This window comes from Streptomyces sp. NPDC017529 (assembly GCF_044329785.1).
Lineage (GTDB): Bacteria > Actinomycetota > Actinomycetes > Streptomycetales > Streptomycetaceae > Streptomyces.
In genome coordinates, this window is the sequence record NZ_JBIRJY010000006.1 from 342,473 (window position 1) to 454,835 (window position 112,363).

Consider the following 112,363-nt stretch of genomic DNA (forward strand, 5'->3'; position numbering starts at 1 on the left):
GGGGGGGGGGGGGGGCACTCCCCCCCCGTGTCGGCCGGGGGGCTCCCGCGTTTGGGGGCCGGCGCCCCGGGGCCCGGGCCCGGGGGGGTGGGGGCGGGGGGGCCCGCCCCCCCGCCCACACGGCTTCGCGGACGGACCGCGCCGGACGGCGCGGCGCGCGAGTTATCCACAGGCCATGACGCGGGGCGGCGCCGACGGCGAGAATGCGTGTGTGACGCTGCGGTGGCCGCCAGGCACCGCGGCGCATGGCGGGGAGGGCCGGTCCGTACGGAGGACTCCGGCCCGCACAGGGGTACCCCGCGCTTCCCGGAGCGCGGGGCAGGGCCGAGGAGGGCCGGGTGACGACCTATGACGAGCGAGCGAGCCTCAGCGATCTGACCACCACAGCGGAGCGGGTCCGCAGGTCGGTGGAGGGTGTGATCGAGGGCAAGCCGGAGGTCGTACGGCTCTCGCTGACCGTGCTGCTCGCGGAGGGCCACCTGCTCATCGAGGACGTGCCGGGCGTGGGCAAGACGATGCTCGCCAAGGCGCTGGCCCGCTCCATCGACTGCTCGGTGCGGCGCATCCAGTTCACCCCCGACCTGCTGCCGTCGGACATCACGGGCGTGAGCGTCTTCGACCAGCAGCGGCGGGACTTCGAGTTCAAGCCCGGCGCGGTCTTCGCCCAGATCGTGATCGGCGACGAGATCAACCGCGCCTCGCCCAAGACCCAGTCGGCGCTGCTGGAGTCGATGGAGGAGCGCCAGGTCACGATGGACGGGCAGACCTACGAGCTGCCCGGCCCCTTCATGGTCGTCGCCACCCAGAACCCGGTCGAGATGGAGGGCACGTACCCGCTGCCCGAGGCGCAGCGGGACCGCTTCATGGCGCGGGTCTCCATCGGGTACCCCAGCCCGGACGCCGAGTTGCAGATGCTGGACGTGCACGGCGCGGCCTCGCCCCTGGACGACCTCCAGCCGGTCGCGCACGCCGACGAGATACTGAAACTGATCGACGCGGTGCGCACGGTCCACGTCGCCGAACCGGTGCGCAGATACGCGGTCGACCTGGTGACCGCCACCCGCACCCATCCCGACCTGCGGCTCGGCGCCTCACCTCGGGCGACGCTGCACCTGCTGCGCGCGGCGAAGGCCGCCGCCGCGCTGGCCGGCCGGGAGTACGCGCTGCCGGACGACGTGCAGGCGCTCGCGGTGCCGGTGCTGGCGCACCGGCTGCTGCCGACCGCGCAGGCCCAGTTGAACCGCCGCACGGCCGAGCAGGTCGTGGTCGAGATCCTGCACCGCACGCCGGTCCCCGACCCCTCGGCGCAGCAGTGGCGCCGGTCGCACGCGCAACAGCCGCCCGGCGCCCGGGGGTTCTGATGCCTGCCGGGGGGATCGGGGAAGCACCGGAGCGGGGCGGGCTGCGGGCCGCCCTCGGGGGGCTGACGACGCGCGGACGGTCCTTCCTGGCCGCCGGTGCCGCGGCCGCCGTGTGCGCCTACGCCCTCGGGCAGACCGACCTGCTGCGCGTCGGACTGCTGCTGGCCGCCCTGCCCCTGGTGTGCGTGGTCGTGCTGCACCGCACCCGCCACCGCGTCGCGGGCAGCCGCACCCTCTCCCCCGCCCGGGTGCCGGCCGCCGCCGAGTCCCGGGTCCTGCTGCGGGTGGAGAACGTCTCGCGGCTGCCCACCGGTGTGCTGATGCTCCAGGACCGGGTGCCTTACGTGCTCGGGCCCCGGCCGCGTTTCGTGCTGGACCGGGTCGAGGCCGGCGGCCGCCGCGAGGTGTCCTACCGGGTCCGCTCCGACCTGCGCGGGCGCTATCCGCTGGGGCCGTTGCAGCTGCGGCTGTCCGACCCGTTCGGCATGTGCGAGCTCACCCGGTCCTTCAGCGACCACGACACGCTGACGGTGGTGCCGCGGGTCGAGCCGCTGCCGCCGGTGCGGCTCGCCGGCGAGGCGTCCGGGTACGGCGACGGGCGGCAGCGTTCGCTCGCGCTGGCCGGCGAGGACGACGTCATCCCCCGCGGCTACCGGCACGGCGACGACCTGCGCCGGGTGCACTGGCGCTCCACGGCGCGCTACGGCGAGCTGATGGTCCGCAGGGAGGAGCAGCCGCAGAAGGCCCGCTGCACGGTGCTGCTGGACACCCGGTTCACGGCCCATCAGGGCACCGGGCCCGACTCCGCGTTCGAGTGGGCGGTCTCGGGCTCCGCCTCGGTGGCGGTCCACCTGCTGGAGCGCGGCTTCTCGGTGCGCTTCCTGACCGACACGGGCACGTCCGTGCCGGGCCCCGACGGGGCCGGCGGCTACGCGGGCGGCCCCGGTTCCGCCGACGCCGCCGGGCTCCTGCTGGACACCCTGGCCGTGGTGGAGCACTCCGACGAACCGGGCCTGGCACGGGCGTACGACGTCCTGCGCGGCGGCAACGAAGGGCTGCTGGTCGCGTTCTTCGGGGATCTGGACGAGGAGCAGGCCGCGGTGGCCGGACGGATGCGGCAGCGCAGCGGGGCGGCGGTCGCGTTCGTGCTGGACGGGGACGCCTGGTCGCGGGGGCCCGGCGGGTTCAGGTTCACGGGCGAGGAGGCTCGGGTGCCGCTCGACGAGCGGCTGCGGATGCTGCGCGAGGCGGGCTGGAAGGCGCTGCCCGTGGCGCCGGGCGACTCGCTGGCGGCGCTGTGGCGGCAGGCGGACCGGGCGGACGGCGGTGGCACGGCGCCGGGCGGCGGGTCCGCCGGGCCCGCCGGGTCCGTCGCGGCATCGGGGAACGGAGCGGTGACATGAGCGGGCGGGCACGGCTGGCGGTGTGCGCGGCGGTGGCGACGCTGTGCGCCGCGTGCGCACTGCTGCCGCTGGTGGACCCGGTCGGCTGGGTGCTCCAGGCGGCGGTCCTGCTGGCGATCGTGACCGGGGTGGGCGCGCTGGCCCGCCGGGTACCGCTGGCGCGCCCGCTGACCGTGACGGCGCAGGCCCTGGTCGCCTTGCTGCTGCTCACCGTGCTCTTCGCGCACGACAAGGCGACCGCCGGTGTGCTGCCGGGCCTGGACGTCCTCCTGGAGTTCGCCGAGCTGATGCAGGAGGGCGTCGCCGACGTCAGCCGCTACGCGATACCGGCTCCGGTGACGGAGGGCATCCGCCTGCTGCTGGTCGGCGGGGTCGTGCTGGTCGGGCTGGTGGTGGACGCGCTGGCCGTGACGTACCGGAGCGCGGCGCCCGCGGGTCTGCCGCTGCTCGCGCTGTATTCGGTGGCGGCGGGCCTGTCCCAGGGCGAGGCGAGCTGGCTGTGGTTCCTGATCGCGGGGGCCGGTTATCTGCTGCTGCTCCTGGCCGAGGGCCGGGAGCGGCTCTCGCAGTGGGGCCGGGTCTTCGGCGGCCGCGGCCCCGGCACCGGACGGCCGCCGGTCGCCGGAGGGCAGAGCCACGCCTCGGCGGCGGGCGGCCCCGCGCACGCCCCGGTCCGTACCGGCCGCCGGATCGGCGCGCTGGTGCTGGGGATCGCCCTGGTGGTGCCGGCGGTGCTGCCCTCCCTCGGCGGCGGGCTGCTGGGCCCGGCCGCGGTCGGGCGGGGCGCCGGCGGCGGAGGCACGATCTCCGCGGTGAACCCGCTGGTCTCCTTGCAGAACAGCCTGAACCAGCCGGAGGACAAACAGGTCCTCAACTACCGCACGACCACGTCCGACACCCGCGACCTGTACCTGCGGATCGTGGCCCTCGACCAGTTCGACGGTACGGCGTGGAAGCCGTCCGAGCGCGCCGTCAAGGACGTGCCCGCCCAGCTCCCCGACCCGGCCGGGCTGAGCCCCGCGGTGGACGTCACCACGGTCAACACCTCGATCTCCGCCGCTCCTTGGTACGCGCAGAGCTGGCTGCCGCTCCCCTACCCCGCCTCCCGGGTGGACATATCCGGGCGCTGGCGCTTCGAGCCCGAGGGCCGCACCCTGGTCGGCGACCGCGGGCAGAACACCCGCGGCGCGCAGTACCAGGTCGAGAGCCTCCTCGTGCGGCCCACCAGGCAGCAGCTCGCCATGTCGCCGGCGCCGCCCGCCGAGCTGGCCCGCGAGTACACGCGGGTGCCGGACTCGCTGCCCGCGGTGGTGCGCGAGACCGCGGAGCAGGTGACACGGGGCGCCGGCTCGGCGTACGACAAGGCGGTCAGGCTCCAGGACTGGTTCTCGCTCAACGGCGGCTTCACCTACAACACGGAGGTACAGGCCGGCAGCGGCACGGAAGCCATCGCGCGGTTCCTGGAGCAGAAGGAGGGCTTCTGCGTGCACTTCGCCTTCTCGATGGCGGCGATGGCACGCACGCTGGGCATACCGGCCCGGGTCGCGGTCGGGTTCACCCCCGGCACCCGGCAGAGCGACGGCTCCACCTCGGTGGGCCTCAAGGACGCACACGCCTGGCCCGAGCTGTACTTCGAGGGGGCCGGCTGGACGCGCTTCGAGCCGACGCCGAGCCGTGGCACGCTGCCCGACTACACCCTGGCCGACACCCCGGCCACCGGCGGGACGACCGGCCCGGCGCCGCAGCCGTCGCGGTCGGCGGCCGCACCCGCGGAGCCCTCGCCCGCGCAGAGCTGCGCCCCGGCCGACCGGCGGGCCGGCCCCTGCTGGACGCCGCCCGCGCAGGCGGCGAGCGGCCCGGCCGGCGACGGCCCCTCGCCCTGGACGATCGTCCTGGGCTGCCTCGGCGTCCTGGTCCTGCTGCTGGTGGTGGCGCTGCCGCTGCTGTGGCGGGCGTGGGCCCGTTCCCACCGCCTCGGCGGCGGCCGCACGGGCCAGGACCCCGCGGCGCGTACGCTCGCGGCCTGGCGGGAACTGGTCGACACCGGCTGGGACTACGGCATCGTGCCGGACGAATCGCTGACCCCGCGCAAGGCGGCGGAGCGCATTGTACGGATAGGCGAGCTGGACGGCGCGGCGGCCGACGCCGCCCACCGCGTCGCCGCCTCGGTCGAGCAGGTCCTCTACGCGCCACGGCCGCGGCCGGCGTCCGGGCTCGCGGACGAGGTGCGCCGCGTCCGGTCCGGGCTGCACGCGGCCGCGTCCCGGCGCCTGCGCGTGCGTGCCCTCCTGGTCCCGCGCTCCGCCGCGCGGGCCCTGTGGTCCCTCTCGTCCCGCTGGTCGGCCTTCCTGGCCCGCTGCTCCGCCAGCCGCCCGGCCGCCGCCGCCCGCCGCACGGCCAACGCCGTACGCCCTTCGCGCCAGCGCACGTAAGGGGGCGCGGGGAGCGGCGTCCGGCTTCGCTCTCGCGGTTGCAAAGAGCAAAGACGCGAGAGCCGCCCTGAAGAGGCCGGGAGCCGGGCATACGAAAGCGGCCGTCCACGTCGGGACGGCCGCTTTCGTACGGAATTCGGTCCGGGCTCGGAGGAGGCCCGGGGACCGGTCAGTGGCCTTGCTCGTCTCGAAGGCCCCGCTCGCTCAGTGGTCCCGCTCGCTCAAAGACCCGGCTCGCTCAAAGACCCGGCTCGCTCAGTGGCCCTGTTCGTCGCGGCGGCGCTGCCAGCGGCCCTCGATCCGGTCCATCATCGACCGGCGCTGCCTGGCCTGGCGGCGGGCCGGTGTGCCGCCGGGTCCCGCGCGGCCGCCCGCCGCGGCCTGCTGCTCGCCCGGCTTGGGGGCCTTGCGCCATCCGGTGACCGCGAGCACCGCGCAGCCGAGCATGACGAGGAATCCCACCACGCTGATCCAGATCTGCTGGGCGACCATTCCGGCCATGAGGAGCGCGATACCTACCAGGAAGCCCGCGACCGCTTGGTAGACCCGTCGCCGGGTGTACGTACGCAGCCCGCTTCCCTCAAGCGCTGTCGCGAACTTGGGATCTTCGGCGTACAGCGCTCGCTCCATTTGCTCGAGCATGCGCTGCTCGTGCTCCGAGAGCGGCACGGAGTCCTCCTACTCGTCGGTCGCGGGGGGCGACCGGGTGCGACCCTTTCAGGATAGGCAGGGAATCGCCCCCGTGAAACCCGCCCCTCTACGCCAATTCACTGTCCGGGCCGCCACGGCGGTCGGTGGTGTCGCAGCCTGCATTCCCCACCCGCCGATCCGTCATGCCGGACGCTGTACACCGATCATACGGGGCGAAGCGGCTGATCGGGTGGCCTGTGGCCGACTGCACGCGACCGGTACGCGGCCGGGGCGCTCAGCCCCGCTCGGCGAGCACGTGCAGCTGGGTGGCGACGGAGTGGAAGGCGGGCTGCTCGGCGGCGGCCGCCTCCAGTTTCAGCAGGGCGTCCATGGCGCCGGGCTCGGTGTCCACGAGCACACCGGGGACCAGGTCGGCGAAGATCCGTACGCCATGCACGGCGCCGACCTCCAGGCCGGTGTCCGAGACCAGCGCGGTGAGCTGCTCGGCGGTGAACCGCCGGGGCACCGGGTCCCCGTCGCCCCAGCGTCCCGCCGGGTCGGTCAGGGCGTTCCTGGCCTCGGTGAAGTGGCCCGCCAGGGCACGGGCGAGGACGGCGCCGCCCAGGCCGGCGGCGAGCAGGCTCAGGGTGCCTGCCGGGCGCAGCGCGGCGACCGCGTTGCCCACGCCCTCGGCAGGGTCGTCGACGTACTCCAGCACGCCGTGGCACAGCACGGCGTCGTAGCCACCGCGCTCGACCACGTCGAACAGGCCGTGAGCGTCGCCCTGCACCGCGCGGACGCGGTCGGCGACGCCCGCCTCGGCGGCCCGCCGCTCCAGGGCGAACAGGGCGTTGGGGCTGGGGTCCACCACCGTGACGCGGTGGCCCAGGCGCGCGACGGGCACGGCGAAGTTGCCCGTGCCGCCGCCGGTGTCCAGGACGTCGAGGGCGTCACAGCCGGCGGCCTTGGCCCGGCGCTCCAGGGCGTCTTTGAGAACCTCCCAGACCACGGCGGTACGAAGGGATGCGCGCGGGCGCAGCGGGTCAGACACGGCGGGTGGCTCCTCGACGGGGGCATGGAACTGATGGGCCCCACCCTATTGCGTCCCGCGCCGTACCCCCGCCGCGGTCCGGGTGCGCCGCGGCCGGTCGGGGCGGCTCTCCCGCCCCGGCCCCGCGCCCCCGTCCCGCGCCCGGCTCACCCCGCCCGCTGGGACGGCAGCACGGGCTGGAGGAGCAGCATCCGTTCCACCAGGCGCAGGAACATGGACACGTCGCGGATCAGGTCGTCGGCGTCGCGCGGGCCGGCCGCGCCGGCTATGCCGGCTTCGGCGCGGGCCCGGCGCTGGGCACCGGAGGCGAACAGGGCGCTCCACTCGGCCAGTTCGGGAGCGACTTCGGGCAGCACTTCCCAGGCGCTGCGGATGCGCTGCCGCCGGCGGAGGCTGGTCTCCGGGCGGCCGCGCACGGCGAGGACGGCGGCCGCGGTGCGCAGCGCGGCGAGGTGGGCGGTGGCATAGCGCTCGTTGGGGGTTTCCAGGGTGCGGGCCTCGTCCACGCCGCGCTGCGCCTGGGCAAGCAGGTCGAGGGCGGCGGGCGGCGCGGACGCCCGGCGCAGGACGGGGTGGACATCGCCCGGAGGGCCGTACGCCGCGGAGCTGCCCGCGGCCGAACTGGCTGCCATGACGAACCTCCTGTCGTCGCATGACGGTTCGAGACCGTATGGGGCCATCGTGAGGCACACCACTGACAATCGGCTCTGACCTGCTCTTTCCCTGCGAAGGCGGCCGTAATTCGGGAGATACGCGCTTTCCCCGGAAAGCGGGCGGATGTTTCCGGCCCCCTTGCGGAGCCCCGGCGCGGCTGCGCATACTTTTTTGAACTGACTGGTCAGTTCAAGGGAGGGGATCGTGCACAGCACCCCGCACGGGGCGGCCGTACGCGCCACGGGCTACGGCGTCAAAGGCCCCCGTGGCTGGGCCTTCAGGAACATCGACCTCGTGGCGGAGCCCGGGTCGCTGATCGCCGTCGAGGGCCCGTCCGGCTCGGGCCGCACCTGCCTCCTGCTCGCGCTCACCGGCCGCATGGCGTCCGCCGCCGGCACGGCCGAGGTGGCCGGTCTGCCGCTGCCCAAGAGGACGGCGGCCGTCCGGACCGTCACCGCCCTTGCTCACGTACCCGGTGTCACGGAACTGGAACCCGCCCTGACCGTCGCCGAGCACCTGCGCGAACGCACCCTGCTCCAGCGCCGGTTCGGCGGCCCGCTCCGCGCGCTGCTGCGCCCGCGCCGGGAGCGTACCGCAGCGGCCCGCGCGCGGATCGACGCGGCTCTGGAGGCCGCTGGCCTGGACCTGACCACCCTGCCCAAGGGCGACCGGACGTCCGTACGCGACCTGGAACGGCCGGAAGCGCTGCGGCTGTCGATCGCCTTGGCGCTGATCGGCGGGCCCCGGCTGGTCGCGATCGACGACACCGACATGAAGCTCTCCGACGACGAGCGCGACCTCGTGTGGGCGACGTTGCGCGCGCTGGCGGCCTCCGGGACGACCGTGCTCGCCGTGTGCAGCAAGGCGCCCCAGGGGGCGGTCGTGGTCAGTACAGCGGCCCGCGAGGACACCCGCGACGACGACAAGGAGGCGGCGGATGCGTTCGCCGAGGCTGGCCGCGCTTGAGCTGAAACGGTTCGGCAGGGGGAAGCTGCCGATGGCGGCGCTGATCGCCCTTCTGCTGCTGCCGCTGCTCTACGGCGCGCTGTACCTGTTCTCCTTCTGGGACCCGTACGGACGCCTGGACAAGATCCCCGTCGCGCTCGTCAACGAGGACGCGGGCGCCGAGGCCGAGGGCAAGAAGATCGCGGCCGGCGACGGCATCGTGGACGGGCTGCGCGCCAGCCACACCTTCGACTGGCACGAGGTGAGCGCCCAGGAGGCCGACAAGGGCGTCGAGGACGGCTCGTACTACCTGTCGCTGACCGTTCCGAAGGACTTCAGCAAGCGGCTCGCGTCCAGTTCCGGCGACCATCCGGAGACCGGCGCCCTGAAGGTGCGGACGAACGACGCCAACAACTACATCGTCGGGCAGATCTCCCGCACGGTCTTCTCCGAGGTGCGCTCGGCTGCCTCCGCGAAGTCCTCGCGCGGCTTCTACGACAGCATCTTCGTCTCCTTCTCGACGCTGCACGACAAGACCCAGGAGGCGGCGGACGGCGCGGGCAGGCTCAAGGACGGCATCGGGCAGGCCCAGGACGGCACCGGCAAGCTCAAGGACGGGCTCGGTACGGCGAAGGACGGCAGCGGCACCCTGGTCACCGGCCTTCGGGACCTCGACGCGGGCGCAGACAAGCTCTCCACGGGCACCGCCGACCTCTCCAGGGGCGCGTCCGCCGCCTCCCGCGGCGCCGGACAGCTGGCCGCCGGCTCCGGCCAGGTCGCCCAGGGCACCCAGCAGCTGGCCGACAAGGTCAACGGCGTGGTCGCCGAGGTGGGCCCCTTCGTGCGGGCGCACGGCAAGGAGATCGGCCGGGTCGCCCGGCTGGTCGCCGACGGCTCCCAGGCCGTACGCGACAACCTGGACAAGCTGCCGCGGGCGGCCGACGCGGGCGCGAAGCTCTCCCGCGGGATCTCCGACCGCCTCGCGGCCTTCTACCGGAAGCAGTGCGAGAACGCGGCCCGGCCCGACGCCTCCTGCGCCGAGCTGAAGCGGCTCAGGGACCGGGCGGACACGGCGGCCGACCAGGCCGAGCAGGTCAGCGGCTACGTCCACGACCAGAAGAACCTCGAACAACTCGGCCGCGACCTGGGTTCGCTGCACCGGCTGGCGGACGAGCTGGCGCGGCGCGGCCCGACCCTCGGCGCCGACATGGACGCCGCCGTCAAGAAGATCAACCAGCTCAACGCGGGCGCCCACCAGGTGTCGGCGGGCGCGGGGAAGCTGGCCGCGGGTACCGGCGAGCTGGCGGACGGCGCGGCCCGTGCGGCCGGCGGGGCCCGGCAGCTGCACGACGGCGCGGGCCGTGCCGCGTCCGGCGCGGGCGACCTCGACCGGGGCGTCGGCAAGCTCAAGGACGGCGCGCAGACCCTCTACGGCGGCATGTACAAGCTCTCCGACGGCTCGGAGAAGCTGGCCGGCGGGCTGCACGACGGCGTGCGGCAGATCCCGGACTACGGCACAGCGGACCGGGACGCCCGTACGCGGGTGATGGCCGACCCGGTGCAGCTCGCCTCCCAGGCGGCCCACCGCGCGCCCAACTACGGCACCGGGTTCGCGCCGTACTTCATCCCGCTCTCCCTCTGGGTCGGCGCGATGGTCGCGTACATGCTGATCCCGCCGCTCAACCGGCGCGCGCTCGCCATTGGGGCGGGCGCCTGGCGGATCGCGGTCTCCGGATGGCTGCCGGTGTTCGCCCTCGGAGTGCTCCAGACGGCCGCCCTGATGTCCGTACTGCACTACGGGCTCGGCCTCCGGATGGAGCGGGCGGCGGGCACGATCGGGTTCCTGCTGCTGGCCACGGCGTGCTTCTCGGCGATCGTGCAGTGGCTGAACGCCCGCTTCGGGCCGGCCGGCCGCATCCTGGTGCTGGCGCTGCTGATGCTCCAGCTGACGTCGGCGGGCGGCACCTATCCGGTACAGACCAGCCCCGGCTTCTTCAACGCCGTCCACCCGTTCCTGCCGATGAGTTACATCGTCGAAGGGCTGCGGCGGCTCATCACGGGCGGCGACCTCGCGCCCGTATGGCAGGGCGGCGTCGTGCTGCTCGCCTTCACGGCGGCCGCGCTCGCGCTCACCGCCTGGGCGGCGCGCGGGAAGCAGATCGTCCGGATGAAGGACCTCCACCCGGAGCTCAGCCTGTGAGCGCGCGGGCCGCCGGGAGCGGCACAATCTCCCCCATGGACAGCTCCAGCACGCGCCGCCAGGCCACCCGGCGCAAGCTCTTCGAGGCCGCGGTCACCCTCATCGCCGAACAGGGTTTCTCCTCCACGACGGTGGACGAGATCGCCGATCGGGCCGGTGTCGCGAAGGGCACCGTGTACTACAACTTCGCGAGCAAGAACGAGCTCTTCGAGGAGCTCCTGCGGCACGGGATCGAGCTGCTGGCCACCTCCCTCCAGGACGCCGCGGACGGGGCGGCGGCCCGGGGCGGCACCCGGGTGGACGCGCTGGACGCGATGATCCGGGCCGGGCTGGAGTTCATCGCCCGCTATCCGGCGCTGACCCAGCTGTACGTGGCCGAACTGTGGCGTACGAACCGGGCCTGGCAGTCGACGCTGATGGTGGTGCGCGAGCGGGCGATCACGGTCGTGGAGGGCGTGCTCCGGGAGGCGGTGGCGGCCGGCGAGCTGAGCGAGGACATCGACATCCCGCTGACGGCGTCCGCGCTGTTCGGGATGGTGCTGGTGGCGGCGCTGGACTGGCAGTCCTACCAGCCGCACCGGTCGGTCGACGACGTGCACGCGTCCTTGTCGCGCCTGCTGCAGGGCCGGGTGAGCGGGCGCCCGTGAGGCCGCGTCCGAGTCGGCCGGCCCGGCATGCGCAGCGGCGGCCGGCATCGAGTGCCGGCCGCCGCTGTCCGTATGGACGCGCTGCCCCGGTTCGGATCGTTCCCCCGGCGATCCGACCAGGACAGCGCTTCCCCCGTGGGGCCCCGTGCCCCCGTGCTTTCCCCCGTGGAGCCCCCTTGCTTCCCCCGTGCTCCCCCGTCACGTCCGGGTTGCCGCGCCGTTCCGCCGCCCCGTGCCGGCGGTGCCGGCGCCGCGTCCCTTCCGTGGCCCCCACTCTTCCGTCCGCGCAGGTCGCGGCCCATCCGCGTACCTACTCATCTCGGGGACTGAGTACGGATACTCAAACCTGAGCACCGGCGCGCAGCGGCTGGTTACGATCAGCTGCGTGTCTGTACTCCCCCTCGTTTTCACCAGTGGCTGGGCCAGCGGCATCAACGCCTACGCCGTCGTGCTGCTCCTCGGCGTGCTCGGGGCGACCGGGGTCGCCGAGGAGGTGCCCGCGTCCCTGGAGCGCACCGACGTGCTGATCGTCGCGGGCGTGCTCTTCCTGTGCGAGGCCGTCGCCGACAAGGTCCCTTACGTGGATTCCGTGTGGGACGCCGTGCACACGGTGATCCGGCCGGTCTCCGGCGGCGTGGTGGCCGCGCTGCTGGCCGGCCACGACGGGTCGCTGCCGCAGCTGGCGGCGGGCGCGGTGGGCGGCTCCAGCGCGCTGGTCAGCCACCTGGTCAAGGCGGGCACGCGGATGGCGGTGAACACCTCGCCCGAACCGGCCAGCAACTTCGTGCTGAGCACGCTGGAGGACCTGGGCGTCGCGGGCATCGTCGTCTTCGCGGTGTTCCACCCGGTGGCCGCGGCGGTCATCGCCGGTGTGCTGCTGGTCGCCGGCATCCTGCTGGTGGTCTTCCTGTGGTCGCGGGTACGGCGCTATCTGCGACGCAGGCGGCAGCGGCGCGAGGAGCGGCAGGTGGCGGCGGCGTACGGGGCCGGGCCGCCGGCGGGCTGAGCCGCCGGTCCTGGCGGGCAGGCGGCGGCGTTGTCAGTGGTGCCGGATAAAGTCGCAGGCATGGCACGGATTGCGGTGATCGGCGCCGGGATGGGCGCGATGGCGGCCGCCGCCCGGCTGGCCGTCGCGGGCCACCGGGTGGCGGTGTACGAACGCGGGGCGACGTACGGCGGCGCGGTGCGCCGCTTCGAGCGGGCGGGCTTCGGCTTCGACACGGGCCCCGGGCTGCTCCACCTGCCGGCCGTCTACCGCGACCTGTTCGTCAAGACCGGCCGCGAGCCGCTGGAGAGCGTGGTCGAGCTGTCCCAGGTCGACCCGGCCGCCCGCCACGTCTTCCCGGACGGCACGGCCGCCTCGCTGCCGAACGCGTCGCGGGCCGGTGTCCTCGCCGCGCTGGACGACGCGTTGGGCGCGGGCGCCGGCGAGCGCTGGAGCGACTTCCTGGTCCGCGCCCGCGAGGCGTGGGACCGTACGCGGCGGCCGTTGCTGGAGGAGCCGCTGTGGTCCGACTGGCAGGTGCTGGGCCGCGACCCGTATCCGGCGGAGCCCAAGCGCGGCCTGTTCGGGCGGCGCAGGCCGGCGGCGCCCGGCCCCCTCGCCGAAGTGGCCCGCCGCGAGCTCAAGGACCCGCGGCTGACCGCCCTCCTGGAGAGCTACGCCCTGGCGTACGGCTTCGATCCGCGTACGGTGCCCGCGAGCGCCGCCGTCCTGCCGTACATGGAGCAGACTTTCGGAAGTTGGTATCCGCGCGGCGGCATGCGGGCGCTGGCGGACGCGCTGTACGAAAGGTGCCTGGCCCGCAAGGTGGAGTTCACCTTCGGCGCGGAGGTGACGCGCGTCGTGGTGGCGGACGGCCGGGCGGCCGGCGTCGAGCTGCGCGACGGCACGTGCGCCGACGCGGACACGGTCGTCGCGGGCCTCGCCCCCGGCCGGCTGCCGGCGCTCCTGAAGGACGCGGAGCCGTGGCGCGCGGACGATGTACGTCCCGGTACGGACGCGGAGCGCCGCGCGCCGGGCCGGTTCACGGTCTGCCTCGCGCTGCGCGGCCCCCGCCCGGCGGACGCCGCGCACCGGACGGTCGTCCACGCGGCCGACCGCGCCGTGGAGTTGGCGGCGGTGTTCGGGCAGGGGCAGGGGGCGCTGTGCGACCGCCCGACGGTGACGGTGCTGCGCCCCGACGACCCCGGCTCCCGGCCCGACGACGGCCACGAGGCCGTGACACTGAGCGCCGCGGTGGCGCCGTACGGAGACCTGGCGCTGCCGCCCGCCGCGGACGGGGAGGTCGCGGAGCACGGCGAGACGCCCGCGCAGGCGGCCGCCGCCGACCGGCTGACCGAGGCCGCCGGGGCCGCGATACCCGGGCTGCGGGAGCGGGTGCTGTGGCGTGCCGTGCTGCCGCCCGCCGAGGGCGAGTCGGTGCGGGGGCCCGCGCTGGCCGGTGACGGGGGCCGCTTCCTGCGCCCCGCCAACCGCACCCGCATACCGGGTCTCTACGCGGTCGGCGGCGGATCGCACCCGGGTGGCGGGCTGGCGCACGCCGGGATGTCGGGCGCCCTCGTCGCGGGTCTGATCGTGAACGGGGACGACTGGCGCGGCTCCCAGTGAGCTGACGGCGCCGGCTGACCGCCGGTGCGGGGCCTGTTCCGCACCGGCACGGAGAGGGCCGCTCGGTACCGGTGCGAAAAGGGCCGCTCGGTACCGGTACCGGCCGCTCAGTACCGGTACTGCTGCCCGTCGAAGCCCTGCTGGGGGTTCTGCGGGTCATGCGGGTCGTGCGGCGCCTGGTAGGGCGGGTACGGCAGTTGGTCCGGAGCGGGCTCGTTGTCGCGCTGCTGGGGTACCCACACCCCGCCGGGCGGCGTCTCGCCGTACGGCGCCTGCCCCTGCCCGGTGTCCTGCCCGCCGGGGTACTGCCCGGGGTAGGCCGCCGGGCCGCCGAAGGCGTCGTGCTGCTCGTACGGGTCGTAGGGCGCGGCGTACTGCTGCGTGCCGATGTACGGATCGGAGTAGGGCGCCTGTTGGCCCTGGTCGGCGCCGTAACCGCCGTAGTGGTCGGCGTACGGGTCCTGGCCGCCCTGGGCGCCGCCGTAAGCGCCGTCGTAGCCGTACGCGTCCTGCCCGTACCCGTCGTTCGCGGCGTAGCCGGGCTGCTGCGTGCGCGCGTCGGGGCTGTATATGCCGTACTGGCCGGTCTCGTCGGGCAGCGGCTGCGGGGCGTAGACCTCGGTGGAGTCGGCGCCCGCGTAGCCGTCCTGGGCCCCGGGCCTGCTCGGGAAGCCGTCGTGCGCGGCGAAGGGGTCCGTGCCGTCGTACGCGGCCGCCCCGGTGGGTGCGGGGAAGCCGTCCGCTCCCCCGGCGTCCGCTCCCCCTGCGCCCGCGCCCTCCATGGCCGGGACCGCTTCGAGGTCCGAGACCTGGAGCGTCGGTCCGGCGTCCGCGGCCCTGCCGCCCCGGGCCCGGCGCCGCCCCTTCTCGGGGCGCTTGCCGGGGCGCTTGCCGCGCAGGGCCCAGCCGTCGGAGAAGCCGCTGCGGAAGGAGAGCGTGACGTAGGTCTGCCCGACGGCGAAGGCGACGGCGCCCACCGCTATCACGACGACCGACGGGATGACGACGCCGACGACCACGCCGAGGAAGCCGGTGAAGGCCAGCAGCCGCCACCGCAACCGGGCCTTGTACTGGAGCAGCACTTCACCGAGGAGCCAGAGCGCCACACAGCCGAATGCGATGTAGAGGACCACCCAGCCCATTTACGCCCCTCTTCCGCCCGCTCCACGGCAGCCGTGGGTGTGGCCGCCGTGGTCAGGACTGCTGGTGCAGACCCAGATTCTCGTAGATTTCCAGCGTCGCCGTGGAGTGGTTCAGGGTAATGAAGTGCAACCCGGGACTTCCCTCGGCCATCAAGCGCGCACACAGCTCCGTCGCATACTCGATGCCAATGGAGCGTACAGCGGCCGGATCGTCCTGGACGGCGAGGATGCGTTCGGCCAGCTCGGGCGGGAAGGCCGCGTTGCTCAGCTGCGCGAACCGCTCGATCTGGCGGACGTTGGTGACCGGCATGATCTCCGGAATGACGGGCGTCTCGCAACCGGCCGCCGCGACCCGGTCGCGCAGCCGCAGGTAGTCCTCGGCGTAGAAGAACATCTGCGTGATGGCGAAGTCCGCGCCGGCGCGGCACTTGTCGACGAAGTGCCGTACGTCGGTGTCCCAGTCGGTCGAGCGCGGGTGCATCTCGGGGAAGGCCGCGACGCCGACGCAGAAGTCGCCCGACTCCTTGATGAGCCGGACCAGTTCGGCGGCGTACAGCACACCTTCCGGGTGCCGGACCCATTCGCCCATCGGGTCCCCCGGCGGGTCGCCGCGCAGCGCGAGCATGTTGCGGATGCCGGCGTCGGCGTACTGGCCGATGATGTTGCGCAGGTCGGCCGTCGAGTGGTTCACGGCCGTCAGGTGCGCGACCGGGGTGAGGGTGGTGTCGGTGGCGATCCGCTCGGTCGCGCGCACCGTGCCCTCGCGGGAGGTGCCGCCCGCGCCGTACGTCACGGAGACGAAGGTCGGTGCGACGGCCTCGATCCGGCGAATGGCGTTCCACAACGTCCGTTCGCCCTTCTCCGTCTTCGGGGCGGCGAACTCGAACGAATACGACTGCTTGCCGGAAGCGAGCAGGTCGCGCACGGTCCGTGCGCGATCAGTCCTGGTGGAAGCTGTGCCTAGGGCCATACGTGCAGGTTAACCAGCGGTCCGGCGCTCACCAACCAGTCCCGGCGAAATGCCCGGATAGCCGCGTTCCGGTCCACGCCTCGGACACCCGCCGGCCATCTGGTGTCCAGCGGGCGCCGGGCACCCGCTCGACCAGCGATCCCGTTACTCGGTCGGCGGCCCGCTGCTGTCTACCGTGGCCCCATGGCCTTACTCTCCCACCTCAACCGTTTCAACCAGCGGCACCCGTGGAGCCACAACGACCACTACGGCCCCTGGACCGCCGGCCGAGTGGCCGCGTCCGGCGCCCGCCACGTCCTCGACGTCGGGTGCGGCACGGGGAACCTCGCCGCCCTTCTGCGCCGTCGGGCGGTCACCGTCACCGGGCTCGAACCCGACCCCGGGACGGCCCGCGCCGCGGCACGGCGCTTCGCCGACGACCCCGCGGTCACCATCGTCGAAGCCGGCTTCGCCGGGCGCGACCCGCAGCGGCGCTTCGACGCCGTCACCGTGGTCGCCGTCCTGCATCACCTGCCGCTGCTGCCCACCCTGCGGGAACTGCGCGGCTGCCTCGCCCCGGGCGGGCGTCTCGTGGTCGTCGGCTGCTACCGGGAGGCCGGGCGCGCCGACCTGCTCGCCTCCCTGCCGGCCCTGCTCCTGAATCCGGTGATGGGGCTGGTCAAGCATCCGGCCCGCGCTGATGCGCCGCCCTTGCACATGACGGCGCCCACCGCCGCTCCGCGGGAGACTCTGGGCGAGATTCGGGCTGCCGCCGCGCAGGCGCTGCCCGGTGCCCGGATCCGACGGCGCCTGTTCTGGCGGTACAGCCTGGTTTACGACGCCCCCGCCGGCCACGGCCCGGCCTGACCTCGGGAGCCTCTTGTGAGCGATGGTGACAGCCGCCTGCGGAAGATGGCGGTCTCCAGCAGCTTCACGCGCGTGCCCGGTCACGCTCCGTGCGCACGCACCCGCTTGGCCAGGTCGGCGGTCGCGGCCCCCGGGTCCTCGGCCTCGGTGATCGCCCGTACGACGACGACCCGCCGGGCACCCGCTTCCAGCACCTGGTCCAGGTTGCCCGCGTCGATGCCGCCGATCGCGAACCACGGGCGCTCGGGCTGCTGCGCGGCCGCGTAACGCACCAGGTCGAGGCCGGGGGCGTGGCGCCCGGGCTTGGTCGGGGTCGGCCAGCACGGGCCCGTGCAGAAGTAGTCCACGCCGGGCTCGGCCAGCGCGGCATCCACCTCGGACTCGGCGTGGGTGGACCGGCCGATCAGCACGTCCGGGCCGAGGATCGCGCGGGCGGCGGGCACGGGCAGGTCGCCCTGGCCCAGGTGCAGCACGTCGGAGCCGATGGCGTGGGCGACGTCGGCGCGGTCGTTGACCGCCAGCAGCTTGCCGTGCCGGCGGCAGGCGTCCGCGAAGACCTCCAGGTGGGCCAGCTCCTCCCCCGCTTCCATGCCCTTGTCGCGCAGCTGCACGACGTCCACGCCCGACGCGAGCACCGCGTCCAGGAACTGCGCGAGGTCGCCCTGGCGCTTGCGGGCGTCCGTGCACAGGTAGAGCCGGGCGTCGGACAGGGCGTGGCGTGCGGTGGTCATCGGCGGGTCCCCCCAGGTAGGCGGCGTACGGGCCGGACCTTCCGGCCCGTACGCCCTAGTGGTGCGAAGACGGTCGCGGCCGCGGGTGCGATCGCGACGGCGAACGGCAGCGGACGCGCCCGAAGGAGCCCCCGCAGCCGTACAGGCGCTACTAGACGGCGAGCGCCTGGGCCCGGCGCTTCACCTCCGTACCGCGATTCTCACGCAGGGCCTGGGCGGGGGTGCCGGGCAGGGTTTCGTCGGCGGTGAAGAGCCACTCCAGCATCTCCTCGTCGGCGAAGCCGTCGTCCCGCAGGAGCGTGAGCGTCCCGACGAGGCCCTTGACGACCTTGCCGTCCTTGATGAAGTCGGCCGGCACGTGCAGGGCCCGGTTCTCGCCGCGGCGCACCGCGATCAGCTGGCCCTCCTTCACCAGCTGCCGCACACGCGTCACCTCCACGCCGATCATCTCGGCGATGTCGGGGAGGGTGAGCCAGGCGGGTACGAGTCCATCGATCTTTGCGTCAATCTCGGTCACAGGACAAGCCTGCCACCTCGCACTGACAGCCGGTAGCGGGGCATCGCCAAAGGTGCGCCGCGCGGGCCGCTCAGAGCACCGCCGACTTCAGCGGCACCGAGGCGTCCGCCGCCTTGTGCCGGTCCAGTGCCGCGCCCCGCTCGATGAGCTTGCGACCCTGGGCGAGGTCGCGCGGCCTGCCCACCGCGAGCAGGGCGACGAGCACGCCCTCGCGCAGCCAGATCACCGACCAGGCCGCGCTCGCCGGATCGCCGCGCCAGACCGTCTCGTCGGCGCCGGCGTGGTGCCCCGCGTACTGCACGAAGCGGCCGAACTGCTCGGACCAGAAGTACGGGACCGGGTCGTAGAGCGGGCCCTCCGCCTCGCCGCGGGCGATGGTGGCGGCGACCGTGCGCGGCCCCTGGAGGGCGTTGTCCCAGTGGTGGATCAGCAGCCGGCTGCCGTAGCGGGCGGACGGGAAGGAGGCGCAGTCGCCGACGGCGTACACGCCGGGGACCGAGGTGCGCAGCCGCTCGTCGGCCAGCACGGAGCGGTCCTCGGGTGACAGCTCGACGCCGGAGCCGGCCAGCCAGGAGGTCGCGGGCCTGGCGCCGATGCCGACGACGACCGCGTCGGCGGCCAGCGTCGTGCCGTCGGAGAGCGCCACCGCGCCGTCCGTGACGGCGGCGACCCTGGCGCCGGTGCGCAGCCGGGCGCCGCAGTCCTCGTACCAGGCCGCCATGGGGGCGGCGACCTCGGCGGGCAGCGCCCCGGCCAGCGGCCGGTCGGCGGCCTCGACGACGGTCACCCCGCAGCCCGCCTCGCGCGCCGCGGTGGCGAACTCGGCGCCGATCCAGCCCGCGCCGACCACCACGATCTCGCGCTGCCCGGCCAGTACGGGCCGCAGCCGCTCGGCGTCGTCGAGGGTGCGCAGCACGTGGACGTCCGGCAGGCCGGCGCCGCCGGGCAGGGTGACCGGTTCGGCGCCGGTGGCGATCACCAGGTGGTCGTACGGGAGCGGTCCGGCGTCGGTCTCGACCACCTGCGAGGCGGCGGCGAGCCCGGTGGCGCGCCGGCCGAGCAGCAGGTCGATGCCGAGCGCCGCGAAGTCCACGTCGAAGGCGGACCCGTCGGCCTTGCCGAGCAGTACGGCCTTGGACAGCGGCGGGCGGTCGTACGGCGCGTGGGGCTCGTCGCCGACCAGGGTGATCACCCCGCGCCAGCCCTGTTCGCGCAGGGCGACGGCGGTCTGCACGCCGGCCATTCCGGCGCCCACGACGACGACCCGCCGGGCGCGCTCGGCGGCGCGCTGGAGGGTGTCGTCCTCCTGGCGCGTGCGGTCCGGGTCCTGGGGAGGCTGGGTCTGCTCGCTCACCCGGCCAACTCTAGGACGGCGTGTCTCGCGGGCCGCAGCACCGCGCGACGAGATCTCTGACACAACGTCACGGTCCGTCACCCACCGGCACCCGCGAGAACCGGCCACGGCCCGGAGCGCGGGCCCGGTGCTCCCTTACGGCGCGCCCGGGACCCGTACTAGTGTGGCCGGTGAACGCACTCGCGGGAGCCCGGACGCACCGGGCTGAGAGGGAGGCTGCTGCGGCCTCCGACCGTACGAACCTGATCCGGGTCATGCCGGCGAAGGGAGGGGCTGGACACCCATGCATCCATCTGCACGGACCGCGGCACGGGCCGCCGCACCCCATACGGGCAGGGCCGGGCCGCCCGCGCCACACGTGTCACCCGGCTCCGGCGGGCACCCGGACGTACTCGTCGTCGGCGGCGGCGTCATCGGGCTGGTCACCGCCTGGCGGGCGGCCCAGCGCGGGCTGCGCACCGCCGTCGCCGACCCCGCGCCCGGCGGCGGCGCCGCCCGGGTCGCGGCCGGGATGCTGGCCGCCGTCACCGAACTGCACTACGGCGAGCAGACGCTGCTCGGCCTCAACCTCGCCTCCGCCCGCCGCTACCCGGACTTCGCCGCCGAGCTGGCCGAGGCCAGCGGCCGGGACATCGGCTACCGCCCGTGCGGCACCCTGGCCGTCGCACTGGACGCCGACGACCGCGCCTACCTGCGCGACCTGCACGCCCTCCAGCTCCGCAGCGGCCTGGACTCCGAGTGGCTGACCGGGCGCGAGTGCCGGCGCCTGGAGCCGATGCTCGCGCCGGGCGTGCGCGGCGGCCTGCGCGTGGACGGGGACCACCAGGTCGACCCGCGCCGGCTGGCGGCGGCGCTGCTCGCCGCCTGCGAGCGGGCCGGGGTCGCCTTCCACCGCACCACCGCCGAGCGGCTGACCGTCGAGCGGGGCCGCGCCACCGGTGCCGTACTGGCCGACGGCAGCCGCGTCACGGCCGGGCAGGTGGTGCTCGCCGCGGGCAGCAGCAGCGGTCGGCTGGCGGGCGTCCCGGGCGGCGTGCTGCCGCCGGTGCGCCCGGTCAAGGGCCAGGTGCTGCGGCTGCGCATGCCGGAGGTACTGCCCGGCGGCGTACCGTTCCTGTCCCGCACGGTACGGGCCGTGGTGCGCGGCGGCCCGGTCTATCTCGTACCGCGCGAGAACGGCGAACTGGTGCTCGGCGCCACCAGCGAGGAGCTGGGCTGGGACACCACGGTCACCGCCGGCGGGGTGTACGAGCTGCTGCGGGACGCACACGAGCTGGTGCCCGGCATCACCGAACTGCCGCTGGTCGAGACCCGCGCCGGACTGCGCCCCGGCTCGCCCGACAACGCGCCGCTGCTCGGCCCGACCGCGCTGCCGGGCCTGCTGGTGGCGACCGGCCACTACCGCAACGGCGTGCTCCTGACGCCCGTCACGGGCGACGCGATGGCGGCGGTGCTGACCGGCGGCCGGCTGCCGGAGGAGGCCCGGCCGTTCGCCCCCGACCGTTTCGCGCCGGAGCCGCCCGCGCACGCCTCCGCGGCGCCGCCCGGCGCCGCGCCCCGCCCCGTGCCCGCCCCCGCCTCCCAGGAGCAGCCCGCATGACCGTCACCACACCCATCACCGTCTCCGTGAACGGTGAGCCCCGCGAGTTCCCCGGAGGGCTCACCCTCGACCGGCTCGTCGCCGGCCTCACCACGGCGCCCGGCGGCGTGGCAGCGGCCGTCAACGAAGCCGTGGTACCGCGTGGCCAGTGGCCCGCCACCCCGCTCGGCGACGGCGACCGCGTCGAGGTCCTCACCGCAGTCCAGGGAGGCTGATTCCCCGTCATGGCCGACGATCTGCTCACCATCGCCGACACCACCTTCGACTCCCGGCTGATCATGGGCACCGGCGGGGCGACCAGTCTCGACGTACTGGAGCGGGCGCTGCTCGCCTCCGGTACGGAGCTGACGACGGTCGCCATGCGCCGCCTGGACCCGACCGTGCAGGGCTCGGTGCTGTCCGTACTGGAACGGCACGGCATCCGGGTGCTGCCGAACACCGCGGGCTGCTTCACCGCCGGCGAGGCCGTCCTCACCGCCCGGCTGGCCCGTGAGGCGCTCGGCACCGACTGGATCAAGGTGGAGGTGGTCGCCGACGAGCGCACCCTGCTGCCGGACCCGGTCGAGCTGCTGGACGCCGCCGAGACGCTGGTGGACGACGGCTTCACCGTGCTGCCCTACACCAGCGACGACCCGGTGCTGGCCCGCAAGCTGGAGGACGTGGGCTGCGCCGCGATCCTGCCGCTGGGCTCCCCGATCGGGTCCGGGCTGGGCATCCGCAACCCGCACAACTTCCAGCTGATCACCGAGCGGGCCCGGGTGCCGGTGATCCTGGACGCGGGCGCGGGCACCGCCTCCGACGTGGCCCTGGCCATGGAGCTGGGCTGTGCGGGGGTGATGCTGGCCTCCGCGGTGACCCGTGCGCAGGAGCCCGTGCTGATGGCGGAGGCGATGCGGCATGCCGTCGAGGGCGGCCGGCTGGCGTTCCGCGCGGGGCGGATGCCGCGCCGCCACTACGCGGAGGCCTCCTCGCCCACGGAGGGCATGGCCGCGCTGGACCCGGAGCGGCCCGCTTTCTGACGCGCCGCGGCGGCGCCGCCCCGGGGGCGCCGCCCGGACCGGCCGAAAAGGGGCATCCGGCGCGACCCGCCCACGCCCGGCCATAGGGCCTGTCACCGTTCGGCTTCAGTACGGCCCGGGCGCCGGGCGGGGCGTCGGAGCCCCGCCCGACGGCTCGTAGACTCGTCTGCCGTGGATACGACCCTTCAGGACCCCCTGGTCGGGCAGCTGCTCGACGGCCGCTACCAGGTGCAGGCGCGCATCGCCGCCGGCGGCATGGCCACGGTCTACCGGGCCGTGGACACCCGGCTGGACCGGGTGCTCGCCCTGAAGGTGATGCACCCGGCGCTGGCGGCGGACGCGGCGTTCGTCGACCGCTTCATCCGCGAGGCCAAGTCCGTCGCCCGGCTCGACCACCCCAACGTGGTGGGCGTCTTCGACCAGGGCACCGACGGCACGTACGTCTACCTGGCGATGGAGTACGTCGCCGGCTGCACGCTGCGTGACGTGCTGCGGGAGCGGGGCGCCCTCCAGCCGCGGGCCGCGCTGGACATCCTGGAGCCCATCCTGGCCGCGCTGGGCGCCGCGCACCGGGCCGGGCTGGTGCACCGGGACATGAAGCCGGAGAACGTGCTGATCGGCGACGACGGCCGGGTCAAGGTCGCCGACTTCGGCCTCGTACGGACCGTGGGCACGCACACCACCGCCTCCACCGGCACGCTCCTGGGAACCGTCTCCTACCTGGCGCCCGAGCAGATCGAGGACGGCACGGCCGGGCCGCCCGCCGACGTCTACGCCTGCGGTGTGGTGCTGTTCGAGATGCTGACCGGCGGCAAGCCGCACACCGGCAGCAACGCGGCCCAGGTCCTCTACCAGCACCTGCACGAGGACGTGCCGGCCCCGTCCGCGTACGCGCCGGAGCTGGCGCCGCAGCTTGACGACCTGGTCGCCGCGGCGACCGCACGCCGCCCCGAGCTGCGCCCGCAGGACGCGGTGACGCTGCTCGCGCAGGCCCGCACGGCCCGCGCCGAGCTGTCCGACGCGCAGTTGGACGCGGTGCCCCCGCAGGCGATCGAGGCACCGGAGGACGGCTCCGGGGCGGGTTCCGAGGACCGTACGAGCGTGCTGCCGCGGGTCGCCGCCGTGCAGCCGCCGCTCCCGCTGGAGGAGCCGCTGAACCGCACCAGCAGGCTGGAGACGCCTCCCGTCCCGCCGGCGCCGGTGCCGGCGGCCGAGCAGACCACCCGGCTGCGGCCTGCGGCCGCTGCGCCGCGGTCCGGCGCGGTGGCCGGTCTGCTGCGGACGCGCCGCAAGACGGCCTCGGTGATCGCCGCCGTGCTGCTCGTCCTGCTGGTGGGCGCGGGTGTCTGGTACATCAACTCCGGGCAGTTCACCACGGTCCCCGCGGTGCTGGACATGACGCAGGCCAAGGCGGAGCAGACGCTGCGCGCCGAGGGCCTGGACGTGAGGGTCGAGCACGCCTACAGCCCGAACGTGGAGCGCGGGCACGTCATGGCCACGGATCCGGAGACCGGCAAGCGCATCCGCGGTACGGGAACGGTCACCCTCACGCTCTCCAAGGGCCCCGAGATCGTCCAGGTGCCCGATCTGGCCGGGACGCCGGTGGCGGACGCCAAGCGCAAGCTGCGCGACCTGGGGCTGACGGTCGGCACGGTGCGCAAGGAGTTCTCCGACGAGGTCGCCAAGGGCTCGGTGATCGCCAGCGACCCGGCGGCGGGCAGCAAGCGCCGCCCGGACACCGCGGTCGCGCTCACCGTCAGCCGCGGCGCGGCGGCCGACGTGCCGGACGTGACGGGCCGGGACCGGGCGGACGCCGAGGCCACGCTGCGCGGCGCCGGCTTCGAGGTGAGGATCGACGACCGGACGGCGCACTCGCCGCACGACAAGGGCAAGGTCGCCCGGCAGTCGCCGGGGCAGGGCGGCAAACTGGGCAAGGGCGAGACCGTCACGCTCACGCTGTCCGAGGGGCCCGAGATGGTGACCGTGCCGGACGTGACGGGCAAGAGCACCGACGAGGCGAAGCAGGCGCTGACCGGCGCGGGCTTCGAGGTCGAGGTCAAGAAGCCGTTCCTGTTCCCGAAGGACACGGTCGACAGCCAGTCGGTCGCGGGCGGCGAGCAGGCCCCCAAGGGCAGCAAGATCACGATTCGGCTGAAGAGCGCGCTGTGAGCAAGGCCGCCCGCCCGCGGTGCCGGGCGGGCGGCGGCCACCTGGCACCCTTGACGGGTGAGCATCTCCCAGTCCCAGCAGCGCGCCCGTGAGCGCAACCCGGTCGGCGGCCACGTGCCGGTGGCCGGCGGCCTGGCCAAGGTCGGTATCCCGTACGCCCGTGACATCGGCGGGGAGGCCGTGCAGGTCTTCGTCGCCAACCCGCGCGGCTGGGCGACGCCGCCCGGCACCCCGCAGCAGGACGAGGCGTTCCGGGAGGCGTGCGAGCGGGAAGCGGTACCGGCGTACGTGCACGCGCCCTACCTGATCAACTTCGGCTCGCACAACCAGGAGACGGTCGAGAAGTCCGTGGTGTCGCTGCGCCACTCGCTGCTGCGCGGCCGGGCGATCGGCGCGCTGGGCGTGGTCGTGCACACCGGTTCGGCGACCGGCGGGCGGCCCCGCGAGGACGCGCTGGCACAGGTGCGCGAGCGGATGCGGCCGCTGCTGGAGGAGCTGACGCACGACGACGACCCGTGGCTGCTGCTGGAGCCGACGGCGGGCCAGGGGGCCTCGCTGTGCGCGCTGGCCGAGGACCTGGGACCGTACTTCGACGCGCTGGACCGGCACCCGAAGCTGGGCATCTGCCTGGACACCTGCCACGCCTTCGCGGCCGGGCACGACATGGCGGCGCCCGGCGGGATGAAGGCGCTGCTGGACGAGCTGATCGAGGTCGCGGGCGAGGACCGGCTGAAACTGATCCATGCCAACGACTCCAAGGACGTCGTCGGCGCGCACAAGGACCGCCACGAGAACATCGGCGCCGGGCACATCGGCGCCGACCCGTTCGGCGAGCTGTTCCGGCACCCGGCCACGCGGGGCGTGCCGCTGGTGATCGAGACGCCGGGCGGCAAGGAGGGGCACGCGGCGGACGTGGCGCGCCTGAAGGAGCTGCGGCACCCGGTCTGAGCGAGTACGGCCGTCGCGCGGCGGCCGTCCGCTACGGCTCCGGGCCGTCGCCCGGTTCCTCCTGGTAGGAGTAGCGCTGTTCGCGCCACGGGTCACCGAGGTTGTGGTAGCCGCGCTCCTCCCAGAAGCCGCGGCGGTCCGCCGTCATGTACTCGATGCCGCGCACCCACTTGGGGCCCTTCCAGGCGTACAGGTGCGGGACGATCAGCCGGACCGGGAAGCCGTGCTCGGCGGTGAGCGGCTCGCCGGAGCGGTGGGTGGCGAACAGGCATTTCTCCGAGGCGAAATCGGCCAGCTTCAGATTGGAGCTGAATCCGTATTCGGCCCACACCATCACATGGGTGACGTCCGGCGCGGGCGGCGCGAGATCGAGGACCGTACGGGTCGACACGCCGCCCCATTCGGCGCCGAGCATGCTGAACTTCGTGACGCAGTGCATGTCGGCCACCACGGTCGTATAGGGCAGCGCCGCGAATTCGTCGTGCGTCCAGCAGTGTTTGCCACCGTCCGCCGTGGCGCCGAAAGCCCGGAATTCCCAGCGCTCGGGCCGGAACTTCGGCACCGGGCCGTAATGCGTGACCGGCCATCCCCGTTGCAGCCGCTGCCCCGGAGGCAGCTGAGGATGTTCCGCTTCGCGGCTTTCGGGCTGACCCATGGTCTCCATGGTGTCAGACCCTCGGGGGTGCCGGTGACCAGGGCGGCAGGGATTCGGGCAACTCGTACTAAGCGTGCACTTACTGGACGCCCTGCTCGCGACGGTGCAAGGATGCGCGGCACCTGCCAGTACTCGCGTGGAAGGAGCCCGCTGCCATGCAGGGCGACCCCGAGGTCATCGAATTCCTCAACGAGCAGCTGACTGCCGAGCTGACCGCCATCAACCAGTACTTCCTGCACGCGAAAATGCAGGAGAACTTCGGCTGGACCAAGCTGGCCAAGTACACCCGGCACGAGTCGTTCGACGAGATGAAGCATGCGGAGATCCTTACGGACCGCATCCTCTTCCTGGACGGGCTGCCCAACTACCAGCGGCTCTTCCACGTCCGGGTGGGGCAGACCGTCACCGAGATGTTCCAGGCGGACCGGCAGGTCGAAGTGGAGGCGATCGACCGCCTCAAGCGGGGTATCGAGCTGATGCGCACCAAGGGCGACATCACCTCGGCCAACATCTTCGAGAGCATCCTGGCCGACGAGGAACACCACATCGACTACCTCGACACCCAGCTGGACCTGGTGGAGAAGCTCGGCGAGGCGCTGTACATCGCCCAGCTGGTCGAGCAGCCGGACAGCTGAGCCGGCCGGTCGGGCGAACCGTTTTCCCTCAGGCCGCTTCGGGGAGGGCGTCGGGCACGTCGGTGCCCAGCGGCTCCGGGGCGCCCTGCTCGATCAGTTCGCGCCGGGGGCAGGCGCCCCGGCCCAGCAGCGCCTGGATACGGCGTACGCAGCCGCCGCAGTCGGTGCCGGCCTTGCAGGCGGAGGCTATCTGGCGCGGGGTGCAGGCGCCGGATTCCGCGTGGTCGCGGACCTGCTGCTCCGTGATGCCGAAGCACGAGCAGACGTACACGCGGGTCACCTCCGTCGACCTGTTCCATGGTGAGGTTACCCTTACCTTACCCGGGACCAAAGTCCGGTCACAACGCCGATGGGGCACGGATCCTGTGATCCGTGCCCCATCGGCGTGTCACGCGCGGCCCCACGGGCCCGCCGGCCTACTGGTCGCGGTACATCTCCGCCACCAGGAACGCCAGGTCGAGCGACTGGCTGCGGTTGAGCCGCGGGTCGCAGGCGGTCTCGTAGCGCTGGTGCAGGTCGTCGACGAAGATCTCGTCGCCGCCGCCCACGCACTCGGTGACGTCGTCGCCGGTCAGCTCGACGTGGATGCCGCCCGGGTGCGTGCCGAGGCCCTTGTGGACCTCGAAGAAGCCCTTGACCTCGTCCAGCACGTCGTCGAAGCGCCGGGTCTTGTGGCCCGAGGCGGCCTCGAAGGTGTTGCCGTGCATCGGGTCGCAGATCCAGGCGACCTGCGCGCCGGAGGCGGTGACCTTCTCGACCAGCTCGGGCAGCTTGTCGCGGATCTTGTCCGCGCCCATGCGGGTGATGAAGGTCAGCCGGCCCGGCTCGCGCTCCGGGTCCAGGCGCTCGATGAGCGTGAGCGCGTCCTCGGCGGTCGTCGTCGGGCCCAGCTTGACGCCGATCGGGTTGCGGATGCGGGAGGCGAACTCGATGTGCGCGCCGTCCAGTTGGCGGGTGCGCTCGCCGATCCAGACCATGTGGCCCGAGACGTCGTAGAGGTCGCCGGTACGGGAGTCGGTGCGGGTCAGCGCCGACTCGTAGTCGAGCACCAGCGCCTCGTGGGAGGCGTAGAACTCCACCGTCTTGAACTCCTCCGGGTCCACCCCGCAGGCGTTCATGAAGTTCAGCGCGCGGTCGATCTCGCGCGCCAGCGCCTCGTAGCGCTGCCCGGAGGGCGAGGACTTCACGAAGTCCTGGTTCCAGGCGTGCACCTGGCGCAGGTCGGCGTAGCCGCCGGTGGTGAAGGCCCGTACGAGGTTCAGCGTCGCGGCGGAGGCGTGGTACATCCGCTTCAGGCGCTGCGGGTCCGGGATGCGGGCCGCCTCGGTGAACTCGAAGCCGTTGACGGAGTCGCCGCGGTAGGTCGGCAGCGTCACGCCGTCGCGGGTCTCGGTCGGCTTGGAGCGCGGCTTGCTGTACTGGCCGGCGATCCGGCCGACCTTGACGACCGGCACGGAGCCCGCGTACGTCAGGACCGCGCCCATCTGGAGCAGCGTCTTGAGCTTGTTGCGGATGTGCTCGGCCGAGACGGCGTCGAACGCCTCCGCGCAGTCGCCGCCCTGGAGCAGGAACGCCTCGCCACGGGCCACCGCTCCCAGGCGCTCGCGCAGCTGGTCGCACTCGCCGGCGAAGACGAGCGGCGGATAGGACTCTAGCTCGGCGATCACATCGCGCAGAGCCTCTTGGTCCGGCCACTCAGGCTGCTGCGCCGCGGGCAGGTCTCGCCAGGTGTTGCCACCGGCGTGGATTTCAGCGTTCACGGTCACGCCGCCAACTTTACGGGGTCCCGGGAGGGGCCCATCTCGCCGACCGGGATGTGAGACGAAGCTCCCATCGCGGCGCCCCCTGGACCCGGGTCAGTCCGGCTGGGAGTCCTCGGGTGCGCCGCGGGCGATGGCGGCCAGCGTGTCCAGTGCGCGCGGCAGCTCGTCCACGGCGGCGCCCGCGAGGGCGACGCGGATCGCGTGCGGGGCGGGGGCGGCGCCGTGCGCGCCCTCCTGGCCGACGGCGAAGGCGGCGCCGGGGGTGACGGCGATGCCGTGCCGGGCGGCGGCCGCGAGGAAGGTCTCGGCGCGCCACGGCGCGGGCAGCTCCCACCAGGCGAAGTAGGACGCCGGGTCGGCCTGTACGCGGAAGCCGTCCAGGTGCGCGCGGAGCAGCTCCTGGCGCGCGGCGGCGTCCCGGCGCTTGGCCTCGGCGATGGCCGCCGCCGTGCCGTCGAGCAGCCAGCCGGCCGCGGCGTCGAGGGCGAAGGCGCCGGCCGTCCAGCCGCCGGAGCGCAGCGCGGCGGCGACCCGGTCGCGGTGCCCGGGCGGCGCCAGGACCAGGCCGATGGTCAGGCCGGGCGACAGGCGCTTGGAGAGGCTGTCGACGAGGAGTGTGCGCTCGGGGGCGAGCGCGGCCAGCGGCGGGAGCGCGGCCCGCCGGGCGTCGCCGAGGAGGAAGGACCAGACGGTGTCCTCGACGGCCCACAGGTCGAGTGCGCGCAGCGTCCCGGCGAGTGCGTCGCGGCGTTCGGCCGGCATGGTCACGCCGAGGGGGTTGTGCAGCGTCGGCTGGACGTAGACGGCGCGCAGCGGGGCGCTGCGGTGGGCGGCGCGCAGGGCGTCGGGGCACAGGCCGTACGCGTCGGCGGCCAGCGGGACGAGGGTGACGCCGAGGCGGGCGGCGACCGGCTTGACCAGGGGGTAGGTGAGCGCTTCGACGCCCAGGCGGCCGCCGGGCGGCACCAGCGCGGCGAGCGCGCCGGCGATGGCCTGCCGGCCGTTGCCCGCGAAGAGCAGGCCGGCCGGGTCGGGTCGGAAGTCCGCGCGGGCCAGGAGGGCGGCGCAGGCGTCGCGCGCGGGCCCGGTGCCGGTGGCGGGGGCCACCGCCATCGTCGCGCTCAGCACGTCGGGGCGCAGCAGGCGCGCCAGGCCCCGGGTGAGGAGGGCGGCCTGCCCGGGGACCTCGGGGTAGTTGAGTTCGAGGTTGACGCGGGTGCGGCGGGCCGGGTCGGCGGGCTCGGCCAGGGCGGGCCCCGGGGCCTGTTGCGCGGCGCGTACGTAGGTTCCTCGGCCGACCTCGCCGACGGTCAGGCCGCGGCGGGCCAGTTCGCGGTAGACGCGGGTCGCGGTGGAGTTGGCGATGCCGTGTGTACGGGCGAAGGCGCGCTGGGTGGCGAGGCGGTCGCCGGGCCGCAGCCGCCCCGAGGCGATGTCGGCCGCGACGGCGTCCGCGAGGCGCTGGTAGTCCTCCATGAACCCTCCCGGCCCGGTCACCGACTGTCGCCCCTATTGCACCGAGTGCAATGATTTTATTGCACCGAGATGATGCCCCCCATAGCATCGGACCGTCAACGGGCCGGTAGGCAATACCCAACCGACAGGGGCGAGTTGTGCTGCGCAAAGCTGCCGTGAACGGCATCACCATGGCGTACGAGGACACCGGCGGCGCCGGAGGAGAAACGATCCTCCTCGTCCACGGGCACCCCTTCGACCACACCATGTGGGCCCCGCAGACCGCCGCGCTCGCCACCGCCGGCCACCGCGTCGTCGCACCGGACCTGCGCGGCTACGGCGCCTCCCAGGTCGTACCGGGCACCACCCGCCTGGAGACCTTCGCGGCCGACCTCGCCGCGCTGCTGGACCACCTGGGAGTGACCGGGCGGATCGTCCTCGGCGGCCTGTCGATGGGCGGCCAGATCGTCATGGAGTGCGCCCGCCGCTTCCCGGAGCGGCTGCGCGCCCTCGTCCTCGCCGGCACCTTCGCCCGCGCCGAGACCGCCGACGGCCGCCGGCAGCGCAACGCCACGGCCGACCGGCTGCTGCGCGAAGGGATGCGCGGCTACGCGGAAGAGGTACTGGACAAGATGGTCGCGCCGCGCACCATCGCCACCCGGCCCGCGGTGGCGGAGCACGTACGCCGCATGATGCTCGGCACCCCGCCCGAAGGAGCCGCGGCCGCGCTCCGGGGCCGCGCCGAACGCCCCGACTACACCGGCACGTTGGCCGGCCTCGCCGTACCGGCCCTGGTGGCCGTCGGCCGCGACGACACGTACACGCCGGTCGCCGACGCCGAGTTCCTGCACGCCCGCGTCCCGGACGCGCGGCTCGCCGTCATCGAGGACGCCGCCCACCTGCCCAACCTGGAGCAGCCGCGCGCCTTCGACGCAGCGCTGACCGCCTTTCTCGCCGAACTGCCGGAGCGCGTCGGGTAGGGTGACGGGCATGTACGCGCAACCGGCGATGAACATGAACTGGTGGTGGACCGCTCATCCGGCGGCCCACTGATCGCGCGTACCACTGACATCGCGAAGGCCGCCCGAGGGGCGGCCTTCCGCGTTTGTGCGGGCCGTTCCTCCCCTACGGAAGGAACCGCCGACATGCCTCGCTCCACCACCGACGTCCTGCGCCGCCTGCTGTCACCCGGCTGCCCGCCGTTCGCCCTGCTCCGCCGCCGTACGCCCGGCCGCCCCGCGGCCGACACCGTCGAGGTGCTGGTCGGCGAGGTGACCGAGGTGCCGCGGCTGGCGGACATCGCGCTCGGCGAGGGCGTGCCGCAGGGCGGCGCGGCCACCACCGACGCGCTGGCGCTGGTCCCGTTCCGGCAGATCCGCGAGCGCGGGTTCGACGTCCGCGACGACGGCACGCCGCTGGCGGTGCTGCACCCGGACGAGACGTACGAACTGCCGCTGGACGAGGTGCTGGCGGAACTCCCCGCCCACGAGGTGCGGGTGGCGGACGGCACGTTCGACGTCTCCGACGACGCGTACGCCGGGATCGTCGAGCGCGTCCTGCGGGACGAGATCGGGACCGGCGAGGGCGCCAACTTCGTCATCCGGCGCACCTTCCAGGGTGAGATCCCCGGCTTCGGGGCGGCCGACGCGCTCGCGCTGTTCCGGCGGCTGCTGGCCGGTGAGCGGGGCGCGTACTGGACGTACGCCGTGCACCGGCCGGGGGTGCGGACGCTGGTCGGCGCCAGTCCGGAGGTACATGTACGGATGTCCGGCGGGACGGTCGTGATGAACCCGATCAGCGGCACCTACCGCTACCCGGCGGGCGGGCCGACCGCGGACGGCCTGCTGGCGTTCCTGGGCGACCGCAAGGAGGCGGAGGAGCTGTCCATGGTCGTGGACGAGGAGCTGAAGATGATGTGCACCGTCGGCGACAAGGGCGGTGTGGTGGTCGGGCCACGGCTCAAGGAGATGGCGCACCTCGCGCACACGGAGTACGAGCTGCGCGGGCGCTCCTCGCTGGACGTGCGGGAGGTCCTGAAGGAGACCATGTTCGCGGCGACCGTCACCGGCTCCCCCGTGCAGAACGCCTGCCGGGTGATCGAGCGCCACGAGGTGGGCGGCCGGGGCTATTACGCCGGGGCGCTGGCCCTGCTCGGGCGGGACGCGGGCGGTGCGCAGACCCTGGACTCGCCGATCCTGATCCGTACGGCGGACATCGACGCCGGCGGCGGCCTGCGCGTCCCGGTCGGCGCCACGCTCGTGCGGGCCTCCGACCCCCGGGCCGAGGTCGCCGAGACGCACGCCAAGGCCGCGGGGGTGCTGACCGCGCTCGGCGTGCGCCCCGCGCCGGACCGGGCCGGCGGGGCCGTACGGGCGCCGCGGCTGGCCGACGACCCGCGGGTGCGCGCAGCGCTCGACGCCCGCCGCGCCGACCTCGCCCCCTTCTGGCTGCGGATGCAGAGCACCGCGCCGACCGCCGCGCTGTCCGGGCACGCCCTGGTGATCGACGCCGAGGACACCTTCACCGCGATGCTGGCGCACCTGCTGCGCACCTCGGGCCTGACGGTCACGGTGCGGCGCTTCGACGAGCCGGGACTGCGCGAGGCCGCGGCCGCCCACCAGGGCCCGGTCGTGCTCGGCCCCGGCCCCGGCGACCCGTCGGACGCCGCCGACCCGAAGATGCGCCTGCTGCGCGCGCTGACCGCGGAACTGGTGCGCGACCACCGGCACGGCCTGCTCGGTGTCTGCCTCGGCCACGAGCTGATCGCCGCCGAACTGGGCCTGGAGGTCGTGCGCAAGGAGGTGCCGCTCCAGGGCGCGCAGGAGCGCGTCGACTTCTTCGGCCGCGACGAGACCGTCGGTTTCTACAACACGTTCACGGCCCGCTGCGACGAGGCGGCGGAGGCCGAACTGGCCATGCACCGGGTCGAGCTGAGCCGGGACGCGGAGACCGGCGAGGTGCACGCGCTGCGCGGCCCCGGCTTCGCGGGCGTGCAGTTCCACCCCGAGTCGGTGCTGACCCTGGACGGCGCGGCGATCACCGCTCGGCTGCTGGCCGCCGTGCTGGTGTGACGAGGGTGTTCTCGTTGGCGCGGCCGGCCAGGTAGTCCTCGACGTTGCGCACGGTGGCGTCGATGATCTGGCCGACCGCGTCCTCGGTGAAGTACGCCTGGTGCGAGGTGACCAGCACGTTCCCGAAGGTCATCAGGCGGGCGAGGGTGTCGTCGTGGATGACTTCGAGGGACTTGTCGAAGAAGAAGAGCCCGGCCTCCTCCTCGTAGACGTCCAGGCCGACGCCGGAGAGCCGGCCGGCCTTGAGGGTCTCCACGAGCGCCGCGGTGTCGACCAGGCCGCCGCGGCTGGAGTTGACCAGGATCGCGTCGTCCTTCATGGCGGCCAGCGCGGCGGCGTCGATCAGGTGCCGGGTGGCTTCCGTCAGGGGCACGTGCAGGCTGATCAGGTCGGACTCGGCGAACAGCCGGTCCTGGCCGACGTACTTCATGCCCAGCTCGGCGCACCGGGGGTTCTCGGCGAGGTCCCAGCCGAGCAGGTTCATGCCGAAGCCGTGGGCGATGCGGGTGAACGCCTCGCCGATCTTGCCGGTGCCGAGCACGCCCACGGTACGGCCGCGCAGGTCGCGCCCCATCAGGCCGTCCAGCCTGAAGTCGAAGTTACGGGTGCGGTTGGCGGCCCGCACGAGGCGGCGGTTGACTGCCACGGCCAGCGCCCAGGCGAACTCCGCGACGGAGTACGGCGAGTAGTAGGAGACCCGCCCGACGGTCACGCCGAGATCCTCCGCGGCCTCCAGGTCGATGTTGTTGTAGCCGGTGGCGCGCTGGGCGATCATCTTGGTGCCGCCCGCCGCCAGCTCCTGGAGCACCTCGGCGCTCAGGTCGGCGTTGACGCTGACACTGACGACCTCGTAGCCCGCGGCGATGGGGGCGGTGTCGCGGTTGAGGAAGACGTCGAGGCAGCGGACCTGGTGGCGCCCGGCGAAGGCCTTCGTCAGCAGCGGCCGCTCGTCCGCCTGCACGCCGAATGCGATGATCTCCACGTTTTCTCCCGCTCCTCGGCCGTTCCGGGTCGCTCGGTCCGGTCACCGATGCCCGCTTCAGGGCATATGCAGCGACATAGCCGAATATACGGCGCGGAGCGTGGCGCCGCCGTACCGGTGACGGGTGCGGCGACGCCCCCGCTTCAGCCGAAGAAGACCCCGGCCTCCGCGTACAGCCGCGGGTCCACGGTCTTGAGCTTCGCGGTCGCCTCCGCCAGCGGCACCCGGACGATGTCCGTGCCGCGCAGGGCGACCATCTTCCCGTAGTCCCCGTCGCGCACCGCGTCGATCGCGTGCAGGCCGAAGCGGGTGGCCAGCCAGCGGTCGAAGGCGCTGGGCGTGCCGCCGCGCTGGGTGTGGCCGAGCACCGTCGTACGGGCCTCCTTGCCCGTACGGTCCTCGATCTCCTTGGCCAGCCACTCGCCCACGCCGGTCAGCCGCACGTGCCCGAAGGAGTCCTTGCCCCCGTGCTTGAGGACCAGCTCGCCGTCCTTGGGCATGGCGCCCTCGGCGACCACCACGATCGGCGCGTAGCGGACCTTGAATCGGGACTCGATCCAGGAGCAGACCTGGTCGACGTCGAAGCGCTGCTCGGGGATGAGGATGACGTTGGCGCCGCCCGCCAGGCCCGAGTGGAGCGCGATCCAGCCCGCGTGCCGCCCCATGACCTCGACGACCAGGACCCGCATATGGGACTCGGCCGTGGTGTGCAGCCGGTCGATGGCCTCGGTGGCGACACCGACGGCGGTGTCGAAGCCGAAGGTGTAGTCGGTCGCCGAGAGGTCGTTGTCGATCGTCTTGGGCACCCCGACGCAGTTGACGCCGTACTCGCCGGACAGCCGCGCCGCGACCCCGAGAGTGTCCTCGCCGCCGATCGCGATGAGCGCCTCGACCTCCTGCTTGGCGAGGGTGTCCTTGATCCGGCGGATCCCGTCCTCCTGCTTGAGGGGGTTGGTGCGCGAGGAGCCGAGGATCGTGCCGCCGCGGGGCAGGATGCCGCGCACGGCCGGGATGTCGAGCGGCACCGTGTCGCCCTCCAGCGGCCCGCGCCAGCCGTCCCGGAAGCCGACGAAGTCGTAGCCGTACTCCTGGACACCCTTGCGCACCACGCCCCGGATGACCGCGTTGAGACCGGGGCAGTCGCCGCCGCCGGTCAGTACTCCGACCCGCATCGCTGCTTCACCTTCATCCCGTCCGTGGCCGCGCATCCGCCGGTGGCCGCGCGCGGCCGTACTCTGCCGACGCCGGTCACGCTAATGGTGATGCAGGTCACCCCGGGATGGGGCGGAGGACGAATTCCCGGGAAATGCCGGGGACTTGACGCGGATACGTTCACCCGTACGAGCGCATGGCGCGGGCCCGGCCGGTGACACGCCGGGCGGGCCTCAGACCTCGTCCAGGCCGCGCTCTATCGCGTAGCGCACCAGCTCGACGCGGTTGTGCAGCTGGAGCTTGCCGAGGGTGTTCTGTACGTGGTTCTGCACCGTGCGGTGCGAGATGACCAGCCGCTCGGCAATCTGCTTGTACGACAGCCCCTTGGCGACCAGGCGCAGCACCTCGGTCTCCCGGTCGGTCAGCTGCGGCGCGCCGGGCTCGTCCTCGGTGGCCGGCGCCGGCTCGGTCGCCAGCCTGCGGTACTCGCCCAGCACCAGCCCGGCCAGGCCCGGGGTGAACACCGGGTCGCCGGCCGCCGTGCTGCGCACCGCGTCCAGCAGCTCTTCGGTACTGGCCGACTTCAGCAGATAGCCCGTGGCGCCGGACTTGACGGCCTCCAGCACGTCGGCGTGCTCACCGCTGGCGGAGAGCACCAGCACCCGCAGCGCCGGGTTGGCGCCGACCAGCTCCCGGCAGACCTCCACGCCGGGCAGGCCCGGCAGGTTCAGGTCCAGCACCAGCACGTCGGGGGCGGCGGCCTGCGCGCGGCGCACCGCCTGCGGCCCGTCCCCGGCCGTCGCCACCACCTCGAACCCGGCCTCGGCCAGGTCGCGGGCGACCGCGTCCCGCCACATCGGGTGGTCGTCGACCACCATCACCTTCACGCCCTGCGGCTCGCTCACGCCGTACTCCTCCCCCGTCCCGTGCCCCTGGGCGCACCGCCCTTGGGGACCTTCAACTCCACTTCGGTGCCCTGGCCGGGGACCGAGACCCAGTCGGCGCTGCCGCCCAGGTCCCGCAGCCGGCCGCGGATCGACAGGGCGACCCCGAGCCGGCCCTCGCGCTCGGCGTCCGCGAGGCGCCCTTCGGGGATGCCGGGACCGTCGTCCCGCACCGTCACGATCACCTCGTCCGGCTCGTCCTCCACCAGGATCCACGCCTGCGCCCCGGCACCCGCGTGGACCTTGACATTGTCCAGCGCGGCACTGACAGCGGCGGCCAGCTCCGCTGCGGCGGCCGCCGGGAGCTCCACGGGCGCGCCCGGCTCGGAGAACGTGACGCGCGCGCCGGCGTGCGGTGCCAGCAGGGCCCGTACGTCGCAGGGCCCGGCGTCGGGGCCGTCCGCGCCGTCGGCGCACGGCACCGGCGCGGACAGCACCTCGTCCGGGGTACGGGCGTCGTCCGGCGCACCGGTACGCGGCGGCACCAGCCCGCTGGAGACCAGGGTGCGCAGCGCGACCTCCTGCTCGCCCGCCATCCGGCCCAGCTCGGCCGCCTCGCCGCCGATCGCGGCGCCGCGCCGCTGCACCATCGCCAGGACCTGGAGCACGCTGTCGTGGATGTCCCGGGCCAGCCGCTCCCGCTCGCGGGTGGCGGCCTCGATCTGGAGGGCGCGGGCGAGGGTGCGCTCACTGGCGCGGGCCACCTCCACCACGTAGCCGATCGCGACGCTGGCCACCCACACCAGGACGACGTTGTGGATGGTGTCGCGGGCGAACTCCTGGCGTTCGACCAGGTTGACGACGGCGACCAGCGCGGAGGCCACCGCGGCCCAGCGCCAGCCGCCCTTGATCGCGAAGCCGAGCACCGCGCCCGCCGTCCAGATGGACGGCAGAGTGGGCCCGCCGCCCATGATCCGCTCGTGGCTGTCCACCGCGAGGGTGAGCAGGATGCCGCCGAGCGCGAAGGACAGGTCGCCGATGAGGAAGGCACGGGTGCAGCGCTCGGCGGAGGTCGTACGGCGCCAGGTGAAGGCCATCCACACGGTCAGCGCCGTCATGTAGGCGGCGGCGCCCAGGGGGTGCTGGTACTGGTCGTAGGAGACCGCGAACAGGACCAGGACGTAGCAGAGGGTCAGGACGCGGTAGCCGGTCAGCGCCCGCCACAGCGGGAGTTCCACGGACATCCGGACCACGCGCGGCGGCCGTCCCCTGCCCTTGCCCGCCGCCTCGCCGGCCGCCGGCCGTATCTCTGCCTCTGCCATTTCGCCCCCACCCCTGCGCCGGGGCGCGACTACGCCCCGGTTCCGGTCCGGCCCTGCTGCTCCGCCGTCTGCGCGGCCTGCGCCTTGCCGGCCTTGGCCGCCTTCTCCGCCTCGGCCTTCTTCTTGGCCGCCTCCGCGATCTGCCGCTTGGCGGCGGTCGCGTAGATGTCGACGTACTCCTGGCCCGACAGCTTCATGATCTCGTACATGACCTCGTCGGTCACCGAACGCAGGATGAAGCGGTCGCCCTCCATGCCGTGGTACCGGCTGAAGTCCAGCGGCTTCCCGATCCGGATGCCGGGCCGGATCATCTTGGGCATGACCTTGCCGGGCGGCTGCACCTTCTCCGTGTCGATCATCGCGACGGGGATGACCGGGGCGCCGGTGGCCAGCGCCACCCGGGCCAGGCCGCCCGGCTTGCCGCGGTAGAGCCGGCCGTCCGGCGAGCGGGTGCCCTCCGGGTAGATGCCGAACAGCTCGCCGCGCTCCAGCACCTCGATGCCGCTCTTGATCGCCGCCTCGCCGGCGCCGCGCGCTCCCGAGCGGTCCACGGGCAGCTGGCCCACCCCCTTGAAGAAGGCGGCGGTCAGCTTGCCCTTGACGCCCGGGGAGGTGAAGTACTCGGCCTTGGCGATGAAGGTGACCTTGCGGTCGAGCACGGCGGGCAGGAAGAAGGAGTCCGAGAAGGACAGGTGGTTGCTCGCCAGGATCGCGGGACCCGTGGCGGGGATGTTCTCCAAGCCCTCCACCCAGGGACGGAAAGCCAGCTTCAGCGATCCGCCGATGGAAAACTTCATTGCGCCGTAGATCAACCCACTGCCTCCTGTGTGTGACGCAAAGACCTTAACCTGCCCCGGCGCCCCCCTCTCCTCGGCGGCCCTGTCCGAAGGCCCCCGGGGCCTTCGGACCTATCCGCCCGGCGCCGCTCCGCGTACGCTTCGGGTAACCCGCGCAACCCGTTCCCGCCCGGCCCCTCATCGATCGGAGTCCCCCGGTGCCGCTGCTTCCCGGAGCCGAGCCGTTCCGCCGCGACGGTGGTCCCACCGGTGTCCTCGTCTGCCACGGCTTCACCGGCTCCCCCCAGTCCGTACGCCCCTGGGCCGAGTATCTGGCCGACCGCGGCCTGACGGTCTCGCTGCCGCTGCTGCCGGGCCACGGCACCCGCTGGCAGGACATGCAGCTGACCACCTGGCAGGACTGGTACGCCGAGGTGGACCGCGAGCTGCGGGAGCTGACCGAGCGGTGCGAGCAGGTGTTCGTGTGCGGCCTGTCGATGGGCGGCGCGCTGGCGCTGCGGCTGGCCGAGCGGCACGGCGCCGCCATCAGCGGCCTGGCCCTGGTCAACCCGGGCAACAAGGTGCACGACGCCGCCGCGCCGCTGCTGCCCGTACTGCGCCACCTCGTACGGACGACCAAGGGGGTGGCGAACGACGTCGCCAAGCCGGGGTCCGACGAGATCGGCTACGACCGGGTGCCGCTGCACGCCGCGCACTCGCTGCGCCGCTTCTTCCGGCTCGTCGACGCCGAACTCCCCCGGGTGACCCAGCCGCTGCTGGTCATGACCAGCCCCCGGGACCACGTCGTGCCGCCGGCCGACTCGGAGCGCATCCTGAGCCGGGTGTCCTCGACGGACGTACGGCACACGCTGCTGGAGCGCAGCTACCACGTCGCGACGCTCGACCACGACGCCGAGCGGATCTGCCAGGAGACCTACGACTTCATCGCCCGTCTGGCACCGAGCGTGCGCACGGGCACGGAGAGTGAGGAGGCGGCCCCCAGTGGTGGAGCGTAGCCCCCGCGATCCCCGCGATCCGCTGGACGAGGAAGCCGCCTGGGCCGAGATCGTCGCCGGGTACGGCAAAGAGCCCGACTTCCCCGACGAGGACGGGCCGGTCGCCAACGCGGCCGCGAAGCCGGGCGAGAGCCGTGCCGACGACGGGGAGCGACCCGAAGGCAAGCCACCGGAGAAGGCGGAGCCGGGCCGTACGGAGGACAACGGCGGCCTGACGGTCGAGGAGCGGCCGCGCGGCGAGCCCTCCCCCGGCGCTCCGGGCGGGCCCGGCGAGGGCCCCGTGGGCAGCTTCGTGGTCTTCGCGCCCGGCGTGGGCCCCGGGCCGCGGGACTGGAAGACGTCCGAGGCGTCCGACGACGACTTCGACGAGACGGACGAGGGGCACTTCGTGCCGCCCGAGCCGCCGCCGCTGCCCAGCGCCGACGTGACGGCCAAGTTCGCCTGGCTCGCGGTGCTCGGCGGGCCGCTGCTGCTGGTCCTGATGGTGCTGTTGCAGCAGCCCGTCACCTGGTGGATCACACTGCTCGGCATCGGCGGCTTCCTGGGCGGCTTCGCCACGCTCGTGGCCCGGATGAAGCACGACGACGAGGACGACGAGGAGCTGCCGGGCGGCGGCGCGGTCGTCTGAGACCGCCGCCCGCCGGGGTCCGCGGCGGTTCACCCACGCGCGCCGGGTGTCGCACCCCACGGTGACCTGCCGACCGGAGATGATCACGCCGAGTACTCGGCCGCGTCTCCGGGAGGACCCCCATGCGTCATCCGTTCGCGTCGTCATGCCCGCGCCCACGGCGCCTGACCCGGGTGGCGGCGGCCGCCGCCACGGTCGCGGCGGTGACCGGGCTGCTGGCCGCGGCACCGGCCACCGCCGGCCCGCCGCGGCAGACGCGGGCGCCGGGGCCGGGGCCGGCCGCAGTCGTTTCCCTCGGCGACTCCTACATCTCGGGCGAGGCCGGCCGCTGGGCCGGCAACTCCGACGCCAACCCGGCCAACCACCCGCGCATCGACGCGCTCGGCCCGACCGCGTACTACGACAACGCGGCCCGTACCGCCGAGCGGATCGCGCAGTGCCACCGCTCGCGCTCCGCCGAGATCCACCTCGGGCTGCCCGGCACCGAGAGCGAGAACCTGGCCTGCTCCGGCGCCCGTACCGACTCCTTCCGGTCCTCGAAGGGCGTCGCCAAGCCGGGCCTGGACTTCTCCGACGCGGCGGGCGTGCCGGGGCAGGCCAAGCAGCTGGAGGAGTACGCCCGCGACCACCCGGTGCGGTTGGTCGCCGTGTCGATCGGCGGCAACGACTTCCGCTTCGGTGACGTGGTCCAGTCCTGTGTCCTGGCGTATCTGAGCCCGCTGCCGAGGGCGTGCAGCCAGGACGCGAAGAACCTCGCCCGGTTCACGCCGCAGGCGGTCCAGGCGCGCGCGGCCGACATCGCGGGCGGCCTGCGCAACGTCCGGCAGGCGATGCTGCGGGCGGGCTACGACACCGACGAGTACGACGTGGTCGTGCAGAACTACCCGGCCCCCATCCCGCACGGACGCGACTTCCGCTACCCCGCGCCGCTGGGCGCGCGCCAGACCCTGGGCGGCTGCGCGTTCAACGACCGGGACGCCGACTGGGCGGTGGACACCGTGCTGCCGGCCGTCGGCCGGGCGGTGGAGGAGGGCATCAACAGCAGCGGGCTGGACAACGTCAGCTTCCTGGACCTCTCGCACAGCCTGGACGGGCACCGCCTGTGCGAGCGCGGGGTCGGGCTGGTCGACCCGGTGCGCGGCACGGTGAGCAGGTGGACGGCGCCGGGGGCGGCCGACCGGACCGAGTGGGTCAGCTGGGTGCGTACGGTCACCGCGGTGCTGCCGCCGTTCCAGGTGCAGGAGGCGCTGCACCCCAATTACTGGGGTCAGTTGGCGCTGCGGAACTGCCTGCGGCAGGCGTACGTGTCGGTGGACGGCACGCGCGCCCCGAAGAGCCGGCGCACCTGCACCGGCGGCGGCCCCGGCCTCAACGAGCGCGGCGAACCGCGGATGAAGCTGTCCTGAGCGGCGCTCAGGACGACGCGGCGGGCACCCGGAGCGCGGCCAGCACCGGCAGGTGGTCCGTGGCGGCGAGCAGGTCGCCCTGGCTCACGCCGGGCAGGTCGCGCGGCACGCCGCAACCCAGCACCTCGACGCCGCCGGTCGTGAAGACGGCGTCGATGCGCTGGTGCGGGTCGTGGGGCGTGGAGGTGAACTCCCCGCCCCACGGCGCCGCCGCCCAGGCGTCGGTGAGCGGGCCCGCCAGCCGCCGGAAGGCGCGCCCGTCCGGCCGGTCGTTCAGGTCGCCGGCCGCGACGGCGTACGGGACGTCCAGCGCGCGCAGCCGCTCCAGCAGCAGGCCCGCCTGGTCGTACCGCTCGGCCGCCCGCAGGCTGAGGTGGCAGCCGAGCAGGCCGACCCTGGCGCCCCCGATCCGTACCACCGCGGTCGCGAAACCGCGCTGGTGCAGGCCGGGGGTGCGGGGCAGCAGCACGTCCTCGGTGCGCTCCACGTGGGCGCGCAGCGAGGACAGGATCATCGGTCCCGCCGCGGTGGCGCCGCCCGTCACGTGCACCAGGCCGGTGGCCCGGCACAGCGCCGCCACGCTCTTGCGCCAGCGGAAGAACCGCGGCGCCTCCTGCACGAACACCACGTCGGGGGCGCAGGCGCGGATCACCCGGGCCAGCGCCGCGCGGTCGTCGCGCAGCGAGCGGACGTTGTAGCTCAGCACGCGGAACACGGCCGAGCCGTCCGGCTCGGTCCGTGCGGCGGGCAGCGCGGCCGGCACGCCGGTTCAGCCCTGGCGTGCCAGGTCGGCGGCGCCGACCAGTCCCGCCTTGCCGCCGAGCTGGGCGGCCAGCACCTGGGCGTGCGGCCGCCACTGGTTGCCGACCAGCCAGCGGCGGAAGGACTTGCGGATCGGGTCGAGGACCAGTTCGCCCTCGTCCGAGACGCCGCCGCCGACGATGAAGGCGGAGGGGTCGAACAGCGAGGCGAGGTCGGCCAGTCCGGCGCCGGCCCAGCGGGCCAGTTCGCGGAAGGAGTCGATGGCGACCGGGTCGCCCTGGCGGGCGGCCTCGCTGATGTGCTTGCCCTGGATCCCCTCGGAGCTGCCGTCGCCCAGCGACAGCAGGACCTTGGCGTTCTCGGGGGTGGCGAAGGCACGCTGGCGGGCGTAGCGCAGCAGGGCGCGGCCCGAGGCGTACTGCTCCCAGCAGCCCTGGCTGCCGCAGCCGCACAGCAGGCCGTCCGGCACGACGCGGATGTGGCCGAACTCGGCGGCGACGCCGAAGCGGCCGCGGCGCAGCTTGTTGCCGATGATGATGCCGCCGCCCAGGCCGGTGCCGAGGGTGATGCAGATGACGTCGCTGTGGCCCTGGCCCGCGCCGAACCGGTACTCGCCCCAGGCCGCCGCGTTGGCGTCGTTCTCGACGACCACGGGCAGCCCGACGCGCTGCTCGACCTTGTCCTTCAGCGGCTCGTGGCGCCAGTCGATGTTCGGCGCGAACAGGACGGTGGCCCGCTTCTCGTCCACGTAGCCGGCGGCGCCGATGCCGACGGCCTCGACCTGGTGGTCGGCGCTGATGGTGCGGACCGCGTCGGCGATGGCCTCCGTCAGTTCGTCGGTGGCCTGCGGGGTCGGCACCTTGCACGTTTCGAGGATCGTGCCCTCTTCGTCGACCACGCCGGCCGCGATCTTCGTGCCGCCGATGTCGACGCCGATGGTGAGTCCCATGTGTCCCTCAGTTATTGGTCGTACCCCGCCGCCGACCACCGTACCGGAGTTGGGGGCGCGGCCGGCGCGCTCCCGGGGGTCCGGGCCGGGCTCAGTCGAGGTCGATCCGCTCGGTGCCCGCCGGGCCTTCGTCGTCGCGGCGGGGACCACCCGGGGTGTCACGCTTGTCGCCGATGTCGCGGATGTCACTGGCGTCGTCCGCGTCCTCGGCGCGCGGGGTGCCGGCGGCGGCGTTGGCGGCGGCGTCCCTGGTCCAGCGGCGCTCGCTGTTCTCGACGGCCGAGCGGTAGGCGGCCATCAGCTCGGACCCGGCGGCGGCGAGGTGGTCGAAGACCTCGGGGTTGCGCTCGACGACCGGCTCGACGACGGCCTTGGCCTGCCGGAACAGCTGCTGCACGGCGCCCTGCGCGGCCAGTCCCGCGAGCCCGCCCGGCAGCTGGATGCCGGAGAGCTTGTCCGTGACGGCGTCCGCGAGGCGGCGCAGTTCCTCGGCCGCGCTGCCCGGCGGGGAGCCGTACTGCTCGCGGCGGCGCGCCTTCTCGGCCGCCAGGTCCTCGGCGCACGCCGTCTCCCAGGCATCGGCATCGACCCGGTCCGTACGGTCGGCGGGGCGCTCGGTGGCATCGCTCATGGCGGACTCACTCCTGCGGCGAGGCGGATCTTCCGCCGCGCGGAACGCGGCGTTTTCGGGGCGGTGCTTCTCCCGACGTTACCCGAACGGCGGTGTGCCGTTCAGTGACCTCGCGGCCACAGGTCGGGATCGGGCGTGAAGCGGATGTGCAGCGCGCCGTCGCGCAGGCCGGCGCCGGAGACCGAGCAGCGGCGCAGCGCGGAGGGCAGGGTGCGTATCCGCCGGAAGCGGCCCGCGGTGACGATGACCTCGTCGCCGCGGCGCAGCAGCCCGAGCCCGTCGCGGTCGGCGCCCGGCAGCGGCACCCGCCACACGAGGATGCCGTCCGCCGCGAGCCGGTCCTCCACGGTCCAGGGGTCGGCGGCGGCTCCGGGCTCCGCCGGCTCCCCCACGGCCGCGCCGGTCAGGGCGTCCAGTTCCTCGGTGCCTTCGGGGTCGCGGCCCAGGTGCGGCACCTCGACGACCGGCGCTTCGGGGAACTCCTCGCGCAGCGCCTTGAGCGCGCTCTGCTGCTGCCCCGAGAGCGCGGCCAGGAAGGGGTCGGCGGACCCGGTGGGCAGCAGCCGGTTGGCGACCACGGCGTCGGTGCGGTGGCCGAACAGCGCGAGCCCCGAGCGCACCGCCCGCAGGTCGGCGACGGCGCCCGGGCCTGCCTCGGCGACGAGCCGCACGGTCGTGCCGGGGTGGTCGATCACCCGCTGTACGGCGGCCAGTTCGTGCTCCCAGCGCTCCGCGGCCTCGTAGAGCTTCTGGGTGGGCAGCTGTACGCCCGCGAGCTGTGCCAACGCCGGCCGCAGCGCGCGGGCGGCCTGCCGTTCGGGCGGCAGCAGGCGGCGCAGGTAGCGGCGCGCCTGCTCGGGCAGGGCGAGCAGGGCGACGGTGTCGGACGCGGGCGGCATGTCGACGACGATCGTGTCGGTGCCGCCGGATTCGCCGGCCGCTTCGTGTGCCGCGCGCAGCGCGTGGAGCAGGGCGAATTCCTCCCCGCCCGGCAGCTCGGTCAGTTCCTCCTCGTCCAGGGGCGCGGCGCCGAGGAGGTCGAGGGCGGCCGCCGCGCGCTCCTGGAAGGCGAGGGCCTCCTGCCGGAAGTGCCCGGCGGGGTCGACGCAGCGGACCAGCAGCCCGGGCGCCGCGGTCACCGGGTCGCCGCCGGGGCGGCCGAGCCGGGTGCCGAGCGCGCGTTCCGCCGCGCCGCTCTGGGTGGTGAGCAGCAGGACCCGCTCGCCGCGCCGGGCGCCGGCCAGCGCGGTCGCGGCGGCGATGGTGGTGCGGCCCGCGCCGCCCGGACCGGTGACGAGGACGGTACGCATGGTCAGAGCCGCTTGGCCTCGTCGGCGGGGGCCGCGGGGCCGCTTTCGACGCGCTTCTTCAGCCCGTCCAGCGCGCGGTCGATGATGACCTTCTCCGCCTTGCGCTTGATCATGCCGAGCATCGGGATCTTGACGTCGACGGTCAGCTGATACGTCACTTCGGTGTGCGCGCCGCCGGCCAGCGGGACGAGCCGGTAGGAGCCGTCGAGCGTCCGCAGCATCTGGGACTTCACCAGCGACCAGCTGACCTCGTGGTCACTGGTCCAGGTGTAGGCGAGGGTGTGGTCGTCCTTGATCGCGCCGGCGTCCAGCAGCAGGCGGACCTGCTCGGCGCGGCCCTGGTCGTCCTTGCTGAGGATCTCGGCTTCCTTGACCTCGCCGGTCCAGTCCGGGTAACGGTCAAAGTCGGCGATCACTCCCATCACCTCGGCGGGTGCCGCCTCGATCGTGATGCTAGAGCTGGTGTGTTCGGCCATCGCCGTGACTCCTCCATGCCGATTCGTGCCGGTCCGCCAGACGCGTATCCCTGCTGCTGAAGGCTACCGCGCGGCGAAAGAGCCCCGGACAGGCTCCCCGTCCGATCCGGTCAGCCCGGGGGCGGCGGCGGAAAGGCCGTCACCACTCCAGGACGTACGGCGTGCCCGTCGCGTTGAAGTGCCCCACGTTGACGCATTCGGTGGCGCCGACGCGTACCCGCCGGGCGAGCGGCTGATGCACGTGTCCGAAGAGCGCGTAGCGCGGGCGGGTCCGGCGGATCGCGTCCAGGAGGGCCGCGCTGCCGCGTTCGAAGCGGCGGGCGACGACGTCGTAGCAGAGCTCGGGTACGTCCGGCGGGATGTGCGTGCACAGCACGTCCACCTCGCCGACGGCCTCGACCTTGGCGGCGTACTCCTCGTCGCTGATCTCGTACGGGGTCCGCATGGGGGTCGTCAGGCCGCCACCGACGAACCCGAAGACCCGGCCGCCGATCTCCACCCGCTCGCCGTCCAGGACGGTGGTGCCGGGCCGGGCGTACTGCGGCCACAGCCGGGGGATGTCCACATTGCCGTACGTGGCGTACGTCGGCGCGGGGAAGGCCGCGAACAGTTCGGCGTACTGCTTGCGGACGGCCTCCTCGATGACGGCCGCCCGGCCGCCGCCCGCCCGCTCGATGTCGCCCCACAGCCTGCGGCCCAGCTCGCGGGCCTCCTCGAAGCGGCGGGCGGTGCGCAGTTCGACCAGCCGGTGGGCGTTCTCGACGCCGAAGAGGTCGGGGAAGATGCCGCGCGAGTGGTCGGCGTAGTCCAGGAACAGCACGAGGTCGCCCAGGCAGACCAGGGCGTCGGCGCCGTCGCCCGCCGTGGCGAGATCCCGCCCGTTGCCGTGTACGTCGCTCACCACATGCACTCGCATGCCGTCACCCTAGATCGAAAGGCGGGCCGTCGGGAGAGGGGCCTCGCGTACCGCCGGGCGGGGGTGCGAAACGCCGTCGCCCGGGGGGCCCGACCTGCGGTTACTTCCGGGTCACCGAATGCCTGGTCTAGTCTGCGCGAAGCAGTCCCCAGGCGTGTCCAGGCACGTGTCACACCGCTGTGACGCATCGAACATCTGGGCGTACCCCCCTATCCGAAAAGCAATACCGGTGGGTAACGTCCGGGCAGTCCAACCCCCCTGCCTGATCATGGACCGCAGCCGGCCAGCACACAGCGTCGTGACGCCGGCGCCGATGAGGAGCAGCAGTCTTGCGCGAGTTCAGCCTTCCGGCCCTGTACGAGGTCCCAGCGGACGGCAACCTGACGGATCTGATCCGCCGCAATGCCGCGCAGCACCCCGACGTCGCCGTCATGGGCCGCAAGGTCGACGGGCAGTGGCAGGACGTCACGGCCGCCGTCTTCCTCACGGAGGTACGGGCCGCCGCCAAGGGCCTGATGGCCGCCGGCATCTGCCCCGGCGACCGGGTCGGCCTGATGTCGCGCACCCGCTACGAGTGGACGCTGCTGGACTTCGCGATCTGGAGCGCCGGCGCGATCACCGTCCCGGTGTACGAGACCAGCTCCGCCGAACAGGTGCAGTGGATCCTCGGCGACTCCGGCGCGGTGGCCTGCCTGGTGGAGACCCCCGCGCAGGAGGCCTCCGTCGAGTCCGTACGGGACCGGCTGCCCGCGCTGGAGAACATCTGGCAGATCGAGCGGGACGCCGTCGCCCGGCTGCGCGCGGCCGGCGCCGGCATCACCGACGAGGAGGTGGACGAGCGCAGCGCGCTCGCCGACGCCGACTCCCCCGCCACCATCGTCTACACCTCCGGCACCACCGGCCGGCCCAAGGGCTGCGTGCTCACCCACCGCAGCTTCTTCGCCGAGTGCGGCAACGTCGTCGAACGCCTCAAGCCGCTCTTCCGCACCGGCCACTCCTCCGTGCTCCTCTTCCTCCCCGTGGCCCACGTCTTCGGACGGCTGGTGCAGGTGGCCTCCGTCATGGCCCCCATCAAGCTGGGGCACGCCCCCGACATCAAGAACCTCACCGAGGACCTCGCCGCCTTCCGCCCCACGCTGATCCTCGGCGTCCCCCGGGTCTTCGAGAAGGTCTACAACTCGGCGCGGGCCAAGGCGCAGGCCGACGGCAAGGGCAAGATCTTCGACCGGGCCGCCGACACGGCCATCGCCTACAGCCGCGCGCTGGACACCGCGGCCGGGCCCGCCCTCGGCCTGCGGCTCAAGCACAAGCTCTTCGACAAGCTGGTCTACGGCAAGCTGCGCGCCGTCCTCGGCAGCCGGGCCACCCACGCCATCTCCGGCGGCGCGCCCCTGGGCGAGCGCCTGGGCCACTTCTACCGGGGCATCGGCTTCACCGCCCTGGAGGGCTACGGCCTGACCGAGTCCTGCGCGGCCACCGCCTTCAACCCGTGGGACCGGCAGAAGATCGGTACGGTCGGCCAGCCGCTGCCCGGCTCGGTGGTCCGCATCGCCGACGACGGCGAGGTGCTGCTGCACGGCGAGCACCTGTTCACCGAGTACTGGAACAACGAGTCCGCCACCAAGGAAGCGCTCTCCGACGGCTGGTTCCACACCGGCGACCTGGGCACCCTCGACGAGGACGGCTATCTCGCGATCACCGGCCGCAAGAAGGAGATCCTGGTGACGGCGGGCGGCAAGAACGTCGCCCCGGCCGTCATCGAGGACCGCATCCGCGCGCACGCGCTGATCGCCGAGTGCATGGTCGTCGGCGACGGCCGCCCCTTCGTGGGCGCGCTGGTCACCCTCGACGAGGACTTCCTGCCGCGCTGGGCCGAGGACAACGGCCGCCCGGCCGGGCAGAGCGTCGCGGAGCTGAGCCGGGACCCCGAGCTGCTGGCCGCGGTGCAGCGGGCGGTGGACGACGGCAACGCGGCGGTCTCCAAGGCGGAGTCCGTGCGCAAGTTCCGCATCCTGCCGACCCAGTTCACGGAGGAGTCGGGGCACGTGACGCCGTCCCTGAAGCTCAAGCGCAACGTGGTGGCCAAGGACTTCGCCGAGGAGATCGAGGCGATCTACCGCGCGTGACGCGCCCTACAGCAGCTCCTTGAGCCGTTCGGCCAGCAGGTCCCAGCGCCACTTCTCCTCCACCCAGGCGCGGCCCCGCTCGCCCATGCGGCGGCGGGCGGCCGGGTCCTTGAGGAGCGCGACGACGCGTTCGGCGGCGACCGTCGGCGAGCCGCCGGGGACCACGTACCCCGTCTCGCCGTCCAGCACGGCGTCCGGCGCGCCGCCGGAGTCGCCCGCGACCACCGGCAGGCCGGTGGCGGACGCCTCCAGGTAGACGATGCCCAGGCCCTCGACGTCCAGCCCGCCGCGCCGGGTGCGGCACGGCATCGCGAAGACGTCGCCCGCGCCGTAGTGGGCGGGCAGTTCCTCCCACGGCACGGCCCCGGTGAAGCGCACCGAGTCCGCCACGCCCTTCTCCACCGCGAGCGCGTGCAGCTGCTTCTCGTACGGGCCGCCGCCGACGACGAGCAGCACCGCGTCCGGCACGTCGGCCAGGATGCGCGGCATCGCCTCGATCAGGGTGTCCTGGCCCTTGCGCGGCACGAGCCGGGAGACGCAGACGACGACCGGCCGCTCGGCGAGCCCGAGGCGGGCCCGTACCTCGTCGCCGCCCGAGCCGGGGTGGAAGGTCTTCTCGTCCACGCCGGGCGGCAGTTGGGTCATGCGGCCGGCGGCGGCCGGCGTCAGCGCGGCGGCGATCCGGGACCGGGTGTACTCGCCGAGATAGGTGATGGTGTCGGTGCCCTCGCCGATCCTGCGCAGCAGTTGGCGGGAGGCGGGCAGCTGTGCCCAGCCCGCCTCGTGCCCGTGGGTGGTGGCCACGATGCGGCGCGCGCCGGCCCGGCGCAGCGCCGGGGCCATCAGGCCGAGCGGCGCCGCGGCCCCGAACCACACCGAGGAGCAGCCGTGCTCGCGCAGCAGGGCGGCGGCGGTCCGGGTCACCCGGGGCGTCGGCAGCAGCATCGTCGTACGGTCCCGTACGACCGGGTACGGCTGGTCGGCGTCGAAGCGGGCGGTGGCCTCGATGCCCTCCTTGGTCCGCTTCCAGGTGGAGGCGTAGACCACGACCCGGTCCGGGTCCAGGCGCAGGGCCATGCTGTGCAGGAAGGCCTGGATGCCGCCGGGGCGGGGCGGGAAGTCGTTCGTGACGATCAGCGTCTTGTCCATTGCCCTCGCACAGTACCGGTTCGTCCGACACCCCCGGCGGGGACAGTCCCGGCACGCCCCCGGCTCGTCTACGGTCGTGAGGTACCGGCGCCCGCATACGGGTGCGAACGACACGGGACGGGGTGCCGATGACCAGGGCCGGCAGCGAGCCCCGCGGCGGCGCGGCGCGCGCCCTGGCGCTGCCGGTGGCGGCGTGGGCCGCGACCCGGGCGGTGCTCCTGTTGTGCGTGTTCAAGGTGCTGGTGCTGCCGGGGCCGGACGTGACCAGCGACGTCTCGGGCATCTACCAGGGCTGGTCGGAGATCCTGAAGGCCGGCACCTTCCCTGTGGGCGACGTGACCTGGCAGTACCCGCCGGCCGCCGCGCTCGCCGTCCTCTCCCCCGCCCTCCTGCCGTTCCTCGACTATGCCGCGGCCTTCTTCCTCCTGGCCTGCGCGGCCGACGCCGCCGCCTTCGCGCTCTTCCTGTACGCGGGCCGGCGGCCCGGCAAACGGCCGGCCGGCGCCTGGGTCTGGATCGCCGGCGTCGCCCTGCTCGGCCCCACCGCGTACGCCCGGTACGACCTGATGGTGACCGCGGTGGCCGTCGCCGCCCTGTTCGCCGCCGCTCGCCGCCCGCGGGTCTCCGGTGTTCTGATCGCCTTCGGCGCGCTCTTGAAGGTCTGGCCGGTGCTGCTGCTGAGCGGCGCTCCGCTGCGCGGCCGCCGGGCCCGTGAACTGTGGGGCGCCGCGGCGGTCGGCGCGCTGGCCAGCACGCTCGTCCTGACCGCCTGGGCCCCTGGCGGGCTGGCCTTCCTCACGTTCCAGCGCGACCGGGGCACGGAGGTGGAGTCGCTCGGCGCGCTCGTCTTCCATGTCGCCCGGCAGTTCGGCTGGGACGGAGAGGTGCTGCTGAACTACGGTTCCGTGGAGTTCGTCGGCCCGTACGTGCCGCTGGTCAGCTCCCTGTCGCTGGTCCTGACGGTGGCGGCCTTCGGGTGGCTGCTGCTGTGGCGGCTGCGGGCGCGGAGGTGCACGTCCGCCACGCTCGCCGACGCCGCGTTCACCGCCGTCCTGCTCTTCGTCACCACCAGCCGCGTGATCAGCCCGCAGTACATGATCTGGCTGGTCGGCATGGCGGCCGTGTGCATGACCGTGCGGTCGAGCCGGATGGGGCTGCCCGCCGTCCTGATCGTGCTCGCGTCCGGCGCCACGCTCCTGGAGTTCCCCGTCTGGTTCGCGGAGGTGGTGGCCAGTGAGGGCCGCGGCGTCGTCCTGCTGGCGGTACGCAACGGCCTGCTCGTGGTGGCCTCGCTGACCGCCTGCCGCCGGCTGTGGCGCTCGACGGCGGGCCCGTCCGGCCGCTCCCCGGCCGCCCGCCCCGGCGTCGCGCGTCAGCCCAGCTGCCCGGACACGTACGACCGCCACCGCCGGGTGAACTCGGTCGGCCCGACGCCCAACTGGTCCTTCATCGCCCGGCCCGCGCTCTCCTCGCCGCCGCGTCCCGCGGCCCGGTAGAACGCGCCGAGCTTCTTCTCGCCCCAGTTGTCCGCGATCATCCGGCAGGCCAGCCAGCCGCCCTCGTAGGCGCGTGCCAGCTGCTCGGCGCTGCGGCTGAAGCGGAAGTCGCCGTCGGCCGGCAGCCGGGGCGGCGGTGAGCCCTTGGCGACCGCGCGGGCCAGTTCGGGGGCGGTGGCGGCGGGCGGCCGGCCGGTGCCCCGGTAGGCCACCCAGTCGGCGAACCCCTCGGAGAGCCAGAGCGGCGTGGTGGCGGTGGTGACCGTGCGCGTCGCGACGTGGGTGGCCTCGTGCGTCAGCACGATCTGCCGGCCGGTGCCGGACAGTTCCCCGTACGCCTCGGGATTGACGATGACCCGGTCGGCGGGCGCCGCCGGCGCCGTGCCCGCCTCGCCGGTGGTGACCGCGGCTATGCCCCGGTAGCCGGAGGAGTCGGTGGCGTCCAGCAGCTCCGCCATCCGGTCCAGTGACTGCGGCGCCTCGACCACCACCCGCCCGGCCCACTTTCCCGGCCACGCCTTGCCGACGGCCGGCACGGCCGCGTCGGTGCGCTCCGCCAGCTCGCGCAGCGCGGCGGTGCCGCGGCCCACGCCCAGCACGAGGCTGTAGCGGCCCCTGACGACCTGCACCGGTCCCTGGTCCCACAGTTGGCGCGCGCTGCGCCGGCCCTTCGCCGCGCCGTCCGTGTCCGAGACGATCCGCCAGCGCCCGCCGCGGTCGGTGAGCGTCAGGTACTGGACGGCGGTGACCGGCGAGGTGTCGTACCCGGCGAGCCGGTAGCGCAGCCGCACCTCGGCGGCGACCCGGCGGCCGTCCGCGCCCGCGACCGCCGGCAGCCCGAACGCGTCGGTCTTCACCAGCTCGTACGCCCAGGAGGCCAGCGGTACGTGCCCGAGGTTGGCGAACAGCTCCCGCTGCCGCGTGCGGTAAGCGGCGGCGCGCGGGTCGACCGAGGCGAGGAAGGCCCCGGCGTCCCGGTCGCGTACGGCCGCCGCGCGCTGGTCGAGCATCCGCTGGATTCCCGGCGGCGGAGCCGGCTCGCCGGGCCGGCCGCAGCCGGCCAACGACGACAGCAGCACCGGCGGCAAGGCCGCGCACAGCGCCCTCCTGATCCGCCGGGCCGCCCGCCGCTGTGCCCGGTGACCTCTCACGCGGCTGATCGTATGCACCGCCCGCGCGGTACGGGTAGCGGTCAGGGTCGGGTTACGGTCGAGATCGGCATCATGCCGACGGGGTCGGAGCGCACCCGCGCGCCGGGATACGGCGCGTGCACCACCTGTCCGTTGCCCACGTACATACCGACATGGCTGGCATCGTCCCGGTAGATGACCAGGTCCCCCGGCTTGGCCTGACTGACCTGAACGTGCTGCCCCGCGCCGCGCTGGGCTTGCGAGGTGCGCGGGATGGCGACTCCGGCTCGCGCGTACGCCCACTGCATCAGCCCGGAGCAGTCGAACGAGGAGGGGCCCGACTGCCCCCAGGAGTACGGGGACCCGATCGCCGCGCGGACCGCCTGCACCGCGGCCCCGGCCCGGCCGGAGACCGGCGCCGTCCCGGCCGGGTCCGGCAGTGAGCGCCCGGTGCCGCGGTTCGCCCGGTCGTAGGCCGCCCGGTCCTGTCCCGGCAGCGAGTTCAGCAGGCGCTGCGCCGCGGCCAGCTTGTGTTCGACGTCCTTCTTGTGGTGCGCCACGTCCCGCCGGCTCGCCTCCAGGGCCGCCAGCTTCCCGGCCGCTTCCTTGCGCTCCTGCTCCAGCCCGCGCTGGGAACCCTGGAGTTCGCGCAGCTGGCCGGCCTGGCTGCCCTGTACGCGGTCGAGCGCGGCGGCCTTGTCGAGGTAGTCCGCCGGGTTCTCGGAGAGCATCAGCTTCAGGGCCGGGTCCAGGCCGCCGGAGCGGTACTGGGCGGAGGCGACGGCACCGAGCCGCGCGCGCAGCCGGTTGACGTGCTCCTGGCCACGGGCCACCCGGTCCTGGAGCGCCGATACCTCGGTGCGCAGCTTCCGCGTCCGCTCGGTCGCCCCGTTGTACTCCTCGGTGGCCTTCTCGGCCTGCTCGTAGAGGGCGTCGATGCGCGAGGAGACATCGGCGGGCGCGGGCCGCGGCGCGGCCTGCACCGCTCCGGCGGACAGCGCGGCCGCGGCGGTGACCGCGGCGGCGGACAGGACGGTGGCCCTGGTCGCGCCGCCGACCAGGCCGGACTGCGAGACACGGCGGTGGGACACCACTTGAGGCCGCACTCCCTTCCGTGCAGCCCCTGCCGCCCGGGACGGGCGGTCGGTGACCGGCGGCTGCGAGGGCAGACAGTAACGGCGCCGGTGGCCGGCGGCCAAAGACCCGCAACGGCCGCCGCCGGTAGGGAAAAAGCCGCCCCGCCGGTGACTGCGCAGGTCACCGGCGGGGCGGGAAGTCAGCGGCGCACACCGCAATTCGCCCGATCGGGCGGCATGTCCGGACGGCTCAGGTCATCGTACGAACCGACCCCGGACGGGTCAGCCGACGCGTCAGACCCGGACGCCGAACTGGAAGGGCATGTTGTTGATCGACTCGTAGCGCACGGACGCGCCCGGCTTCGGCGCGTGCAGCACCTGGCCGTTGCCCGCGTACAGGCCGATGTGGTGCAGGTCGCCGTAGAAGAGCACCAGGTCGCCCGGCTTCAGCGCGCTCTGCGAACCGATCCGGGTGCCGGCGTTGGCCTGCGCCTGCGAGGTGCGCGGCAGCGACTGGCCGGCCTGCTGGTACGCCCAGGAGGTCAGGCCCGAGCAGTCGAAGGAGGAGGGGCCGGTGGCGCCCCACACGTACGGCGAGCCGATCTTGGAGGCGGCCGCGGACAGGGCGGCGGCGCCACGCTGCGAGGCCGGGACGTCGTTGCCCAGGTCGGGACGCTCGTTGCCGCGGCTGGAGCGGTTCTTCTTCTGCTCCTCCTGCTGGAGCTCCTGCTTCTCCTTGGCGGTCAGCGTGTTGAGCAGCTCCTGCGCCTTGGCGAGCTTGCCCTTGATCTCGTCCTTCTTGTCACCCAGCGCCTGGCGGGTCTCCGAGAGGTCCTTGATCTTGGCCGAGGCCTCCGCCCGCTCCTGGGCGAGCTGCCGCTGCTTGTCCGCGATGGTCTTCAGCTGCTCGGCCTGCTTGCCGCTCAACTGGTCGAGGGTCGCGGCCTTGTCGAGGTAGGTGTCCGGGTCGCCGGAGAGGAACAGCTGCACGGACGGGTCGATGCTGCCGCTGCGGTACTGGCCGGAGGCGACCGCGCCGAGGCCCTTGCGGAGCTCGTTCAGCTCGCCCTGGCCGCGGGCGACCTTGTCCTGGAGGGCGTCGACCTCCTTCTGGAGCTTCTCCTGGTCCTCCTTGGCCCCGTTGTACTTCTCGGTGGCCTGCTCCGCCTGCTCGTAGAGCTTGTCGACCTCGGACTTGACGTCTTCCTTCTTCGGCTTCGGGTCGGCGTGGGCGGCCTGGGACGAGAGGGCGACGGCCGCTGCCGCGGTCGCGGTGAGTACGGTCACACGCGCGCGGCTCGGCTGCTTGGGTCGACGGTGGGACGCCACGGAGGCGAGCTCCTTCTTCCTTCAGCCGCCTACCGGGAGTGGGGGGTGCTGGACCCCGGCTCCGCGCGAACGCCGCGGACTCGGCGGTGCCTTCACTGTTCATCCCGGTTGGATGATCAACTGCATGAAGGGTCGAGGCCCGACCTTAGTAACCGAGTTGTGATCGCTTCAAATCCTCACCGGAAAAAACTGCCGGATGCTCCTCATCCTTTACCAACATCACACAGGCAGTAACGGCCACTTGACACTCAGATACGAACTCCAGGCATAGGTCACCTCGTTGATGGGTACACCTTTACCCTCGTCCCGCGCGCCGCACGGACCACTCAGGTCCGGGCAAGTCGCTTGAGGAGCAGCGCGGATGCCACCGGCCGCGCACCGGCCTTGGCCACGCCGTCCGCCACCTCGCGGTCCGTGGAGACCACCACCACCGGACGGCCCGGCGGCTCGGCCCGTACGAGCTGGCGGATCAGCTCGTCGGCCGTCACGCCCGGCTTGCTGAAGAGGACGCGGACGCCGCGCGGCGGCGCGAGCAGCACCGGCGCGGCCAGTTCGGCGCCGTCGAAGACACAGGTCATCTCCGCGCCCGTCTGGGCGGCGAGCACCGCGAGACCGCCCAGCAGCCGCAGCCGCTGCTTGTCCAACGGCATCGTGGGGTAGCCGGTCTTGGTGACGTTGTAGCCGTCCACCACCAGGTGGGCCTGCGGCAGCGCCAGCAGTTGGTCCAGCAGCGCCGGGTCGGTCTCCGACAGCGCGCGGGTGGCGATGTCCTTGGGCGTCATCTTGCCCGGCGCCACCGCGTCCACGGTGTCCGCGGGGTGTGTGTCGGCGGGCGGCAGCGCCAGTTCCCGGCGCAGCCCCTGGGCCGCGTCCAGCACGGTGTCCAGCAGCAGCCGCAGCCGCATGTCCTCGACGCTGCGGCCCTCCCGCGTGGCGCGGCGGCTGGCCTCCAACGACGACTCGGCCTCCGCGACGCGGGCCTTGAGGCGGCGCACCTCGCTGTCCGCCGCGGTCTTCTCCTGCGCGGCGGCGGCCCGTACGGCCTCCGTCTCGGCCGCGGCCTTGCGCGCCGCCGCCTCGCCCCGCTTCACGTCGCTCAGAGCGCTGCGCAGCTTGCGCTGCAAGGACTCGTTCTCCTTGCGCAGCGCCTCCAGGTCGCCACGGACGCGCTCGGCCTCGGCGCGCGCCTGCCCGCGGGCCTGCGCCAGTTCCTCGCGCAGCGCGGCCAGCTCGCGTTCGGCCTCCTCGCCGGCCCGCTCGGCGCGGACGCGCTGCGCCTCCTCGCCGGCCGCCGCGACCAGCTTGACCCAGCCCTCGGGGCGCAGCACATAGGCCGCCGCCGCGACGTCCAGCGGGTCGGCGGCGGCGGGCGGGGTGCCGTTGTCCAGCGCTTCGGCCAGTTCCGGCTGGGCCTCGCGCAGCCGGCCCGCGATCCGCTGTCTGAAGACCGCGTCGTTCTCCAGCGCGGCGGCCATCGCGTTGCCCGCGAACTTCGCCCGGCGGCTGGGGGTGAACCGGGCGTATTGCCGCAAGGGTGGCGGGAGTTCGGCGACCGTCAGACCGCCGAAGGACTCCGCGGTCAGCGCCACGACACGGCGCCGCACGCCCTCGGGCAACGGACGGTCGAGCACCTCGTCCGCCTCGGCCGTACCGGCCTCGGCGTCGTGCTCCGCCCCCGCAGGCCCTTCTGGACGCTCCACCACTGCTGCATCGCTCCGATCTCAGGCGCTCGCGCCCGGCCGGTCGACCAGCTCGATCTGGTCGACCGCGTTGCACCAGCGGCAGCGCACGGACTCGATGCTCTCACTGAGCACCTCGCGTTCCTCCACCTTCGGTTCTCCGGCGAGGTCGAGGTGCAGGTACTCCACGACCTCGGACCGGCGCGTCACGTCGAAGCGCGTCAGGTTGCCGCACAGCGTGCAGCGCCACCGGGTCCCGTCCGTCGGCAGGGGAACAGCCATGGTGTCGTCCTCTTTCGTCACGCTCGGGCGAGCGGGGCTCGTGCTGTCGTTCGGGGGATTCACGCGGTGCGCCGTCGGACTGCGGAAGTACGCGGGGTACTGCCCGTTACCCTACGGCCTGACGCCCTCGCGGTGCGGCCCCGCCCGGGAGGCGGGACGCGGCGAGGCACTCTGTCCCGATTGCCCCCATTACGCCATGATCACTTCATGACGGCCCCGCCTCTGATCCCCCGGACGCCCCGCGCCCGCTCGGCGCTGACCGTGTTCTCCCGCATGACGAACGCACTGATCGCCGTGTGCTGCGTGGTCTTCGTCATCGGCCCCGCCTCCGGCCTCAACGGCATATACGGGACCGGCGACGCCGTCGTGCAGGCACAGACCGCGTACTTCGAACGGTGGGGCGTCATCCCGCGCGACCTGTGGAGCGGCTCGCCCCGCGCGCTGCTCACCCCGCTGACCGCCCTGTTCGTGCACGGCAGCTGGCTGCACCTGCTGGGCAACGTCCTCTTCCTGTACGTCTTCGGCGGCATGGCCGAGGCCCGCATGGGCCGGCTGCCCTTCACCGTCTTCTACGTCGTCACCGGCTACCTGGCGCTGATGGGCTACGCGGCCGCGCACGCTCCCTCGGGGCAGACCCTGGTCGGCGCCTCCGGGGCGATCTCCGGGGTGCTGGGCGCGTTCCTGTACCTCTTTCCCAAAGCGCGGGTCACCAGCCTCTACCCGTTCCTCTTCTTCTTGCCGCTGCGCTTCCCTGCCTGGATCGTGCTGCTGTTCTGGTTCGTCCTCCAGTGGCTGGCCGCGCAGCGCAGCCCCGACACCCCGGGCGTGGCCTATCTCGCCCATGTCGTGGGCTTCGCGGTGGGCTTCGTGTACGCCTGGGTGCGCTACCGGGCGAGCCCCGCTCCGCCCGAGGGAACCGCCGCGGCCCCCGGTAGTGTGGAGTCCGCCGGAACGGCGAAGCAGCAGGCGACCGAGGGAGAGAGCCAACCGTGATCACTTCGATCGTGCTCATCAAGACCAGCGTGGACCAGATCCCGGAGATCGCGGAGAAGATCGCCGCGCTGGAGGGCGTCAGCGAGGTCTACTCGGTCACCGGAGCGCACGACCTGATCGCGATGGTGCGGGTGGCCGAGCACGACGACCTGGCGGACGTCATCCCCGGCCGGATCAGCAAGGTGCCGGGCGTGTCCTCCACCGAGACGCACATCGCGTTCCGTACGTACTCCCAGCACGACCTGGAAGCGGCCTTCGCGATCGGCCTGGACGCCTGACCCGGGCCGCCTCCGCGTACGGCACCCGCGCCGCGGCGCCCGGACAGCGGAGCGCCGCGGCGGGGCGGTCCACGGGCTACCCGGCGGCCGCGGTGTCCGGCACGCAGCGGCCGTCCTCGGTGCGGTAGCTCCACCGCGCGCCGTCCGTGACCAGCTCCTTGACGGCCCGTACGAAGCGGTCCACGTGCTCGTCGGGCGTGCCGGCGCCGAAGCTCACCCGGATGGCGTTCAGCGACTGCTCCCCCGGTGCCCCTTCAGGCGCGCCGCATTCGCCCGGGGCCTGGGACTCGGCGCCCAGCAGGGTCCGTACGAGGGGGTGCGCGCAGAACAGCCCGTCGCGCACGCCGATGCCGTACTCCGCCGAGAGCGCCGCCGCGAAGTGCGAGCTGTTCCAGCCCCGGACGACGAAGGACAGCACGCCCACGCGCGGCGCGTCGTCCCCGAACAGCGACAGCACGGTCACCTCGGGCACCTCCGCGAGGCCCGCCCGTACCCGCTCGACCAGCTGCTGTTCCCGGGCGACCAGGCTCTCGAAGCCCGCCTCGGTGAGCGCCTTGCAGGCGGCGGCGATGGCGTAGACGCCGATGACGTTGGGCGACCCTGCCTCGTGGCGGGCCGCGGTGGTGTGCCAGTCGACGTCCACCCCGCCGTCGGCACGGCGCGCGACCGTACGGCTGGCGCCGCCGCCCGCGAGGTAGGGCTCCGCGGCCTGGAGCCAGTCGGCGCGCCCGGCGAGCACGCCCGCCCCGAACGGCGCGTACAGCTTGTGGCCGGAGAAGGCCACCCAGTCGACGTCCAGTTCCGCGATGTCGACCGGGTGGTGCGGGGCGAGCTGGGCGGCGTCGAGCACGATCCGCGCGCCGTGTGCGTGCGCCGCGGCGGCCAGCTCCCGTACGGGCCACAGCTCACCCGTCACGTTGGACGCACCGGTCACGCAGACCAGGGCGTTGCTGTACGGCTCGCGCTCGGCCAGCGCCCGCTCCAGCGTGTCCACCGCCTGCTGCGGGGTGCGGGGAGCGTCGAGGTACGTCACCTCGGTGTCCGCGCGCTGCTCCCAGGGCAGCAGCGAGGCGTGGTGCTCGGTCTCGAAGACGAACACCCGGGTGTGCGCGGGCAGCACGGCGGCCAGCAGGTTCAGCGAGTCGGTGGTGGAGCGGGTGAAGACGACCTGGTCCCCCTCCCGACAGCCGAGGAAACCGGCGACCTCCGCCCGGCTGTTCTCGAACAGGTCGGTGGACAGCTGCGAGAGGTAGCCGGCGCCGCGGTGCACGCTGCCGTAGTACGGGGCGTACGCGGCCACGTCGTCCCAGACGCGCTGGAGCGCCGGGGCGCTGGCGGCGATGTCCAGCGCGGCGTACTCGACCTCGCCGCCCGTGACGAGCGGGACCAGCACGTCCCGGCCCAGCACGGGCAGCGGGGCGCAGACGGCGGCATCGGTGGTGGCGGCGACATCGGTGGTGGTGGCAGCGGAAACAGGCATGGCGAACTCCCGTAAAGGCATGGCGAACTCACTGCGGGGCGCACACACGAAAAGGCGCGGGCCGCCGGCAGCGGAAAAGGAAAAAGGGTGCGGGAAAAGGGGCCTGCGGCCCTAACGCATTCGCTGATTCACGGGAGAGCTCCCTCAAGGACCAGGATCCCTGGCACGAGGGATCCGCGCTTGCCGCAGACCTCGCTGCCTGCGGCCTGGTCATCACCCGGGGCACCCCGCCACGGACGGAGGGTTGCCGGACAGCGGGCCGGGGCCGTAGTCGCTGTCACTCGTGACCTGCGCAGCATCATGCCACACGATCAGACACGCGCAAGGCCCGGTCCGCATCCCGGACCGGGCCCTGCGTCACACCACCGCCGTCAGGCGTTGCTGGCCGCCACCCACCGCTCCAGCGCCCGGCGGGCCGCGCCGGAGTCGACGGACTCGGCGGCCTCGGCGATGCCCGCCGCGATCTGGTCGGTCAGGGGCGCGTCCGTCGGCTCCAGGGCGACCAGCGCCGCCGCGGAGTTCAGCAGGACCGCGTCCCGGACGGGGCCCGTCTCGCCGCCCAGCAGGCGGCGCGCCACGTCCGCGTTGTACGAGGCGTCGGCGCCGCGCAGCGCCTCCACGGGCACCAGGTCGATGCCCACGTCCCGCGGGTCGAAGGTCTCCTCGCGTACGCCGCCGTCCCGTACGACCCAGACCTTGGACGTGGCGGTGGTCGTCAGTTCGTCCAGGCCGTCGTCGCCGCGGAAGACCAGGGCGGAGGAGCCGCGCTCGGCCAGCACCCCGGCCAGGATGGGCGCCATCCGCGCGTCGGCCACGCCGGTGGCCTGGGCCCGCACCTTCGCCGGGTTGGTCAGCGGGCCCAGCACGTTGAACGTCGTACGGATGCCCAGTTCGCGGCGCGCGGGCGCCACGTGCCGCAGCGAGGGGTGGAACTTGACCGCGAAGCAGAAGGTGATCCCGGCCTCCTCGGCGACCTCGACGACCCGGCGCGGGGTCAGGTCCAGGTTCACGCCCAGCTTCTCCAACACGTCGGACGCGCCGCTGGCCGACGAGGCGGCGCGGTTGCCGTGCTTGACGACCTTCGCGCCGGTGCCGGCCACCACGACCGAGGACATCGTGGAGATGTTGACGGTCTTGGCGCCGTCGCCGCCGGTGCCGACGATGTCCACGCTCGGGCCCGGCACCTCGATGAGGTTGGCGTGCGCGTACATCGCCCGTACCAGGCCGGAGATCTCCGCGACGGTCTCGCCCTTCGCCCGCAGCGCCACCGCGAACCCGGCGATCTGCGCGTCGGTGGCCTGGCCGCGCATGATGCGGTCCATCGCCCACGCGGTGTCGTCGGCGCCCAGGTCGCGGCCCTGGAGGAGGGCTTCCAGCACGCCCGGCCAGGTGCGGGCCGCCACGCTGTCGCCGCCGTTCGGGGTCGCAACGTTCATGGTCCACACTCCTGGATTCGTCTCCTGCTGGTGCCGAAACCCTATCCGGCGGCCCGGCATGCCGGAGGGCCCCGTCCAGTGTCTGGAAGGGGCCCTCTGGGTGGCGTGCTTACGCGGTGGTACTGCCGTGCGTCACACGGCGGGGATCAGTGGTGGCCGTGGCCGCTGGTGATCTCCTTGTACTCCTCCGGGGTCGGCTTCGGGATGACGTTGTCCTCGCCGTAGTAGCCCTTGGAGAGCTTGGCGCGGAGCTTGGTCGTCCGCTTGACCTTCCGCTCGACACCGTTCTCGTCGACCTCCGGGCCGATCTCGAACGGCTTGGGCTGCTCGTGCTGGGTGAGCGTGTGCAGCTGCTCCTGGTTGAGCGGCTCGTGCACCTCGATGAACTCACCGTGCGGCAGGCGCTTGATGATGCCGGACTCGCGTCCGTGCAGCACCTTGTCGCGGTCGCGGCGCTGCAGACCCAGGCAGATCCGCTTGGTGACGATGAAGGCGAGCACCGGCCCGACGAAGAAGCCGATCCGGACGAACCAGGTCAGCGAGTTCAGCGACAGGTGGAAGTGCGTGGCCCACAGGTCGTTGCCGCCGCCGATCAGCATGATGAGGTAGGCGGTCAGCCAGGCCACACCGAAGCCGGTACGGGTCGGGGCGTTGCGCGGGCGGTCCAGGATGTGGTGCTCGCGCTTGTCGCCGGTGACCCAGGACTCGACGAACGGGTAGACCGCGATCGCGACCAGCACCAGCGGGAAGATGAGGATCGGGATCAGCACACCGAAGTTGATGGTGTGGCCCCAGATGTCCCACTCCCAGCCGGGCATCACACGGACCAGACCCTCGGCGAAGCCCATGTACCAGTCGGGCTGGGCGCCGGTGGACACCTGGTCGGGCCGGTACGGGCCGATGGCCCACACCGGGTTGATGCTGGCGACCGCCGCGATCACCGAGATCACGCCGAAGACCAGGAAGAAGAAGCCTCCGGCCTTGGCCATGTAGACCGGCAGCAGCGGCATGCCGACGACGTTCTTGTTGGTCTTGCCGGCACCCGGGAACTGCGTGTGCTTGTGGTAGAAGACCAGGATCAGGTGCGCCACCAGCAGACCCAGCATGATGCCGGGCAGCAGCAGGACGTGCACCGTGAAGAACCTCGGGATGATGTCGTGCCCCGGGAACTCCCCGCCGAAGATGAACATCTGCAGGTACGAGCCGACCAGCGGCATCGCCAGGATGACACCCTCGATGAAGCGGACGCCGGTGCCGGAGAGCAGGTCGTCCGGCAGCGAGTAGCCGGTGAAGCCGGTGAACATGCCGAGCACCAGCAGCAGGAAGCCGAACAGCCAGTTGACCTCGCGCGGCTTGCGGAAGGCGCCGGTGAAGAACACCCGCATCATGTGCACCATCATGCCGCCCAGGAAGACCAGGGCCGCCCAGTGGTGGATCTGCCGGATGAGCAGACCGCCGCGCACGTCGAAGCTGATGTCCAGCGTCGACTCGAACGCCTGCGTCATCCGGATCCCGTGCATGGGCACGTACGAGCCGTGGTAGGTCACCTCGGCCATGCTCGGGTGGAAGAACAGCGTCAGGTAGACGCCGGTCAAGATGATGATGATGAAGCTGTAGAGGCAGATCTCGCCCAGCATGAAGGACCAGTGGTCCGGGAAGATCTTGCGCATGTTGGCCTTGGCGAGGCTGTAGATGCCCAGCCGGCCGTCCGCCCAGTCGGCGATCCGCTCGCCCCGCGGCGCCTGGCCGCGGCGCGTGGTGGTCGCGCTCGTCTCGTTACTCATCCGCGCTCCCAGAAGCTCGGGCCGACGGGCTCCGCGAAGTCGCTGACGGCTTCGAGGAAGCCGTCCTTCACCGTGATGTGCAGCTGCGGCAGGGCGTGTCCTGCGGGGCCGAAGATGACACGGCCGCCGTCGGCCAGGTCGAAGGTCGACTGGTGGCAGGGGCACAGCACGTGGTGCGTCTGCTGCTCGTACAGGCTGATCGGGCAGCCCACGTGGGTGCAGATCTTCGAGTACGCGACGATGCCCTCGTGCGACCAGTCCAGTTCCTGCTTGTCCTTGATGTTCTGCGGCTGGATCCGCACGAGCATCAGGGCGTCCTTGGCGATCTTCTGGTTGAACTCGTGGTCGTCCTCCTCCAGGCCCTCGGGCTTGGCGAAGGTCAGCGAGCCGACCGCGATGTCCTCGGGACGCAGCGGGAGGTTGGTGGACTGGTTGACCAGGCGGATGCCCTTCTTCCAGCCGGTCGTACGGAGCTTCTTCTCCGGCAGCGGACCGAGGTCGCGCAGCAGCACGACACCGGAGAGCGGCACCAGGGCCAGCGCGCCGAACATGGTGTTGCGGACCAGCTTGCGGCGGCCGATCGCGGATTCCTTCGCGCCCTGGCGGAAGTCCTCCATGACCTTGGCCTTGACCTCGGGGGCCGCCTCGATCGGGTGCCGGTCGTCGGCGACCTCCTCGTCCGACATCAGCGTGCGGGCCCAGTGGACCGCGCCGGCGCCGATGCAGAAGAGCGCCACACCGAGCGTCAGGCCGAGCCAGAAGTTCAGCGCGCTGACGTGGCCGAACGGCCAGATGTAGGTGATCTCGTCGACCGGGAAGATCACGTAGGCGGCGATGAAGCCGACCGTCGCGAGCATCGACAGGGTGAAGAGAAAGGCGACCGCGCGCTCGGAGCGCTTGGCGGCCCGCTCGTCGATGTCCTGGATGCGGGGCTCGTGGGGCGGCAGCCCCGGGTCGGCGAAGGGGTTGTCCGCCGTCTCGACCGCACCGCCGTGAGCCGTGTCCCGCTCACTGGGGAGGTTCTTTTCTGGCACGTCTGCGTGTCGTCCAGTCTCACTCATGACTTCTTGGCCTTCGTAGTCCGGGCTGCGACCCAGATGGCGACCGCGATCAGCGCGCCCAGGCCGGCGATCCAACCGAAGAGGCCCTCGCTGACCGGGCCGAGACCGCCCAGGCCCAGACCACCGGGGCTGGGGGTGTCGTCGCTGTTGACGGCGCCGAGGTAGGACACGATGTCCTTCTTGTTCTGCGGGGACAGCGAGCCGTCACCGAAGGAAGGCATGTTCTGCGGGCCGGTCTCCATGGCCTCGTAGATGTGCTTCGGGTCCACGCCTTCGAGCGTCGGTGCGAACTTGCCGTTGGTCAGGGCGCCGCCCTTACCGGTGAAGTTGTGGCACTGCGCGCAGTTCGTACGGAACAGCTCACCGCCCTTGGCGATGTCCGCGCCGTCCTTGCTGTACTGCTCCTTGCCCGGCACGTTGGGACCGGCACCCAGCGACGCGACGTACGCCGCGAGCTGGTCGATCTCGGCCTGGGTGTAGATGTTCTTCTTCCGCGGTACCTGGGCGCCCGGCTGCTGCGCCGGCATCCGGCCCGTACCGACCTGGAAGTCGACGGCGGCGGCGCCCACGCCGACCAGGCTCGGGCCGTCGGAGGTGCCCTGACCGCCGGTGCCGTGGCAGCTGGCGCAGCCGACGGCGAAAATCTTCTTGCCCTCCTTGATGGCAAGAGACTGGGCGGTGTCATCGGCCTGGGCCTTGTCCGCAGGCGCGAACGCGGCGTACAGCCCCCCAGTGACCGCCAGCGCGAAGAGTAGGACGACGAGCGCCGCCAGCGGATGGCGCCGTCGTGCGGAGAGCTTTTTCACGGATTACCCCGGTGTCAGGATCTTCTGCGTCGATGCTTTGGCTATGTCTGTCTGAAGCGCGGTTCCGGTGCGGGACCGGTCAGCGGATCAGGTAGATCGTGGCGAAGAGGCCGATCCAGACGACATCGACGAAGTGCCAGTAGTAGGACACGACGATGGCCGCGGTGGCCTGTTCGTGGGTGAACCTCTTGGCCGCGTATGTCCTGCCCAGGACCAGCAGGAAGGCGATGAGACCGCCCGTCACGTGCAGGCCGTGGAAGCCGGTGGTCAGGTAGAACACCGAGCCGTACGGGCCGGACGAGAGCGAGAGGCCCTCGTGCTTGACCAGATCGGTGTACTCGAAGACCTGACCGCCGATGAAGATCGCACCCATGATGAAGGTGATCACGAACCAGGTCCGGAGCTTCTTGACATCGCCACGCTCCGCGGCGAACACACCGAGCTGGCAGGTCAGAGAGCTGAGCACCAGGATCGTCGTGTTCGTCGCGGAGAACGGAAGATTCAGCGCATCGGCGGATTCCTTCCAATACTCGGTCCCGGTCACCGATCGGAGGGTGAAGTACATCGCGAAGAGGGCCGCGAAGAACATCAGCTCGGAACTCAGCCAGATGATGGTTCCGACGCTGGTGAGGTTCGGCCGATTGACCGACGGGTGCGCGTGCCCGGTTTCTACTGTCGTTGCTGTCGCCACGACCGACATTATGTCGGTCGCTTATCCCGCCCTCACCCCGGGGGGTGCCGTTCGGTGTGTCAAGGGCGTATGCCCTGCTCGTACGGCCCACTGCGGCAGTCGCCCGAAGGGAGGACCCGGGGCCCGCCATACGGCCCCGCGGCCCCGCTTTGACCAGTCCTGACGGGGCGTCGGCCGGATCTTTGATCGCGCCGAACCCTCCTGCGCGCCGCCGCCCGCGCAGTAGCATCCGCGCTGGGGCCACCGCCCGGCCGCGGCCGGGTGACGTCCCGCCCGAAGCTGTTCTGCTGCGATGCGTGGAGGAACGATGCAGGCGACTGCCACGGTGCTGGTCTACAGCGACAACGCCGACACCCGCGAGCAGGTACGGCTCGCGACGGGCCGCCGGCCTGCCGCGGACGTGCCGCCGGTCGAGATCGTGGAGTGCGCGACCCTGCCCGCCGTGCTTCAGGCCCTGGAGCGGGGCGGGATCGACGTGTGCGTGCTGGACGGCGAGACGGCGCCCGCCGGCGGCATGGGCGTGTGCCGGCAGATCAAGGACGAGATCTTCGACTGCCCGCCGGTGCTGCTGCTCATCGGCCGCCCGCAGGACGCGTGGCTGGCCACGTGGAGCCGCGCGGACGCCGCTGTGACGCACCCTGTGGACCCGGTGGCCTTCACGGACGCCTTGGCCGGGCTGCTGCGCCGCAGGCTCCTCACGGGGGCCTGAGCGGCCGCCTGAGGGGCCTTCTGAGCGGCCCTCAGGCCTGCGGGCGCAGCCGGGCGGCATTCTCGGGTCCCGGCCGCTGCTCCTGCTCGCCTGTGGTGCTGGGCTTGTTCTTGTCCAGCGCGCTGCCCTCGCGCCACTGCTTCCACGGCATGTTCCAGTCGCCGAAGCCGTTGTCGAAGGGCGTCATGGTCTCGCCGCCGCTGTTGACGACCTTGACCAGGTCGCCGACGCGCACCGTGTCGAAGAACCACTTGGCGTTCTCCGTGGACATGCCGGTGCAGCCGTGGCTGACGTTGGCGGCGCCCTGCGACCCCACGGACCAGGGCGCCGCGTGCACGTATTCGCCGCTCCAGGTCACCCGGGTGGCCCAGTAGACCGGCAGGTCGTAGGAGTCGGAGCTGCCCGAGGGGATGCCGATGGTGTCGCCCCGCATCCGGACGAAGCCCTCCTTGCCCAGGATGACCTTGGTGCCGTTGCGGGTGGAGTAGCCGGGCTTGCCGGTGGTGACGGGGATGGTGTTGATCTCCGTACCGTTGCGGGTGACCGTCATGGTGTGCGCGGACGCGTCGGTGACGGCCTCCACCCGGTCCGCCGTACGGAACTTGACGGGCTTGGCGGGGCCCCCGTAGAGCGCGCCGTCGATCTTCAGGCCCTCCAGGTTGCTGCGTACGTCGACGGCGGCGTGCGCGGGCCAGTACTCGCGCGGCCGGAAGTGCAGCGACTTGCTGTCGACCCAGTGCCAGGCGCCCTCGACGCGCGGGGTGGACTCGACCTTCAGCGCGCCCTCCACGATCGCGCGCGCCTTGGGGTCCTTGACGGGCTTGCTCAGCGCGGCCGTGACGGGCTGTCCGACCCCGTACGTGCCGTTCTCGGGCCCGAAGGTGACCCGCAGCCGGTCGCCCGCGTCCTTGGTGTCGATCTGGAGGATCTTGCGGCCGGGCGCGCCGTCCTCGTCCTCGGTGCTCACCCGGACCGTGTAGCGGGTGCCGGCGGCCAGCGGCACGGTGGTGCGCCACTGCCTGCCGTCGGCGGTCAGTTCGCCCCTGATGTAGCGCCCGGAGGCGTCGGTGGCGGTCACATCCGTGATCCGGGCCTCGTCACCGGTGGTGGTGACCTCCAGCGGCCTGTCCGGGTCCGCCTTCTCGCCGTCGCCGGGGGCGTTGGCCGAGACGTGGCCGGCGGCGTCGTACGGCGTCGCCGAGAGCGGGTCCGACGACGAGCCGCCGCAGGCGGTGGCGCCCGCCCCCAGGGGCGCCAGCAGCAGGGCGCAGCTCAGCGCCGTCCGGGACCGTGGTCTGTGGCTCATGACCCCAAAATATGAAGGTTCATCAGGCGTGGCGCGCTGGAGGACTGCAAACGGGCGGGCCCGGACACCTGGTGAGGTGTCCGGGCCCGCCCGGTGTACGGGGACCGCGTTACTGCGTGCGGTTCTCGCCGCGGTAGTACTCGAAGACCCAGCCGAACAGGCCGATCAGGATGACCGGGGCCGAGAAGTAGAGCAGCCACCAGCCGAAGACGACGCCCAGGAAGGCGAGCGCGCCACCGATGCCCAGGGACAGCGGCTGCCAGCTGTGCGGGCTGAAGAAGCCCAGCTCGCCGGCGTCGTCGGAGACCTCGGCCTCGTCGTTGTCCTGCGCTCCGGCGTCCACCCGGCGAGCCGTGAAGGCCAGGTAGTAGCCGATCATGATGCACAGGCCGAAGGCGAGGAACAGCGCGGTGGTGCCCGCCGGCTCCTTCGACCAGACGCCATAGACGATCGCCATGGCGAGGACGAAGACGGAGAGCCAGATGAACATCTTGCCCTGGATCTTCACTTGCCGACCTCCTTGCCGCCGAACAGCGCCGTGTCCTTCTGGCCCTCGTTCTCGATGGCCTCCATCGCGGCGATCTCAGGGTGGTGCAGGTCGAACGCCGGGGATTCGGACCGGATGCGCGGCAGCGTGAGGAAGTTGTGCCGCGGCGGCGGGCAGGAGGTCGCCCACTCCAGCGAGCGGCCGTAGCCCCACGGGTCGTCGACCTCGACCTTCTTGCCGTACTTGGCCGTCTTCCAGACGTTGTACATGAACGGCAGCATCGACAGGCCGAGCAGGAACGAGGCGATCGTCGAGACCGTGTTCAGCGTGGTGAAGCCGTCGGCGTTCAGGTAGTCCGCGTAGCGGCGCGGCATGCCCTCGGCGCCCAGCCAGTGCTGGACGAGGAAGGTGCCGTGGAAGCCGACGAACAGCGTCCAGAACGTGATCTTGCCGAGCCGCTCGTCCAGCATCTTGCCGGTGAACTTGGGCCACCAGAAGTGGAAGCCCGCGAACATCGCGAAGACGACGGTGCCGAAGATGACGTAGTGGAAGTGCGCCACGACGAAGTACGAGTCCGAGACGTGGAAGTCCATCGGCGGCGACGCCAGGATGACGCCGGTCAGACCACCGAAGGTGAAGGTGATCAGGAAGCCGACCGCCCACAGCATCGGTGTCTCGAAGGACAGCGAGCCCTTCCACATCGTGCCGATCCAGTTGAAGAACTTCACACCGGTCGGTACCGCGATGAGGAATGTCATGAACGAGAAGAACGGTAGGAGTACCCCGCCCGTCACGTACATGTGGTGCGCCCACACCGTCACCGAAAGACCCGCGATCGAAATCGTCGCCGCGATCAGGCCGATGTAACCGAACATCGGCTTCCGGGAGAAGACCGGAATGACCTCGGAAATGATGCCGAAGAACGGCAGCGCGATGATGTAGACCTCGGGGTGACCGAAGAACCAGAACAGATGCTGCCAGAGCAATGCCCCGCCATTGGCCGCATCGAATACATGCGCCCCGAATTTACGGTCCGCCTCCAGGGCGAACAGCGCGGCGGCCAGGACCGGGAAGGCCAGCAGGACCAGCACACCGGTCAGCAGGACGTTCCAGGTGAAGATCGGCATGCGGAACATCGTCATGCCCGGAGCGCGCATGCAGATGATCGTGGTGATGAAGTTGACCGAACCGAGGATCGTGCCGAAGCCGGAGAAGGCCAGGCCCATGATCCACATGTCCGCGCCCACGCCGGGCGAACGCACCGCGTCCGACAGCGGCGAGTAGGCGAACCAGCCGAAGTCCGCCGCACCCTGCGGGGTGAGGAAGCCGGCCACCGCGATCAGCGAGCCGAAGAGGTACAGCCAGTACGCGAACATGTTCAGCCGCGGGAACGCCACGTCGGGCGCGCCGATCTGCAGCGGCATGATCCAGTTCGCGAAACCGGAGAACAGCGGCGTCGCGAACATCAGCAGCATGATCGTGCCGTGCATCGTGAACGCCTGGTTGAACTGCTCGTTCGACATGATCTGCGTGCCGGGACGAGCGAGCTCGGCGCGCATCAGCAGCGCCATCAGTCCGCCGATGCAGAAGAACGCGAACGACGTGACCAGGTACAGCGTGCCGATGGTCTTGTGGTCAGTGGTCGTCAGCCAGCTCACCACGACGGAGCCGGGAGACTTTTTACGTGCTGGCGGTGCTGCCGGAGCCGTTGCGGCGGCGGCACCCTGAGGTTCGTTGAGGATGCTCACTTGTTGTTGGTCTCCGCGTTCCTGGCGTGATCCGTCTGCTCGATGCCCGACGGCAGGTAACCGGTCTGGCCCTTCTTCGCCAGGTCCTTCAGGTGCTCCCGGTACTTCTCGGGGGAGACGACCTTGACGTTGAAGAGCATCCGGGAGTGGTCGACGCCGCAGAGTTCGGCGCACTTGCCCATGAAGGTGCCCTCCTTGTTGGGAGTCACCTCGAAGACGTTGGTGTGGCCGGGAATCACGTCCTGCTTCATCAGGAACGGCACCACCCAGAACGAGTGGATGACATCACGCGACGTCAGGACGAACTGGACGGTCTCGCCCTTGGGCAGCCACAGGGTCGGGCCCGGGTTGCCGGTGTCCGGATTACGCGTACCCGGGATGCCCTCGTCGTAGACGCCGTCGGCGCCGGCGGGGACGTTCTTCTTCCACTTGTCCGGGATCGCCTTGAGTTCCTTGGAGTCGATGTTCGTGGTGTCGGCCTTGCCGTCCACGTTCTCCAGGTAGTTGAACGCCCAGCTCCACTGGAAGCCCACCACGTTGATGACGTGGTCGGGCTTCTTCGAAGTCTTGAGGAGTTCGCTCTCATCACGCGCGGTGAAGTAGAAGAGCACCGCGATGATGATGAACGGAACGATGGTGTACAACGCCTCGATGGGCATGTTGTACCGCGTCTGTGCGGGGACCTCCACCTTGGTCCGGCTGCGGCGGTGGAAGATCCAGCTCCAGATGATCAGGCCCCACACCAGCACGCCCACTGCAAGGGCGGCGGCCCAGGAGCCCTGCCAAAGGGAGAGGATCCGCGGCGCCTCTTCAGTAGCCGGATTGGGCATGCCGAGGTTGGGAAAGTCCTTGTATGTGCAACCGGTCGCGGTTGCCAGGACCAGTCCCGCAGCCAGCACCTGCGGCAGCTTCCGCCGCATCGGGCGCCGCGACGAGCGGTCGGAGCCGTTGGGACTCACGTAGCGCCTTCCCGAGAGTCTCGCCCGCGAGACCGGCTGCGGCCGTCTCGCTGGTCGGTCGCCGGCCCTGGCACGGGCAGGGGTTTGGATGTTTATGCGGACCAAACCCTACTGGACGCTATTTGGGGTCGCGCGGGGAGGGTGCCCAACGCGCCGCACCGCTCCCCGAAGGGGTGGCTGCGGCATCCGGGGGACGGCCCCCGAGCCCCGGAATGCCGGGCTCCGGCGGTCATCTGACGCCACGCCCGGCGGCGGGGCGCGACACGCTAGCGTCTGGGGCGTGTCCTACTTCGACGCCGCCTCGGCCGCTCCGCTGCACCCGGTCGCCCGGGAAGCCCTGCTCGCCTCGCTCGACGAGGGCTGGGCCGACCCGGCCCGCCCCTACCGGGAGGGCCGCCGCGCCCGGCTGCTGCTGGACGCCGCGCGGGAGGCCGCGGCGGAGGCCGTGGGCTGCCGCCCCGACGAGCTCGTTTTCACTCCATCGGGGACGCAGGCGGTGCATTCGGCGATCTCCGGCACGCTCGCGGCGCGTCGGCGTGTCGGCCGCCGTCTGGTCCACTCGGCGGTGGAGCACTCCGCCGTACTGCACGCCGCCGCGGTCCACGAGGCGGCGGGCGGCTCGGTGTCCGAGGTGGGGGTGGACCGTACGGGCCGGGTGGACGCGGCGGACTTCGCCGCCGCGCTGGCCTCCGGCACCGCGCTGGCGGCGCTCCAGTCCGCCAATCACGAGGTGGGCACCGAGCAGCCGGTGGCGGAGGCCGCCGACGCCTGCCGGGCGGCGGACGTGCCGCTGCTGGTGGACGCCGCCCAGTCGCTCGCCTGGGGCCCCGTCGGCGGCGCCTGGTCGCTGCTGGCGGGCAGCGCCCACAAGTGGGGCGGCCCGCCGGGCGTGGGGCTCCTGGTGGTCCGCAAGGGCACCAGGTTCGCGCCGCAGGGCCCGCTGGACGAGCGCGAGTCGGGCCGCGTGCCGGGCTTTGAGAACATTCCGGCGGTGGTCGCCGCGGCGGCGTCGCTGCGGGCCGTACAGGCGGAGGCGGCGGCCGAGGCGGTACGGCTGCGGGGCCTGGTGGACCGCATCCGGACCCGGGTGGCTGAGTCGGTGCCCGACACGGAGGTCGTCGGCGACCCGGTGAACCGGCTCCCCCACCTGGTCACTTTCTCGTGTCTCTATGTCGACGGGGAGACCCTGCTGCACGAGCTGGACCGGGCGGGTTTCTCCGTCTCCTCCGGGTCGTCCTGCACCTCCGGCACCCTGACGCCGAGCCATGTGCTGCGGGCCATGGGCGTGCTCTCGGAGGGCAACGTCCGGGTGTCGCTGCCGGCGGGCACCGCGGAGGCCGACGTCGACCGCTTCCTGGAGGTCCTTCCGGAGGCGGTCCGCTCCGTACGGGAGAAGCTGGGCGCCCCGGCCGCCGGGTCCGCCCCCTCCCCCGCCGCGGAACGCGTCGTCGACGCGCTGGGCAAGCGGTGCCCGGTGCCGGTGATCGAGCTGGCGAAGGTGATCGGGGACGTGCCGGTGGGCGCGACGCTGACCGTCCTGGCGGACGACGAGGCGGCGCGGCTGGACATCCCGGCGTGGTGCGGGATGCGGGGCCAGGAGTACGTGGGCGAGCGGGCGGCGGAGCGGGGCGCCGCGTACGTCGTGCGGCGCCTCGTGTGACCCGTGGGGCCCGCGGCCCGTGGTGCGGCGCCCCCGGCGGGCCGCCGCGCCACGGGAACCGGGTCAGGCCAGGTGGGCCCGGATGTCCTCGGCGGCCTCGTGGCCGTACGCCTTGGTGAAGCGGTCCAGGAAGTGGCTGCGGTGCAGCTCGTACTCCTGCGTGCCGACGGTCTCGATGACCAGGGTCGCCAGCATGCAGCCGACCTGGGCGGCGCGCTCCAGGCCGACGTTCCAGGCGAGGCCGGACAGGAAGCCGGCGCGGAAGGCGTCGCCGACGCCGGTCGGGTCGGCCTTGGTCTTCTCCTCGGCCGCGCCGACCACGATGTCCGGCTCGCCGGCCCGCTGGATGCGGACGCCTTCGGCGCCCAGCGTCGTGACGCGGGTGCCGACCTTGCCGAGGATCTCCTCCGCGGTCCAGCCGGTCTTGTTCTCGATGAGGCTGGCCTCGTACTCGTTGTTGAACAGGTAGGCGGCGCCGTCCATGAGGGTGCGGATCCCCTCGCCGTCCATCCGGGCGATCTGCTGGGAGAAGTCGGCCGCGAAGGGGATGCCGCGGGTACGGCACTCCTCGGTGTGGCGGACCATGGCCTCCGGGTCGTCCGCGCCGATCAGGACGAGGTCGAGGCCGCCCACGCGCTCGGCGACGGAGTGCAGCTCGATCAGCCGCGCCTCGCTCATCGCGCCGGTGTAGAAGGAGCCGAGCTGGTTGTGGTCGGCGTCGGTGGTGCACACGAAGCGGGCCGTGTGCTTGACCTCGGAGATGCGGACCGAGCGGGTGTCCACGCCGTGCCGGTCGAGCCAGGCGCGGTACTCCTCGAAGTCGTTGCCCGCGGCGCCGACCAGGATCGGCGCGGTGCCCAGCTGGCCCATGCCGAAGCAGATGTTGGGGCCCACGCCCCCGCGGCGGACGTCGAGTTCGTCGACGAGGAAGGAGAGGGAGATCGTGTGCAGCTGGTCGGCGACCAGCTGATCGGCGAAGCGGCCGGGGAAGGTCATCAGGTGGTCGGTGGCGATGGAGCCGGTGACTGCGATACGCACGACGGGTCTGCTCCTGCGGGAGGCGGAAGGACGGGACGGACGTTGGTCAACGGTACCGGGTCGCCCGATCCGCTCCCACCTGCCAAAACTACCCAATAGTAGGGCTTTCTTCGCGGGGCGCGGGATGCGTACGGTGCCCGTATGACCAACTATGTGAAGGGCGTCACACACCGCCCGGCCGCCGTTCCCGGTTTCCCCGCCGAACCGGAGTCGATGGACCAGCTGCTGGGCGACTGCGCGCGGATGGCGCCGCACTGGCGCAGCGGCCCCCGCGCGCCGCAGGCCCCCGCCCGCGAGCTGCACGGCATCCGCGTCCCCGCCTCCTCCGCCGCGCTGGTCAGCGGCATGTCCGAGTACGGGGACTGAGACACCGGCACCGAGCCGGGGGAACCGCGAACGCACCGGGCCCGTCCAACCGGCGTCCTCCCCACGGAGGAGCACACGTCAGTTGTTCAGCGGAGCCGAAGGAGCGATGCGGTGAGCACCGAGGACACTCCCCCCGCGTCCGGCGGGGAGAATTCCAGCCACGACACCCAGGAGACCACCGCACGGCAGACCACCGCACGGCGCCGGCGCAGCCCGCTGATCGTGGCCTCGGTGGCCGCGGCGGTCCTGCTGGCCGGCGGCGGCGCGGCCTACTGGGCCTCGTCCGCCTCCGGCGGCGGGAGCGGCGTCGGCGCCGCGGCGAAGAACACGCCGCCGCCGCTGGCCCTGGACGGTTACGCGCAGGGCGGCGGCTCGCGCAGCGGCATCGCGCCCGGCGAGCCCGACCCGACGGGCGCCGGGTACCGGGCGGCGGGCACCCTGCCCCAGGGGCCCCGGTCGGCGCCCGTCTACCAGCCCAAGGGCGAGATCAGCCAGGCCGCGGTGGCCCGGCTGGCCGAGGCCCTGGGCCTGGACGGGAAGGTGCGGTCGGACGGCAACTCCTGGAAGGTGGGCGGCCTGACGCGGGACGCGCGCAGCCCCGTCCTCCAGGTGGCCAAGAACGGTTCCGGCGCGTGGACGTACTCGCAGTACGGCACCCCCAACGGGACCGGCTGCGCGGAGACCGCCCCCGCCAAGGGTTCCGGCGGCAGCGGCAGTTCGCCGGCGAGCGGCCCCGGCTGCCCGTCCCACCAGGGCGGCGACGCCAGCGCCCAGGACGACGGCAGCGGCAAGGGCGCCGTCTCCCAGGAGAAGGCCAAGCAGGCGGCGCGGCCGGTGCTGGACGCGCTCGGCCAGAAGGACGCCAAGCTGGACGCGAGCGGCCTGTCCGGCGCCGTACGGACCGTGAGCGCCAACCCGGTGGTGGGCGGGCTGCCCACGTACGGCTGGCAGAGCGACATCCAGGTCGGCTCGGACGGCCAGGTCGTCGGCGGCAGCGGCCAGTTGGCCCAGCCGGTCAAGGGCGACACGTACCCGGTGCAGAGCGCGGCGAAGACGCTGGAGCGGCTCAACCAGGCGCACGGCGGCGCGAACTCCGGTACCGGCGGCTGTGCGACGGCCGAGCCGCAGAAGCAGGGTGACCAGCAGGACGTCGAGCCGTGCGCGGGCAGCGCCTCGGCGCGCAAGCCCGCCGAGGTGACCGGCGCGGTCTTCGGGCTCGCGGTGCAGTACGTCAACGGCCGGCAGGCGCTGGTGCCCTCGTGGCTCTACCAGGTGCGCCAGCCGGGCGGCGGCACGGTCACGCACCCCGCGGTGGACCCGGCGTACGTCAAGGGCGGCGACGGCGGCAGCGGGAGCGGCTCCGGCAGCGGGACCGCGCAGCCGCCGGACAGCGGCAAGCCGTCGGGCAAGGCGGGCGCGATGGGCCTGGAGTCGTACGCGGTGAGCCCGGACGGCAAGTCGCTGACGCTGTACTTCTGGGGCGGCGTGTGCAGCACGTACTCGGCGTCCGCCGTGCAGACCGGCTCCAGCGTGCGGGCCGAGGTCATCGGCAAGGAGAAGAAACCGGGCCAGATCTGCGTGAAGATGGCGAAGCTGTTCACGCAGACCGTGCCGCTCGACAAGCCGCTGGCCGGGCGGGACGTGATCGACGCGTCGACGGGCAAGGAGGTCCCGCAGAAGTAACGGCGGCCCGGCGCCCCACGGATACGCCGGCCCGCGGACACGACAACGGCGGCGCTCCCCACCAGGGGGGCGCCGCCGTCGTACGCGCTCTGTTCCTCAGCCGGCCCTCGGGCCGGTTGCGGGTCAGTTGAAGGAGTCGCCGCAGGCGCAGGAGCCCGTGGCGTTCGGGTTGTCGATCGTGAAGCCCTGCTTCTCGATGGTGTCGACGAAGTCGATGGAGGCGCCGCCCAGGTACGGAGCGCTCATCCGGTCGGTGACGACCTTGACGCCACCGAAGTCCTTGACGACGTCGCCGTCGAGGGACCGCTCGTCGAAGAAGAGCTGGTAGCGCAGTCCGGAGCAGCCGCCGGGCTGAACGGCCACGCGCAGCGCGAGGTCCTCGCGGCCTTCCTGCTCCAGCAGGGCCTTCACCTTCGACGCGGCCGCGTCGGACAGGATGATGCCGTCGCCGACGGTGGTCTCGTCCTGAACGCTCATCTAGATCTCTCCCGGGTTGTACGGACCGCTTGCCCTCGGCTGCAACCGATGGGGCCCCGGATTAATTCCGGCTGGGCGCGACGTGTTGTTGGCCTTCCGCCTTCATGCTCGCACACCCGCGCCGGGTCGCGGAGCGGCCTGGGCACGGGGATGCGTCACATCGACGCGATGGCCATCGTCAAACTGACATGAAGCGGCTATGATAGATAGCGTCAAATAGACGAAAAGGCTCCCGGCGCGACCCGGTACCGGGCCCCACCGGTGCGGCGCCGCCGTCCTGATCTGCGAAAAGAGAGGGTGTGTGTCGTGACCACCGCCCAGCCCCTGGACGTCCAGCCGACCCCGCTCGCGCTGCTGCTCCTCGGCCGCGAGGCCGATCCCAAGAGCGAGCGCGGCGTGGACTGCCCCGGCGACCTGCCGGCACCGTCCGACCCCGGACTCGTCGAGCGCGCCCGCGCCGCCAAGGCGAAGCTGGGCGACAAGGTCTTCGTCCTCGGGCACCACTACCAGCGCGACGAGGTCATCGAGTTCGCCGACGTGACCGGCGACTCCTTCAAGCTGGCGCGTGACGCGGCAGCCCGCCCGGACGCCGAGTACATCGTCTTCTGCGGCGTGCACTTCATGGCCGAGTCCGCCGACATCCTCACCTCCGACGACCAGCAGGTCGTCCTGCCCGACCTGGCCGCAGGCTGCTCGATGGCCGACATGGCCACGGCCGAGCAGGTCGCGGAGTGCTGGGACGTGCTCACCGACGCCGGCGTGGCCGAGCAGGTCGTCCCCGTCTCGTACATGAACTCCTCCGCCGACATCAAGGCCTTCACCGGCAAGCACGGCGGCACGATCTGCACCTCCTCCAACGCCAAGCGCGCGCTGGACTGGGCCTTCGAACAGGGCGAGAAGGTCCTCTTCCTGCCCGACCAGCACCTGGGCCGCAACACCGCCGTACGCGACATGGGCATGTCCCTGGACGACTGCGTCGTCTACAACCCCCACAAGCCGAACGGCGGCCTGACCGCCGACCAGCTGCGCGCGGCCAAGATGATCCTGTGGCGGGGCCACTGCTCCGTACACGGCCGGTTCTCGCTCGAATCCGTCGAGGACGTACGGGCCCGCATACCCGGCGTAAACGTCCTCGTACACCCCGAGTGCAAGCACGAGGTCGTCGCCGCCGCCGACTACGTGGGCTCCACGGAATACATCATCAAGGCCCTGGAAGCCGCCCCGCCCGGCTCCAAGTGGGCCATCGGCACCGAACTGAACCTCGTCCGCCGCCTGGCCAACCGCTTCGCCGCCGAGGACAAGGAGATCGTCTTCCTCGACAAGACGGTCTGCTTCTGCTCCACCATGAACCGCATCGACCTGCCCCACCTGGTCTGGGCCCTCGAATCCCTCGCCGACGGCAAGATCGTCAACCGCATCCAGGTCGACCGCGAGACGGAGAGCTTCGCGAAGCTGGCACTGGAGCGGATGCTGGCGCTGCCGTAGCGGAGCGCGCCTTCGGCGCGCGGAGTACCCCTGGCCCGCGGGGTCGCACCGGACAAGGAGTCCGGGCGGCCCCGTGGCCGTTTCACCTTCACGCCAGCACAAAGTCACTATCGAGTGGATTCCGGGCAGACTCTCCTTGAGAAAGCCGCGCGAAGTGTACAGTTCTGCGCATGAGTGACACCTTGCCGATTACCGAAGCGCGCGCCCGGTTCGGGTCGCTGGTTCGCCGCACTTCCCACGCCCGTGAGCGGATTACGATCACTGACCACGGCCAGCCGGCGGCCGTGCTCATAAACCCGCAGGAGCTCGCCGATCTGGAGGACGCCCTGGCACTGGCGCAGTACCGCGCGCGGCAGGAATCCGGTGAGACCGCGGGTGTCCCGCATACCGAGGTACGCGCGCGGCTCGGACTGGAGCGCAGTTGACATACGAGGTCATCTGGGACCCGGGCGCCGTCGACGCGGCCGCCCGGTTCCTCAAAGACGACACAGACGGGCTGCGCCAGCTGATGGACGCCGTCGACCTGCTCGCCACTCAGCCCCGCCCAACGGGCAGTGCCGAGTACGGCTCTCCCGACCTCCGGCGTATACATGTCGGCCGCTACCGGGTGCTGTACGAGATCACCGAGGCCACCGTCACGATCGTGGTCATCCACATCGGCCGCCTCGGCTGACTCGGCGCGTAACGCCGTGACCCGCGGGGTCGGGCCGGAACGTGCCCGGCACCGGCCCCGGACACGTACACGTTCTCACAGGTAGATCTGCCGTCGGCAGCCGCAGCAGTACGTCTTGCCGCCGCACCTCTCGGTCGTCCCGTGCTCACAGGGCTGCGCCTCCGCCTGCACCAACCGAGCGCCCCGGCTGACCGCGATCCGCAGTACGTCGCGCAGCGCGCGGCGCAGCTCCCGAGGGCCGGCGTCGGCCGTCACCACCTCCTCCGCAGCCCGGAGCAACTCCTCCTCCGCCTCGTCGGCGATCAAGGACAGCAGGCTCTCCGAGTCGTCCGTACTGAGGTAGCACGCCCCACCCGCAGGCGTGGTCCACGGCAGGAGCCGCAGCGGCGTACCGCACCGGTTACCGGCCATCACACCGCCACCCCGGCGACGCGACGCGACCGCCACGCACGGAACTCCTCCGGCGACAGGGTGTACGGCCGCACCAGCGCGCTCGCCTCCCCGCGCAGCATGACCTCGGGCCGCCGACGCGGCGTCCTGACGGCGGGCACGTACCGCCCGACCGGGCCCGACCGGGGCTGTCGACGCACGACGCGATGAAACATGGATTCTCGCCTTCTTCGGCCTCATGAACACCCGGCGACTACCGTGTGCACCACCATCGTCACCGTGTGACATGGCTCTCAACAGGGCCGTTACGTCCCACCGTTGAGAATGGGACGGCAGAGAGGCGCACCCCCCATGAAGTTCACGCCCCGCGACCTGAACCCCTACGTATCCGCCCGCCACTACTTCGGCTCCGAACAACGCCGCCACCGCGAGACCGCGAAACTGTCGCTGGTGCAGTTGGCGGACGTGGTCAACTCCAGCAAGAGCACACTGGCCCGCATCGAGACGGCGGAGCTGATGCCACCCCCCGACCTGCCGTCCAGGCTGGACGCGGCCTTCGGCACGGACGAGCACTTCCACGGCCTGTACCAGCTCGCACGGCGTGAGGCGCATCCGGATCAGTACCGGCGCTTCATGGACCTGGAAGCGCAGGCCCATACGGTCGAGACCTACGAACCGCAGGTCGTACCCGGTCTGTTCCAGACCGATGCGTACGCCCGGGTGCTGCTCCGCTGCCAGGAAGACTTGTCCGAGGAGCAGGTCGAAGAACGGGTCGCCGCGCGGATGTCCCGGCAAGAGCGCCGGCAACCCGTCCCCTTCCGCTGGACGATCATCGACGAGTCGGTATTGCGGCGGCAGGTCGGCGACAAGAGCTCCATGTATAAGCAATTGGCATCGCTGCTGAAGCAGGGGAATACTCCAAGCAGCAAAGTTCAGGTGATGCCGTTCAGTGCGGGCCCTCACTCGCTGATGGGCGGGGCACTGAACTTGCTGACACTGCCCAACGGCTCCACAGCGGCCTACGAAGAGGGCATCGAGACCGGCCACCTGCACGAGGGACCGGACACAGTGCGGAAGTGGCGGCGGCAGTACGAGGTGCTGCGCGCTAATGCCCTCTCGCTGACTGCATCGGCGGAGCTGATCCGAAAGGCGATGGAGGACTACAAAGCATGCGACACACCCCCGAGCTGAGCACGGTTCACTGGCGCAAGAGCAGCTACAGCAACACCAACGGGGGCAGTTGCGTCGAGGTCGCCGACGACCTCCCCGGCATCGTCCCCGTACGCGACAGCAAAACCCCCCACGGCCCCATAGTCACCTTCCCGGCCACCTCTTGGACCGCGTTCATCGCCTCCCTCAAAACGGCAGAGGAGTGAAGGCCATGCCGCGCCCCCTCGGCACCAACGCAGCCCGCTGGCGCAAAAGCAGCTACAGCAACGCCAACGGGGGGAACTGCGTCGAAATCGCCGAGAACTTCCCCGGCACCGTCCCCGTACGCGACAGCAAAACCCCCCACGGCCCCATACTCACCCTCCCGACCGCCTCCTGGGCCGCCTTCATCGCGGCCCTCAAGGCAGCCTGACGCACGTCAGCCCGTCCCAGGGGTCTCCTGGGACGGGCTGACCTGTGTGTGGGTCAGACTCCCGCCGCCTCCGGCGTGCGGGTCTCGTCGGCGGGCCGCGTGCGCTTCGCCGCACGCTTCGCCGCGCGGCGCTCCTTGCGGAGTTCGATCATTGCGTACAGCGTCGGGACGAGCAGCAGTGTGAGCAGGGTGGACGTGATCAGGCCGCCGATGACGACCACGGCCAGCGGCTGGGAGATGAAGCCGCCGTCGCCGGTGATGGAGAGGGCCATCGGGAGCAGGGCCATGATCGTGGCGAGGGCCGTCATGAGGATGGGGCGGAGGCGGTGGCGGCCGCCCTCGATGACGGCTTCGACAACGCCGTAGCCCTGGGCGCGGTACTGGTTGATCAGGTCGATCAGCACGATCGCGTTGGTGACGACGATGCCGATGAGCATCAGCATGCCGATCATCGCCGGAACGCCCATCGGGGTGCCCGTGGCGACCAGCAGGCCGAGTGCGCCGGTTGCCGCGAAGGGGATGGAGACGAGCAGGATCAGGGGTTGGATCAGGGACCGGAAGGTTGCCACGAGCAGCATGAAGACGATGGCTATGGCGGCCAGCATCGCCAGGCCCAGCTTGGAGAACGCATCGGTCTGGTCCTGGGAGACGCCGCCGATCTCGGCGGTGGCGCCCTCCGGCAGCTTCAGGTCCTTGATCTTGGACTGGAGCTGGGTGGTGACCGCGCCGGTGTTGTCGCCGGTGGGCTTGGCGGTGACGGTGGCGGACCGCGCGCCGTCGATGCGGGTGCTCTGGACGGGGCCCGCGACCGTACGGATCGTGGCGAGGTCACCGAGCTTGGCCGGGCCCGCCGGGGTCGGTACGGCCAGGTCGCGCAGGGCGGCCTCGGAGGTGACCGGGTGGGCGGACTTGATGACGATGTCCCGTTCGGTGTCGCCGATCATCGCCTTGCCGCTGGTGGTGCCGCGTACCGCCTGGGCGACGACCTGGCCGAGGGTGGCCTGGCTGTAACCCGCCGCGGCCGCCTTCGCGTTGGCCTGGACGGAGATGCGGGGCACGCTCTGCGCCAGGTCGCTCTGTACGTCGGTGACGTGGTCGAGGCCGGCGACGGTGGCCCGTACCTGCTCGGAGGCCTTCTTCAGCACGTCCGCGTCGGCGGCCTTGACGACGACGCTCAGGTCCTGGTTGCCGAAACCGCCGCCCCCGGTGGAGACGGTGGTCTCGCCGATGTCCTTGCCGAGTTTGCCGAGTTCGGCGCGGAGCTTGTCGGTGGCCTTCGCGGAGTCCGCCGAGTCCTTCAGCTTGAGCTGGTACGAGGCCTGGTTGGCGCCGCTGCCGCCGCCGAAGGCCGCCATGAAGCCGGAGGAGCCGACGGTGACCTGGTAGTCCTCGACCTCGTTGAGGCCACCGAGGACGCGTTCGATCTTCTTGGCCTGGGCGTCGGCGGCGGCCAGGCTCGTGCCGGGCTTCAGCTCCTGCTTGACGCTCAGGGTGTCCTGGTCGCCCTGGTCGAAGAAGTTGGTCTTGAGGAGGGGGGCCATGCCGAACGTGCCGAGGAGGACGACGACGGCGATGACGACGCTGGTGACGCGGCGGCGGGTGGCGAAGCGCAGTACGGGCACGTACAGGCGCTGGAGGGGGCTGCCGCTCTCCTTGGCCTCGGCGGCCCGGCGCAGTTCCTCGGGGTCGGTGCCCTCGGGGATCTCCGGGGCGCGCAGGAACCAGTAGGAGAGGACCGGCACGACGGTGAGGGAGACGAGGAGGGAGGCGAGGAGGGCCACCGTCACGGTGATGGAGAAGGAGCCGAACAGGGCGCCGACCATGCCGCCGACCACGCCGATGGGCAGGAAGACCGCGACGGTGGTGAGGGTGGAGGAGGTGATCGCGCCGGAGACCTCGCGGACGGCGGTCAGGATGGCCTGCTGCCGTTCCTCGCCGTAGCCGAGGTGCCGTTTGATGTTCTCCAGGACGACGATCGAGTCGTCGACGACACGGCCGATGGCGATGGTCAGCGCGCCGAGGGTGAGCATGTTCAGCGACAGGTCGCCGGTCCACAGCACGATCAGCGTGATGACGACGGACAGCGGTATGGAGACCGCGGTGACCAGCGTCGAGCGCAGGCTGAGCAGGAAGACCAGGATGACGATCACGGCCATGACCAGGCCGAGGAGGCCTTCGGTGGTCAGCGAGTCGATGGACTTGGAGACCGCGGGGCCCTGGTCGGAGACGACGGTGACCTCGGCGCCCTTGCCGAGCGCGGCGCGGATCTTCGGCAGCTTGTCCTTGACGGCCTCGGATATGTCGACGGCGCTGCCGTCCTGGCCCATGGTGACCATGACGGCCAGGCTGGGCTTGCCGTTGGTGCGGGTGATGGAGGTGGGGGCGGCCTGCTCCTCCTTGACGGTGGCGACGTCGCCGAGGCGTACCGGCTTGCCCGCCTGGCCGCCGCCGGAGCCGCCGGGGCCCGCCGCCGGGGTGAGTGCCAGGTCCCGGATCTGCTGCGCGGAGGTGAAGCCGCCGCCGACCTGGACGGTGTTGCTGCGGCCCTGCTCGGCGAACGAACCGGCGGGTACGGACGTGCCGTTCGCCTCCAGGGCCTGGCCGAGCGCCGCGGCCGTCAGCCCGGCCTGCGCGAGCTTGGCGTCGTCGGGGGTGACGGCGACGATGCGGTCCCGGACGCCGTCCACGGAGACCTGGCCGACGCCGTCGATGTTCCTCAGGTCCGGCACCACGCTGCGGTCGAGCTGGGCGGCCAGCGCCTGCTGGTCCTTGCCGGTCGCCGACACCGCGAGCACGACGGCCGGGATGTCGTCCGTCGAACCGGCCACGACCTGCGGGTCCACGTCCTTGGGCAGCTTGGCGCGGGCCCGGTTGACGGCCTGCTGCACGTCGGCGACCAGCCGCTTGGAGTCGTTGCCGTAGTCGAACTGGGCCATGATGACGGCCGAGCCCTCGCTCGCCGTCGAGGTGACGCCCTTGATGCCGTCGACCGCCTGGATTCCGTCCTCCAGCGGCTCGATCACCTGCTTCTCGACGACGTCGGGCGAGGCCCCCTGGTAGGGCGCCAGCACGGACACCACGGGGAGTTCGATGGTGGGCAGGAGCTGCTGTTTGAGCTGGGGGATCGCGATGGCGCCGAAGGCGACCGCGACGATCGACATCAGCGCTATCAGGCCCCGTTGTACGAGGCTGAGTCGGGACAGCCAGGACATGGGTGGGGTCTCTCTTCTGTTCTGTACGGCGTTCTCGGCGGACGGGCACCACTGGCCCGACTAAACGATCCGCCACGCCCCACCGGTTTTCCCTCGCTCGCAGGTCGGTTTCCGCCCCACCGCCGTACAACGTTCGGAGTACGGCGGTCTCCACCCCCTACTGCACCCGTGGGCGCACCAGCCCCGATTCGTACGCGATGACCACCAGTTGCGCCCGGTCGCGGGCGCTCAGCTTGGCCATGGCCCGGTTCACGTGCGTCTTGACGGTGAGCGGGCTGACCGCGAGCCGCTCGGCGATCTCGTCGTTGGACAGGCCGCCCGCGACCAGGACCAGCACCTCGCGTTCGCGGCCGGTGAGCGTGGCCAGTTCGGCGGCGCCGCGGCGTCCCGGCCCGCCGTCGGCCGCGTCGCCGCCCTGCGCGAGGAACTTGGCGATCAGCCCCTTGGTGGCGACCGGGGACAGCAGCGCCTCGCCGGCGGCCGCGATCCGGATGGCGTTGAGCAGTTCGTCCGGCTCGGCGCCCTTGCCGAGGAATCCGCTGGCGCCGGCCCGCAGCGCCTGCACCACGTAGTCATCGACCTCGAACGTGGTCAGGATGACGACGCGTACAGCAGTCAGGTCCGGGTCCGCGCTGATCATGCGGGTGGCGGCGAGGCCGTCCACGCCCGGCATCCGGATGTCCATCAGGACGACGTCGGCGCCCTTGGCGCGGGTCAGCTCGTACGCCTGGGCGCCGTCGGACGCCTCCCCCACCACCTCCATGTCGGGTTCGGAGTCGACGAGGATGCGGAACGCGCTGCGCAGCAGTGTCTGGTCGTCGGCGAGCAGGACTTTGATGGTCATGCGGTGTCCCCCGGGTGGCAGGTGCGGCCGGGCGCTTCGGCCCGTGTGGTCTGGGTCGTCTGGAGCGGCAGGCGTACCCGGACCCGGAAGCCGCCGGCCGGGCGGGGGCCGGTCTCGACCGTGCCGCGCAGCGCGGTGACCCGCTCGCGCATGCCGATCAGGCCGTGGCCGCCGCCGCGCTCCTCCGCGGCGCCCGGCCCCGCTTCGCCGGCGGGCGCGCCCGTGCCGTCGTTGAGGACGGTCACGGTCAGGTCGCCCGGGGACCGGACGATGCGCACCGTCGCGCGGGCGCCCGCGCCGGCGTGCTTGTGCACGTTGGTCAGCGCTTCCTGGACGACCCGGTAGGCGGTGAGGTCGACGGCGGCGGGCAGCCGGTCCGGCTGCTGCGGGACGTCGAGGTCGACGGGCAGTCCGGCGCGTACGAAACCGTCCACGAGCTGGTCCAGTACGCCCAGGCCCGGCGCGGGTTCGGTGGGCGCCTTCGGGTCGTCGGACTGGCGCAGCAGGCCGACGGTGGCGCGCAGTTCGTCCAGTGCCGAGCGGGACGCCTCGCGGACGTGCGCGAGCGCCTGCTTGGCCTGGTCGGGGCGGCTGTCCATGACGTGCGAGGCGACCCCGGCCTGCACGTTGACCAGGGCGATGTGGTGGGCGACCACGTCGTGCAGCTCGCGGGCGATCCGCATCCGCTCCTCGGTGACCCGGCGCCTGGCCTCCTCCTCGCGGGTGCGTTCGGCGCGTTCGGCCCGTTCCCTTATGGCGGCGACGAAGGCGCGGCGGCTGCGCACCGCGTCCCCGGCCGCCGCGGCCATGCCGGTCCACGCGAAGATCCCCAGGTTCTCCTGGGCGTACCAGGGGCGGGCGCCGAAGAGCATCGCGGCGGCGGTGAGCACGACGACGGTCAGCGCGCCGACACGCCAGGTGGTGGAGCGATCGGTGCGGGCGGCGAGGGTGCACAGCGCGATGACGACGGAGCAGGCGACGGGGGCGCGCGGCGCCTGCGTTTCGAGGATCAGTTCGAGGACGGTGCAGCTGCCGGTGACCGCCAGGACGCTGCGCGGGAAGTGGCGGCGCAGCACCAGGGCGCCGCTCGCGGCGACGGCGAGGACCACGGTGGTGGCGGTCAGTTCGCGCTCGCCGAACCGGGGGCCGTGCGGTCCGTGCGGCTCGGCCACCGCGCCGACCAGGATCGCCACGAGGACGGCGAGCGCCAGTACGGCGTCGAAGGCGCGCGGGTGGGCGCGGGGCCAGGCGAGCGGTCCGGCGCCCGGACGCGGACCGGCCTGCCCGTGAGCGGCGGAGGGAGTCACGAGGACAAACGGTAGCGCCCCGGTCCCACGCGGGGTCCGGGGCGCTGCCTGCGCTGGAGGTGGGCGGGCCGCCCGGTGCGACCGGGCGGCTTCTCAGCCCGGGATCAGGCCGTCGTCGCTGAGCATCTGCCTGACCTCGTCGAGGCTCGCGTCCTCGGCGGGCAGGATCAGCTCGGACGGTTCCAGGGAGTCGTCGGGCAGCGGGCTGCCGAGGCGGCGCACCGCGTCCAGGAGAGCGCCGAGGGTGCGCCGGAAGCCTTCCTGGTCGCCGCTCTCCATCTCGTCGAGCAGCTCGTCGTCCAGCTTGTTCAGCTCGACGAAGTGCGCGTCGTCGAGCTTCACCTGCCCCTCCCCCATGATCCGTACGATCACGACGGTCTCCTTCTGGTCCGGTGCGACGCTCTTCTCCGGTGCGGCGGTCCCGACGAGGCTAACCGCCGCCGCCTCTTACTGCTTGTCGAAACGCGGCTGCCCCGGCTGCGCCTGCGGGGCCTGCTGCCCCTGGCCCGCCTGGCCGCCCTCGATGGCCTGCTTGTCGGCGCCCGGTCCGGCCAGCTCGGCCTTCATCCGCTGGAGCTCCAGCTCGACGTCCGTACCGCCGGAGAGCCGGTCCAGCTCGGCGGTGATGTCGTCCTTGGCCATGCCGGTCGGGTCGTCCAGCGCGCCGGAGGCCAGCAGCTCGTCGATCGCGCCCGCCCTGGCCTGCATCTGCGCGGTCTTGTCCTCCGCGCGCTCGATGGCCATGCCGACGTCGCCCATCTCCTCGGAGATGCCGGAGAACGCCTCGCCGATCCGGGTCTGCGCCTGGGCGGCGGTGTACGTGGCCTTGATCGTCTCCTTCTTCGTACGGAAGGCGTCGACCTTGGCCTGGAGGCGCTGGGCGGCGAGGGTGAGCTTCTCCTCCTCGCCCTGGAGGGTCTGGTGCTGCGTCTCCAGGTCCGTGACCTGCTGCTGCAGCGCGGCCCTGCGGGACAGGGCCTCGCGGGCGAGGTCCTCGCGGCCGAGCGAGAGGGCCTTGCGGCCCTGGTCCTCCAGCTTGGAGGACTGGCCCTGGAGCTGGTTGAGCTGGAGCTCCAGGCGCTTGCGGGAGGTCGCCACGTCGGCGACGCCGCGCCGGACCTTCTGGAGCAGCTCCAGCTGCTTCTGGTACGAGTAGTCAAGGGTCTCGCGCGGATCCTCGGCCCGGTCCAGGGCCTTGTTGGCCTTCGCGCGGAAGATCATCCCCATCCGCTTCATGACACCGCTCATGGGCCTCGCGCGCCCCCTTCTGACCGAGTTACATCGGGCTTAGGCTCCAGCACATCTACAGACCCCACAGTACGGGCCTTGGTTCCATTACCGCACTGTTCGGGCCCGGATGCGCTCCTCCTACAGGACGATCAGGGACCGGCCCTCCTCCGGCGCAAGGTGTAGGGACGGCTCAGGGGAACTCCTACATGCCCGCTCTGTCCCGTTACGCCCCCGACGCGGCACCGACGGCGGCCCCGCGCCGTTGCCGGATCGTTCCCCATGCCGCTGTGGTCCATACACCGCCAAGCCGTACCCTTGGGTTTTGTGTTCCGAAGCCGTTCGAAGGATGAGCAGGCCGCGACCACCAAGGTGACCGCGTCCCAGCCCCAGCAGCCCCGTGACCCGCAGGCCCCGAAGGGCCGCCCGACGCCGAAGCGCAGTCAGGCGCAGTCGCAGCGCCGCACGCGCGCGCAGACGCCGGCCAACCGCAAGGAGGCGGCGAAGGCGTCGCGTGAGGCGCGCCGCGCCGACATGGCCCGGCAGCGCGAGGCGCTGGCCAACGGTGACGAGCGGTTCCTGCCGGTGCGCGACAAGGGCCCGGTGCGCCGCTTCGCCCGGGACTTCGTCGACTCGCGCTGGTGCGTGGCGGAGTTCTTCCTGCCGATGGCCGTGATCATCCTGGTGCTGACGATGCTGCGCCAGCCGCAGATCCAGAACATCGCGCTGCTGCTGTGGCTGTTCATCATCGTGCTGATCGTGATCGACTCCTTCGTGCTGTGGTTCTCCCTGAGCCGGCGCCTCAAGCAGCGCTTCCCGAACGAGAACCACAAGGGCGTCAAGCCGTACGCCCTGATGCGTACGCTCCAGATGCGCCGGCTGCGCCTGCCGAAGCCGCAGGTCAAGCGCGGAGAGCGGCCCTGAGCGCGACCCCGGCGGGCTTTGCCGGGGGCGCCGGGCAGTGGCTCGGCAACCTCGGCGGACTGCGCAACACGGTCCGCCAGGAACTGGTGGCCCGTCAGCTGGAGGAGCAGATCTCCGCGCGCTTCCCGGTCGGGCAGCGGCTGCGGGTCCTCGACGTGGGCACCGGCCAGGGCACCCAGGCGCTGCGGCTGGCCCGCGCGGGCCACCGGGTCACCGGCCTGGAGTCCGACCCGGCGATGCTGGCGGCGGCCCGCGCGGCGCTGGCGGAGGAGCCGGCCGGCATCCAGGACCGGGTGGAGCTGATCGAGGGGGACGGCCGGGACACCGGTGTGCACTTCCTCCCCGGCGCCTTCGACGTGGTGCTGTGCCACGGCGTGCTGATGTACGTGCCGGAGCCGGACCCGATGCTGGCCGGGCTGGCGCGCGTCCTGGCCCCCGGCGGGCTGCTGTCGCTGCTGGTGCGCAACGCCGACGCGCTCGCGCTGCGGCCCGGCCTGTCGGGCGACTGGGACACCGCCCTGGCGGCCTTCGACTCCCCCGACTACACCAACCGCATCGGCCTGAAGGTGCGGGCCGACCGCCTGGCGGCGCTGACCGCGACGCTGGACGGGATCGGCGCGCCGCTGGAGACCTGGTACGGCGTGCGGGTCTTCACCGACATCGCGGCGGACGACGTGCCGCCCCCGTCCGCCGGCGAGCTGGAACGGCTGCTCGCCGCCGAGGACCGGGCCGGGCGCACCGACCCGTACCGCGCGGTCGCGGCGCTGCTGCACCTGTGCGGCGTGCGGGGCGGTCCCGGCGGCGAGGCGCGCCAGGGCGGATGATCAGCGGCGGCGTCGGGGTTCCACGGTGACGACGTCGTAGCCCGGGTCTTCCGGTTCCTGGCCTCCGTAGCCGCCGTACGGGGCGTCCTACGTCGGTCTCCTCGGCCTTCTTGGCTACGACAGGGAGGAGTCGCGTGTGAAGAGCCGCCAGGGCAGTCCTGCCGCCCTTGCGTGCCAAAGGAGTCGGATCGAAGAGGACACGGCACGTCCGAACAGGAGACAGGTAACCGCCGCTGCTTCGCGTCCTGTCCTACGTGACCACCGACCCCGCCCCCGAAGGGCCACCGCCACCCAGACTGCCCGTCCGCCGAACCTGGCAGGTGCTGTACGGCCACATCCGGCCGCACCGCCCGGCCATCGCCCTGGGCGGGTTCCTCACCCTGATCGGCACGGCCACCGGTCTCGCCCAGCCGATGGCCGCGAAGGTGCTGGTCGAGCGGCTGGGCGGGGGCGAGTCCATCACGGCGCTGCTGGTGCTGCTGACCGTCCTGGTGGTGGCGGGTTCGGCCCTGGAAGCGTTCGGCGCGTACGTACTGGAGCGCACCGCGGAGTCCGTGGTGCTCGCCGCCCGGCGCCAACTCGTCGCGCGGCTGCTGCGGTTGCGGATGCCCGAGGTCGACCGCAGCCGACCGGGCGACCTGATGTCGCGGGTCACCTCGGACACCACGCTGCTGCGCGCGATCACCACCCAGTCGCTGGTCTCGGCCGGCACCGGCAGCGTCACCCTGATCGGCTCGGTCGTGCTGATGGCGCTGCTGGACCCGGTGCTGCTCGGTGTCACGGTCGGCGTGATCGTGCTGATCGGCAGCGTCCTGGCGCTGGTGATGCCGCAGATCTCGAAGGCGACGAAGCGGGCGCAGGAGGCGGTGGGGGCGATATCCACCGCGCTGGAGCGGACGTTCGGGGCGTTCCGTACGGTCAAGGCGTCGGGCGCGGAGCCGCGGGAGGCCGCGGCCATCGAGGAGGCGGCGCGCGAGGCGTGGCGTGGCGGCCTCCGGGCCGCGAAGTGGCAGTCGGTCGCGATGTCCTCGGTGGGGCTGGCGGTACAGCTGTCGTTCCTGGCCGTGCTGGGCGTCGGCGGCGCGCGGGTGGCCTCCGGGGCCAGCGACATCGCCACCCTGGTCGCGTTCCTGCTCTACCTCTTCTACCTCATCGACCCGATATCCCGGCTGGTGGAGGCGGCGTCCTCCTATCAGGTGGGGTCGGCGGCGGTCGCCCGGATGGCGGAGGCCGAGGCGCTGGAGACGGAGCCGGAGACAGCGCCGGCAGGCACCGTGCGGGATGCTTCCACGGCCCCCGCGAGCGTCGCCTTCGAGAAGGTGACCTTCCGCTACCGCCCGGAGCTGCCGCCGGTCCACCACGGCGTGGACTTCGCGGTGCCCGGCGGCGGCACGACCGCATTCGTCGGCCCTTCGGGCGCCGGCAAGACCACCGTCTTCGGGCTGCTGGAACGGTTCTACGAGGCGGACGGCGGCCGGGTGCTGGTCGACGGCACGGACGTACGGGACTGGCCGCTGGACCGGCTGCGGTCACTGATCGGCTACGTCGAGCAGGACGCCCCCGTACTGGCCGGCACCCTGCGCGAGAACCTGCTGTACGCGGCGCCGGACGCCACCGGCGAACAGCTCGGCCGGGTGCTCGTGCGGACCCGGCTGGACGGTCTGGTCGCGCGGCTGCCGGACGGCCTGGACACGCCGGTGGGGCACCGCGGGAGCAAGCTGTCCGGCGGCGAGCGGCAAAGGGTGGCGATCGCGCGGGCGCTGCTGCGCGAACCGCGGCTGCTGCTCCTGGACGAGGCGACCTCCCAGCTGGACGCGGTCAACGAGATGGCGCTGCGGGAGACCGTCGCGGAGGCCGCCCGTACGGCCACGGTCCTGGTGGTGGCGCACCGGCTGTCCACGGTCACGCTCGCGGACCGGATCGTGGTGATGGAGGCGGGGCGGGTGCGCGCGGTGGGTACGCACGAGGAACTGGTGGCGACCGATCCGCTGTACGCGGAGCTGGCGGCCACGCAGTTTCTCGCCACGGCGCCGGATAACCGGGCGGACCGGACGCCCTGACGGGACACTCCAGACATGACGCCTTCACTGACCTCCCGTCACGGGACGGTGACCGCCGCGGCGGCCGCCCTGTGCGCGACCGCTCTCCTGGCCGGCTGCTCCGGCTCCGGCACCGAGTCCGCGGCGGACGCCACGTCGCCGGCACCCAAGGCCGCCACCTCCCCCGCCAGGGCGGCGGCCCCCAGCGTCGGCAACGACCTGCAGAACGCCTACCAGAAGGTGGTCAAGGACGTCCTGCCGTCGGTCGTCCAGATCACCACCGGGGAGGGGCTGGGCTCCGGGGTGGTGTACGACGCGCGCGGCCACGTCGTCACCAACGCCCACGTCGTCGGCGAGGAGAAGAAGTTCAAGGTCACCACGGCGCGCGGCAGCCGCTCCCTGAACGCGACGCTGGTCGCCTCCTACCCGGAGCAGGACCTCGCCGTCATCAAGATCGACGACGCGCCGAAGGACCTGAAGCCCGCGACCTTCGGCGACTCCGGCAAGGTCGAGATCGGGCAGATCGTGCTCGCCATGGGCAGCCCGCTGGGGCTGTCCGGCAGCGTCACGCAGGGCATCGTCTCGGCGACCGGGCGCACCGTCAGCGAGCCCAGCGGCGGCGGCGGTACGGGCGCGACCCTCTCGAACATGGTGCAGACCTCCGCCGCCATCAACCCGGGCAACAGCGGCGGCGCGCTGGTCAACCTCTCCGACCAGGTCATCGGCATCCCGACGCTGGCCGCCACCGACCCGCAGATGGGCGAGGGCGCGGCGCCCGGCATCGGCTTCGCCATCCCCGCCTCCACGGTCCGCAACATCGCCGACCAGATCATCAAGGACGGCAAGGTCACCAACTCGGGCCGGGCGGCGCTCGGCATCACGGGGCGCACGATCGTCGGCGAGGGCTTCGAGGGGGCCGGCGTCAGCGTCGTGAGCGTCAAGGACGGCGGCCCGGCGGACAAGGCGGGCATCGAGGCCGGCGACATCGTCGTGAAGTTCGGCGGGACGGCCGTCAGCACGATGCAGGCACTGTCGGAGGCGCTGGCGGGCAAGAAGCCGGGCGACACGGTCGACGTCACCGTCGACCGGGACGGCTCGCGGAAGACGGTGCGGGTGACGCTGGGAACGATCTAGGTGACGCCGGGGACGATCCGGCGGAGGCCGGGAGGTGCCCGCCGGGCCGCGGCGCGGCGGGCACCGGTGCCGGGCCGCTCAGCCCGCGTCGGCGTGCAGGCTCATCGCGTAGATCTCGGAGCCGTCCTCGAAGAGCGTCACCCTGTCGGCGCCCCCCTCAAGGAGGTCCTTCCACACCTCGCCGATCCAGGACTCCGCGTCCCCCTGCGTCGAGAATTCCTCCGGCTCGACCGCGGGGCTCGTCTCCGAGCCGTCGGCCTTCTCGAACCGCCACGTCCACACCATGTCCGCCTCCTGGGTCCCACCGAGTGCTGCTCGTGCCGTACCGCCGCGCACCGGAGCCCGGTGCCGTGCTGCTCCTGTCCTGCGCCGGTGCTCCATACGGACGCCGTACGTGCGGCGTATTCCCCGCGAAGGCGCGGCGTACGTCCCGCGTACGGTCTGTTCCGCAGCCTAACGGCCGTGTCGAGACGGGCCCCCGCGCGCTGAGGCGGGCCCGCCGGGAGAAAATCGACGGGTGGAACTGACTCTCCTCGGCACCGGAGCCCCCCAGGGGCTGCCGCGCCCCGGCTGCCCCTGTGCCGCCTGCGCCACCGCCGTCGGCGGCGAGGCGCGGGCGGCGACCGCGCTGCTCGTCGACGGGGCACTGCTCCTGGACCTGACCCCGGGGCCGGCCTTCGCGGCGGCCCGCGCCGGGCACTCGCTCACCGCCGTACGGCAGGTGCTGCTCTCGCACCCGCACGACGGGCCCGCGATGGAGGTGCCCGCCGGGCTGCCGCAGCCGGGGCGGGTGGCGGACGGCCGGGAGCTGGCGCTGCTGGACGGGCACCGGGTGCGGGCGGTCGCCGTGGACGTGCCGGGCACCGGGTACGAGGTCGGCGGCGCCGAGGGCGAGCGGCTGCTGTACCTGCCGCCCGGCGCCGCGCCGGCCGGTCTGGGCGAGGCCGATGGGCACGGCAGGGGCAGTGGCCCGTACGACATGGTGCTGCTGGACGTCCTGGGGCGGCCGGACGCGCTGGCGCGGCTGCGGGCGAGCGGCGCCGTGGACGCGGCGACCGACGTACTGGGCGTCCACCTGGACCACCACGTGCCGCCCGGCCCCGAGCTGCACCGGCGGCTGGCGGCGGCGGGCGCGCGTACCGTCCCGGACGGCACGTCGCTGGTGGTCGGCGAGTACCACGCGGTGCCCGACCTGCCCCGCCGCACGCTGATCCTGGGCGGCGCGCGCAGCGGCAAGTCGGCGGAGGCGGAACGCCGGCTGGCCGCCTTCCCCGACGTCCTGTACGTGGCCACCGGCGGCACCCGCGACGGCGACGCCGAGTGGGCCGCGCGGGTCTCGCTCCACCGCGAGCGCCGCCCGGCCTCCTGGCGTACGACCGAGACCTGCGACCTGCTGCCCCTCCTGGAGGGCGGCGACCGTACGGAGGACCGGCCTTCGGGTGACGGCTCCCCGCTCCTCATCGACTGCCTCGCGCTGTGGCTGACGCACGCCATGGACGAGGTCGGCGCGTGGGACGACGGGAAGTGGGCGGCGAGCGGCGAGCGGGAGCTGCGCGCGCGGGTGGACGAGCTGGTCGCGGCGGTACGCGGCACCCGGCGCCCGGTGGTCGCGGTGAGCAACGAGGTCGGCTCGGGGGTGGTGCCCGCGACCGCGTCCGGCCGCCGTTTCCGCGACGAACTGGGGCGGCTGAACGCCGTGTTCGGTGCCGAGTGCGAGCACGTCCTGCTGGTCGTGGCCGGTCAGGCGCTTGCGCTGCGCGGATGACGCGCGCGGGCTCGCGCCCGTGTCCTCTTGCCCGCGCCGCCGGGTCCGGGTGGGCTGGGCCCCGTGACCGATACGGATGGCCCGGCGACCGGTGGCACCGACTGCTTCGACCTCGCCGTGCGCGCGTACCTGCGGCGGCATCCGCTGGCGACGGTCGTCGCGCTCGGCGAGGGCCTGGGGACCGGGTTCTGGCGGCTGGACAACGGAAGCCTTCAGTGGCTGACGGTGGAGCTGCCGGAAGCCGCCGCGATGCGCCGGATGCTGCTGCCGGACGGGCCCCGGCGGCGGACCATCGCCTGCCCGGCGGCCGGCACCGACTGGCCGTCGGCCGTCCGCGCGCCGGAGCACGGTGTCGTGGTGGTCGCCCGGGGCCTGCTGATGTTCCTCCCGCCGCCCGGGGTACGGGCCCTGCTCGCGGTGTGCGCGGAACGTTTCCCCGGCGGCGCGCTGGTCTTCGACACGGTGCCCCGCCGGTGCACGGGCCGGGCCGGGACCCGTGGCGGCGCCGCCGCGGACCGGGACGCGCCGCCGCTGCTCTGGGGCATGGACGCCGCCGACCGGCCGAAACTGGCGAGCGCCCACCCGAACATCGTCGCGGTCCGCGAGGTGCCGCCGCCGGGCCGCGGGCCGCTCGCCGGCCGCTTGGCGCGGTGGCGCGGCCGCGTACCGCTGCTGCGCGCCGCCGCCCCCGAGGTCACCGAGATCCGCTTCGGCCGCCCCGAAAGCGCCCCGGCCGACCCGGCGCTGCCCGCCGGGCGCCGTTCCCGGTAATCTGCGCCGAATGAGCGCCCTGAACCTCGATGACTTCGCCCACCTGATCGAGCGCCCCGACGGCGGCGTGCGCCGCGACGCCGAGGAGCGCCGGGCGCGGCTGGCGGTGCCGCCGGGGGCGCTGGGCCGACTGGACGAGCTGGGCGAGTGGCTGGCCGCCGCACAGCAGCAGGTGCCGGTGCGGCCCGTCGAACGGCCGCGCGCCGTGCTGTTCGCGGGCGACCACGGCGTGGCGTCGCTGGACGTCTCGGGCCGCAGGGCCGGGAGCACGAAGGATCTCGTGCGGGCCGTACTGGACGGTACGAGCCCCGCCGCGATCCTGGCGCGCCGGGCCGGGGCCCAGGTGCGGGTGGTGGACATGGCGGTGGACTGCGACCCGGCGGAGCTGCCGGAGGCGGTCACCCGGCACCGGGTGCGGCGCGGCTCGGGCCGGATCGACATCGAGGACGCGCTGACGCCCGAGGAGACGGAGCGCGCCTTCCGGGCGGGCATGGCGGTCGCCGACGAGGAGGCGGACGCCGGTACGGACCTGGTCGCGCTCGGCGACCTGAGCGTGGGCGGCACCACCCCGGCGAGCGCGCTGATCGCCGCGCTGTGCGGCACCGACGCCTCGGTGGTCACCGGGCGCGGCGGCGCCGGCATCGACGACCTGGCCTGGATGCGCAAGTGCGCGGCGATCCGCGACGCGCTGCGCCGGGCCCGGCCGGTCCTCGGCGACCAGCTGGAGCTGCTGGCCGCCACCGGCGGCGCCGACCTGGCCGCGATCACCGGGTTCCTGCTGCAGAGCGCGGTCCGGCGCACCCCGGTGATCCTGGACGGGGTGGTCTCGGCGGCCTGCGCGCTGGTGGCCCAGCGGGTGGCGTTCCGGGCGCCGGACTGGTGGCTGGCCGGGCAGGTCAGCGGCGAGCCGGCGCAGGCGAAGGCACTCGACCGGATCGCACTCAACCCTTTGCTCGATCACGGCGTCACTGCTGGTGAGGGGACAGGGGCGCTGCTCGCCCTGCCATTGGTGCAGGCGGCCGCGGCCCTGTCGGCAGAACTGCCCGTACGCGACTGAGCGGCGCGGGCCGGCCACGGCCGGCCCGCGCGCGAACAGGCCGGATTCCCACGGATCCGGGCATCGGCGGCGCCCCCATATGATCCAGCTTCATGGGAGAAGTCCGTTTGAGCCCGGATGAGGACCGCACCCGCGGTCGGTGGTCACAGCGCGGCGCCGCGTTCGCCGTGTGGTACCTGCGTGCCGTCACCTTCATCAATTTCCTCAGCGCCGTGTGGGTGTCGTTCGGACAGGACATCCGCCGCCACAACGTCGCCGAGTTCTTCACCCCGTACCTCCTCACGGCGGGTTTCGCGTCCGGCGTCTTCTCGCTGTTCTTCGCGGTCACCATGCGGCGCCGCAAACGCGCCGCGTGGATACTCAACCTCGTACTGTCCGGGCTCTTCCTGGTGCTGTTCGCCCTGGCGATGGTGGCGGCGCCGGAGTTCCGTCGGCACGCGCAGAACTGGTTCTCCTTCGCCGTGACCCTGCTGTTCGTGGTGTCCCTGGTCCTGGGCCGCAGGGAGTTCTACGCCAAGGGCGACCGCTCCAACCCCAAGCTGGCCGCGGCCGTCGCGCTCGGCGGCCTGCTGGTCACCTCGCTGCTCGCGGCGCTCTTCGTGACCCTCGCCAACACCGCGCAGGACGGCCACCGCGCCACCTTCACCGACCGCTGGCGCTACGGCGTGATGCGGCTGGTCTCCATCGCCGCCGACGAGGACCGCTTCCCCGGCATCGCCACGCCGAACTGGGTCAACGTCGTCATCAACATCATGAGCACCGTCCTCCTGCTGCTCGTGCTGTGGGCCGCCTTCCGTTCCGTACGCAGCACCGACCTGATCACCTCCGAGGACGAGGAGCGGCTGCGCGACCTGCTGGCCCGCCAGGGCGACCGGGACTCGCTGGGCTACTTCGCGCTGCGCCGCGACAAGAGCGTCATCTGGTCCCCCACCGGCAAGGCCGCCGTCACCTACCGCGTCGTCGGCGGGGTCTCGCTGGCCTCCGCCGACCCGATCGGCGACCCCGAGGCGTGGCCGGGCGCCATCGACCTGTGGCTCGCCGAGGCCCGCGCGCACGGCTGGACGCCGGCCGTGATGGGCGCGAGCGAGGAGGGCGGCACGATCTACGCGCGGCACGGCCTGGACGCGCTGGAACTGGGCGACGAGGCCATCGTGGACACCGACGAGTTCACGCTCGACGGCCGGGCCATGCGCACCGTCCGGCAGGCCTACAACCGCGTCAAGCGGGCCGGCTACACCGTCCGCATCCGCCGCCACGAGGACATTCCCGAAGCGGAGATGGGCCGACTGCTGGAGCTGGCCGACGACTGGCGCGACGGCGAGACCGAGCGCGGCTTCTCGATGGCGCTCGGCCGGCTCGGCGACCCCGGCGACGGGCGCTGCGTGATGCTCGAATGCGCCGACGCGGACGGCGAGCTGCGCGCGCTCCTCAGCTTCGTGCCGTGGGGCGCCAAGGGGCTGTCGCTGGACCTGATGCGCCGCGACCGGGACTCCGAGAACGGCCTGATGGAGTTCATGGTCCTGGAGCTGATCCAGCGGGCGAAGGAGGTGGAGATCACGCAGGTGTCGCTGAACTTCGCGATGTTCCGCTCCGTCTTCGAGCGCGGCTCGCGGCTCGGCGCGGGCCCGGTGCTGCGCCTGTGGCGCTCGCTGCTCAGCTTCTTCTCCCGGTGGTGGCAGATCGAATCGCTCTATCGCGCCAACGCGAAATACCGGCCCATCTGGGAGCCCCGGTACATGCTCTTCGAGAAGAGCACCGACCTGCTGCGCATCGGCCTCGCCGCCGCCCGTGCCGAAGGGTTCCTGGAAGCCCCCGGCCTGCCGAAGTGGCTCAACCGCAAACACCTGGAGACGAAGAGATGAGCGAGCCGGCCCTGCGCCGCGCCGTGCGTGCCGAGTGGGGCCTGCTGGTCAGGACCGTATGGTCCGGCCTCCGCGCGAAGAAGCTGCTGGCGATCCCCATGACGATCTCCGCCATCCTGCTCACCTCCCTCTTCCAGATCGTCCAGAACCAGTCCTGGGGCTACCAGTTCATCCAGAACATCGGCTCCGTCCAGGCCGACGAGCACCTGTGGCTGGCGCTGCTGCGCACCCCGCTGTCGCTGTTCGTGCCCGCGCTGGACCTGCCGGTGTGGGGCGCGCTGGCGCAGCTCCTGCTCGTCTTCGGCATCTGCGAGATCTGCCTGGGCCGGGCCCGGACGCTGGCCATCGCGTACGCGGCCACGCTCGCCGGGACGATGTACGCGCGGATCGGCATCTGGCTCGGCCCCGACAACCCCATCGGCCTCCCGCCGACCGATGCCTTCGTCCACGACACCGGCCCCTCGGCGGCCGTGGTCGGCCTGGGGATCTTCGTGTGCTGGGTCTACCGCGCGTGGTTCACCTGCGCGCTGGTGGTGCTGGCGATGGTCTACGAGGTCGTGTTCATCAAGAACAACCTGGCGGGCCGGGAGCACATCGCCGCCGTCGTCGCGGTGCTGGCCCTGTGCGGGGCGTGGGAGGTGCTGCACCGGCGCCGCAAGCCGCGGGGCGAGCAGCGGGTCAGAGCCGCTGCCTAGCACGTACCGCTCACCGGAACGGCAGGACCGGGCTCAGTGGGTCGGCGTCCCGCCGATGACGTGGTTCACGCGGCGGCGCAGCCCGTTCCAGCGTCGGTCGTGCCGGAAGGCGCGTACCTTCGCCTTGGCGCGGGCCTTGGGGCGCCGCCGGTAGAACCGTTTCGCCCACAAAGAGTTGGGCCGGGCCAGCCGGACGGCCCCGAACAGCGCCACGAACGGCACGAACACCCCGATCACCGCCAGCCTGCCCTTCCCCTTGAAGAGCGCCACCAGCGCGAACAGGAAGTTGATCCCCACGGTCCGCGCCACCCGGAAGCGGTTGTGGAACTCGTCGGGGTCCAGTTCGTTCACCCCGAACGGCAGGGCGCCGCCGAGGATCAGCGCCACCAGCGCGGCCGTGACGATCACGATCTCCACGCTCTTGGTGCCCTGCTCGCTCCAGTACACGTCGTCCAGGTGCAGGATCAGCGCGAACTCGTCCAGCACCAGCCCGACGCCCATCCCGAACAGCACCGCGGCTATCCCCGCCCCGTACCCGTGGCGTCCGCCGGCGATGGCGGTGAACCCGCCGATCACCATGAGCACCACACCCGGCACGACGTGGTGAATGTGCAGGCCGCCCGGCGAGATGTTGCGGAAGGGGCCCTTGCCCGCCCGGATCAGCCGGGTGATCATGCGGGTCACGGCGAACGTCACCACGAAGGAGACGAGCGCGAGCAGCAGGGGGAACTTCCCCGGCTCGATGATGTTGCGGAACCACCAGTGACCCATGCCACGTACTCCCCATTTGTCGCGTATAGGGGCAATTTAGCGCCGTACGGTCCGGGACGGCCGGGTTAGCCTGCCGCGATGAACGACGCCGCCGCCCCCTCAGGACCCTCGCCTTCCCCCACCCTCGGGGACGCCATGCGCTTCGCCTTCGGCACCCTGACCGTGCTGCCGGTACGGCTGCGCCGCTGGGACCGGCCGGCGGCCCGCGGCGGCATGCTGTGCGCGCCCGTGGCGGGCCTGGTCGTCGGACTGGCGGCAGCGGCCCTCGGCACCCTGCTGCTCCTCCTGGACAGCGGCCCCCTGCTCGCCGCCGTCGCCACGGCCGCCGTCCCCGCCGTGCTCACCCGCGGCCTGCACCTGGACGGCCTCGCCGACACCGCCGACGGCCTGGGCAGCGGCAGACCCGCCGAGGACGCGCTGCGCATCATGAAGCAGTCCGACATCGGCCCGTTCGGCGTCATCACCCTGCTCTTCACGCTGCTGGCCCAGGTCGCCGCCCTGGCCCACCTGTACGAACAGGGCTGGGCGCACGGCGCGGCGGCCGCCGTCGTCGCAGCCGTCACGGCCCGCTGCGCCCTCACCCTCGCCGCCCGCACCGGCGTCCCCCCGGCCCGCCCCGAGGGCCTGGGCGCCGCCGTGGCCGGCACGGTACCGCCGCGCCTGGCAGCCGCCGCGGCCCTCGCCGTCATCGCCCTCTCCGCGGCCGCCGGCACCCACGCCGGCCCGTCCGGCGCCCTCCACACAGCCCTGGCCGCCCTCCTCGCCCTGGCCGCGGGCGAAGCGACCCTGCGCCGCTGCCGCCACCGCTTCGGCGGCATCACCGGCGACGTCTTCGGCGCCATCGCGGAGCTGACGGGGGTGGTGGCGGTGCTCGTGCTGGCACTGGGGTGAGCGGGGCCGCGCCCGGGCCCGTCTGCCGCCGGGAGGCCGTTCAGCCGGTGCGCAGCCGCTCGCCCGGTCCCGGGATGCGGGGCGGGACGTAGCCGTCGTCGTCCTTGGGGTCGCCGGCGTGCGGTCCGAGCAGTAGCTGGTCGGGAACGAGCAGGACACGGGCCGTACCGGACAGGCCCGGTTTCAGGCCTGGCGAGGGGCCGATCCAGGAGTCACCGTCCTCGACCCGTGAGCCGCCCGGACTCTCGTCGTGCACGCTGATGTTGTCGCACAGCAGCACGACGTCAGCCGAGTCCACCGCGCAGACCGCGACTTTTGCCACGACGGTCGGCAGGTGACCTGTTTTCGTGGTGCGGTAGGTGAAGCGCACAGCGTCTCCCCGTGCGGGAACCTGCGGATGCGGCCCTACCTTCCAGTCCGTGATCTCGACGGTCAGAGGGTAGGTGACGTCGTCGCGCACCACGGTCACTGCGCGTGCGGCGGGGCCGGGGGCCCGCTCGGCATACCGTCCGTCCTCCGCCGTACAGCCGGCGAGCGCGAGGGCCGCGCAGGCCGCCATCGCCGCCTGTACCGCGGTACAGGCCTGCCTGCGCGTCCACCGCCTCACTTCGCTCCGCCGTTCAGCACGCCTTCCGCCAGGCGTCCAGATGCAGCCGCTTCTGCATGGAGCTGAGGCGCAGGCGCTTCGTGGAGGTGCAGAAGCGGTCGGCCGGGAGTTCGTATTCGACGTGGAAGACGGCCTTGTCCGCCTTGATGAACGGGGTCATGGCCGCGCACTCGTCGTACTGGGCGCACTGTTCGTTGACGGCGAAGTCGAAGTCGCCGACGAGCTGGGGGATCTGGTCGAGGTCGTTCTTGAGGCCGACGGACATGCCGCGGTCGTGGGCCAGCTTGGCGATCATGCGGTTGAAGGCGAGCTGGTGGCCGGCCGTCAGGTCGAAGCCGGTGTCGTTCTTGTAGCCGTCGACGTTGTCCGGCTCGACGGCGTCGAAGCCCTTGTCGCGGCACATGTCGAAGCGCTTGGCCATCAGGGGGCGCAGCACGTCCAGGCGGCGGATGTCGAGCCACTGCTCGCCTTCCCAGCCGTTGTCCTCGCCGATGACGTCCTTGGGGAAGTGGCGCGCGTCCGGGCGGAAGTCCTCGTAGGCGCCGACGCTGATGTAGCAGATGGCCTTGCGGCCGCGCTTGTGGAGGTCGGCGACCGTGGCCGCCTTCTGGTTGAAGCCGTCGATGTCGTAGACGGGGGCGTCGACGGAGAGGTCCAGCTTGCCGGTGAGCTGCCACTGCCAGGCGACGCCGGGCTCGGGGCGCCAGACGGGGCGGGGCTTGCCGCCCCCCGGGCCGCCCGTGCTGCCGGAGCCGCTGCTCGTGCCGGGGCTGGGCTCGTCGTGCGGTCCTGACGGGACCTGGGAACAGGCGGTGGTGACGAGCAGGAGCGCCCCGAGGAGGAGCGGGAGTCTCTTGCGGAGGTGCGGGGGGTTCATCGGGGTGTCTCCAGGTAGGGCGGGAGTGCGTCCCAGGGGTGCGGCACGGTGCCGGGGACGGCGCAGTGCACGGCGGCGCCGCGCCGCGAGGCGAGTTCGGCGGCGGCCCGCGCACACGTTTCGGGCACGCCGTGGATGAGGTGGCAGAACCGCTCGGGCGGGTGGTGGGCGGTCCACGCCGGGATCTCCGCGGTCTCGTACGCCGTCCAGGTGTCTTCGAAGGTGACGAGCAGGTCGGCGAAGTCGAGGTAGCGGGGGTGCGGGTGGAGTCCGTGGTTGAGGACGACGGTACGGGCTCCGGCCGCGCGCGCGGCGACCGCCAGGCGGTTGTAGTGCGCGAGGAGCCCGGCGCCGGCGGCGGCCTGGTCGAAGAACGCGCCGTCGGCCGCGTACCAGTCGCGGTGCCGCAGCAGGTCCTGGACGACGGCCGCGTGCGGGCGGCGGCCGTAGTCGGTGTCGGTGTAGCCGAGGGTGCGGACGCCCGCTTCCCTCAGTTGCCCGGCGACCTCGGCGAAGTGCGGGTCGGGGGCGGTGCCGGGGCCGTTGGCCGGGTTGAGTACGACGCCGTACAGGTCGGGTGCCGCCGCGATCAGCCGCCGCCAGGCGTCCGGCCGTTCCGCCGGGTGCTCGTAGAGCGGGACCAGCAGTCGGCGGGAGGGCGGGTCGGGCTGTCGCGGGGACGGCCGGGTCATGGACGGGGCTCCTGTCAGGACATCCGGAAATGACGAATTACGGTGAGATCCTGAGGATATGGGTGGGGGTGCGGGGACCCGGCACCGGCCCACGGGCACCGGTCGGCGGCCAACTGGGGCCCCGTGCCTCAGCGGTGGGCCGTGACGCGGGCGAGCAGGGTGGAGCCGAGGGCGGCCAGGACGAGCGCGGCGGCGCCGCAGACCGCCAGTTGGCCGGTGGCCGGGGACAGCGGCCCGGTGGCCAGGACGACGGTCTGGGCGATCGCGGCCGCGCCGCACACCGCCGCCGCGACCGGCACGGCACCGAACGCCTGGAGGAGCAGCGCGATCCACAGCACCGTGCCCAGGCACAGCAGCCCCAGGGCGTGCGGCGCGTCCGCCGGCGGCCCGCCCTGCCACAGCAGGGTTCCGGCCGCGCCGAGGAGCGCGAGCACGGCGAGGTAGCAGAGCAGGCACCAGGCCATCGCCCCGGAGGTGGCGCGCCAGAAGCCGGCCGGGGTGGTGCTGGTGCGCAGTCCGGCCAGGGCGCGGCTGCGGTAGCGGTACAGCAGCCATTCGGCGGGGCCCATGCTGAGCGTGAGGGCCACCGCCGCGGGCGCGGCGACCTGGGCCCTCTCCCCGTACCGCAGGACGTCGCCGAGCGCCGTGTGCAGCACCAGGACGCCGACGGCGAGGCCGAAGAGCCCGTACGGCACGGACGCGACCGCGCGCGGCGCCGGCCCGTCGGTGCGCGGCTCGCGGCGGCAGCGCAGGACGGTGACGGCGGCCAGCGCGACCGCCGTGCCGAGCGAGAGGACGAGCAGGGCGGTCCGCACGGCGTCCGGCGGCACGTACACCGCCATCAGCGCGGCGCCGAGCCCGACCGGCGCCAGGGCGCACAGCAGCCACCGCTCGCGGCCGAAGACGAGCAGGGCCGTGGCGGCGCCGAGGTAGACGGCCTGGCCGGCGGCGAAGGCCACCGAGCCGGGGGCGTCGGCGTCGATGCCGGCGGCGGCCCAGGCGATCAGCGCGCCGGCCGCCGCTCCGGCGGGCGCGCCGAGGGCGAGGGCGCGGGCGGCGGGCCACCGTTCGCCGACGCCCAGCCAGGAGTACGCGCGGTGGGCGAGCGCCTGGTTCCAGGCCCAGCCGGTCAGCGCGCCCGCCAGCAGCGGCAGCGTGCCCGCGGGCAGCCCGCGGGCGTCCGGCGGGCCGGTGAGCAGGTGGGAGCCGACGATGTAGGCGAGTCCCGGCAGGGCGAAGACCAGGGCGCGCAGCAGACAGCCGAGCAGGCTGACCCGCCAGGGGTCGGTGAACGGGCGGTCCGGTTCGGGGTACGTACGCGGGACGCGCTCCCACAGTTCCTCGGCGAGGGCGAAGGAGTTCTCGCGCCCGTAGGTGAGCTTGATCTGGTCGTCGCTCATGCCGTCGGACTCGATGATGGCGGCGATCTCGTCGGGGTGCACGGCCGCGGCGATCAGGTCGCCCATGCGGTGGGCGAGTTCGTCGACCGGGTCGGGCGCGGCCCAGTGGGGGCGCTGGGGCCGCGGCACGTCCGGGAGGTCGTCCGTGCGGTCCTGGCCCTCGCCGGGTACCAGCCACAGGGATCCGCTCATCAGCCCGCCCCGTCGGCGGTGAGCGGGGTGTTCCACGGTCCGCGCAGTTGGAGGGTCCACTCCTCCTGCGGTTGGTCCGCGGCCTGGGCCGCGCCGTCGAGTTCGCGGTAGATGGTGCGGAAGCCGTCGACCGAGCGGCGCAGCGTGAACTGGTCGATGACGCGCTGGCGGGCCCGGCTGCCGAGTTCGGCGCGTTTCTCCCAGCCGCCCTTGAGCAGTTCCAGGGTGGCCTTGGCCATCGCTTCGGGCTCCCGCGGCGGTACCACGCGCCCGGTGTCGCCGACCGCCTCGCGCACCCCGCCGACGTCGGTCGAGACGGTGGAACGGCCGCAGGACATCGCCTCTATCAGGCTGAACGGGAAGCCTTCGGAGATGCTGGAGAGCATGACGATGCTGCCGGCCGCGTAGGCGCGGGCCACGTCGTCGATGCGCCCCTCCCAGCTGAGCCCGTCGGTCACGCCGAGCGAGGCGGCCAGCTTCTCGCAGCGGGTCTGGTACGCCTCGCCGCCGGCCGGCACCCCGCCGAACAGCCGCAGCCGCAGGTCGGGGACCTCGGCGCGGCACAGCGCGTAGGCGCGGATGAGGGTTTCCAGGTCCTTGATCGGGTCGATCCGCCCGGCCCAGCTCAGGGTGGGCACGTCCGGCTCCTGTTCGGCGTGCGGGAACAGCTGCACGTCGACGCCGTTGTAGACGGTGCGGATCTTCTCGGGCGGGGTGCCGCCGCGCTCTTCCCAGCGCGTGTTGTATTTGTTGCACGGCGTTACCAGGTCGGCGGCCCGGTAGCTCTCGATCGTCAGCTGCCGGTAGAAGCCGAGCATCAGGGCCTTGACGGGCCAGCGCTGGGCGTCGCGGCGGTATCCGAGGTAGCGCTCGCGCAGGTAGATGCCGTGCTCGGTGAGCAGGAACGGTACGTCGTCGAACTTCTTGGCGGCCAGCGCGGGCAGGCAGGCCAGGCCGTTGCTGACCGCGTGCGCGACGCTGTCGGTCGGTACCCGTACGGACAGCGGCCGCAGGGCGTGTTCCAGCAGGTCGGTGGCGGTCAGCGCGTCGTGCACGGTGGGCTTCGCCGCGCGCGTGGCGACGTGCGGCAGGGTCCAGATCCACATCAGGGAGCGCAGCGCCGACTCGGTGCGCAGCGCGGCGCTGAGCCGTCCTTCGCGGGCGAGCGCGGCCAGCGCGTACAGCTCGGTGCCGAAGTCGGTGCAGGACTGCGGGTCGAGCATGGACAGCAGGAAGCGCTCGTAGGTGTCGACGAAGCGGCGGCGCTCGCGGCCCCGGGACAGGCCGTGGGTGCGCCGGCCCGGCGGCGGGCCCCACATGGGGACGGAGGAGTGCGCGTAGACGTTGCCGGGCAGGTCCCAGGTCACCGGCTCCCGGCCGCTGCCGGTGAGCGCGATGACGTTGAAGCGGACTTCGGGCATGCCCCGTACGAGCTGGTCGCACCAGGTGGAGACGCCGCCGTGGACGTGCGGGTAGGTTCCCTCGGTGAGCATGGTGACGTGCCTGCCGGGCTGTGGTGCGTCGTCGGCCCGCGGACTTCGGCTGCCGACCTCGTACAGGGCTGCGTTCATGGCTGTTCCCCCCCGGGATTCAGGTGCTGGGTGGTGCGGTGTGGGGCGCGCGGGCGCGGGTGCTGCGGGCACCGTGCGCACGCGTGGGGCGGCCGGCGGCCGTGCCGGCCTGGTACGGCGTGCGCTTCCGCGGGGACGTGAGCGGGGACGGTGCGAAGGCGCGGCGCCGGTGTGCGGGCGCGCCCGTGGGGCACCGGTACGGGCGCGTCCGTACCCGCGCGTCCGTACGGATGCCTGAACGCGGGTGCGGTGTCGCGCGCCGGGGTGCCGGAGCGGGCGCGGTGGTGCTGCGGTGCGGGGTACTGCGGGACGGGGGCGGTGGGAGGACGCCGACCGCCCGGCGCGCCCGGTCGGGGTCGCGGACCGGGCGGTGCCGAGGACTCGTCAGGCGGTCGTCGGGAGCTTGAGCGTGACGACCGCTCCGGGCGACTGCGCCGTGGCCCACTCCGAAACCCGTCCGGCATAACGAGTGCCGAATTCCTTGGTCCCATCAGAGAGTTGTGTCGTGGTTCCGTCCGGCATCGTAGCCGGAGCGGCCACCCCCGCCGGCGACGTGACGGTGACAACGTCGCCAATTCTGTACGCCGTCACGGAACCGGCGTCCAGCGCCCGCTGCCAGGCCGCACGCTGCTGCATCTCGCGCCCGATGTCCCGGTGCCGCTGGTTGACGACCGGCGTGCTGTCGGCGAAAAACCCGCGATAGTCGGCCAGAACTTTGTCCAGAACCGGATAGGCGATGCGGCCCTCGGCCAGGTTCGACTGGTGGATGTAGTGCGGCCGCGGATCGTTGGCCAGAGCATGACCAAGGGCGGTCCGCGCCTCCTGCGGGACGATGTACGAGGCGTAGCCCGTCGACGTCGGCAGGGGCTCCGGGAGACAGGTGGAGTGGGGGTCGGTCTCGCAGACCCCGCTGCCGCCGTCGGCCTTGCTCGTGTAGATCCAGTTGTACTCGTCGGTCTCCTCGGCCGCCGTGCCCACGTTGTAGAACACGTTCATCGGGTAGCGCGGGACGGTCAGTGCCGCGCCGACGGCCCGCTGCGCGGACTCCCGCGAGTTGTCGCTCGCCACCCACTTGGCGCCGGTCGCCGCGAGCGCGGGCGCGAGGTTGGGGTTGTCCTGCGGCTGCTGCGGCAGGGACTTCAGCCCGGAGTGCTCGCCGGTCACCAGCTCCGCGGCGTCCACGTCCAGCCCCCTGGCCACGCCCCAGGCGTGGTTCTTCTCGATCTCGGAGGCGATCTCGCCGCGGCTCACCCACCGGGTGGCGCCGAACAGGTCCTTGGAGCAGCGCCAGGGGACGACCGAGGTGTCCTGGACGCAGCCGAGGAAGGGGTGGGTCCAGGTGTGGTTGACCCAGCGGTACTCGGCCTTGTCGGCGAGCAGCCGGTCGGCCAGCGCGTCCACGCCGCCGTGCTCGTACTTCCACTCCTCGCCGGAGCCGGCGTTGTAGACCATGTCGAGCCGGTAGTTCCGCTCGCGCTGCCACTGGGCGGCGTACGCGGCGTCCGCCTCCGTCATCCGGACCGGCGTGGTCTCCGGGACGCCGGGCGCGCAGTCGAAGTCGCCCGGCGTGCAGTTGTTCGCGGTGTCCCAGCGGGCGTCCGGCGCGAAGACGTCGTCGACCTGTACGGAGAAGTAGTTGCGGCTCTGGCCGAGGTGGACGCCCTGGGTGAGCCAGTCGACGATGCCCCGGGCCAGCAGGCGGAACTGCTGCTGATAACGGTTCTGCGCGAAGGTGACGACCAGTTCGCGGCGCCCGTCGTGGGCGTACTCGCCGACCAGCGAGCCGCGCGCGGAGGTGCCGGGCACCGCCGCGTCCAGATACGAGGTGAACGTCGCGCCCGCCGGCGGGTTCGCGACCGGCTGCGCGATGTAGCCGTACGCCTCGGAGACCTGCGCGTCGGCGTCCTCGAAGGGCACCTGGCCCTTGAGGTAGCCGAAGGGGCCCGCCTTGCCCGCGTCGGTGGTCCGGGTGGCGAAGCCGTCCAGCACGCCCGCGTAGCCGCCGTCGTCGGGCGTGCGCAGCCCGACCGCGGGCCGGGCGTAGGTGTACGCGTCCACCTGCGGGATCTTGTATGTGGCCTCGTACGCCTTCAGGGCCGCGAGCTCCGAGGAGGCGGCGGAGCCGAAGGGGTTGTCGTTCGGCAGCACGACGCCCTGGAACTTCGCGCGCGGCCTGCCGTCCACGGTGTCGCCGAGGAACGCCTCGTCGATCACCGGACGGCCCGGGGCCGTCAGGTCGACGGTGGTGTACGGGATTCCCTGGCCACGCAGTTCGGAGGCGATGGCCTCGGTGGAGTCGCTGCCGTCGGACACGACCAGCACCCGCAGGTCGATGCGCGGCTCGGCGGCGGCCGCGGCGCCCGGCCCGGCCGGCGCGGCCTGCGCGGCGGGCAGCCCCACCGCCAGGGGCAGCGCTGTCAGGATCGCGGTGGCGAGTACGGAAACGGCTCTGGCCGGCCGTCCGGCCGATGTGACGTTGCTGCCCATGGGCGCAGTCCCTTCCCCCCGGAAGTCCCCCCTGCCTCCGGAAGCACACCGGGCAGGCTCGTGCACATCATGCGAAGGTTCGGGGCCGGGTATCCCGCAGTCGCCCCGACTGTGACGCACGTCTCATCCGCCGCACGGATGTTGACCCGGAAGGCCGCGGCGTCGACCGGCCCGGTGCCGGCGGAACGGGCAACTCCTCCCACGGGAGAAGGTGTTCGGGGCTCCCGGGACAGGTGTTACAGGTGTGACAGTACGGGCCGATACGGCATCAAGCGGTTACGCACGGCGGACCCGAGCGTAGGCTCGGCCGCAGCAGCGCCCTCGGCGCGAACGGATTCCCGGACGGAACAGGACTTTCATCACCGTGACTGCACTGACCCTCAGCACATCTTCCGCCGCGACGTTGCGCGCGGACGCCGTCGTCGTCGGCCTGGCCAAGGGCGCCAAGGGCGCCGTGCTGGCCCCCGGCGCGCAGGCCGTGGACAAGGCGTTCGACGGCAAGCTCGCCGCCGTACTGGAGACCCTCGGCGCGAGCGGTGCCGAGGGCGAGATCACCAAGCTGCCCGCCACCGGCCTGAAGGCGCCGGTCGTGCTGGCGGTCGGCCTGGGCGAGGTCCCCGCGGCGGACGAGGACTACGACCTCGACGCGCTGCGCCGCGCCGCGGGCTGCGCAGCGCGCGCCCTGGGCGGCACCAAGAAGGCCGGCTTCGCACTGCCCGCCGAGGACGCCGAGTCCGTGGCCGCGGTCGCGGAGGGCGCGCTCCTGGGCGCGTACGCCTTCACCGCCTACCGGAGCAACGGCGACGCCAAGGCCGGCCGCGGGAAGGCCGACGCCAAGTCCGCGCCGCTCGCCGAGGTCGCGCTCCTCGGCGCCAAGCCGCGCGACAAGGCGCACAAGGCCGCCGCCGAGCGCGCCGAGGCGCTGGCCGCCGAGGTCAACCGCGCCCGCGACCTGATCAACACCCCCTCCAACGACCTCACCCCCAAGACCTTCGCGGCGCAGGCCCAGGCCGCCGCCAAGGAGTTCGGCCTCAAGGTGGAGGTGCTGGACGAGAAGGCCCTGAAGAAGGGCGGCTACGGCGGCCTGATGGGCGTCGGCCAGGGCTCGGACAACCCGCCGCGCCTCGTGCGGATCGCCCACACCCACCCGAAGGCCGAGAAGACCCTGGCGTTCGTCGGCAAGGGCATCACCTACGACTCGGGCGGCATCTCGCTGAAGCCGGCCGGCCACAACGAGACCATGAAGTGCGACATGAGCGGCGCCGCCGCGGTGTTCGCCGCGGTCGTGGCCGCCGCCCGGCTGGGCCTCGCGGTCAACGTCACCGGCTGGCTGGCGCTCGCCGAGAACATGCCGTCGGGCAACGCGATGCGCCCCGGCGACGTGCTGACCATGTACAACGGCAAGACCGTCGAGGTGCTGAACACCGACGCCGAGGGCCGCCTCGTGCTCGCCGACGCGCTGACCCGCGCCTCGGAGGAGCGTCCCGACGCGATCGTGGACGTCGCGACGCTGACCGGTGCGATGGTGCTGGCGCTGGGCAACCGGACCTTCGGGATCATGGCCAACGACGACGCCTTCCGCGCGAGCCTGCACGAGATCGCCGAGGAGGCCGGCGAGCCGGCCTGGCCGATGCCGATGCCGTCCGAGCTGCGCCGGACCATGGACTCCCCGGTGGCCGACCTGAAGAACATCGGCGAGCGGGCCGGCGGCGGCCTGCTGGCCGGCGTCTTCCTCCAGGAGTTCGTGGGCGAGGGCATCACCTGGGCGCACCTGGACATCGCGGGCCCGGCCTTCCACGAGAGCGCGCCCTTCGGCTACACCCCCAAGGGCGGCACCGGCTCCTCGGTCCGCACCCTGGTGCTGCTGGCCGAGCGCACCGCGGCCGGCGACCTCGGCTGACGCCGCTCCGGTTGCTCCCGCTTTGTCCGTACGGCCCCGGGTCCGGCGCCCGGGGCCGTACGCGCGTGTTCGCCCTCGACGAAATCCGCACGCCCGTACGCCGGAGTAACCGCACGCGTACCACCCCGGGACGGCCGCCGCGCCGCCCCACAGCCCGGCCCGCCGTCCCGCCCGCCTTCAACAAGTGCGAAGATGGGTTCTTGGCAGGACAGGGCCCCCCTTACCCAGGGCCGAACCAACCAGCGGCCGATCAACAGCCGCCGCCCGGTCACCGAAGACCGGCTCCGGCGTACCCATGCATGGAGGACGTGACGTGGCGAACGACGCCAGCACCGTTTTCGACCTAGTGATCCTCGGAGGCGGTAGCGGCGGTTACGCCGCTGCCCTGCGCGGGGCGCAGCTGGGCCTGGACGTCGCCCTGATCGAGAAGAACAAGCTCGGCGGCACCTGCCTGCACAACGGCTGCATCCCCACCAAGGCCCTGCTGCACGCCGGCGAGATCGCGGACCAGGCCCGCGAAGCCGCGCAGTTCGGCGTCAAGGCCACCCTTGAGGGCATCGACATCGAGGGCGTCCACAAGTACAAGGACGAGGTCATCTCGGGCCTGTACAAGGGCCTGCAGGGCCTGGTCGCCTCCCGCAAGGTGACCTACATCGAGGGCGAGGGCCGGCTGTCCTCCCCCACCTCCGTCGACGTGAACGGCCAGCGTGTCCAGGGCCGCCACGTCCTGCTGGCGACCGGCTCCGTGCCGAAGTCCCTGCCGGGCCTGGACATCGACGGCGACCGGATCATCTCCTCGGACCACGCGCTGAAGCTGGACCGCGTGCCGAAGTCCGCGATCGTGCTGGGCGGCGGCGTCATCGGCGTCGAGTTCGCCTCCGCGTGGAAGTCCTTCGGCACCGACGTGACCATCGTCGAGGGCCTCAAGCACCTCGTCCCGGTCGAGGACGAGAACAGCTCCAAGCTGCTGGAGCGGGCCTTCCGCAAGCGCGGCATCAAGTTCAACCTCGGCACCTTCTTCGACAAGGCCGAGTACACCCAGGACGGCGTCAAGGTCACGCTGGCCGACGGCAAGACCTTCGAGGCCGAGGTGCTGCTGGTCGCCATCGGCCGCGGCCCGGTCTCCCAGGGCCTGGGCTACGAGGAGGCCGGGGTCGCCATGGACCGCGGCTACGTCCTCGTCGACGAGTACATGCAGACCAACGTGCCGACCGTCTCGGCCGTCGGTGACCTCGTCCCCACCCTCCAGCTCGCGCACGTCGGCTTCGCCGAGGGCATCCTGGTAGCGGAGCGGCTGGCCGGTCTGAAGACCGTGCCGATCGACTACGACGGCGTGCCGCGCGTGACGTACTGCCACCCCGAGGTCGCTTCGGTGGGCATCACCGAGGCGAAGGCCAAGGAGCTGTACGGCGCCGACAAGGTCGTCGCTCTGAAGTACAACCTCGCGGGCAACGGCAAGAGCAAGATCCTCAAGACCGCGGGCGAGATCAAGCTCGTCCAGGTCAAGGACGGTGCCGTGGTCGGCGTCCACATGGTCGGTGACCGTATGGGCGAGCAGGTCGGCGAGGCCCAGCTGGTCTACAACTGGGAAGCACTGCCGGCCGAGGTTGCGCAGCTCATCCACGCGCACCCGACGCAGAACGAGGCGCTCGGCGAGGCCCACCTGGCCCTGGCCGGCAAGCCTCTCCACTCCCACGACTGATCCCGGTCCGGGCGCGACCACATCCGCATTTTCGTAAGGAGCAAGAGAAACCATGGCGGTTTCCGTAACCCTTCCGGCGCTCGGCGAGAGCGTCACCGAGGGCACCGTCACCCGCTGGCTGAAGGCCGAGGGTGAGCGCGTAGAGGCCGACGAGCCCCTGCTGGAGGTGTCGACCGACAAGGTCGACACCGAGATCCCCGCCCCCGCCGCCGGCGTGCTGGCCTCCATCAAGGTGGCCGAGGACGAGACCGTCGAGGTCGGCGCCGAGCTGGCCATCATCGACGACGGCAGCGGCGCGCCCGCGGCCGAGTCCGCCCCGGCGCCGGCCGCCGAGCCCGAGCCCTCCGCGGCTCCGGCCCAGGAGGCCCCCGCCCAGGAAGCCCCCCGGCAGGAGGCCCCCGCGGCCCCCGCCGGCGGCGCCCAGGGCTCCGGTGCAAGCACCGGCTCCACCGGAGCCTCCGGCACTGATGTTCTGCTCCCCGCGCTCGGCGAGAGCGTGACCGAGGGCACCGTCACCCGCTGGCTCAAGGAGGTCGGCGAGGAGGTGGCCGAGGACGAGCCGCTGCTGGAGGTCTCCACCGACAAGGTCGACACCGAGATCCCCGCCCCCACCGCCGGCACCCTGCTGGAGATCCTGGTGGGCGAGGACGAGACCGCCGAGGTCGGCGCCAAGCTGGCCGTCATCGGCCAGAAGGGTGCTGCCCAGGCCGAGGCCCCCGCCGCCCCGGCCCCGGCTCAGGAGGCCCCGAAGCAGGAAGCCCCCCAGCAGGAGGCTCCCGCCCCGGCTCCGCAGGCCCCCTCGGCCCCGGCCCCGCAGGCCGTGACCACCCCCGCCCCGGACCCGGCCCCGGCCGCTCCGGCCCCGGCGCCGGCTCCGGCCGCAGCGCCCGTCACCCCGGCCCCGGCCGCGGGTGAGGCGGACGCCGCGTACGTCACCCCCCTGGTCCGCAAGCTGGCCCAGGAGAGCGGCGTGGACCTGGGCTCGGTCAAGGGCACCGGCGTCGGCGGCCGGATCCGCAAGCAGGACGTCATCGCCGCCGCCGAGGCCGCCAAGCAGCAGGCCGCGCCTGCCGCTGCCGCCGCCCCGGCCGCGTCGAAGGCTCCGGCCATCGAGGCCTCCCCGCTGCGCGGCCAGACCGTCAAGATGCCGCGGATGCGCAAGGTCATCGGCGACAACATGATGAAGGCCCTGCACGGCCAGGCGCAGCTGACCTCCGTGGTCGAGGTGGACATCACCAAGATCATGCGGATGCGCAACAAGGCCAAGGACGCCTTCGCGCAGCGTGAGGGCGTCAAGCTCTCGCCGATGCCGTTCTTCGTCAAGGCCGCCGTCCAGGCGCTGAAGGCCCACCCGGTCGTCAACGCCCGGATCAACGAGGACGAGGGCACGATCACCTACTTCGACACCGAGAACGTCGGTATCGCGGTGGACGCGGAGAAGGGCCTGATGACCCCGGTCATCAAGGGTGCGGGCGACCTGAACATCGCCGGCATCGCCCGCAAGACCGCGGAGCTGGCCGGCAAGGTCCGCACCAACAAGATCAGCCCGGACGACATGTCGGGCGCGACCTTCACGATCAGCAACACCGGCTCGCGCGGTGCGCTGTTCGACACGGTCATCGTGCCGCCGAACCAGGTCGGCATCCTGGGCATCGGCGCCACCGTCAAGCGCCCGGTGGTCGTGGACCACCCGGAGCTGGGCGAGACCATCGCCGTGCGCCACATGACCTACCTGGCTCTCTCCTACGACCACCGCCTGGTGGACGGCGCCGACGCGGCCCGTTACCTGACGACGGTCAAGCAGATCCTGGAGGCCGGCGAGTTCGAGACCGAGATCGGTCTCTGAGCGCGGTAGCCACCCCGTAGGTGTGCAGGGTCGGCCCCGGTTCGTACAAGTTCGTACGAGCCGGGGCCGACCCGTTTTCGTTGCGCGGATAATGGCCCTTCCGCGTCGCCCGCACCGGCCGGCCCAAGTTCCGGTACCGTGCCGTCGCCCTCCGTACGCTCTGAAGGAGCACGTCATGACCCCGCCCGTCGTCCATTCGCTCCGCGAGCAGATCCGCGAGCACATCCTCGAAGGGATCGTCAGCGGCCGCTGGCAGCCCGGCGAGCGGATCGTGGAGCGGCGGATCGCGGTCGAGCTGGAGGTCAGCCAGACGCCCGTACGGGAGGCACTGCGCGAGCTGGAGTCCCTCCAGCTGATCGAGTCGGCCCCGAACAAGGGCGTACGCGTA

103 protein-coding genes and 2 riboswitches (1 of these 105 only partly in view) are annotated in these 112,363 nt (G+C 72.7%); of the genes, 48 read left to right on the top strand and 55 right to left on the bottom strand.

The features are described 5' to 3' along the window. Positions 1 to 338 precede the first annotated feature (338 nt). From ACH4K4_RS18470 to ACH4K4_RS18480, 3 genes are read left to right on the top strand one after another with little or no spacing between them, the layout of a single operon-like run. Positions 339 to 1,361, top strand: coding sequence for an AAA family ATPase (locus ACH4K4_RS18470; RefSeq protein ID WP_398168409.1), 1,023 nt, complete (start codon positions 339 to 341; stop codon positions 1,359 to 1,361). Then, positions 1,361 to 2,764, top strand: coding sequence for a DUF58 domain-containing protein (locus tag ACH4K4_RS18475; RefSeq protein ID WP_398168411.1), 1,404 nt, complete (start codon positions 1,361 to 1,363; stop codon positions 2,762 to 2,764). Before ACH4K4_RS18470 ends, ACH4K4_RS18475 begins: the two co-directional genes overlap by 1 nt. Then, positions 2,761 to 5,196, top strand: coding sequence for a transglutaminaseTgpA domain-containing protein (locus tag ACH4K4_RS18480; protein WP_398168412.1), 2,436 nt, complete (start codon positions 2,761 to 2,763; stop codon positions 5,194 to 5,196). The genes ACH4K4_RS18475 and ACH4K4_RS18480 overlap by 4 nt, the downstream gene beginning before the upstream one ends. A gap of 255 nt (positions 5,197 to 5,451) precedes the next feature. On the opposite strand, the gene ACH4K4_RS18485 is transcribed toward ACH4K4_RS18480, so the two are convergent. The 3 genes from ACH4K4_RS18485 to ACH4K4_RS18495 all read right to left on the bottom strand — a co-directional run bounded on the left by ACH4K4_RS18485 (position 5,452) and on the right by ACH4K4_RS18495 (position 7,509). Next, positions 5,452 to 5,865, bottom strand: coding sequence for a DUF3040 domain-containing protein (locus tag ACH4K4_RS18485; RefSeq protein ID WP_398168413.1), 414 nt, complete (start codon positions 5,863 to 5,865; stop codon positions 5,452 to 5,454). A 256-nt stretch (positions 5,866 to 6,121) separates the two neighbouring features. After that, on the bottom strand, positions 6,122 to 6,877 hold the full coding sequence (locus ACH4K4_RS18490) for a methyltransferase (protein WP_398168415.1): 756 nt from the start codon (positions 6,875 to 6,877) through the stop codon (positions 6,122 to 6,124). Between the two features lie 146 nt (positions 6,878 to 7,023). Further along, positions 7,024 to 7,509, bottom strand: a complete 486-nt coding sequence (locus ACH4K4_RS18495) for an SAV_6107 family HEPN domain-containing protein (protein ID WP_398168416.1) — start codon at positions 7,507 to 7,509, stop codon at positions 7,024 to 7,026. 226 nt (positions 7,510 to 7,735) lie between these two features. Between ACH4K4_RS18495 and ACH4K4_RS18500 the strand changes: the two genes are divergently transcribed. The 5 genes from ACH4K4_RS18500 to ACH4K4_RS18520 all read left to right on the top strand — a co-directional run bounded on the left by ACH4K4_RS18500 (position 7,736) and on the right by ACH4K4_RS18520 (position 13,934). Beyond that, on the top strand, positions 7,736 to 8,497 hold the full coding sequence (locus ACH4K4_RS18500; RefSeq protein ID WP_398168418.1) for an ATP-binding cassette domain-containing protein: 762 nt from the start codon (positions 7,736 to 7,738) through the stop codon (positions 8,495 to 8,497). Beyond that, positions 8,469 to 10,676, top strand: coding sequence for a YhgE/Pip family protein (locus ACH4K4_RS18505; RefSeq protein WP_398168420.1), 2,208 nt, complete (start codon positions 8,469 to 8,471; stop codon positions 10,674 to 10,676). Before ACH4K4_RS18500 ends, ACH4K4_RS18505 begins: the two co-directional genes overlap by 29 nt. 35 nt (positions 10,677 to 10,711) lie before the next feature. Further along, entirely contained in the window at positions 10,712 to 11,323 is a 612-nt protein-coding gene (locus tag ACH4K4_RS18510; protein ID WP_398168422.1) for a TetR/AcrR family transcriptional regulator, read from the top strand. Positions 11,324 to 11,708: 385 nt separating this feature from the next. Beyond that, positions 11,709 to 12,329, top strand: coding sequence for a DUF4126 domain-containing protein (locus ACH4K4_RS18515; protein WP_398168423.1), 621 nt, complete (start codon positions 11,709 to 11,711; stop codon positions 12,327 to 12,329). A 60-nt stretch (positions 12,330 to 12,389) separates the two neighbouring features. Continuing rightward, positions 12,390 to 13,934, top strand: a complete 1,545-nt coding sequence (locus ACH4K4_RS18520; RefSeq protein ID WP_398168425.1) for a phytoene desaturase family protein — start codon at positions 12,390 to 12,392, stop codon at positions 13,932 to 13,934. Positions 13,935 to 14,041: 107 nt separating this feature from the next. Here ACH4K4_RS18520 and ACH4K4_RS18525 read toward each other — a convergent pair whose 3' ends face one another. Continuing rightward, the gene (locus ACH4K4_RS18525; RefSeq protein WP_398168427.1) at positions 14,042 to 15,076 is read right to left on the bottom strand and encodes a hypothetical protein; all 1,035 of its coding nucleotides are present in this window, start codon (positions 15,074 to 15,076) and stop codon (positions 14,042 to 14,044) included. Between the two features lie 52 nt (positions 15,077 to 15,128). Next, entirely contained in the window at positions 15,129 to 16,046 is a 918-nt protein-coding gene (gene metF, locus ACH4K4_RS18530; protein WP_398168428.1) for a methylenetetrahydrofolate reductase [NAD(P)H], read from the bottom strand. Between the two features lie 183 nt (positions 16,047 to 16,229). Here metF and ACH4K4_RS18535 point away from each other — a divergent pair, with 183 nt between their 5' ends. Next, positions 16,230 to 16,892 (top strand): class I SAM-dependent methyltransferase, encoded by a 663-nt coding sequence (locus tag ACH4K4_RS18535; RefSeq protein WP_398168429.1) that lies wholly within the window; start codon positions 16,230 to 16,232, stop codon positions 16,890 to 16,892. Between the two features lie 80 nt (positions 16,893 to 16,972). On the opposite strand, the gene thiE is transcribed toward ACH4K4_RS18535, so the two are convergent. The 3 genes from thiE to ACH4K4_RS18550 form a co-directional block, all read right to left on the bottom strand. Further along, complete coding sequence (gene thiE / locus ACH4K4_RS18540; RefSeq protein WP_398168430.1) at positions 16,973 to 17,623, bottom strand: thiamine phosphate synthase; 651 nt, start codon at positions 17,621 to 17,623, stop codon at positions 16,973 to 16,975. A gap of 151 nt (positions 17,624 to 17,774) precedes the next feature. Further along, the gene (locus tag ACH4K4_RS18545) at positions 17,775 to 18,140 is read right to left on the bottom strand and encodes an Rv2175c family DNA-binding protein (RefSeq protein WP_030020891.1); all 366 of its coding nucleotides are present in this window, start codon (positions 18,138 to 18,140) and stop codon (positions 17,775 to 17,777) included. Between the two features lie 70 nt (positions 18,141 to 18,210). Then, complete coding sequence (locus ACH4K4_RS18550) at positions 18,211 to 19,494, bottom strand: NAD(P)/FAD-dependent oxidoreductase (RefSeq protein WP_398168432.1); 1,284 nt, start codon at positions 19,492 to 19,494, stop codon at positions 18,211 to 18,213. Positions 19,495 to 19,666: 172 nt separating this feature from the next. Further along, positions 19,667 to 19,780, top strand: a riboswitch (TPP riboswitch). Between ACH4K4_RS18550 and thiO the strand changes: the two genes are divergently transcribed. From thiO to ACH4K4_RS18575, 5 genes are all read left to right on the top strand, one after another. Further along, the gene (gene thiO, locus ACH4K4_RS18555) at positions 19,778 to 21,094 is read left to right on the top strand and encodes a glycine oxidase ThiO (RefSeq protein ID WP_398168434.1); all 1,317 of its coding nucleotides are present in this window, start codon (positions 19,778 to 19,780) and stop codon (positions 21,092 to 21,094) included. It overlaps the preceding riboswitch by 3 nt. Further along, complete coding sequence (gene thiS / locus ACH4K4_RS18560) at positions 21,091 to 21,309, top strand: sulfur carrier protein ThiS (RefSeq protein ID WP_360137614.1); 219 nt, start codon at positions 21,091 to 21,093, stop codon at positions 21,307 to 21,309. The genes thiO and thiS overlap by 4 nt, the downstream gene beginning before the upstream one ends. A 9-nt stretch (positions 21,310 to 21,318) precedes the next feature. Next, positions 21,319 to 22,113: a thiazole synthase gene (locus tag ACH4K4_RS18565; protein ID WP_398168435.1), complete on the top strand. Its 795-nt coding sequence runs from the start codon at positions 21,319 to 21,321 to the stop codon at positions 22,111 to 22,113. Between the two features lie 171 nt (positions 22,114 to 22,284). Beyond that, on the top strand, positions 22,285 to 24,282 hold the full coding sequence (pknB, locus tag ACH4K4_RS18570; protein ID WP_398168437.1) for a Stk1 family PASTA domain-containing Ser/Thr kinase: 1,998 nt from the start codon (positions 22,285 to 22,287) through the stop codon (positions 24,280 to 24,282). Positions 24,283 to 24,345: 63 nt separating this feature from the next. After that, a complete protein-coding gene (locus ACH4K4_RS18575; RefSeq protein ID WP_398168704.1) occupies positions 24,346 to 25,230 on the top strand; it encodes a deoxyribonuclease IV in 885 nt (294 codons plus the stop codon). A 31-nt stretch (positions 25,231 to 25,261) separates the two neighbouring features. Here the strand turns inward: ACH4K4_RS18575 and ACH4K4_RS18580 are convergent, their stop codons facing one another. Next, the gene (locus tag ACH4K4_RS18580; protein ID WP_398168439.1) at positions 25,262 to 25,894 is read right to left on the bottom strand and encodes a sulfite oxidase-like oxidoreductase; all 633 of its coding nucleotides are present in this window, start codon (positions 25,892 to 25,894) and stop codon (positions 25,262 to 25,264) included. A 146-nt stretch (positions 25,895 to 26,040) separates the two neighbouring features. Between ACH4K4_RS18580 and bfr the strand changes: the two genes are divergently transcribed. After that, on the top strand, positions 26,041 to 26,520 hold the full coding sequence (bfr, locus tag ACH4K4_RS18585; RefSeq protein WP_360137602.1) for a bacterioferritin: 480 nt from the start codon (positions 26,041 to 26,043) through the stop codon (positions 26,518 to 26,520). 28 nt (positions 26,521 to 26,548) lie between these two features. On the opposite strand, the gene ACH4K4_RS18590 is transcribed toward bfr, so the two are convergent. From ACH4K4_RS18590 to ACH4K4_RS18600, 3 genes are all read right to left on the bottom strand, one after another. Then, positions 26,549 to 26,791, bottom strand: coding sequence for a (2Fe-2S)-binding protein (locus ACH4K4_RS18590; RefSeq protein ID WP_360137650.1), 243 nt, complete (start codon positions 26,789 to 26,791; stop codon positions 26,549 to 26,551). Positions 26,792 to 26,936: 145 nt separating this feature from the next. Continuing rightward, positions 26,937 to 28,286 carry a class II 3-deoxy-7-phosphoheptulonate synthase gene (locus ACH4K4_RS18595; protein WP_398168440.1) on the bottom strand — a complete coding sequence of 450 codons (1,350 nt, stop codon included), beginning with the start codon at positions 28,284 to 28,286 and terminating at the stop codon, positions 26,937 to 26,939. A gap of 90 nt (positions 28,287 to 28,376) precedes the next feature. Further along, a complete protein-coding gene (locus ACH4K4_RS18600; RefSeq protein ID WP_398168442.1) occupies positions 28,377 to 29,759 on the bottom strand; it encodes a PLP-dependent aminotransferase family protein in 1,383 nt (460 codons plus the stop codon). A gap of 170 nt (positions 29,760 to 29,929) precedes the next feature. On the opposite strand from ACH4K4_RS18600, the gene ACH4K4_RS18605 reads away from it, so the two are divergent. Both ACH4K4_RS18605 and ACH4K4_RS18610 read left to right on the top strand, forming a co-directional pair. Further along, the gene (locus ACH4K4_RS18605; protein ID WP_398168705.1) at positions 29,930 to 30,718 is read left to right on the top strand and encodes an alpha/beta fold hydrolase; all 789 of its coding nucleotides are present in this window, start codon (positions 29,930 to 29,932) and stop codon (positions 30,716 to 30,718) included. A gap of 165 nt (positions 30,719 to 30,883) precedes the next feature. Continuing rightward, on the top strand, positions 30,884 to 32,809 hold the full coding sequence (locus tag ACH4K4_RS18610) for an anthranilate synthase family protein (protein ID WP_398168444.1): 1,926 nt from the start codon (positions 30,884 to 30,886) through the stop codon (positions 32,807 to 32,809). Here the strand turns inward: ACH4K4_RS18610 and ACH4K4_RS18615 are convergent. The 5 genes from ACH4K4_RS18615 to ACH4K4_RS18635 form a co-directional block, all read right to left on the bottom strand. Further along, positions 32,775 to 33,791, bottom strand: coding sequence for a 2-hydroxyacid dehydrogenase (locus ACH4K4_RS18615; RefSeq protein ID WP_398168446.1), 1,017 nt, complete (start codon positions 33,789 to 33,791; stop codon positions 32,775 to 32,777). The genes ACH4K4_RS18610 and ACH4K4_RS18615 overlap by 35 nt on opposite strands. A gap of 143 nt (positions 33,792 to 33,934) precedes the next feature. Then, on the bottom strand, positions 33,935 to 34,963 hold the full coding sequence (locus ACH4K4_RS18620; RefSeq protein ID WP_398168447.1) for a 6-phosphofructokinase: 1,029 nt from the start codon (positions 34,961 to 34,963) through the stop codon (positions 33,935 to 33,937). A gap of 213 nt (positions 34,964 to 35,176) precedes the next feature. Continuing rightward, on the bottom strand, positions 35,177 to 35,821 hold the full coding sequence (locus ACH4K4_RS18625) for a response regulator (protein ID WP_398024416.1): 645 nt from the start codon (positions 35,819 to 35,821) through the stop codon (positions 35,177 to 35,179). 23 nt (positions 35,822 to 35,844) lie between these two features. After that, a complete protein-coding gene (gene macS / locus ACH4K4_RS18630; protein WP_398168448.1) occupies positions 35,845 to 37,149 on the bottom strand; it encodes a MacS family sensor histidine kinase in 1,305 nt (434 codons plus the stop codon). Positions 37,150 to 37,178: 29 nt separating this feature from the next. Continuing rightward, positions 37,179 to 37,946 (bottom strand): lysophospholipid acyltransferase family protein, encoded by a 768-nt coding sequence (locus ACH4K4_RS18635; protein WP_398168450.1) that lies wholly within the window; start codon positions 37,944 to 37,946, stop codon positions 37,179 to 37,181. Between the two features lie 197 nt (positions 37,947 to 38,143). Here ACH4K4_RS18635 and ACH4K4_RS18640 point away from each other — a divergent pair, with 197 nt between their 5' ends. The 3 genes from ACH4K4_RS18640 (at position 38,144) to ACH4K4_RS18650 (ending at position 40,975) form a co-directional block, all read left to right on the top strand. Continuing rightward, the gene (locus tag ACH4K4_RS18640; RefSeq protein ID WP_398168451.1) at positions 38,144 to 38,941 is read left to right on the top strand and encodes an alpha/beta hydrolase; all 798 of its coding nucleotides are present in this window, start codon (positions 38,144 to 38,146) and stop codon (positions 38,939 to 38,941) included. Next, complete coding sequence (locus ACH4K4_RS18645; RefSeq protein ID WP_398168453.1) at positions 38,928 to 39,569, top strand: hypothetical protein; 642 nt, start codon at positions 38,928 to 38,930, stop codon at positions 39,567 to 39,569. The genes ACH4K4_RS18640 and ACH4K4_RS18645 overlap by 14 nt, the downstream gene beginning before the upstream one ends. Before the next feature lie 122 nt (positions 39,570 to 39,691). After that, positions 39,692 to 40,975: a hypothetical protein gene (locus ACH4K4_RS18650; RefSeq protein ID WP_398168454.1), complete on the top strand. Its 1,284-nt coding sequence runs from the start codon at positions 39,692 to 39,694 to the stop codon at positions 40,973 to 40,975. Between the two features lie 7 nt (positions 40,976 to 40,982). Here the strand turns inward: ACH4K4_RS18650 and ACH4K4_RS18655 are convergent, their stop codons facing one another. The 6 genes from ACH4K4_RS18655 to ACH4K4_RS18680 form a co-directional block, all read right to left on the bottom strand. Further along, a complete protein-coding gene (locus ACH4K4_RS18655) occupies positions 40,983 to 41,738 on the bottom strand; it encodes an endonuclease/exonuclease/phosphatase family protein (RefSeq protein ID WP_398168455.1) in 756 nt (251 codons plus the stop codon). A gap of 6 nt (positions 41,739 to 41,744) precedes the next feature. Beyond that, a complete protein-coding gene (locus ACH4K4_RS18660; protein WP_360137567.1) occupies positions 41,745 to 42,686 on the bottom strand; it encodes an ROK family glucokinase in 942 nt (313 codons plus the stop codon). Between the two features lie 91 nt (positions 42,687 to 42,777). Then, positions 42,778 to 43,317, bottom strand: coding sequence for a DUF5304 domain-containing protein (locus tag ACH4K4_RS18665; RefSeq protein ID WP_398168456.1), 540 nt, complete (start codon positions 43,315 to 43,317; stop codon positions 42,778 to 42,780). 101 nt (positions 43,318 to 43,418) lie between these two features. Further along, a complete protein-coding gene (locus tag ACH4K4_RS18670) occupies positions 43,419 to 44,627 on the bottom strand; it encodes an ArsA family ATPase (protein ID WP_398168458.1) in 1,209 nt (402 codons plus the stop codon). Between the two features lie 2 nt (positions 44,628 to 44,629). Further along, positions 44,630 to 45,103, bottom strand: a complete 474-nt coding sequence (locus ACH4K4_RS18675) for an SRPBCC family protein (RefSeq protein WP_398168460.1) — start codon at positions 45,101 to 45,103, stop codon at positions 44,630 to 44,632. Between the two features lie 139 nt (positions 45,104 to 45,242). After that, positions 45,243 to 46,007 (bottom strand): metallophosphoesterase, encoded by a 765-nt coding sequence (locus tag ACH4K4_RS18680; protein WP_398168706.1) that lies wholly within the window; start codon positions 46,005 to 46,007, stop codon positions 45,243 to 45,245. Between the two features lie 341 nt (positions 46,008 to 46,348). Here ACH4K4_RS18680 and ACH4K4_RS18685 point away from each other — a divergent pair, with 341 nt between their 5' ends. Continuing rightward, positions 46,349 to 48,145, top strand: coding sequence for an AMP-dependent synthetase/ligase (locus tag ACH4K4_RS18685; RefSeq protein ID WP_398168461.1), 1,797 nt, complete (start codon positions 46,349 to 46,351; stop codon positions 48,143 to 48,145). A 6-nt stretch (positions 48,146 to 48,151) separates the two neighbouring features. On the opposite strand, the gene ACH4K4_RS18690 is transcribed toward ACH4K4_RS18685, so the two are convergent. Continuing rightward, positions 48,152 to 49,294, bottom strand: a complete 1,143-nt coding sequence (locus tag ACH4K4_RS18690) for a glycosyltransferase family 4 protein (RefSeq protein WP_398168462.1) — start codon at positions 49,292 to 49,294, stop codon at positions 48,152 to 48,154. 128 nt (positions 49,295 to 49,422) lie between these two features. Between ACH4K4_RS18690 and ACH4K4_RS18695 the strand changes: the two genes are divergently transcribed. Further along, positions 49,423 to 50,790: a glycosyltransferase 87 family protein gene (locus tag ACH4K4_RS18695; protein ID WP_398168463.1), complete on the top strand. Its 1,368-nt coding sequence runs from the start codon at positions 49,423 to 49,425 to the stop codon at positions 50,788 to 50,790. Between the two features lie 1,192 nt (positions 50,791 to 51,982). Here the strand turns inward: ACH4K4_RS18695 and ACH4K4_RS18700 are convergent. The 4 genes from ACH4K4_RS18700 to ACH4K4_RS18715 form a co-directional block, all read right to left on the bottom strand. Beyond that, positions 51,983 to 53,014, bottom strand: a complete 1,032-nt coding sequence (locus tag ACH4K4_RS18700) for an NlpC/P60 family protein (protein ID WP_398168465.1) — start codon at positions 53,012 to 53,014, stop codon at positions 51,983 to 51,985. A 276-nt stretch (positions 53,015 to 53,290) separates the two neighbouring features. Beyond that, the gene (locus ACH4K4_RS18705) at positions 53,291 to 54,325 is read right to left on the bottom strand and encodes an NlpC/P60 family protein (RefSeq protein ID WP_398168466.1); all 1,035 of its coding nucleotides are present in this window, start codon (positions 54,323 to 54,325) and stop codon (positions 53,291 to 53,293) included. A 326-nt stretch (positions 54,326 to 54,651) separates the two neighbouring features. Beyond that, positions 54,652 to 56,025 (bottom strand): NYN domain-containing protein, encoded by a 1,374-nt coding sequence (locus ACH4K4_RS18710; RefSeq protein ID WP_398168707.1) that lies wholly within the window; start codon positions 56,023 to 56,025, stop codon positions 54,652 to 54,654. A 21-nt stretch (positions 56,026 to 56,046) separates the two neighbouring features. Next, entirely contained in the window at positions 56,047 to 56,286 is a 240-nt protein-coding gene (locus ACH4K4_RS18715) for a hypothetical protein (protein ID WP_031004082.1), read from the bottom strand. Between the two features lie 273 nt (positions 56,287 to 56,559). Here ACH4K4_RS18715 and ACH4K4_RS18720 point away from each other — a divergent pair, with 273 nt between their 5' ends. Then, positions 56,560 to 57,279, top strand: coding sequence for a rhomboid family intramembrane serine protease (locus ACH4K4_RS18720; RefSeq protein ID WP_398168708.1), 720 nt, complete (start codon positions 56,560 to 56,562; stop codon positions 57,277 to 57,279). After that, a complete protein-coding gene (locus ACH4K4_RS18725) occupies positions 57,276 to 57,557 on the top strand; it encodes an Lrp/AsnC ligand binding domain-containing protein (protein WP_360137537.1) in 282 nt (93 codons plus the stop codon). The genes ACH4K4_RS18720 and ACH4K4_RS18725 overlap by 4 nt, the downstream gene beginning before the upstream one ends. A gap of 76 nt (positions 57,558 to 57,633) precedes the next feature. Here the strand turns inward: ACH4K4_RS18725 and ACH4K4_RS18730 are convergent, their stop codons facing one another. From ACH4K4_RS18730 to ACH4K4_RS18755, 6 genes are all read right to left on the bottom strand, one after another. Beyond that, positions 57,634 to 59,037: an aminotransferase class V-fold PLP-dependent enzyme gene (locus tag ACH4K4_RS18730; RefSeq protein ID WP_398168468.1), complete on the bottom strand. Its 1,404-nt coding sequence runs from the start codon at positions 59,035 to 59,037 to the stop codon at positions 57,634 to 57,636. Between the two features lie 171 nt (positions 59,038 to 59,208). Continuing rightward, a riboswitch (SAM riboswitch) is annotated at positions 59,209 to 59,326 on the bottom strand. A gap of 82 nt (positions 59,327 to 59,408) precedes the next feature. Next, positions 59,409 to 60,473: an anthranilate phosphoribosyltransferase gene (gene trpD / locus ACH4K4_RS18735; RefSeq protein ID WP_398168470.1), complete on the bottom strand. Its 1,065-nt coding sequence runs from the start codon at positions 60,471 to 60,473 to the stop codon at positions 59,409 to 59,411. A 146-nt stretch (positions 60,474 to 60,619) separates the two neighbouring features. Beyond that, on the bottom strand, positions 60,620 to 62,257 hold the full coding sequence (locus ACH4K4_RS18740) for a cytochrome bc complex cytochrome b subunit (protein WP_398168472.1): 1,638 nt from the start codon (positions 62,255 to 62,257) through the stop codon (positions 60,620 to 60,622). Beyond that, complete coding sequence (locus ACH4K4_RS18745) at positions 62,254 to 63,318, bottom strand: Rieske 2Fe-2S domain-containing protein (protein WP_398168473.1); 1,065 nt, start codon at positions 63,316 to 63,318, stop codon at positions 62,254 to 62,256. Before ACH4K4_RS18745 ends, ACH4K4_RS18740 begins: the two co-directional genes overlap by 4 nt. Continuing rightward, positions 63,315 to 64,124 (bottom strand): c-type cytochrome, encoded by an 810-nt coding sequence (locus ACH4K4_RS18750; protein ID WP_398168475.1) that lies wholly within the window; start codon positions 64,122 to 64,124, stop codon positions 63,315 to 63,317. Before ACH4K4_RS18750 ends, ACH4K4_RS18745 begins: the two co-directional genes overlap by 4 nt. A gap of 79 nt (positions 64,125 to 64,203) precedes the next feature. Next, positions 64,204 to 64,824, bottom strand: coding sequence for a heme-copper oxidase subunit III (locus ACH4K4_RS18755; RefSeq protein WP_360137519.1), 621 nt, complete (start codon positions 64,822 to 64,824; stop codon positions 64,204 to 64,206). Positions 64,825 to 65,122: 298 nt separating this feature from the next. On the opposite strand from ACH4K4_RS18755, the gene ACH4K4_RS18760 reads away from it, so the two are divergent. Beyond that, positions 65,123 to 65,524 (top strand): hypothetical protein, encoded by a 402-nt coding sequence (locus ACH4K4_RS18760; protein ID WP_398168476.1) that lies wholly within the window; start codon positions 65,123 to 65,125, stop codon positions 65,522 to 65,524. Positions 65,525 to 65,555: 31 nt separating this feature from the next. On the opposite strand, the gene ACH4K4_RS18765 is transcribed toward ACH4K4_RS18760, so the two are convergent. From ACH4K4_RS18765 to coxB, 4 genes are all read right to left on the bottom strand, one after another. Further along, the gene (locus ACH4K4_RS18765) at positions 65,556 to 66,830 is read right to left on the bottom strand and encodes an Ig-like domain-containing protein (RefSeq protein ID WP_398168477.1); all 1,275 of its coding nucleotides are present in this window, start codon (positions 66,828 to 66,830) and stop codon (positions 65,556 to 65,558) included. A 109-nt stretch (positions 66,831 to 66,939) separates the two neighbouring features. Next, positions 66,940 to 67,338, bottom strand: a complete 399-nt coding sequence (locus tag ACH4K4_RS18770; RefSeq protein WP_360137510.1) for a cytochrome c oxidase subunit 4 — start codon at positions 67,336 to 67,338, stop codon at positions 66,940 to 66,942. After that, the gene (ctaD, locus tag ACH4K4_RS18775; protein ID WP_398168479.1) at positions 67,335 to 69,065 is read right to left on the bottom strand and encodes a cytochrome c oxidase subunit I; all 1,731 of its coding nucleotides are present in this window, start codon (positions 69,063 to 69,065) and stop codon (positions 67,335 to 67,337) included. Before ctaD ends, ACH4K4_RS18770 begins: the two co-directional genes overlap by 4 nt. After that, positions 69,062 to 70,024, bottom strand: coding sequence for a cytochrome c oxidase subunit II (gene coxB, locus ACH4K4_RS18780; RefSeq protein ID WP_398168481.1), 963 nt, complete (start codon positions 70,022 to 70,024; stop codon positions 69,062 to 69,064). The genes ctaD and coxB overlap by 4 nt, the downstream gene beginning before the upstream one ends. Positions 70,025 to 70,304: 280 nt before the next feature. Between coxB and ACH4K4_RS18785 the strand changes: the two genes are divergently transcribed. Beyond that, on the top strand, positions 70,305 to 71,684 hold the full coding sequence (locus tag ACH4K4_RS18785; protein WP_398168482.1) for a cysteine desulfurase/sulfurtransferase TusA family protein: 1,380 nt from the start codon (positions 70,305 to 70,307) through the stop codon (positions 71,682 to 71,684). A 63-nt stretch (positions 71,685 to 71,747) separates the two neighbouring features. Here the strand turns inward: ACH4K4_RS18785 and ACH4K4_RS18790 are convergent, their stop codons facing one another. Next, a complete protein-coding gene (locus ACH4K4_RS18790) occupies positions 71,748 to 72,722 on the bottom strand; it encodes a carbohydrate kinase family protein (protein WP_398168484.1) in 975 nt (324 codons plus the stop codon). A gap of 141 nt (positions 72,723 to 72,863) precedes the next feature. Here ACH4K4_RS18790 and ACH4K4_RS18795 point away from each other — a divergent pair, with 141 nt between their 5' ends. Both ACH4K4_RS18795 and ACH4K4_RS18800 read left to right on the top strand, forming a co-directional pair. Next, positions 72,864 to 73,088, top strand: coding sequence for a hypothetical protein (locus ACH4K4_RS18795; protein WP_398168485.1), 225 nt, complete (start codon positions 72,864 to 72,866; stop codon positions 73,086 to 73,088). A 111-nt stretch (positions 73,089 to 73,199) separates the two neighbouring features. Then, entirely contained in the window at positions 73,200 to 74,771 is a 1,572-nt protein-coding gene (locus ACH4K4_RS18800; RefSeq protein WP_398168487.1) for a hypothetical protein, read from the top strand. A 123-nt stretch (positions 74,772 to 74,894) separates the two neighbouring features. Here ACH4K4_RS18800 and ACH4K4_RS18805 read toward each other — a convergent pair whose 3' ends face one another. Beyond that, complete coding sequence (locus ACH4K4_RS18805) at positions 74,895 to 75,248, bottom strand: HesB/IscA family protein (protein WP_398168488.1); 354 nt, start codon at positions 75,246 to 75,248, stop codon at positions 74,895 to 74,897. A gap of 297 nt (positions 75,249 to 75,545) precedes the next feature. Here ACH4K4_RS18805 and nadA point away from each other — a divergent pair, with 297 nt between their 5' ends. The 3 genes from nadA (at position 75,546) to ACH4K4_RS18820 (ending at position 77,406) form a co-directional block, all read left to right on the top strand. After that, positions 75,546 to 76,733, top strand: coding sequence for a quinolinate synthase NadA (gene nadA, locus ACH4K4_RS18810; protein WP_398168490.1), 1,188 nt, complete (start codon positions 75,546 to 75,548; stop codon positions 76,731 to 76,733). 170 nt (positions 76,734 to 76,903) lie between these two features. Further along, complete coding sequence (locus ACH4K4_RS18815; protein ID WP_398168491.1) at positions 76,904 to 77,158, top strand: type II toxin-antitoxin system Phd/YefM family antitoxin; 255 nt, start codon at positions 76,904 to 76,906, stop codon at positions 77,156 to 77,158. Further along, positions 77,155 to 77,406, top strand: a complete 252-nt coding sequence (locus ACH4K4_RS18820) for a type II toxin-antitoxin system RelE/ParE family toxin (protein WP_398168492.1) — start codon at positions 77,155 to 77,157, stop codon at positions 77,404 to 77,406. The genes ACH4K4_RS18815 and ACH4K4_RS18820 overlap by 4 nt, the downstream gene beginning before the upstream one ends. 75 nt (positions 77,407 to 77,481) lie before the next feature. Here the strand turns inward: ACH4K4_RS18820 and ACH4K4_RS18825 are convergent, their stop codons facing one another. Both ACH4K4_RS18825 and ACH4K4_RS18830 read right to left on the bottom strand, forming a co-directional pair. Next, on the bottom strand, positions 77,482 to 77,817 hold the full coding sequence (locus tag ACH4K4_RS18825) for a hypothetical protein (protein WP_398168493.1): 336 nt from the start codon (positions 77,815 to 77,817) through the stop codon (positions 77,482 to 77,484). Further along, complete coding sequence (locus tag ACH4K4_RS18830) at positions 77,817 to 77,996, bottom strand: hypothetical protein (RefSeq protein ID WP_398168494.1); 180 nt, start codon at positions 77,994 to 77,996, stop codon at positions 77,817 to 77,819. Before ACH4K4_RS18830 ends, ACH4K4_RS18825 begins: the two co-directional genes overlap by 1 nt. Before the next feature lie 151 nt (positions 77,997 to 78,147). On the opposite strand from ACH4K4_RS18830, the gene ACH4K4_RS18835 reads away from it, so the two are divergent. Genes ACH4K4_RS18835 through ACH4K4_RS18845 form a run of 3 tightly spaced genes read left to right on the top strand, consistent with a single transcriptional unit; the run spans position 78,148 to position 79,378 of the window. After that, positions 78,148 to 78,987, top strand: coding sequence for a Scr1 family TA system antitoxin-like transcriptional regulator (locus tag ACH4K4_RS18835; protein WP_398168496.1), 840 nt, complete (start codon positions 78,148 to 78,150; stop codon positions 78,985 to 78,987). Next, on the top strand, positions 78,966 to 79,172 hold the full coding sequence (locus ACH4K4_RS18840; protein WP_398168497.1) for a DUF397 domain-containing protein: 207 nt from the start codon (positions 78,966 to 78,968) through the stop codon (positions 79,170 to 79,172). Before ACH4K4_RS18835 ends, ACH4K4_RS18840 begins: the two co-directional genes overlap by 22 nt. A gap of 5 nt (positions 79,173 to 79,177) precedes the next feature. After that, entirely contained in the window at positions 79,178 to 79,378 is a 201-nt protein-coding gene (locus tag ACH4K4_RS18845; protein ID WP_398168499.1) for a DUF397 domain-containing protein, read from the top strand. Positions 79,379 to 79,431: 53 nt separating this feature from the next. Here the strand turns inward: ACH4K4_RS18845 and ACH4K4_RS18850 are convergent, their stop codons facing one another. The 5 genes from ACH4K4_RS18850 to ACH4K4_RS18870 all read right to left on the bottom strand — a co-directional run bounded on the left by ACH4K4_RS18850 (position 79,432) and on the right by ACH4K4_RS18870 (position 85,989). Then, positions 79,432 to 82,590, bottom strand: a complete 3,159-nt coding sequence (locus ACH4K4_RS18850) for an efflux RND transporter permease subunit (RefSeq protein WP_398168500.1) — start codon at positions 82,588 to 82,590, stop codon at positions 79,432 to 79,434. Positions 82,591 to 82,747: 157 nt separating this feature from the next. Beyond that, positions 82,748 to 83,434 (bottom strand): response regulator, encoded by a 687-nt coding sequence (locus ACH4K4_RS18855; protein ID WP_398168502.1) that lies wholly within the window; start codon positions 83,432 to 83,434, stop codon positions 82,748 to 82,750. Continuing rightward, positions 83,431 to 84,741 (bottom strand): sensor histidine kinase, encoded by a 1,311-nt coding sequence (locus ACH4K4_RS18860; RefSeq protein WP_398168503.1) that lies wholly within the window; start codon positions 84,739 to 84,741, stop codon positions 83,431 to 83,433. The genes ACH4K4_RS18855 and ACH4K4_RS18860 overlap by 4 nt, the downstream gene beginning before the upstream one ends. Before the next feature lie 93 nt (positions 84,742 to 84,834). Beyond that, the gene (locus tag ACH4K4_RS18865) at positions 84,835 to 85,113 is read right to left on the bottom strand and encodes a hypothetical protein (RefSeq protein ID WP_398168505.1); all 279 of its coding nucleotides are present in this window, start codon (positions 85,111 to 85,113) and stop codon (positions 84,835 to 84,837) included. A 75-nt stretch (positions 85,114 to 85,188) separates the two neighbouring features. Next, positions 85,189 to 85,989: a PspA/IM30 family protein gene (locus ACH4K4_RS18870; protein WP_360138880.1), complete on the bottom strand. Its 801-nt coding sequence runs from the start codon at positions 85,987 to 85,989 to the stop codon at positions 85,189 to 85,191. Between the two features lie 306 nt (positions 85,990 to 86,295). Here ACH4K4_RS18870 and ACH4K4_RS18875 point away from each other — a divergent pair, with 306 nt between their 5' ends. The 4 genes from ACH4K4_RS18875 (at position 86,296) to ACH4K4_RS18890 (ending at position 90,889) form a co-directional block, all read left to right on the top strand. Then, entirely contained in the window at positions 86,296 to 86,892 is a 597-nt protein-coding gene (locus ACH4K4_RS18875) for a DUF3043 domain-containing protein (RefSeq protein WP_398168507.1), read from the top strand. Positions 86,893 to 86,978: 86 nt separating this feature from the next. Continuing rightward, complete coding sequence (locus tag ACH4K4_RS18880) at positions 86,979 to 87,716, top strand: class I SAM-dependent methyltransferase (protein WP_398168509.1); 738 nt, start codon at positions 86,979 to 86,981, stop codon at positions 87,714 to 87,716. Positions 87,717 to 87,970: 254 nt separating this feature from the next. After that, positions 87,971 to 89,776, top strand: a complete 1,806-nt coding sequence (locus ACH4K4_RS18885) for an ABC transporter ATP-binding protein (protein ID WP_398168511.1) — start codon at positions 87,971 to 87,973, stop codon at positions 89,774 to 89,776. 15 nt (positions 89,777 to 89,791) lie between these two features. After that, entirely contained in the window at positions 89,792 to 90,889 is a 1,098-nt protein-coding gene (locus ACH4K4_RS18890; protein WP_398168512.1) for a S1C family serine protease, read from the top strand. Positions 90,890 to 90,967: 78 nt separating this feature from the next. Here ACH4K4_RS18890 and ACH4K4_RS18895 read toward each other — a convergent pair whose 3' ends face one another. Continuing rightward, positions 90,968 to 91,174: a hypothetical protein gene (locus ACH4K4_RS18895; protein ID WP_398168513.1), complete on the bottom strand. Its 207-nt coding sequence runs from the start codon at positions 91,172 to 91,174 to the stop codon at positions 90,968 to 90,970. Between the two features lie 232 nt (positions 91,175 to 91,406). Here ACH4K4_RS18895 and ACH4K4_RS18900 point away from each other — a divergent pair, with 232 nt between their 5' ends. The 5 genes from ACH4K4_RS18900 to ACH4K4_RS18920 all read left to right on the top strand — a co-directional run bounded on the left by ACH4K4_RS18900 (position 91,407) and on the right by ACH4K4_RS18920 (position 97,039). Then, entirely contained in the window at positions 91,407 to 92,654 is a 1,248-nt protein-coding gene (locus ACH4K4_RS18900; RefSeq protein ID WP_398168514.1) for a bifunctional adenosylcobinamide kinase/adenosylcobinamide-phosphate guanylyltransferase, read from the top strand. A 63-nt stretch (positions 92,655 to 92,717) separates the two neighbouring features. Beyond that, positions 92,718 to 93,425 (top strand): class I SAM-dependent methyltransferase, encoded by a 708-nt coding sequence (locus tag ACH4K4_RS18905; protein ID WP_398168515.1) that lies wholly within the window; start codon positions 92,718 to 92,720, stop codon positions 93,423 to 93,425. Between the two features lie 10 nt (positions 93,426 to 93,435). After that, positions 93,436 to 94,482, top strand: coding sequence for a nicotinate-nucleotide--dimethylbenzimidazole phosphoribosyltransferase (gene cobT / locus ACH4K4_RS18910; protein WP_398168516.1), 1,047 nt, complete (start codon positions 93,436 to 93,438; stop codon positions 94,480 to 94,482). Between the two features lie 92 nt (positions 94,483 to 94,574). After that, complete coding sequence (locus tag ACH4K4_RS18915) at positions 94,575 to 96,344, top strand: phosphatidylglycerol lysyltransferase domain-containing protein (protein ID WP_398168518.1); 1,770 nt, start codon at positions 94,575 to 94,577, stop codon at positions 96,342 to 96,344. Then, on the top strand, positions 96,341 to 97,039 hold the full coding sequence (locus ACH4K4_RS18920) for a hypothetical protein (protein ID WP_398168519.1): 699 nt from the start codon (positions 96,341 to 96,343) through the stop codon (positions 97,037 to 97,039). Before ACH4K4_RS18915 ends, ACH4K4_RS18920 begins: the two co-directional genes overlap by 4 nt. A gap of 33 nt (positions 97,040 to 97,072) precedes the next feature. Here ACH4K4_RS18920 and ACH4K4_RS18925 read toward each other — a convergent pair whose 3' ends face one another. Then, entirely contained in the window at positions 97,073 to 97,810 is a 738-nt protein-coding gene (locus ACH4K4_RS18925; RefSeq protein ID WP_398168520.1) for a hypothetical protein, read from the bottom strand. A gap of 78 nt (positions 97,811 to 97,888) precedes the next feature. Here ACH4K4_RS18925 and ACH4K4_RS18930 point away from each other — a divergent pair, with 78 nt between their 5' ends. Further along, entirely contained in the window at positions 97,889 to 98,701 is an 813-nt protein-coding gene (locus tag ACH4K4_RS18930) for an adenosylcobinamide-GDP ribazoletransferase (RefSeq protein ID WP_398168522.1), read from the top strand. Positions 98,702 to 98,741: 40 nt separating this feature from the next. On the opposite strand, the gene ACH4K4_RS18935 is transcribed toward ACH4K4_RS18930, so the two are convergent. From ACH4K4_RS18935 to ACH4K4_RS18960, 6 genes are all read right to left on the bottom strand, one after another. After that, positions 98,742 to 99,308: a hypothetical protein gene (locus ACH4K4_RS18935; protein WP_398168523.1), complete on the bottom strand. Its 567-nt coding sequence runs from the start codon at positions 99,306 to 99,308 to the stop codon at positions 98,742 to 98,744. Positions 99,309 to 99,321: 13 nt separating this feature from the next. Beyond that, entirely contained in the window at positions 99,322 to 100,185 is an 864-nt protein-coding gene (locus ACH4K4_RS18940) for an endo alpha-1,4 polygalactosaminidase (protein WP_398168525.1), read from the bottom strand. Beyond that, the gene (locus ACH4K4_RS18945; protein WP_398168527.1) at positions 100,182 to 100,877 is read right to left on the bottom strand and encodes a spherulation-specific family 4 protein; all 696 of its coding nucleotides are present in this window, start codon (positions 100,875 to 100,877) and stop codon (positions 100,182 to 100,184) included. Before ACH4K4_RS18945 ends, ACH4K4_RS18940 begins: the two co-directional genes overlap by 4 nt. A gap of 128 nt (positions 100,878 to 101,005) precedes the next feature. Beyond that, entirely contained in the window at positions 101,006 to 102,469 is a 1,464-nt protein-coding gene (locus tag ACH4K4_RS18950; protein WP_398168528.1) for a hypothetical protein, read from the bottom strand. Beyond that, positions 102,469 to 103,962: a GT4 family glycosyltransferase PelF gene (gene pelF, locus ACH4K4_RS18955; protein ID WP_398168710.1), complete on the bottom strand. Its 1,494-nt coding sequence runs from the start codon at positions 103,960 to 103,962 to the stop codon at positions 102,469 to 102,471. Before pelF ends, ACH4K4_RS18950 begins: the two co-directional genes overlap by 1 nt. Before the next feature lie 462 nt (positions 103,963 to 104,424). Next, a complete protein-coding gene (locus ACH4K4_RS18960) occupies positions 104,425 to 106,527 on the bottom strand; it encodes a hypothetical protein (RefSeq protein WP_398168529.1) in 2,103 nt (700 codons plus the stop codon). Between the two features lie 364 nt (positions 106,528 to 106,891). Here ACH4K4_RS18960 and ACH4K4_RS18965 point away from each other — a divergent pair, with 364 nt between their 5' ends. The 4 genes from ACH4K4_RS18965 to ACH4K4_RS18980 form a co-directional block, all read left to right on the top strand. Beyond that, entirely contained in the window at positions 106,892 to 108,427 is a 1,536-nt protein-coding gene (locus ACH4K4_RS18965; protein ID WP_398168530.1) for a leucyl aminopeptidase, read from the top strand. A 313-nt stretch (positions 108,428 to 108,740) separates the two neighbouring features. Next, positions 108,741 to 110,129 carry a dihydrolipoyl dehydrogenase gene (gene lpdA / locus ACH4K4_RS18970; RefSeq protein WP_398168531.1) on the top strand — a complete coding sequence of 463 codons (1,389 nt, stop codon included), beginning with the start codon at positions 108,741 to 108,743 and terminating at the stop codon, positions 110,127 to 110,129. 52 nt (positions 110,130 to 110,181) lie between these two features. Further along, complete coding sequence (gene sucB / locus ACH4K4_RS18975) at positions 110,182 to 111,975, top strand: 2-oxoglutarate dehydrogenase, E2 component, dihydrolipoamide succinyltransferase (RefSeq protein ID WP_398168533.1); 1,794 nt, start codon at positions 110,182 to 110,184, stop codon at positions 111,973 to 111,975. A 175-nt stretch (positions 111,976 to 112,150) separates the two neighbouring features. Continuing rightward, positions 112,151 to 112,363, top strand: the 5' portion of a protein-coding gene (locus ACH4K4_RS18980; RefSeq protein WP_365848327.1) for a GntR family transcriptional regulator. It continues 411 nt past the right edge of the window; only the first 213 of its 624 coding nucleotides appear in the window; the start codon lies at positions 112,151 to 112,153; its stop codon lies beyond the right edge, outside the window.

What these genes read in the sequence shown, in the direction of transcription:
- ACH4K4_RS18475 (WP_398168411.1), top strand. Translation starts at nt 1,361, where the DNA reads ATGCCTGCCGGGGGGATCGGGGAAGCACCGGAGCGGGGCGGGCTGCGG.
- ACH4K4_RS18480 (WP_398168412.1), top strand. Translation starts at nt 2,761, where the DNA reads ATGAGCGGGCGGGCACGGCTGGCGGTGTGCGCGGCGGTGGCGACGCTG.
- ACH4K4_RS18495 (WP_398168416.1), bottom strand. Translation starts at nt 7,509, where the DNA reads ATGGCAGCCAGTTCGGCCGCGGGCAGCTCCGCGGCGTACGGCCCTCCG.
- ACH4K4_RS18505 (WP_398168420.1), top strand. Translation starts at nt 8,469, where the DNA reads ATGCGTTCGCCGAGGCTGGCCGCGCTTGAGCTGAAACGGTTCGGCAGG.
- ACH4K4_RS18510 (WP_398168422.1), top strand. Translation starts at nt 10,712, where the DNA reads ATGGACAGCTCCAGCACGCGCCGCCAGGCCACCCGGCGCAAGCTCTTC.
- ACH4K4_RS18520 (WP_398168425.1), top strand. Translation starts at nt 12,390, where the DNA reads ATGGCACGGATTGCGGTGATCGGCGCCGGGATGGGCGCGATGGCGGCC.
- ACH4K4_RS18525 (WP_398168427.1), bottom strand. Translation starts at nt 15,076, where the DNA reads ATGGGCTGGGTGGTCCTCTACATCGCATTCGGCTGTGTGGCGCTCTGG.
- metF (WP_398168428.1), bottom strand. Translation starts at nt 16,046, where the DNA reads ATGGCCCTAGGCACAGCTTCCACCAGGACTGATCGCGCACGGACCGTG.
- ACH4K4_RS18535 (WP_398168429.1), top strand. Translation starts at nt 16,230, where the DNA reads ATGGCCTTACTCTCCCACCTCAACCGTTTCAACCAGCGGCACCCGTGG.
- thiE (WP_398168430.1), bottom strand. Translation starts at nt 17,623, where the DNA reads ATGACCACCGCACGCCACGCCCTGTCCGACGCCCGGCTCTACCTGTGC.
- thiO (WP_398168434.1), top strand. Translation starts at nt 19,778, where the DNA reads ATGCATCCATCTGCACGGACCGCGGCACGGGCCGCCGCACCCCATACG.
- thiS (WP_360137614.1), top strand. Translation starts at nt 21,091, where the DNA reads ATGACCGTCACCACACCCATCACCGTCTCCGTGAACGGTGAGCCCCGC.
- ACH4K4_RS18565 (WP_398168435.1), top strand. Translation starts at nt 21,319, where the DNA reads ATGGCCGACGATCTGCTCACCATCGCCGACACCACCTTCGACTCCCGG.
- ACH4K4_RS18580 (WP_398168439.1), bottom strand. Translation starts at nt 25,894, where the DNA reads ATGGAGACCATGGGTCAGCCCGAAAGCCGCGAAGCGGAACATCCTCAG.
- bfr (WP_360137602.1), top strand. Translation starts at nt 26,041, where the DNA reads ATGCAGGGCGACCCCGAGGTCATCGAATTCCTCAACGAGCAGCTGACT.
- ACH4K4_RS18600 (WP_398168442.1), bottom strand. Translation starts at nt 29,759, where the DNA reads ATGGAGGACTACCAGCGCCTCGCGGACGCCGTCGCGGCCGACATCGCC.
- ACH4K4_RS18605 (WP_398168705.1), top strand. Translation starts at nt 29,930, where the DNA reads ATGGCGTACGAGGACACCGGCGGCGCCGGAGGAGAAACGATCCTCCTC.
- ACH4K4_RS18610 (WP_398168444.1), top strand. Translation starts at nt 30,884, where the DNA reads ATGCCTCGCTCCACCACCGACGTCCTGCGCCGCCTGCTGTCACCCGGC.
- ACH4K4_RS18620 (WP_398168447.1), bottom strand. Translation starts at nt 34,963, where the DNA reads ATGCGGGTCGGAGTACTGACCGGCGGCGGCGACTGCCCCGGTCTCAAC.
- ACH4K4_RS18625 (WP_398024416.1), bottom strand. Translation starts at nt 35,821, where the DNA reads ATGGTGGTCGACGACCACCCGATGTGGCGGGACGCGGTCGCCCGCGAC.
- macS (WP_398168448.1), bottom strand. Translation starts at nt 37,149, where the DNA reads ATGGCAGAGGCAGAGATACGGCCGGCGGCCGGCGAGGCGGCGGGCAAG.
- ACH4K4_RS18635 (WP_398168450.1), bottom strand. Translation starts at nt 37,946, where the DNA reads ATGAAGTTTTCCATCGGCGGATCGCTGAAGCTGGCTTTCCGTCCCTGG.
- ACH4K4_RS18650 (WP_398168454.1), top strand. Translation starts at nt 39,692, where the DNA reads ATGCGTCATCCGTTCGCGTCGTCATGCCCGCGCCCACGGCGCCTGACC.
- ACH4K4_RS18660 (WP_360137567.1), bottom strand. Translation starts at nt 42,686, where the DNA reads ATGGGACTCACCATCGGCGTCGACATCGGCGGCACGAAGATCGCGGCC.
- ACH4K4_RS18665 (WP_398168456.1), bottom strand. Translation starts at nt 43,317, where the DNA reads ATGAGCGATGCCACCGAGCGCCCCGCCGACCGTACGGACCGGGTCGAT.
- ACH4K4_RS18670 (WP_398168458.1), bottom strand. Translation starts at nt 44,627, where the DNA reads ATGCGTACCGTCCTCGTCACCGGTCCGGGCGGCGCGGGCCGCACCACC.
- ACH4K4_RS18675 (WP_398168460.1), bottom strand. Translation starts at nt 45,103, where the DNA reads ATGGCCGAACACACCAGCTCTAGCATCACGATCGAGGCGGCACCCGCC.
- ACH4K4_RS18690 (WP_398168462.1), bottom strand. Translation starts at nt 49,294, where the DNA reads ATGGACAAGACGCTGATCGTCACGAACGACTTCCCGCCCCGCCCCGGC.
- ACH4K4_RS18695 (WP_398168463.1), top strand. Translation starts at nt 49,423, where the DNA reads ATGACCAGGGCCGGCAGCGAGCCCCGCGGCGGCGCGGCGCGCGCCCTG.
- ACH4K4_RS18715 (WP_031004082.1), bottom strand. Translation starts at nt 56,286, where the DNA reads ATGGCTGTTCCCCTGCCGACGGACGGGACCCGGTGGCGCTGCACGCTG.
- ACH4K4_RS18720 (WP_398168708.1), top strand. Translation starts at nt 56,560, where the DNA reads ATGACGAACGCACTGATCGCCGTGTGCTGCGTGGTCTTCGTCATCGGC.
- ACH4K4_RS18730 (WP_398168468.1), bottom strand. Translation starts at nt 59,037, where the DNA reads ATGCCTGTTTCCGCTGCCACCACCACCGATGTCGCCGCCACCACCGAT.
- trpD (WP_398168470.1), bottom strand. Translation starts at nt 60,473, where the DNA reads ATGAACGTTGCGACCCCGAACGGCGGCGACAGCGTGGCGGCCCGCACC.
- ACH4K4_RS18740 (WP_398168472.1), bottom strand. Translation starts at nt 62,257, where the DNA reads ATGAGTAACGAGACGAGCGCGACCACCACGCGCCGCGGCCAGGCGCCG.
- ACH4K4_RS18745 (WP_398168473.1), bottom strand. Translation starts at nt 63,318, where the DNA reads ATGAGTGAGACTGGACGACACGCAGACGTGCCAGAAAAGAACCTCCCC.
- ACH4K4_RS18755 (WP_360137519.1), bottom strand. Translation starts at nt 64,824, where the DNA reads ATGTCGGTCGTGGCGACAGCAACGACAGTAGAAACCGGGCACGCGCAC.
- ACH4K4_RS18760 (WP_398168476.1), top strand. Translation starts at nt 65,123, where the DNA reads ATGCAGGCGACTGCCACGGTGCTGGTCTACAGCGACAACGCCGACACC.
- ACH4K4_RS18765 (WP_398168477.1), bottom strand. Translation starts at nt 66,830, where the DNA reads ATGAGCCACAGACCACGGTCCCGGACGGCGCTGAGCTGCGCCCTGCTG.
- ACH4K4_RS18795 (WP_398168485.1), top strand. Translation starts at nt 72,864, where the DNA reads ATGACCAACTATGTGAAGGGCGTCACACACCGCCCGGCCGCCGTTCCC.
- ACH4K4_RS18805 (WP_398168488.1), bottom strand. Translation starts at nt 75,248, where the DNA reads ATGAGCGTTCAGGACGAGACCACCGTCGGCGACGGCATCATCCTGTCC.
- ACH4K4_RS18815 (WP_398168491.1), top strand. Translation starts at nt 76,904, where the DNA reads ATGAGTGACACCTTGCCGATTACCGAAGCGCGCGCCCGGTTCGGGTCG.
- ACH4K4_RS18825 (WP_398168493.1), bottom strand. Translation starts at nt 77,817, where the DNA reads ATGGCCGGTAACCGGTGCGGTACGCCGCTGCGGCTCCTGCCGTGGACC.
- ACH4K4_RS18835 (WP_398168496.1), top strand. Translation starts at nt 78,148, where the DNA reads ATGAAGTTCACGCCCCGCGACCTGAACCCCTACGTATCCGCCCGCCAC.
- ACH4K4_RS18840 (WP_398168497.1), top strand. Translation starts at nt 78,966, where the DNA reads ATGCGACACACCCCCGAGCTGAGCACGGTTCACTGGCGCAAGAGCAGC.
- ACH4K4_RS18845 (WP_398168499.1), top strand. Translation starts at nt 79,178, where the DNA reads ATGCCGCGCCCCCTCGGCACCAACGCAGCCCGCTGGCGCAAAAGCAGC.
- ACH4K4_RS18850 (WP_398168500.1), bottom strand. Translation starts at nt 82,590, where the DNA reads ATGTCCTGGCTGTCCCGACTCAGCCTCGTACAACGGGGCCTGATAGCG.
- ACH4K4_RS18855 (WP_398168502.1), bottom strand. Translation starts at nt 83,434, where the DNA reads ATGACCATCAAAGTCCTGCTCGCCGACGACCAGACACTGCTGCGCAGC.
- ACH4K4_RS18870 (WP_360138880.1), bottom strand. Translation starts at nt 85,989, where the DNA reads ATGAGCGGTGTCATGAAGCGGATGGGGATGATCTTCCGCGCGAAGGCC.
- ACH4K4_RS18890 (WP_398168512.1), top strand. Translation starts at nt 89,792, where the DNA reads ATGACGCCTTCACTGACCTCCCGTCACGGGACGGTGACCGCCGCGGCG.
- ACH4K4_RS18895 (WP_398168513.1), bottom strand. Translation starts at nt 91,174, where the DNA reads ATGGTGTGGACGTGGCGGTTCGAGAAGGCCGACGGCTCGGAGACGAGC.
- cobT (WP_398168516.1), top strand. Translation starts at nt 93,436, where the DNA reads ATGAGCGCCCTGAACCTCGATGACTTCGCCCACCTGATCGAGCGCCCC.
- ACH4K4_RS18915 (WP_398168518.1), top strand. Translation starts at nt 94,575, where the DNA reads ATGGGAGAAGTCCGTTTGAGCCCGGATGAGGACCGCACCCGCGGTCGG.
- ACH4K4_RS18920 (WP_398168519.1), top strand. Translation starts at nt 96,341, where the DNA reads ATGAGCGAGCCGGCCCTGCGCCGCGCCGTGCGTGCCGAGTGGGGCCTG.
- ACH4K4_RS18925 (WP_398168520.1), bottom strand. Translation starts at nt 97,810, where the DNA reads ATGGGTCACTGGTGGTTCCGCAACATCATCGAGCCGGGGAAGTTCCCC.
- ACH4K4_RS18930 (WP_398168522.1), top strand. Translation starts at nt 97,889, where the DNA reads ATGAACGACGCCGCCGCCCCCTCAGGACCCTCGCCTTCCCCCACCCTC.
- ACH4K4_RS18940 (WP_398168525.1), bottom strand. Translation starts at nt 100,185, where the DNA reads ATGAACCCCCCGCACCTCCGCAAGAGACTCCCGCTCCTCCTCGGGGCG.
- ACH4K4_RS18945 (WP_398168527.1), bottom strand. Translation starts at nt 100,877, where the DNA reads ATGACCCGGCCGTCCCCGCGACAGCCCGACCCGCCCTCCCGCCGACTG.
- ACH4K4_RS18950 (WP_398168528.1), bottom strand. Translation starts at nt 102,469, where the DNA reads ATGAGCGGATCCCTGTGGCTGGTACCCGGCGAGGGCCAGGACCGCACG.
- pelF (WP_398168710.1), bottom strand. Translation starts at nt 103,962, where the DNA reads ATGCTCACCGAGGGAACCTACCCGCACGTCCACGGCGGCGTCTCCACC.
- ACH4K4_RS18960 (WP_398168529.1), bottom strand. Translation starts at nt 106,527, where the DNA reads ATGGGCAGCAACGTCACATCGGCCGGACGGCCGGCCAGAGCCGTTTCC.
- sucB (WP_398168533.1), top strand. Translation starts at nt 110,182, where the DNA reads ATGGCGGTTTCCGTAACCCTTCCGGCGCTCGGCGAGAGCGTCACCGAG.